General features: G+C 71.8%; 96 protein-coding genes, 3 tRNA genes, 3 rRNA genes and 2 pseudogenes (2 of these 104 running past the window's edge). 41 read left to right on the forward strand and 63 right to left on the reverse strand.

Annotated features, from left to right (window positions below):
• A protein-coding gene (locus ACN265_RS19630; RefSeq protein WP_421408883.1) for a hypothetical protein crosses the window boundary here: on the forward strand, nt 1–1,464 show its 3' portion. 462 nt of this gene lie to the left of the window's left edge; 1,464 of the gene's 1,926 nt are visible here — the last part of the coding sequence; the start codon falls outside the window, past its left edge; it ends in the stop codon at nt 1,462–1,464.
• 71 nt (nt 1,465–1,535) lie between these two features.
• Here ACN265_RS19630 and ACN265_RS19635 read toward each other — a convergent pair whose 3' ends face one another.
• The 4 genes from ACN265_RS19635 to ACN265_RS19650 all read right to left on the reverse strand — a co-directional run bounded on the left by ACN265_RS19635 (nt 1,536) and on the right by ACN265_RS19650 (nt 5,954).
• Nucleotides 1,536–1,982 (reverse strand): hypothetical protein, encoded by a 447-nt coding sequence (locus ACN265_RS19635; RefSeq protein WP_421408885.1) that lies wholly within the window; start codon nt 1,980–1,982, stop codon nt 1,536–1,538.
• A gap of 407 nt (nt 1,983–2,389) precedes the next feature.
• Nucleotides 2,390–2,761 (reverse strand): hypothetical protein, encoded by a 372-nt coding sequence (locus ACN265_RS19640; RefSeq protein ID WP_421408886.1) that lies wholly within the window; start codon nt 2,759–2,761, stop codon nt 2,390–2,392.
• 589 nt (nt 2,762–3,350) lie between these two features.
• Nucleotides 3,351–4,178 (reverse strand): phosphotransferase family protein, encoded by an 828-nt coding sequence (locus tag ACN265_RS19645; RefSeq protein WP_421408888.1) that lies wholly within the window; start codon nt 4,176–4,178, stop codon nt 3,351–3,353.
• A gap of 489 nt (nt 4,179–4,667) precedes the next feature.
• On the reverse strand, nt 4,668–5,954 hold the full coding sequence (locus tag ACN265_RS19650; protein WP_420119160.1) for a cellulose binding domain-containing protein: 1,287 nt from the start codon (nt 5,952–5,954) through the stop codon (nt 4,668–4,670).
• Nucleotides 5,955–6,995: 1,041 nt separating this feature from the next.
• Between ACN265_RS19650 and ACN265_RS19655 the strand changes: the two genes are divergently transcribed.
• The 4 genes from ACN265_RS19655 (at nt 6,996) to ACN265_RS19670 (ending at nt 12,649) form a co-directional block, all read left to right on the forward strand.
• Complete coding sequence (locus tag ACN265_RS19655) at nt 6,996–8,465, forward strand: arabinofuranosidase catalytic domain-containing protein (protein WP_421408890.1); 1,470 nt, start codon at nt 6,996–6,998, stop codon at nt 8,463–8,465.
• A gap of 44 nt (nt 8,466–8,509) precedes the next feature.
• Complete coding sequence (locus ACN265_RS19660) at nt 8,510–10,435, forward strand: alpha-L-fucosidase (protein ID WP_421408891.1); 1,926 nt, start codon at nt 8,510–8,512, stop codon at nt 10,433–10,435.
• A 265-nt stretch (nt 10,436–10,700) separates the two neighbouring features.
• Complete coding sequence (locus ACN265_RS19665; protein ID WP_421408893.1) at nt 10,701–12,200, forward strand: SulP family inorganic anion transporter; 1,500 nt, start codon at nt 10,701–10,703, stop codon at nt 12,198–12,200.
• A complete protein-coding gene (locus ACN265_RS19670; protein ID WP_421408895.1) occupies nt 12,200–12,649 on the forward strand; it encodes a MerR family transcriptional regulator in 450 nt (149 codons plus the stop codon). Before ACN265_RS19665 ends, ACN265_RS19670 begins: the two co-directional genes overlap by 1 nt.
• Nucleotides 12,650–12,818: 169 nt before the next feature.
• Here the strand turns inward: ACN265_RS19670 and ACN265_RS19675 are convergent, their stop codons facing one another.
• Nucleotides 12,819–14,222 (reverse strand): FAD-dependent oxidoreductase, encoded by a 1,404-nt coding sequence (locus ACN265_RS19675; protein ID WP_421408896.1) that lies wholly within the window; start codon nt 14,220–14,222, stop codon nt 12,819–12,821.
• 75 nt (nt 14,223–14,297) lie between these two features.
• Nucleotides 14,298–14,834, reverse strand: a complete 537-nt coding sequence (locus ACN265_RS19680; protein WP_421411537.1) for a GNAT family N-acetyltransferase — start codon at nt 14,832–14,834, stop codon at nt 14,298–14,300.
• 85 nt (nt 14,835–14,919) lie between these two features.
• Here ACN265_RS19680 and ACN265_RS19685 point away from each other — a divergent pair, with 85 nt between their 5' ends.
• The 4 genes from ACN265_RS19685 to ACN265_RS19700 all read left to right on the forward strand — a co-directional run bounded on the left by ACN265_RS19685 (nt 14,920) and on the right by ACN265_RS19700 (nt 17,517).
• A complete protein-coding gene (locus tag ACN265_RS19685) occupies nt 14,920–15,294 on the forward strand; it encodes an ArsR/SmtB family transcription factor (protein ID WP_421408898.1) in 375 nt (124 codons plus the stop codon).
• A gap of 142 nt (nt 15,295–15,436) precedes the next feature.
• On the forward strand, nt 15,437–16,192 hold the full coding sequence (locus ACN265_RS19690) for a helix-turn-helix domain-containing protein (RefSeq protein WP_421408899.1): 756 nt from the start codon (nt 15,437–15,439) through the stop codon (nt 16,190–16,192).
• On the forward strand, nt 16,189–16,932 hold the full coding sequence (locus ACN265_RS19695; RefSeq protein ID WP_421408900.1) for an aquaporin: 744 nt from the start codon (nt 16,189–16,191) through the stop codon (nt 16,930–16,932). The genes ACN265_RS19690 and ACN265_RS19695 overlap by 4 nt, the downstream gene beginning before the upstream one ends.
• A 177-nt stretch (nt 16,933–17,109) precedes the next feature.
• Complete coding sequence (locus ACN265_RS19700; RefSeq protein WP_421408901.1) at nt 17,110–17,517, forward strand: arsenate reductase ArsC; 408 nt, start codon at nt 17,110–17,112, stop codon at nt 17,515–17,517.
• A 57-nt stretch (nt 17,518–17,574) separates the two neighbouring features.
• Here ACN265_RS19700 and ACN265_RS19705 read toward each other — a convergent pair whose 3' ends face one another.
• From ACN265_RS19705 to ACN265_RS19720, 4 genes are all read right to left on the reverse strand, one after another.
• Nucleotides 17,575–18,825, reverse strand: coding sequence for a DUF2201 family putative metallopeptidase (locus ACN265_RS19705; RefSeq protein WP_421408902.1), 1,251 nt, complete (start codon nt 18,823–18,825; stop codon nt 17,575–17,577).
• Nucleotides 18,822–20,051: an AAA family ATPase gene (locus ACN265_RS19710; RefSeq protein WP_421408903.1), complete on the reverse strand. Its 1,230-nt coding sequence runs from the start codon at nt 20,049–20,051 to the stop codon at nt 18,822–18,824. The genes ACN265_RS19705 and ACN265_RS19710 overlap by 4 nt, the downstream gene beginning before the upstream one ends.
• A gap of 62 nt (nt 20,052–20,113) precedes the next feature.
• Nucleotides 20,114–21,520 carry a hypothetical protein gene (locus tag ACN265_RS19715; protein ID WP_421408904.1) on the reverse strand — a complete coding sequence of 469 codons (1,407 nt, stop codon included), beginning with the start codon at nt 21,518–21,520 and terminating at the stop codon, nt 20,114–20,116.
• Between the two features lie 6 nt (nt 21,521–21,526).
• Complete coding sequence (locus ACN265_RS19720; protein ID WP_421408905.1) at nt 21,527–21,988, reverse strand: RCC1-like domain-containing protein; 462 nt, start codon at nt 21,986–21,988, stop codon at nt 21,527–21,529.
• 627 nt (nt 21,989–22,615) lie between these two features.
• Here ACN265_RS19720 and ACN265_RS19725 point away from each other — a divergent pair.
• A complete protein-coding gene (locus tag ACN265_RS19725; protein WP_421408906.1) occupies nt 22,616–25,192 on the forward strand; it encodes a LuxR C-terminal-related transcriptional regulator in 2,577 nt (858 codons plus the stop codon).
• A 67-nt stretch (nt 25,193–25,259) separates the two neighbouring features.
• On the opposite strand, the gene ACN265_RS19730 is transcribed toward ACN265_RS19725, so the two are convergent.
• A complete protein-coding gene (locus ACN265_RS19730; protein WP_421408907.1) occupies nt 25,260–26,735 on the reverse strand; it encodes a thrombospondin type 3 repeat-containing protein in 1,476 nt (491 codons plus the stop codon).
• 195 nt (nt 26,736–26,930) lie between these two features.
• On the opposite strand from ACN265_RS19730, the gene ACN265_RS19735 reads away from it, so the two are divergent.
• From ACN265_RS19735 to ACN265_RS19745, 3 genes are all read left to right on the forward strand, one after another.
• A complete protein-coding gene (locus ACN265_RS19735) occupies nt 26,931–28,343 on the forward strand; it encodes a hypothetical protein (RefSeq protein ID WP_421408908.1) in 1,413 nt (470 codons plus the stop codon).
• A gap of 18 nt (nt 28,344–28,361) precedes the next feature.
• Nucleotides 28,362–28,433: transfer RNA gene (locus ACN265_RS19740), tRNA-Gln, on the forward strand.
• A gap of 9 nt (nt 28,434–28,442) precedes the next feature.
• Nucleotides 28,443–28,514, forward strand: a tRNA-Ala gene (locus ACN265_RS19745).
• A 501-nt stretch (nt 28,515–29,015) separates the two neighbouring features.
• Here the strand turns inward: ACN265_RS19745 and ACN265_RS19750 are convergent.
• A complete protein-coding gene (locus ACN265_RS19750; RefSeq protein ID WP_421408909.1) occupies nt 29,016–29,582 on the reverse strand; it encodes an FG-GAP repeat domain-containing protein in 567 nt (188 codons plus the stop codon).
• A gap of 25 nt (nt 29,583–29,607) precedes the next feature.
• Nucleotides 29,608–30,651: a LacI family DNA-binding transcriptional regulator gene (locus ACN265_RS19755; RefSeq protein ID WP_421408910.1), complete on the reverse strand. Its 1,044-nt coding sequence runs from the start codon at nt 30,649–30,651 to the stop codon at nt 29,608–29,610.
• A gap of 352 nt (nt 30,652–31,003) precedes the next feature.
• Here ACN265_RS19755 and ACN265_RS19760 point away from each other — a divergent pair, with 352 nt between their 5' ends.
• The 8 genes from ACN265_RS19760 to ACN265_RS19795 all read left to right on the forward strand — a co-directional run bounded on the left by ACN265_RS19760 (nt 31,004) and on the right by ACN265_RS19795 (nt 39,805).
• Nucleotides 31,004–32,200 carry an extracellular solute-binding protein gene (locus ACN265_RS19760; protein WP_421408911.1) on the forward strand — a complete coding sequence of 399 codons (1,197 nt, stop codon included), beginning with the start codon at nt 31,004–31,006 and terminating at the stop codon, nt 32,198–32,200.
• A complete protein-coding gene (locus ACN265_RS19765; RefSeq protein WP_421408912.1) occupies nt 32,197–33,318 on the forward strand; it encodes an ABC transporter ATP-binding protein in 1,122 nt (373 codons plus the stop codon). Before ACN265_RS19760 ends, ACN265_RS19765 begins: the two co-directional genes overlap by 4 nt.
• On the forward strand, nt 33,315–34,229 hold the full coding sequence (locus tag ACN265_RS19770; RefSeq protein WP_421408913.1) for an ABC transporter permease: 915 nt from the start codon (nt 33,315–33,317) through the stop codon (nt 34,227–34,229). Before ACN265_RS19765 ends, ACN265_RS19770 begins: the two co-directional genes overlap by 4 nt.
• Entirely contained in the window at nt 34,226–35,116 is an 891-nt protein-coding gene (locus ACN265_RS19775) for an ABC transporter permease (protein ID WP_421408914.1), read from the forward strand. Before ACN265_RS19770 ends, ACN265_RS19775 begins: the two co-directional genes overlap by 4 nt.
• 28 nt (nt 35,117–35,144) lie before the next feature.
• On the forward strand, nt 35,145–36,260 hold the full coding sequence (locus ACN265_RS19780; protein WP_421408915.1) for a Gfo/Idh/MocA family protein: 1,116 nt from the start codon (nt 35,145–35,147) through the stop codon (nt 36,258–36,260).
• On the forward strand, nt 36,257–37,183 hold the full coding sequence (locus tag ACN265_RS19785; RefSeq protein WP_421408916.1) for a PmoA family protein: 927 nt from the start codon (nt 36,257–36,259) through the stop codon (nt 37,181–37,183). Before ACN265_RS19780 ends, ACN265_RS19785 begins: the two co-directional genes overlap by 4 nt.
• Nucleotides 37,177–37,890, forward strand: a complete 714-nt coding sequence (locus ACN265_RS19790) for a cupin domain-containing protein (RefSeq protein ID WP_421408917.1) — start codon at nt 37,177–37,179, stop codon at nt 37,888–37,890. The genes ACN265_RS19785 and ACN265_RS19790 overlap by 7 nt, the downstream gene beginning before the upstream one ends.
• Nucleotides 37,891–38,032: 142 nt before the next feature.
• Nucleotides 38,033–39,805 (forward strand): hypothetical protein, encoded by a 1,773-nt coding sequence (locus ACN265_RS19795; protein ID WP_421408918.1) that lies wholly within the window; start codon nt 38,033–38,035, stop codon nt 39,803–39,805.
• 320 nt (nt 39,806–40,125) lie between these two features.
• Here ACN265_RS19795 and ACN265_RS19800 read toward each other — a convergent pair whose 3' ends face one another.
• Nucleotides 40,126–40,986, reverse strand: coding sequence for a helix-turn-helix transcriptional regulator (locus tag ACN265_RS19800; protein ID WP_421408919.1), 861 nt, complete (start codon nt 40,984–40,986; stop codon nt 40,126–40,128).
• A gap of 49 nt (nt 40,987–41,035) precedes the next feature.
• Here ACN265_RS19800 and ACN265_RS19805 point away from each other — a divergent pair, with 49 nt between their 5' ends.
• Nucleotides 41,036–41,719: an alpha/beta fold hydrolase gene (locus tag ACN265_RS19805; RefSeq protein WP_421408920.1), complete on the forward strand. Its 684-nt coding sequence runs from the start codon at nt 41,036–41,038 to the stop codon at nt 41,717–41,719.
• 458 nt (nt 41,720–42,177) lie between these two features.
• Nucleotides 42,178–42,447 (forward strand): annotated as a pseudogene (locus ACN265_RS19810) (transposase); the annotation flags it as partial.
• 158 nt (nt 42,448–42,605) lie between these two features.
• On the opposite strand, the gene ACN265_RS19815 reads toward ACN265_RS19810, so the two are convergent.
• The 25 genes from ACN265_RS19815 to ACN265_RS19935 all read right to left on the reverse strand — a co-directional run bounded on the left by ACN265_RS19815 (nt 42,606) and on the right by ACN265_RS19935 (nt 70,963).
• Entirely contained in the window at nt 42,606–43,988 is a 1,383-nt protein-coding gene (locus ACN265_RS19815; RefSeq protein WP_421408921.1) for a ricin-type beta-trefoil lectin domain protein, read from the reverse strand.
• Between the two features lie 590 nt (nt 43,989–44,578).
• On the reverse strand, nt 44,579–44,800 hold the full coding sequence (locus ACN265_RS19820; protein ID WP_421408922.1) for a hypothetical protein: 222 nt from the start codon (nt 44,798–44,800) through the stop codon (nt 44,579–44,581).
• A gap of 340 nt (nt 44,801–45,140) precedes the next feature.
• Complete coding sequence (locus ACN265_RS19825) at nt 45,141–45,818, reverse strand: hypothetical protein (protein WP_421408923.1); 678 nt, start codon at nt 45,816–45,818, stop codon at nt 45,141–45,143.
• Between the two features lie 320 nt (nt 45,819–46,138).
• A tRNA-Pro gene (locus ACN265_RS19830) sits at nt 46,139–46,212 on the reverse strand.
• 173 nt (nt 46,213–46,385) lie between these two features.
• Nucleotides 46,386–47,783, reverse strand: a complete 1,398-nt coding sequence (der, locus tag ACN265_RS19835; RefSeq protein ID WP_204928588.1) for a ribosome biogenesis GTPase Der — start codon at nt 47,781–47,783, stop codon at nt 46,386–46,388.
• On the reverse strand, nt 47,780–48,460 hold the full coding sequence (gene cmk / locus ACN265_RS19840; RefSeq protein WP_204928589.1) for a (d)CMP kinase: 681 nt from the start codon (nt 48,458–48,460) through the stop codon (nt 47,780–47,782). The genes der and cmk overlap by 4 nt, the downstream gene beginning before the upstream one ends.
• A gap of 183 nt (nt 48,461–48,643) precedes the next feature.
• Nucleotides 48,644–49,414, reverse strand: a complete 771-nt coding sequence (locus tag ACN265_RS19845) for a pseudouridine synthase (RefSeq protein WP_357927168.1) — start codon at nt 49,412–49,414, stop codon at nt 48,644–48,646.
• Complete coding sequence (scpB, locus tag ACN265_RS19850; RefSeq protein WP_421408924.1) at nt 49,401–50,447, reverse strand: SMC-Scp complex subunit ScpB; 1,047 nt, start codon at nt 50,445–50,447, stop codon at nt 49,401–49,403. Before scpB ends, ACN265_RS19845 begins: the two co-directional genes overlap by 14 nt.
• Complete coding sequence (locus ACN265_RS19855) at nt 50,447–51,541, reverse strand: segregation/condensation protein A (RefSeq protein WP_421408925.1); 1,095 nt, start codon at nt 51,539–51,541, stop codon at nt 50,447–50,449. The genes scpB and ACN265_RS19855 overlap by 1 nt, the downstream gene beginning before the upstream one ends.
• A gap of 65 nt (nt 51,542–51,606) precedes the next feature.
• On the reverse strand, nt 51,607–52,530 hold the full coding sequence (locus ACN265_RS19860) for a ParA family protein (protein WP_067315071.1): 924 nt from the start codon (nt 52,528–52,530) through the stop codon (nt 51,607–51,609).
• A gap of 171 nt (nt 52,531–52,701) precedes the next feature.
• Nucleotides 52,702–53,709, reverse strand: a complete 1,008-nt coding sequence (locus tag ACN265_RS19865) for a site-specific tyrosine recombinase XerD (protein ID WP_421408926.1) — start codon at nt 53,707–53,709, stop codon at nt 52,702–52,704.
• A gap of 68 nt (nt 53,710–53,777) precedes the next feature.
• Nucleotides 53,778–54,893, reverse strand: coding sequence for an alanine dehydrogenase (gene ald, locus ACN265_RS19870; protein ID WP_204928594.1), 1,116 nt, complete (start codon nt 54,891–54,893; stop codon nt 53,778–53,780).
• A 341-nt stretch (nt 54,894–55,234) separates the two neighbouring features.
• On the reverse strand, nt 55,235–55,840 hold the full coding sequence (locus ACN265_RS19875) for an NUDIX hydrolase (protein WP_363655953.1): 606 nt from the start codon (nt 55,838–55,840) through the stop codon (nt 55,235–55,237).
• Nucleotides 55,837–57,618, reverse strand: a complete 1,782-nt coding sequence (locus ACN265_RS19880) for a CTP synthase (RefSeq protein WP_421408927.1) — start codon at nt 57,616–57,618, stop codon at nt 55,837–55,839. Before ACN265_RS19880 ends, ACN265_RS19875 begins: the two co-directional genes overlap by 4 nt.
• Nucleotides 57,619–57,743: 125 nt before the next feature.
• Nucleotides 57,744–60,131: a hypothetical protein gene (locus tag ACN265_RS19885; RefSeq protein ID WP_421408928.1), complete on the reverse strand. Its 2,388-nt coding sequence runs from the start codon at nt 60,129–60,131 to the stop codon at nt 57,744–57,746.
• Entirely contained in the window at nt 60,131–61,306 is a 1,176-nt protein-coding gene (locus tag ACN265_RS19890) for a glycosyltransferase family 4 protein (RefSeq protein ID WP_421408929.1), read from the reverse strand. Before ACN265_RS19890 ends, ACN265_RS19885 begins: the two co-directional genes overlap by 1 nt.
• Nucleotides 61,303–62,973, reverse strand: a complete 1,671-nt coding sequence (murJ, locus tag ACN265_RS19895; protein ID WP_421408930.1) for a murein biosynthesis integral membrane protein MurJ — start codon at nt 62,971–62,973, stop codon at nt 61,303–61,305. Before murJ ends, ACN265_RS19890 begins: the two co-directional genes overlap by 4 nt.
• A 1-nt stretch (nt 62,974) precedes the next feature.
• Nucleotides 62,975–63,841: a hypothetical protein gene (locus ACN265_RS19900; protein WP_421408931.1), complete on the reverse strand. Its 867-nt coding sequence runs from the start codon at nt 63,839–63,841 to the stop codon at nt 62,975–62,977.
• 58 nt (nt 63,842–63,899) lie between these two features.
• Nucleotides 63,900–64,835: a copper transporter gene (locus tag ACN265_RS19905; protein WP_204928601.1), complete on the reverse strand. Its 936-nt coding sequence runs from the start codon at nt 64,833–64,835 to the stop codon at nt 63,900–63,902.
• A gap of 27 nt (nt 64,836–64,862) precedes the next feature.
• On the reverse strand, nt 64,863–66,041 hold the full coding sequence (steA, locus tag ACN265_RS19910) for a putative cytokinetic ring protein SteA (RefSeq protein WP_204928602.1): 1,179 nt from the start codon (nt 66,039–66,041) through the stop codon (nt 64,863–64,865).
• A 119-nt stretch (nt 66,042–66,160) separates the two neighbouring features.
• Nucleotides 66,161–67,918 carry a DNA repair protein RecN gene (recN, locus tag ACN265_RS19915; RefSeq protein WP_420119148.1) on the reverse strand — a complete coding sequence of 586 codons (1,758 nt, stop codon included), beginning with the start codon at nt 67,916–67,918 and terminating at the stop codon, nt 66,161–66,163.
• Between the two features lie 148 nt (nt 67,919–68,066).
• Nucleotides 68,067–68,951 carry an NAD kinase gene (locus ACN265_RS19920; RefSeq protein ID WP_204928604.1) on the reverse strand — a complete coding sequence of 295 codons (885 nt, stop codon included), beginning with the start codon at nt 68,949–68,951 and terminating at the stop codon, nt 68,067–68,069.
• 109 nt (nt 68,952–69,060) lie between these two features.
• On the reverse strand, nt 69,061–69,906 hold the full coding sequence (locus ACN265_RS19925; RefSeq protein ID WP_421408932.1) for a TlyA family RNA methyltransferase: 846 nt from the start codon (nt 69,904–69,906) through the stop codon (nt 69,061–69,063).
• Between the two features lie 18 nt (nt 69,907–69,924).
• On the reverse strand, nt 69,925–70,218 hold the full coding sequence (locus ACN265_RS19930) for a hypothetical protein (protein ID WP_421408933.1): 294 nt from the start codon (nt 70,216–70,218) through the stop codon (nt 69,925–69,927).
• A gap of 22 nt (nt 70,219–70,240) precedes the next feature.
• Complete coding sequence (locus ACN265_RS19935) at nt 70,241–70,963, reverse strand: phasin family protein (RefSeq protein ID WP_421408934.1); 723 nt, start codon at nt 70,961–70,963, stop codon at nt 70,241–70,243.
• Between the two features lie 112 nt (nt 70,964–71,075).
• On the opposite strand from ACN265_RS19935, the gene ACN265_RS19940 reads away from it, so the two are divergent.
• Nucleotides 71,076–71,411, forward strand: coding sequence for an SCP2 sterol-binding domain-containing protein (locus tag ACN265_RS19940; protein ID WP_204928606.1), 336 nt, complete (start codon nt 71,076–71,078; stop codon nt 71,409–71,411).
• Nucleotides 71,412–71,484: 73 nt separating this feature from the next.
• Here ACN265_RS19940 and ACN265_RS19945 read toward each other — a convergent pair whose 3' ends face one another.
• Entirely contained in the window at nt 71,485–72,504 is a 1,020-nt protein-coding gene (locus tag ACN265_RS19945; RefSeq protein ID WP_204928607.1) for an HAD-IIA family hydrolase, read from the reverse strand.
• Nucleotides 72,501–73,535, reverse strand: coding sequence for a tetratricopeptide repeat protein (locus tag ACN265_RS19950; protein WP_421411539.1), 1,035 nt, complete (start codon nt 73,533–73,535; stop codon nt 72,501–72,503). The genes ACN265_RS19945 and ACN265_RS19950 overlap by 4 nt, the downstream gene beginning before the upstream one ends.
• Before the next feature lie 207 nt (nt 73,536–73,742).
• Here ACN265_RS19950 and ACN265_RS19955 point away from each other — a divergent pair, with 207 nt between their 5' ends.
• On the forward strand, nt 73,743–75,371 hold the full coding sequence (locus ACN265_RS19955; RefSeq protein ID WP_421408935.1) for a hypothetical protein: 1,629 nt from the start codon (nt 73,743–73,745) through the stop codon (nt 75,369–75,371).
• Between the two features lie 91 nt (nt 75,372–75,462).
• Here ACN265_RS19955 and rrf read toward each other — a convergent pair.
• From rrf to tyrS, 4 genes are all read right to left on the reverse strand, one after another.
• Nucleotides 75,463–75,579, reverse strand: a 5S ribosomal RNA gene (rrf, locus tag ACN265_RS19960).
• A gap of 97 nt (nt 75,580–75,676) precedes the next feature.
• Nucleotides 75,677–78,788: ribosomal RNA gene (locus ACN265_RS19965) — 23S ribosomal RNA — on the reverse strand.
• 391 nt (nt 78,789–79,179) lie between these two features.
• A 16S ribosomal RNA gene (locus ACN265_RS19970) occupies nt 79,180–80,694 on the reverse strand.
• Together the 16S, 23S and 5S rRNA genes form the textbook arrangement of a ribosomal RNA operon.
• Nucleotides 80,695–81,431: 737 nt before the next feature.
• Nucleotides 81,432–82,718 (reverse strand): tyrosine--tRNA ligase, encoded by a 1,287-nt coding sequence (gene tyrS / locus ACN265_RS19975; RefSeq protein WP_421411541.1) that lies wholly within the window; start codon nt 82,716–82,718, stop codon nt 81,432–81,434.
• A gap of 116 nt (nt 82,719–82,834) precedes the next feature.
• On the opposite strand from tyrS, the gene ACN265_RS19980 reads away from it, so the two are divergent.
• The 4 genes from ACN265_RS19980 to ACN265_RS19995 all read left to right on the forward strand — a co-directional run bounded on the left by ACN265_RS19980 (nt 82,835) and on the right by ACN265_RS19995 (nt 85,213).
• Nucleotides 82,835–83,209, forward strand: a complete 375-nt coding sequence (locus ACN265_RS19980; RefSeq protein WP_204927706.1) for a PaaI family thioesterase — start codon at nt 82,835–82,837, stop codon at nt 83,207–83,209.
• Nucleotides 83,210–83,308: 99 nt separating this feature from the next.
• Nucleotides 83,309–84,535: an NRAMP family divalent metal transporter gene (locus ACN265_RS19985; protein ID WP_204927540.1), complete on the forward strand. Its 1,227-nt coding sequence runs from the start codon at nt 83,309–83,311 to the stop codon at nt 84,533–84,535.
• Nucleotides 84,532–84,909, forward strand: coding sequence for a hypothetical protein (locus tag ACN265_RS19990; protein ID WP_420117612.1), 378 nt, complete (start codon nt 84,532–84,534; stop codon nt 84,907–84,909). The genes ACN265_RS19985 and ACN265_RS19990 overlap by 4 nt, the downstream gene beginning before the upstream one ends.
• On the forward strand, nt 84,896–85,213 hold the full coding sequence (locus ACN265_RS19995) for a PRC-barrel domain containing protein (RefSeq protein ID WP_204927542.1): 318 nt from the start codon (nt 84,896–84,898) through the stop codon (nt 85,211–85,213). The genes ACN265_RS19990 and ACN265_RS19995 overlap by 14 nt, the downstream gene beginning before the upstream one ends.
• Nucleotides 85,214–85,225: 12 nt before the next feature.
• Here the strand turns inward: ACN265_RS19995 and ACN265_RS20000 are convergent, their stop codons facing one another.
• From ACN265_RS20000 to ACN265_RS20010, 3 genes are all read right to left on the reverse strand, one after another.
• Entirely contained in the window at nt 85,226–86,548 is a 1,323-nt protein-coding gene (locus ACN265_RS20000) for a hemolysin family protein (protein ID WP_421408936.1), read from the reverse strand.
• 232 nt (nt 86,549–86,780) lie between these two features.
• Complete coding sequence (locus ACN265_RS20005) at nt 86,781–87,398, reverse strand: hypothetical protein (protein WP_421408937.1); 618 nt, start codon at nt 87,396–87,398, stop codon at nt 86,781–86,783.
• Nucleotides 87,399–87,407: 9 nt separating this feature from the next.
• Nucleotides 87,408–87,911 (reverse strand): GNAT family N-acetyltransferase, encoded by a 504-nt coding sequence (locus tag ACN265_RS20010; protein ID WP_204927545.1) that lies wholly within the window; start codon nt 87,909–87,911, stop codon nt 87,408–87,410.
• Nucleotides 87,912–88,052: 141 nt separating this feature from the next.
• Here ACN265_RS20010 and ppdK point away from each other — a divergent pair, with 141 nt between their 5' ends.
• The 4 genes from ppdK (at nt 88,053) to pflA (ending at nt 94,346) form a co-directional block, all read left to right on the forward strand.
• A complete protein-coding gene (ppdK, locus tag ACN265_RS20015) occupies nt 88,053–90,713 on the forward strand; it encodes a pyruvate, phosphate dikinase (RefSeq protein WP_421408938.1) in 2,661 nt (886 codons plus the stop codon).
• Nucleotides 90,714–90,724: 11 nt separating this feature from the next.
• On the forward strand, nt 90,725–91,177 hold the full coding sequence (locus ACN265_RS20020; RefSeq protein ID WP_204927547.1) for a hypothetical protein: 453 nt from the start codon (nt 90,725–90,727) through the stop codon (nt 91,175–91,177).
• 143 nt (nt 91,178–91,320) lie between these two features.
• Nucleotides 91,321–93,564 carry a formate C-acetyltransferase gene (pflB, locus tag ACN265_RS20025; RefSeq protein ID WP_420117614.1) on the forward strand — a complete coding sequence of 748 codons (2,244 nt, stop codon included), beginning with the start codon at nt 91,321–91,323 and terminating at the stop codon, nt 93,562–93,564.
• Nucleotides 93,561–94,346, forward strand: coding sequence for a pyruvate formate-lyase-activating protein (gene pflA / locus ACN265_RS20030; RefSeq protein ID WP_421408939.1), 786 nt, complete (start codon nt 93,561–93,563; stop codon nt 94,344–94,346). The genes pflB and pflA overlap by 4 nt, the downstream gene beginning before the upstream one ends.
• A 16-nt stretch (nt 94,347–94,362) precedes the next feature.
• Here the strand turns inward: pflA and ACN265_RS20035 are convergent, their stop codons facing one another.
• Nucleotides 94,363–94,584, reverse strand: a complete 222-nt coding sequence (locus ACN265_RS20035; RefSeq protein WP_204961429.1) for a helix-turn-helix transcriptional regulator — start codon at nt 94,582–94,584, stop codon at nt 94,363–94,365.
• Nucleotides 94,585–94,801: 217 nt separating this feature from the next.
• Between ACN265_RS20035 and ACN265_RS20040 the strand changes: the two genes are divergently transcribed.
• On the forward strand, nt 94,802–94,978 hold the full coding sequence (locus ACN265_RS20040) for a hypothetical protein (protein ID WP_421408940.1): 177 nt from the start codon (nt 94,802–94,804) through the stop codon (nt 94,976–94,978).
• Nucleotides 94,975–95,247, forward strand: a pseudogene (locus ACN265_RS20045) (hypothetical protein); the annotation flags it as partial. The gene ACN265_RS20040 and the pseudogene ACN265_RS20045, both read left to right, overlap by 4 nt.
• A gap of 13 nt (nt 95,248–95,260) precedes the next feature.
• Here the strand turns inward: ACN265_RS20045 and ACN265_RS20050 are convergent.
• Nucleotides 95,261–95,731 (reverse strand): cyclic nucleotide-binding domain-containing protein, encoded by a 471-nt coding sequence (locus tag ACN265_RS20050; protein ID WP_067305204.1) that lies wholly within the window; start codon nt 95,729–95,731, stop codon nt 95,261–95,263.
• A 178-nt stretch (nt 95,732–95,909) separates the two neighbouring features.
• Between ACN265_RS20050 and ACN265_RS20055 the strand changes: the two genes are divergently transcribed.
• From ACN265_RS20055 to ACN265_RS20065, 3 genes are all read left to right on the forward strand, one after another.
• The gene (locus ACN265_RS20055) at nt 95,910–98,675 is read left to right on the forward strand and encodes a cation-translocating P-type ATPase (protein WP_421408941.1); all 2,766 of its coding nucleotides are present in this window, start codon (nt 95,910–95,912) and stop codon (nt 98,673–98,675) included.
• Between the two features lie 49 nt (nt 98,676–98,724).
• Complete coding sequence (locus tag ACN265_RS20060) at nt 98,725–99,609, forward strand: universal stress protein (RefSeq protein WP_421408942.1); 885 nt, start codon at nt 98,725–98,727, stop codon at nt 99,607–99,609.
• A gap of 126 nt (nt 99,610–99,735) precedes the next feature.
• The gene (locus ACN265_RS20065) at nt 99,736–100,605 is read left to right on the forward strand and encodes a universal stress protein (RefSeq protein WP_421408943.1); all 870 of its coding nucleotides are present in this window, start codon (nt 99,736–99,738) and stop codon (nt 100,603–100,605) included.
• A gap of 4 nt (nt 100,606–100,609) precedes the next feature.
• Here ACN265_RS20065 and ACN265_RS20070 read toward each other — a convergent pair whose 3' ends face one another.
• From ACN265_RS20070 to ACN265_RS20085, 4 genes are all read right to left on the reverse strand, one after another.
• Nucleotides 100,610–101,233 carry an FMN reductase gene (locus ACN265_RS20070; RefSeq protein WP_363657730.1) on the reverse strand — a complete coding sequence of 208 codons (624 nt, stop codon included), beginning with the start codon at nt 101,231–101,233 and terminating at the stop codon, nt 100,610–100,612.
• Nucleotides 101,230–102,375 carry an LLM class flavin-dependent oxidoreductase gene (locus ACN265_RS20075; protein ID WP_420117620.1) on the reverse strand — a complete coding sequence of 382 codons (1,146 nt, stop codon included), beginning with the start codon at nt 102,373–102,375 and terminating at the stop codon, nt 101,230–101,232. The genes ACN265_RS20070 and ACN265_RS20075 overlap by 4 nt, the downstream gene beginning before the upstream one ends.
• A gap of 113 nt (nt 102,376–102,488) precedes the next feature.
• Nucleotides 102,489–102,863: a hypothetical protein gene (locus ACN265_RS20080; protein WP_421408944.1), complete on the reverse strand. Its 375-nt coding sequence runs from the start codon at nt 102,861–102,863 to the stop codon at nt 102,489–102,491.
• Between the two features lie 80 nt (nt 102,864–102,943).
• Nucleotides 102,944–103,549: a DNA-3-methyladenine glycosylase gene (locus tag ACN265_RS20085; protein WP_421411543.1), complete on the reverse strand. Its 606-nt coding sequence runs from the start codon at nt 103,547–103,549 to the stop codon at nt 102,944–102,946.
• Between the two features lie 97 nt (nt 103,550–103,646).
• Between ACN265_RS20085 and ACN265_RS20090 the strand changes: the two genes are divergently transcribed.
• Both ACN265_RS20090 and ACN265_RS20095 read left to right on the forward strand, forming a co-directional pair.
• Nucleotides 103,647–104,054, forward strand: coding sequence for a DNA-binding protein (locus ACN265_RS20090; protein ID WP_421408945.1), 408 nt, complete (start codon nt 103,647–103,649; stop codon nt 104,052–104,054).
• Between the two features lie 396 nt (nt 104,055–104,450).
• On the forward strand, nt 104,451–104,729 hold the full coding sequence (locus ACN265_RS20095; RefSeq protein WP_421408946.1) for an MmcQ/YjbR family DNA-binding protein: 279 nt from the start codon (nt 104,451–104,453) through the stop codon (nt 104,727–104,729).
• A gap of 177 nt (nt 104,730–104,906) precedes the next feature.
• Here ACN265_RS20095 and argH read toward each other — a convergent pair whose 3' ends face one another.
• From argH to argC, 7 genes are all read right to left on the reverse strand, one after another.
• Nucleotides 104,907–106,370: an argininosuccinate lyase gene (gene argH, locus ACN265_RS20100; protein WP_204927710.1), complete on the reverse strand. Its 1,464-nt coding sequence runs from the start codon at nt 106,368–106,370 to the stop codon at nt 104,907–104,909.
• Nucleotides 106,371–106,462: 92 nt separating this feature from the next.
• Nucleotides 106,463–106,972 (reverse strand): arginine repressor, encoded by a 510-nt coding sequence (locus ACN265_RS20105; RefSeq protein WP_204927557.1) that lies wholly within the window; start codon nt 106,970–106,972, stop codon nt 106,463–106,465.
• Nucleotides 106,969–107,898 carry an ornithine carbamoyltransferase gene (gene argF, locus ACN265_RS20110; RefSeq protein ID WP_204927558.1) on the reverse strand — a complete coding sequence of 310 codons (930 nt, stop codon included), beginning with the start codon at nt 107,896–107,898 and terminating at the stop codon, nt 106,969–106,971. The genes ACN265_RS20105 and argF overlap by 4 nt, the downstream gene beginning before the upstream one ends.
• On the reverse strand, nt 107,895–109,145 hold the full coding sequence (locus ACN265_RS20115) for an acetylornithine transaminase (RefSeq protein WP_421408947.1): 1,251 nt from the start codon (nt 109,143–109,145) through the stop codon (nt 107,895–107,897). The genes argF and ACN265_RS20115 overlap by 4 nt, the downstream gene beginning before the upstream one ends.
• Nucleotides 109,142–110,068 (reverse strand): acetylglutamate kinase, encoded by a 927-nt coding sequence (gene argB / locus ACN265_RS20120; protein WP_357930612.1) that lies wholly within the window; start codon nt 110,066–110,068, stop codon nt 109,142–109,144. Before argB ends, ACN265_RS20115 begins: the two co-directional genes overlap by 4 nt.
• Entirely contained in the window at nt 110,065–111,237 is a 1,173-nt protein-coding gene (argJ, locus tag ACN265_RS20125) for a bifunctional glutamate N-acetyltransferase/amino-acid acetyltransferase ArgJ (protein ID WP_421408948.1), read from the reverse strand. Before argJ ends, argB begins: the two co-directional genes overlap by 4 nt.
• A gap of 55 nt (nt 111,238–111,292) precedes the next feature.
• Complete coding sequence (argC, locus tag ACN265_RS20130; RefSeq protein ID WP_421408949.1) at nt 111,293–112,294, reverse strand: N-acetyl-gamma-glutamyl-phosphate reductase; 1,002 nt, start codon at nt 112,292–112,294, stop codon at nt 111,293–111,295.
• 217 nt (nt 112,295–112,511) lie between these two features.
• On the opposite strand from argC, the gene ACN265_RS20135 reads away from it, so the two are divergent.
• Nucleotides 112,512–114,245: a beta-1,3-glucanase family protein gene (locus ACN265_RS20135; RefSeq protein WP_421408950.1), complete on the forward strand. Its 1,734-nt coding sequence runs from the start codon at nt 112,512–112,514 to the stop codon at nt 114,243–114,245.
• A 49-nt stretch (nt 114,246–114,294) separates the two neighbouring features.
• On the opposite strand, the gene ACN265_RS20140 is transcribed toward ACN265_RS20135, so the two are convergent.
• Nucleotides 114,295–115,119 carry a hypothetical protein gene (locus tag ACN265_RS20140; RefSeq protein ID WP_421408951.1) on the reverse strand — a complete coding sequence of 275 codons (825 nt, stop codon included), beginning with the start codon at nt 115,117–115,119 and terminating at the stop codon, nt 114,295–114,297.
• On the reverse strand, nt 115,116–115,343 hold the 3' portion of the coding sequence (locus ACN265_RS20145) for a hypothetical protein (RefSeq protein ID WP_421408952.1). It continues 2,055 nt past the right edge of the window; the window shows 228 of its 2,283 coding nt (coding positions 2,056–2,283); its start codon lies beyond the right edge, outside the window; its stop codon occupies nt 115,116–115,118. The genes ACN265_RS20140 and ACN265_RS20145 overlap by 4 nt, the downstream gene beginning before the upstream one ends.

The following is a 115,343-nucleotide window of genomic DNA, read 5'->3' on the forward strand; positions in this document are numbered from 1 at the left end:
GTAAAAGCAGTTGCACAGAGCGATAGCGGGAAGGGGAACGCCGAGGGCGAGCACCATGAGACGCTGCGGCGCAGCGAGGGGAACAGTGAGCCTACACCCTCCGACAACCTGAAGCGTGCCATCATCGGCCTGCTGGACGTCAAGGCACTCGCATATATATTGACCGCAATGACGGGGGACCTTGAAGAAATCTTGCCCGGCAGCGCAGGAATCCGCCCGGAAGATCTGAAACTCATGATCGTCCAGCAGCACATTTTATCCATAAGAATGGATAACCCGAATGCTCTTGGAAAAGCATGGCCCGGAGCCGTCGCCACGCCGGAGAAATTGCCAGAAATCATCATCCGAGCAATCGATCCAACCATCGATGAGCAGCGCGAAAAAATCCTCAAGGCTTGCCGTAAACGTCTCGCCGATTGGGACAGAAGAACGGGTCCTGGATTCTATGAAGAACGAAAAAGCTCCGCCTACCGCAATGAGCTGGTGGCGCAGATAGAGCAGAATGGCGGGACGCCGCCGAGTGCACCGACGGGTCTCGGGCGCCGGGAGGTCCGGAAACCTGAACGGTTCAGGGAGACCCAAGAGCAGCCAACAGCGAGGCCAGCGACCAAGCAGCCCAGGCACTGTAATAACCCACCTGTCGAGTCTGCGCCAATGCGGGCGAAGGAGCAGGTTGAGGGCCGCCGCCGTCAACGGCTCACCACCCAGGTACGGATCGACACAAGCGGACGGATCGTTGGATTCGACTCCAGCGGACGAAGCCCTTCCCCCTTTCCTGGCGCGATAGGGATGGGTGCGCATACCACGGCGTGGATCGTGTACATCGACCTCGTGCGCACCACAATCATTTCGAAGACCGCAGGGGAAGCCTTCACAGCACTGCAGAAGATCGCCTCGGCCGCGGATCAGCTGGAAATGCTGTTCAGGAGGCATATAAATTCAGACAAAGAAGACCTGGCCGCGATCGCCTGGAGGCAGTTCGCGGGGCACGGGTCACGGCTGGCGGAAATCAGCCAGAAGCAGCCGCCGGAGTCGAGACACCAAATGGAAGGCATTGTACTACAGGAGGCAATCAACTCCCTGTTAACTTTCTTCAACTATCTTCCCGGGGCGACGTTGCAGTCCGGTAACATCAATGGCGCGAGTGAGGGCAGGAAGCGAAGTATGCTCAAAGTTCACGAAAGCGGCGAAGCCTTACTGCCCAAGAAACTCCTGCAGCGAAGCCTGCTGGGACTACTTGACCTACGTGAAGTGCAAGAACGAAAGCAGCGCCTCGCTCTGATGGACCGCCACCGATGGGCGGTGGCGCAGGCATATCCGAGGTGCTGGCAGGACTCAGGAATGAAAGAGAAGAATGCAAGCGAGCTACTGAGAATGTCGCCGGAACCCAAGGAAGACGAGACTTATCCGCCTCTCAAAAAGAGGCGGACAATGGGCAATGCCCCGCCAAGCAGTCCAGTTTGAGCTGTATAGATGGCGAGCGTACGTTACGCTGGCCGATCGCCTCCCCGCATCACCCTGCTCCGATCTGTCATTCATCCCGCACGGAGCCGGAACCAGGTCCGGAGGTCGGTCCCCGGCACGTCGCCGACGGCGGGTAGCCAGAGCACGAGGTGGCAGCGGACCGGCTCAGCCAGCACCGCGAACAACTGCTGACCGACGACGGCGCGGGTGACCTCGGTCGGCAGCCAGCGCACCACCGCCTCGTCGGCGTCCAGCGACACCGTGCCCTCCAGCGTGATCGGCTGGAACCCGAACGCCCCCACCACATTCCACGCCCTCCGCCCGGCGTCCGCGAGCGGGTACGGCAGCTCGACGCTCAGCGTGAGCGCCCGGTCCCCGACCAGGCCGCCCGGCGGTCGGCGGTCGAGGCGTACCGTGATCCCGGCCCAGGGCTGGCCGGGGCGCGCGCTGAAGAGCCGGCTCACCGGCACCGTGGCACCGTCCTCGATGCGCTGCGAGTGCTCCGCCTTCAGTTCCAACTGGCGCCCATCGACCTGGGTGCTCAGCGCCCGTACCGCAAGAACCCGGATGGCGGCGGTGGCCCGGCGTGCGCGGCCAGCGGCCGGAACAGCCGGCGGAGGTCCGCCACCTGAATCCAGGTTCCGTCGGCGGCGAGGTCGAGCAGCACGACGGGCCCGAAGCTGTGCGCGACACCGCAGCGAGGCCGGTACCGCACACCGACACACATTGAATCGATGCGTGCACATGCCGCGATCAGCATGCTTACCGGGAGCATCGTGCCACGAGCCGGCCCGGGCCTACGGAGCCGGACAGGAGGACGAAGTTCAGCCGATGATGGCGGCGAGAGTCAAGTTCGCAGCTCGCGTCGTAGTCGACGGCTGCGGCGAGCAGTCTGGCGGTTACTGAAGGAACTGGGACTGCAGTTTCACCTGCCAGTTCGTCGGGAGCCGGGTCGCCGACCGCTACCCGCAGACCCAGAACTGCGGGGTCGGGCCGGCTGATCGGCCGGTCCGTCGACGGCACCAGGGCTGGAGAACAACACCGAAGGCGCTGCAGGACGGGAAGACTCCGGTGGCGGCCATTGCGACGCCGCGATCTGGGCCCCGGTGACCGGCAGGGTGGGCGAGATCTGGTCGAGCAAGCGCTGCGCCAGGGTGGCGTCGATCTCGACGTCTGCGCTGATGCGAACATCGGCCTCGGTCGCCAGGTCCACGACGTCGTCGCTGGTGAACGCATCCGCTCCGAGAGTACTCAGCCGTCGCGCGAACTCCTGGACATTGATCATTTGCTGCCTCATCGTCGGATTGTTGATTATCCAGCGTAACCCCCGCCTCGGACGGCGGATCCTGCGCCCGCCATCCGGGCCACTGGGGCCGACAGTCGGCGCCGACAACTGCGACCGCTGCGCGGAAGCCCGCAACTCTTCGGTGAGCTGATCGCGCGCCTGTGGGGCGGTCACGCTCTGTGTCACCCATGCTGTCCCACGACGCCCGGAAGTGCCGCTCCGCGAGGGCTGGCGTTCATCGTTGGTGATGACGCACGGTGATAACTGGCTACCTCGCCTGCTTCGGCTTCCAGTGTCGTACCTGCCAATCGACTTGTCGTGCGCGCCGCGGTGCCGGCCTTCTCGGGCCGCTACCGTGGGCAGAGTCGCATGCACACCGAGTCCGACCTGCGGGTCTTCCTTCGTTGGTGCAGCGACCACGGCCTTGACCCGCTCTCCGCAGCTCGGGTGGATATCGAGCGGTACGTGCGCTGGCTGCAAGACGTTCTCCGGTACCAGCCCTCGACGGTGTCCCGTCGGCTGTCGGTCGTGGTCGGGTTCTATCCACCGCCGCCCGGCTTTCGGCCAACCCGAACGACTTCGCCCTGGTCGCCCTCTTTACCTATTCAGACTGAGCTGTTGCCTTCCGGAGTTCGCTCAGCCACTCGACACCGAGTCGATGGCCGTCGGGGAACTGGTCCTCGCGATCCCAGCGCCACGTGGTGATCATCGCCAGTATGAGGGTCCGGCAATCTCGGAGCAGCCGGCGGTCGACGCCCGGGTAGTGGTCACCGACGTCGTCGGGCGCGTGGGCCAGGTCGAACTCGATCGGCCCCCGGCAACACGTCTCGAAGTCGATGAAGAGCGGACCGGTCCGGGTCGAGAGCAGGTTGCCCGGATGGGGTTCACCGTGCAGAAGCTGCTCGGGTCGGCCGCTCTCGCTGACCGCGCGTCGCATACGGTCCAACGTGCTGGCGAGGAAGACCCGATCCGAGTCGACCAGTTCCGGCGTTCGGGCATGGTCGGCCACGAGCGTCTGCGCCGCGGAAACCCGGTCCGTGAAATGCGGGACGGGCAGGTCGACCTTACGCATCCCGGCATGCAGACGTTCGAGCGCGACGACATACTCCGCCGTCGACAGTGACTGAGTAGTCGCCGGTTCGTAGTAGGTCCAGAAGGTGACCACGTAGTCGCCCCGGACAAAGACCTCAGGCGACTCCAACGCGGCCACCGGACTCCCGACCTCGGCCAACCGCCGAGCAACATCCACCTCAAGCTGAGCGCACTGGTGCGCTGCCGGTGCGACCCGGGCGAGCACGGTGCAGGGCTCCAACCTCAGGGTGAGCGCGTTCGAGTTGTGCAGGACGGCAGCATTGTGGACGGTCAGGCCGAGCGATGAGCCGCTCGACGCGGCTGCCTGCATCGCCCGCTGAACCTCGCATTCCTGCACCACAGCACCGTAAGTCAGTTTCCGTGGTGCAGCAGCGTCATGTGGTGCTCCTGACGCGACGGGTGGATGAAACGGTCGACGTAAATAGGGAAACCTCCGACTAGGGTTCGACCAGGTCAGCGACGATGCGGGACCGTCGCTGCCTGACACGAAGCCGCCACATACCGGCGACGCAGGACGACATCGCATAGGGAACCGTGGTCGGATCTCGGCCGTGAAGGTGGCTCACGTTGGTGACGGTGACCTGGGCTCCGGACCGGGTGACCGTATGCCCGGCGTACGACCGCCGAGGGTCGATCGGATCGCCGAGGTTGGTGACGGTGGCTGCCGGGCCGAAGCCACCCGGCCACGAACTGGTGACCGTGTAGTCGACCCGGCAGCCCGCACCGGCGTACCTGTGCCCGCCAGCACGGCGGCGAGAACGAAACTTCTGATCTTGTGCTGCCTCCTCCGGGGGCGGCAGGCATCGGGAGCTGCGCCTATGGTCTCTCAGGTCGCGGTGCAGGTGAGGGCGGGCGTCGTCGCCGAGCCACCCGCGGTGAAGCCGAACGTCGTGGACGCGCTGGCGGCCAGGTTGCCGTTCCATGCCTCGTTGCCGACGTTCTGGGTACTGCCGGAGGGGGTGTTGCGCCCACCCCAGAGCTGGGTGATGCTCTGCCCGTCGGCGAGCGTCCAACTGACCCGCCAGCCGGTGATGGCGCGGGCGCCGGCGGTCACCGTGACCTCACCCTGGAAGCCGCCCTGCCACTGGCCGACGGTCTGGTAGCTGGCCGTGCAACCGCCCGCCCCGGGACTGGTCGGCGGAGTCGTGGGTGGCGTGGTCGGCGGAGTCGTGGTGGGTGGGGTGGTCGGCGTGGTGCCGGCGAACTGGGTGAAGAACCGCCACACCTCGCCCGGGACCCAGGTACGGGTGCCGCTGTCCCCGCCGGCACCGTCCTGCGGGGCGGCAATGTGCCCACCGTCGAAGGCCGCCCACACCACGGGGTAGCCGGCCCGGCAACCGGAGTAGCTGTAGACCGTGTGGGTCAGGCTGCCGGCCCTCGGCTCCGGCGGGCTCGCCGCCGTGCACCCGTTGTTGCGGACGAAGCGGTCCCGCAGCGCCCGTCCGCTGGCGATGTTGTCACCGATGCCGTGCACGCCGAGGTACGCGATCGGCTGGGTGCCGCCGCTGCATCCGCTGAGCGTGCCGGGCGAGGACTGGACGGCGACGGCCCGGAAGACGTTCGGCCGGGCACAGGCCAGGGCGTAGCTCATCCCACCGCCGTAGCTGAACCCGACGGAGAAGCGCTGCGTCGTGTCGACGCACAGGTCGCCCTCGATCCGGCGGAGCATGTCGTCGACGAAGGTGACGTCCTCACCGCCGGTGTTGGCCCAGCCGTTGCCGATGCCCTGCGGCGCCACGAAGATCGTGCTGTTGTTCGACAGCCGCAGCAGGCCGTAGTAGGCCCAGACGTCGCGCTGCACCGTCTGACCGGTCGCGACGTCGACGGCGGTGCCGCCCCACCAGTGGAATCCGAACACCAGCCGGTACTGGCGGTTGCGGTCGTAGCCGTCGGGCAGCTTCAGGATGAAGCTGCGGTTCTTGCCACCGCTGGAGATGGTGTAGGTGCCGTTGCCCAGGGTGGGGGCCTTGCCGCAGCCTGCTGTCGCGGCCAGCGGGCCGACCTCGGCGGCGGACGCGGTGCCGGGGCTCCCGGTCAGTGCGGCACCGGCCAGCGCCGCGACGAGTACCGCCGCGGTAGCCAGCGCGCCGGCGATGGACGAACGTCGGGTCATGAGATGGCTCCTGGTGTCGGTCTGCTCGGGCGTCGTCGTGCGCGGCGTCGGACGCGGGTGACGCCGGCGCGGCGTGGACGCGTCGGGTGCGGGGTGGGCGGCATGAAGCAAGGATGAGGTCGACTGCGAGCCCGGCTCCTCGACGGAAGAGCTGGACGTGGCGGTCGACGTCGCCAATCGTCAGCAGCCCGGCTGGCGGACACCCTGCGGTGACCGGCCATCGTGAGAGCGTTAACAGGTGCTGCCCGAATACCTTCACCTGTATCTTTGCTGACTCGTCAGCCGCCGATCGCACGCGGTGCCGCCTATATGGACTCTCGTGGATGGAGATGCCGTTCGTCAAGATGTGACACCAGATTTCTCGAAACTTCTAAACCCTCGATCTTCGACCACGACCGCCGCAGAACACGCATCGCCGGAGACGTCGCCATGCAGCTTCACCTGCTGATATGTGACCGAGCCCGCCTGCGGGCCAGCCAGCCGCCTGGTGGATGTTTACGTTAACAGTTTCGGATTAACGCGGGATGCCAGAGCGCTCCGGAGCTGCCCGACGGCGACAAACCGGCCCGCAGAGGCCCTCCTGGCCCACCCCGGAGCGCGTCGGGCACCCCGATGAGCCGGATTCGCCCGTCCGAGCCACCGCCGACACGCCACCCTCATCGCCCGCAACACCTGTCGACTTCACCTGATCGACTCGCGGACCCAACACCGATCCCCCGCTATTTCCCCTGGTGAGGAAGCCGTCGCAGGCCACCTCAGGCAACCGGGGCGGGGATGGAGCACTGTCGACACAACCATTGACACGCTCTGATGTGAACGTTAACTTGCTCCTCAGTGCAGCAGCTGGATCCCACCCTCTGCCGCCGATTCGGCTGGTCAGCGCCCCGGCGTCCGGGCCACCAGCCCCGACGGCACCGGCCAACGGACTCACCGGGCCGCACCGTCACCTCCCGTCTGCCGGAGTTCGGGCCCGACAGGCGGCGTAACGAATGGGCCCACCCGAGCGGGCCCGTGAACTCTCGTCCACATCTGGAGGACTCCATGAAACGTGGCACCGTCTGGCGTCGAGCGTCGGGGCCGGTCGCGGCCCTGGCCACGCTGGTGCTGATCGGCAGCGGCACGGTCGGGACGCCGCAGGCGTCCGCGGCGGCCGCCGGCTGCCAGGTCACCTACACGGTCAGTTCACAGTGGCCCGGCGGCTTCGGCGCGGGCGTCACCATCACCAACCTGGGTGACCCGGTCACCAGTTGGCGGCTCACCTGGAGCTTCGACGCCGGCCAGACCGTCACCCAGCTCTGGAACGGCTCCTACACCCAGTCGGGCGGCCAGGTCACCGTCACCAACGTGTCCTACAACGGCAGCATCCCCACCGGAGGCAGCACCTCGTTCGGCTTCAACGGCGCAGCGACCGGCAGCAACCCGGCACCCACCACGTTCACGCTGAACGGCACGACCTGCACCGGCGGTGTCACCCCGACCACCCCGCCACCCACGACGCCGCCACCCACCACCCCGCCGCCGACCACTCCTCCGCCCACCACGCCGCCGCCTGGCACCCGGCTGCCCTGTGACCTCTACGCCGCCGGCAACACCCCCTGCGTGGCCGCGCACAGCACCACCCGGGCCCTGTACGCCGCGTACACCGGCAACCTCTACCAGGTCCGCCGGGCCTCGGACAACACCACCCGCACCATCACCCCGCTGACCGCCGGCGGAGTCGCCAACGCCGCCGCCCAGGACACCTTCTGCGCCAACACCACCTGCCTGATCACCATCATCTACGACCAGAGCGGCCGCGGTAACCACCTCACCCAGGCACCCCCCGGCGGCTTCCCCGGCCCCGCGCCCGGCGGATACGACAACCTCGCCAACGCCACCGCCGCCCCCACCACGCTCAACGGCCAGAAGGCGTACGGGGTGTTCGTCGCCCCGGGCACCGGCTACCGGAACAACACCACCAACGGCATCGCCAAGGGCGACCAGCCGGAAGGCATGTACGCCATCCTCGACGGCACCCACTACAACGGCGGCTGCTGCTTCGACTACGGCAATGCCGAGACCAACAGCCGGGACAACGGCAACGGCACCATGGAGGCCATCTACTTCGGCAACAACAAGGTCTGGGGCTACGGCGCCGGCAACGGCCCCTGGATCATGGCCGACCTGGAGAACGGCCTCTTCTCCGGGGTCAACCAGAAGTACAACGCCAACGACCCCAGCATCAGCCACCGCTACCTCACCGCGATCATCAAGGGCGAGCCCAACCACTGGGCCATCCGGGGCGGCAACGCCCAGTCCGGCAACCTGTCGACCTTCTACAACGGCGCACGGCCCAACGTCGCGGGCTACAACCCGATGAAGAAGGAAGGCGCGATCATCCTCGGCATCGGCGGCGACAACAGCCACGGCGCCGCCGGCACCTTCTACGAGGGCGTGATGACCGCCGGCTACCCCACCGACGCCACGGAGAACGCCGTCCAGGCCAACATCGTCGCCGCCGGCTACCGGTGACCTGGTCTCCGCCACACCACCACCGTCCCCCAAGGAGACCCCTCATGTCCTCGTCATCCCTGCGGCTGACCCGCCGCGGCCTGCTCGTCGCAGGTGGCGCCACGGGCGTCATCGCCGCGACCGGTCTACTCGGCGCCCGTAACGCCCTGGCCACCGCCGGCCCGCAGAGCTACACGCCTACCTGGGCGTCTGTCGACCAGCACCCACCGGCCGCCGAGTGGTTCCAGGACGGCAAGTTCGGCATCTACTACCACTGGGGGGCGTTCGCCGTCCCCGCGTTCGGCAACGAGTGGTACCCGCGCAACATGTACAACAACGGCTCGTACGAGAACAACCATCACAAGAGCGTGTACGGCGATCCGGCGGCCTGGCCGTACCACAACTTCATCAACGGGGCCCGCGACAAGGCGGGCAACTGGGTGCAGTTCGCGCCGAAGCTCAAGTCCGCCGGTGGCAACTGGGACCCCAACGAGTGGGCCCAGTTGTTCGTCGACGCCGGGGCGAAGTTCGCCGGTCCGGTGGCCGAACACCACGACGGCTACTCGATGTGGAACAGCAGGGTCAACGAATGGAACTCCGTGGCCACCGGCCCGAAGCTGGACCTGCTGCGGCTGCACGCCGACGCCATCCGCGCCAAGGGTCTCAAGCTGTTCGTCTCGCTGCACCACCAGTGGAACTTCGGCGGCTACTACCAGTACGTGCCGCAGCAGTCCAGCACCACCCTGCGCAAGCTCTACGGTCAGCTCGACAACGCCACCGAGCAGCAACTGTGGACCGACAAGCTGCGGGAGGTCATCGACGGCTACCAGCCCGACCTCATCTGGCAGGACCTCTACCTGGGCCGGATCGACGAGGCACGGCGACTGGACTTCCTGGCGTACTACTACAACAAGGCTGTCGCGTGGAACCGGGACGTGGTGGTCACCTACAAGGACGGGTTCAACAACCGCGGTGAGGTCTACGACTTCGAGCGCGGTGGCCCGGCGGGCATCCAGTCCCCCTACTGGCTCACCGACGACAGCGTCTCCAGCAGCAGTTGGTGCTACACCCAGGGCATCGGCTACTACTCGACCACCGCCCTGCTGCACGCGTTGATCGACCGGGTCAGCAAGAACGGCACCATGGTCCTCAACGTCGCGCCGACGGCCGACGGCGTCATCCCGTCCGGGCAACAGACGATCCTGCGGGGTATCGGCGACCACCTCAAGCGGTTCGGCGAATCGATCTACGGCACCCGGGCCTGGTCCGTCTACGGCGAGGGCCCCACCCAGATGGGCGGCGGCTCGTTCGTCACGCCACGCGCGGGCACCAACCGGGACATCCGGTTCACCCGCAACAAGAACAACACCGTCCTGTACGCGACGGTGCTGGGCTGGCCGGGCAGCACCCTGACCATCTCGACGATGACGTCGGGCCGGGTGAACCTGGGCAACCTGACCGGCGTGCAACTGCTCGGCTCCACCGCCGGCACGTACATCAACCTGCCCCGGCCCACCCAGGACGGGTCCGGCCTGCGCATCACCATGCCGTCGGCGAACGCGCCGTACAGTGCACTCGCGTACGTGGTCAAGCTGACCTTCGTCGGCGCGACCCCCACCGCGACGCCGCCTCCCACCCCCACCGCGACGCCGACCCCGACGCCGACCGGCACCACCGCGCCGCCGGCAGGCCAGGCGACGGCGAAGTACACCATTACCAACTCCTGGTCCGGTGGCTTCCAGGCCGACGTCACCGTCACCGCCGGGGCGACGCCGATCAACGGGTGGAAGGTGTCCTGGACCTTCCCCAACGGCCAGGTGATCAACCAGATCTGGAACGGCAGCCACACCCAGAGCGGGGCGAACGTGACGGTCTCCAACGTCGCCTACAACGGCGCGCTCGCCGCGGGCGCCTCCACCACGTTCGGTTTCACCGCGACCTGGAACGGCAGCAACAACCCGCCGGCCAGCATCACCTGCACCACCAGCTAGGCCCGGACGCCGGAGACCCACCCCGGTGGGGCCGGTACCGATCTTTCGGGCCGGCCCCACCGGGGCTCCCCGCGCCCGCCGTCCGCCACCGGTGGGGTCGGGCAGCACGACCGCGATCCGGGTGACGACCACCACGTTCGACCAACTCTCCCCTGACGAGAGAGTAGGTTCGGTGGCCGATCCGGCTGTCGCTGATCGGTGAACGGGCTGCGCCCCGGCGCTGGGGTTGCGCGCGTCCGCGAGACGCCCGAGTGGAAATGGCTGTATGTCTTCTGTGCTGTCCGCGGTCGTCCGGCCGCGTCTGTCCCGTCCGTCCTGGCTGTCGCCGAAGGTGTTCCGCACCGAGGTCCTCGCCGGACTGGTCGTCGCCCTCGCGTTGATCCCGGAGGCGATCTCCTTCTCGATCCTGGCCGGGGTCGACCCCCGGGTGGGGCTGTTCGCGTCATTCACGATGGCGGTCACGATCGCGATCTGCGGTGGCCGGCCGGCGATGATCTCCGCCGCGACCGGCGCGATCGCCCTCGTGGTCGCGCCGCTGGCGAAGGAGCACGGGCTGGACCACCTGATCGCGGCGGTGATCCTCGGCGGCGCGATCCAGATCCTGCTGGCGGTGCTCGGGGTGGCGAAGCTGATGCGGTTCATCCCGCGCAGCGTCATGGTGGGTTTCGTCAACGCCCTGGCGATCCTGATCTTCGCCGCCCAGGTTCCGCACCTGCTCGGCGTACCGTGGCTGGTCTATCCCCTCGTCGCCGTCGCGCTGGCGATCATGGTCGGGTTGCCCCGGCTCACCCGCGCCGTCCCGGCGCCGCTGGTCGCCATCGTGGTGCTGACCCTGACAACCGTCGTCGCCAGCATCGCGGTGCCGACCGTCGGCGACGAGGGTGCCCTGCCGGACAGCCTGCCCACCCTCGGCCTGCCGCAGATCCCCTGGACCATGGACACCCTCACCCTGATCGCCCCCTACGCCCTGGGCATCGCGCTGGTCGGGCTGATGGAGTCGCTGATGACCGCCAAACTGGTCGACGACATCACCGACACGCACTCCAACAAGACCCGCGAGTCCTGGGGCCAGGGTGTGGCCAACATCGTCACCGGCTTCTTCGGTGGCATGGGCGGCTGCGCCATGATCGGCCAGACAATGATCAACGTGAAGGCGTCCGGTGCCCGGACCCGGTTGTCGACCTTCCTGGCCGGCGTGTTCCTGCTCGTTCTCGTCGTCGCGCTCGGCGACGTGGTCGCCGTCATCCCGATGGCCGCCCTCGTCGCGGTGATGATCATCGTGGCGGTGTCGACCTTCGACTGGCACTCCGTCGCGCCGAGGACGCTCAAGCGGATGCCGTACGGCGAGACGACCGTCATGCTGGCCACCGTGGTCACCACCCTGGCCACCCACAACCTGGCCATCGGCGTCGTCGTCGGTGTCCTCACCGCCATGGTGATCTTCGCCCGCCGGGTCGCCCACCTGGTCGAGGTCACCAGCGTCCTCGACCCCGACGGCACCACCCGGGTCTACTTTGTCCACGGGGAGCTGTTCTTCGCCTCCAGCAACGACCTCGTCGGCCGGTTCGACTACGCGAACGACCCCGACACCGTGGTCATCGACATGACCCACGCCCACGTCTGGGACGCCTCCTCCGTCGCCGCCCTCGACGCCATCACCACCAAGTACGCCACCCGGGGCAAGACCGTCGAGATCATCGAACTCAACAAGCCCAGCGCCCGCATCCACGACACACTCGCCGGGCAACTCGGCGTCGGCCACTGATGGCCGCCACCAGCCGGAACACCGGGCCGCAGCACCCCTGCGGCCCGGCCACCGGCCGCCTCATGCAGATCGGCGAGGCAGCAGAGCGGGTCGGGCTGAGCATCCGGACCATCCGCCACTACGAGGAGGCCGGCCTGATCGTGCCCTCCGCCCGCAGCGAGGGCGGCTTCCGCCTCTACACCGAACCCGACCTCGGCCGCCTCGCCGTGGTCAAACGGATGAAACCCCTCGGCTTCAGCCTCGACGAGATGCGCGAGCTGCTCGCCGTCCTCGACGCCCTCGACTCCGCCACCGGCAACGACCGCGCCGACCTGCTCGACCGGCTCGGCATGTTCCACACCGCCGCCACCGCCCGCGTCACCGCGCTGCGCGACCAACTCGCCATGGCCGAAGGCTTCGCCGACACGCTCCACGACAGACTCGACCACCACGGTGGTTCGACCGGTTGAGGCCGGGACACCGTCATGGCCGGTGGTGTCATCGACAGCACACAGGCGCGACGGTGGCGGTGCGGCACCCCTGCGAAGCCCGTTACGGACAGACACGCGAGGGGCGGCGATCCACCCCCACGACGGTGCCCGCCGTGGGGATCGGCGGGCACCGTCGTGGGGGTGGGCTTCAGCTGCCGCAGCAGCCGGCCTGCGGGTCGGCGGGGGCGGCGTCGAGGGTGACGAGGCTCAGCGGCGCGGTCAGCAGCCCGCCGGTGGTGCCGGTGGCCAACCCGCGTCCCACCGGTTCGGGTCCGCAGCAGCTGTCGCCGGTGGCGGAGTCGTCGGGGTTGCTGTTGCACACGCCGGTTTCGGGGAGGTCGAGCTGGACGTCGCGGGCGGCGGTCCAGTCGCCGGCGAGGGCGGCGACGACGGAGCGGACCTGCTCGTAGCCGGTCGCCATCAGGAACGTCGGCGCGCGGCCGTAGGACTTCATGCCGACGGCGTAGTAGCCGGCCTCGGGGTGGGCGAGTTCGTCGACGCCGTGCGGGGGGACGGTGCCGCAGGAGTGCTCGTTGGGGTCGATGAGCGGGGCGAGGGCGCGGGTGGCGCCCATGACCGGGTCGAGGTCCAGGCGCAGTTCGGCGGCGATGGTGTGGTCGGGGCGGAAGCCGGTGGCGGCGACGATGCGGTCCACGGTGACCATCTCCTCGCTGCCGTCGCGGTGGCGCACCACGACGGTCACCCGGCCGTCGGCGGGGGTGAGGGCGTGCACGGAGAAGCCGGTGAGCAACCGGATCCGGCCGGCGTCGACATGCGCCCGCAGCCGGGAGCCCAGCGCCCCGCGGGCGGGAAGGGCGTCGGCGTCGCCGCCGCCGTAGGTGCGCGCCGGTGAGGTGGTGCGGATCGCCCAGGTCACCTCGGTGCCCGGTTGCTCGGCGGCGAGTTCGGCCAGGGAGAGCAGGGTGTTGGCGGCGGAGTGACCGGCGCCGACGACGAGGGTGTGCCGGCCGGCGAACCGGTCGCGGTCGGTGCCGAGCACGTCGGGCAGGGCATGTTCCAGGTATGCGGCGGCGTCGGTCTCACCGCGGGCGGGCAGGCCGGACGCGCCGAGGACGTTCGGGGTGCCCCAGGTGCCGGAGGCGTCGATGACCGCGCGGGCGAGCACCTCCTGGCCGTCGGCGAGACGGATGAGGAAGGGCGTGGTGTCGCGGCCGGCGGTGCGCAGCCGGTCCAGGCCGAGCCGGCTGATCGCCTCGACCCGGGCGTCGTAGCGCAGGTGCGGCTTGAGCTGCGGCAGCTCGGCGAGGGGCTGGAGGTAGTCGGTGGCCAGTTCGGTGCCGGTGGGCAGGGCGTCGAGGTCGGGGGCGACCCAGCCGGCGTCGTCGAGCAGCCGCCGGGCGGCGGGGTCGATGTCGTACCGCCAGGGGGAGAAGATCCGCACGTGGCCCCACTGGCGCACCGCCGCGCCGACGGTGTCACCGGCTTCGAGTACGAGGAACGGCAGGCCGCGCTCGTGCAGGTGGGCGGCGGCGGCCAGGCCGACGGGGCCGGCGCCGATCACCACGACCGGAAGGGTGTCCAGGGTGCTCATCAGGCAACTCCGCTGCATCGATAATGGTCGAATCAGAAAGGTGTGCGGGCCCGGGTGTCCGGGGCCGGAAACGGGTCAGGCGACGGTGGTGCTGCGGCGCTCGATCAGGACCACGTCGCGCCACCGGCCGTGGTGGCGGCCGACGCGTTCGCGGACGCCGACGACCCGGAAGCCGGCCCGCTCGTGCAGGGCCAGGCTGGCGGTGTTCTCGGGAAAGACACCGGACTGGATGGTCCAGATCCCGGCGGCCTCGGTGGAGGCGACGAGCGCGTCGAGCAGCAGCCGGCCGGCGCCGCGCCCCCGGGCTGCGGGGTGCACGTAGACGGAGTGTTCGACGACCCCGGCGTAGACGACCCGGGCGGAGGTCGGCGACGCCGCGATCCAGCCGACGACGACGCCGTCAGCCACGGCCACGAAGCGGTGCGCGGGCAGCCGCGCGGCGTCGAAGTCCGCCCAGGGTGGTGCCGTGGTCTCGAAGCTGGCGTTTCCCGCGTCGAGCCCGGCCTGGTAGATCGCCAGGACCGCATCGGCGTCGGCGGCGGTCATCGGCCGTACGGTGACGCCCGCGCGCCCCGCCGGGCCGGTGGGGTCGCCACTGCCGCCAGCCGTCATGATCATGCGTCCCCACCCGATTCTGTCTCGACGTCCGTCAAATCAGAGAGTTGCACGGTGATTAGAAGGATGTCAACCTAGAGGCATGTCTAAGCAGCCGGCGTCGCTCGTCGCCATCGACCTGAACGCGGCGACCTCGTGCTGTGCGCCGCTTGCGCAGCGGCGGGTGCCCGCGGAGGCGGCCGGGGCTCTCGCGGCGGCGTTCAAGGCGCTCGGCGACCCGGTTCGCCTGCAGTTGATGTCGATGATCGCCTCCGCCGAGGGCGGAGAGGCGTGCGTCTGCGACCTCACGCCGGCGTTCGACCTGACCGGCCCGACGATCTCCCACCACCTGCGGACGCTGCGCGAGGCCGGCCTGGTCGACGCCGAACGGCGCGGCACCTGGGTCTACTACCGGGCCCGGCCCGGCGTCCTGCGCCAGTTGGCGTCCCTGCTCCGCGTCGAGCCCGCCGGCTCGTAGCAACGCGCCCGCCCTGTCGGGCGGGTTCAGGCGGGCAGGCCGGACGCTCCGGTCAGCCGATGCCCGGCATGCGGCACCCGGACGGCCACGTCCCGGGGACCACTCTTTACCCACCTCCGATAGCTCAGCTATGGTTGAGTCAATGAACGTTGAGCTTGATTCTCTGGCGGGGCGGGCGCGAATCCATGCCGCGCTCGGGGACCCGGCGCGGTTGGCGATCGTGGACGCGCTCACCCTGGGCGACGCCGCGCCCGGGGAGATCGCCCACACCCTCGGCCTACCCACCAACCTCGTCGCCCACCACGTCAAGGTCCTCACCGACGCCGGCCTGGTGGTCAAGGGCCGCTCCGAGGGCGACAGGCGGCGCACCTACCTGCGGCTGCGGCCGGAAGCCCTCGCCGTGCTCGCCCCGCCGCCGCTGACCGGCGTCGGCCGGGTGGTGTTCGTCTGCACCCGCAACTCCGCCCGCTCCCAGCTCGCCGCCGCGCTCTGGCACGACCGCACCCACAGCCCGGCCGCGTCCGCCGGCACGCAACCGGCCTCCCGGGTGCATCCGCGCGCCGTGGCCGTCGCCGGCCGGCACGGGCTGCGTCTGGACCCCACCGCCACCGCCCACGTCACCGACGTCGTCCGCGACGACGACCTGCTCATCGCCGTGTGCGACAACGCCCACGAAGACCTCACCGGACCCGTCCGCCCCCGCCTGCACTGGTCGGTGCCCGACCCGGTCCGCGTCGACACCGACGAGGCGTTCGAGGCCGCGTTCGCCGACCTCGCCGCCCGCGTCGACCGGGTCGCCCCCGCCGTCACCCCGACGACCTGCACGCCCCCACCGACCGACAACCACCCTGCCCGAGCATCCGGGACAGCAACACCATGGGAGACAACAGACCGATGACCCCCACCCTGTGGCGGCGCCTGCTGGCCGAGTTCACCGGCACCGCCGCACTGGTCACCGCCGTGGTCGGCTCCGGCATCATGGCCGCCACCCTCTCCCCGGACGACGTCGGCCTGCAGCTGCTGGAGAACTCGATCGCCACCGCGTTCGCGCTCGCCGCGCTGATCCTCATGTTCGGGCCGGTCTCCGGCGCGCACTTCAACCCGGTCGTCTCCGCCGCCGATTGGTTCCTCGGTCGCCGCGCCGGCACCGGCCTCACCGCCCGCGACCTCGGCGGGTACGTGGGGGCGCAGGTGCTCGGCGCGATCGCCGGGTCGGTGCTGGCGAACCTGATGTTCGACCTCGCCGCCGTCGACCTCTCCGGCAGGGACCGCGCCGCCGCCCACCTGTGGCTCGGCGAGGTCGTCGCCACGACCGGCCTGATCCTGCTGATCTTCGCCCTCGCCCGGTCCGGCCGCGCCGCCGTCGCTCCCGCCGCCGTCGGCGCCTACATCGGCGCCGCCTACTGGTTCACCTCGTCGACCTCGTTCGCCAACCCCGCCGTGACGATCGGCCGGGCGTTCACCGACACCTTCGCCGGCATCGCCCCCACCTCCGTGCCCGGCTTCGTCGTGGCCCAGCTCGTCGGCCTCGCCGTCGGTGTCGGCCTGCTCGCCGCCCTCTATCCCGATGCCGGTGCCGCCGCCTACCAGGTCGTCGTCCCCACCGACGCGGACGCCACCGTCAACCACCGCTCGTGACGCGGCGCCCGCACGGCACCGGCGCGGCCGAACTCCCGCCCAGGCTGTTCGACCGCCGCCACGACCCGGGCCCCCGACGCCCGACCGCAACGACACCCCCGACCCTCACCCGTTCGTCCAGCTCAACGACGTGCTGGTCAACCGGACCCGCGACCCGTACCGCCTGGAAGGCACCCCATGAGTGACAAGCCCAGCGTCCTGTTCGTCTGCGTCCACAACGCCGGCCGTTCCCAGATGGCCGCCGGCTGGCTGCGCCACCTCGCCGGCGACACCGTCGAGGTCCGCTCCGCCGGCTCCGCACCCGCCGCGACCGTCAACCCCGCCGCCGTCGAGGCGATGCGGGAGGTCGGCATCGACATCACCGACCAGACCCCCAAACTCCTCGAGTACGCCACCGCCGAGTCCTCGGACGTGATCGTCACCATGGGCTGCGGCGACGCCTGCCCGGTCTTCCCCGGCAAGCGGTACGAGGACTGGAAGCTCGACGACCCGGCCGGCAAGGGCGTCGAGGCCGTCCGGCCGATCCGCGACGACATCCGCGCCCGCGTGGAGCAGCTCCTCGACGAGCTGCGCCCGACCGCCTGACGTCACCCTCGACGCCGCCCGCCGGAGCCCCGTTACCCCTTTGACCTGGCTGGGGGTTCACCAACCGGCAGGAGCAGACCCGATGGTGACCACGCGCGCCCACTCGGGTGGCGAGTCCGGCACGTAGTCAGGATCGTCCTCGCTCCACCCGGTGGCCCGGGGAAACAACCCGACCACGGTGCGGCAGGGCGGCCGCGAGGACGGCCAGGGTGTCTGCCCGTCGGTCAACACGACGACGACGTCGGGGCACGGCCTGTCCCGCAGCGCACGGGCGAAACCCGCGCGCAGATCCGTACCGCCACCGCCGAGCAGCGGGATGTCCTCGATGCGGCACAGTGGGCGTACGACCTCGGCCGCCGCGTCGCACGGCAGCACGGTGACCAGGTCGCGCCGACCGCCGACGGCCCGGGCGATCGCGGCCACCTCGAGCAGCGCGCTGCCCAGTTCGGCGTCGCTGACCGAGCCGGAGGTGTCGATGACGACGCAAACCCGTGGGGGTCTGCGCCGCAGCGCCGGTAGGACGACGCCGGGTACCCCTGCCGAACGCCTCGACTGTCGACCGTAGGTGTAGTCCTCACCGACACCGGGCGCGGTGACCACCGAGCGGACCGCGGCTGCGAGCAGCTCCCGCCACGGCTGCGGTGGATGGAACGCCTGCTCCGCCCACCGTCGCCAACTCCGGGGCAGGTTTCCCGGTCGGGCGGTGATGCCTTGCGCCACCCGGAACCGCACCACGTCGCGTTCCTGTGGGCTGAGTGCGTGCGCGCCGTCGGGTCCGAGGTCCCATTCCCGCTGCCGGCCGTCGGCGCCGCTGCCGCAGTCGAGCCATGCCAACTGCTGGGTACGCGGTCCGAGCCGGAACTGCCGCAGATAGTCCTCCATCAGCTGCCCCTCGGGCAGCAGCAGGTCGCCGGGTCCGACGGCGCCCTCGGGGCGGGCCAGCCCGTCGCCGAAGACATCGTCATTGATCTCGCAGTCCGCGGCGATGTTCATCCGCAGCCGCTCCCCCGGCCCGGTCAGCCCGCGTTCCCGCGCGACCCGGTCGCTGCGCCCGTGGTGGTCACGGAGCAGGTGCGACACCTCGTGCACCCACACTCCGGCGAGTTCCTCCACCGGGGTGCGGTCCACGAACACCGGCGAGACGTAACATCGCCAGTGCCGGTCCACCGCCATCGTCGGCACGCGCCGGGACTCGACGACGTGCAGGGCGAACAGCGCCACCGCCAGGTAGGGCCGAACCCGGACAGCGTGCAGCCGGGCGGTGAGGAGCTTGTCCCGGTCGAGCGTGCCGACCTGTCCGGGTGTCACCGGCCGACCCCCGCGACCCGGGCCGCCACCTGGTCGGCCCGACGGGACAGGGCCACCACCCCGGTGAGCCGCTCGATCGATGCGGGCACCTCCCAGTCCTCGCGGCGCAGCCGGGCGAGGGTGGACGCGGGGACGACCACCAGGTCCGCAGCCCCCGTCTCCAGCGCCTGGGCCAGCAGCGTCCAGGCCGCCTCCCAACGGGACCGCTCAGGGTGCCGGCGGACCGCCTCCACCACACCGTCCAGCACGGCCTGGCGCAGGTCGCCGCGCTCGGGCAGGACGGCGGCCCCCGGGTCGGCCAGCAGCACCTCGGGGTCAGGAAGATCCATCCGGTCCAGGCTGGCCAGCAGCTCCAGTCCCGGGCCGTCGCCCACGGTGCCCCTGACCAGCATCGACAGGACCTCCCGGGAGGTGTCGGCGGCGGTGGCGAAAGCGATCAGGCGAAGGGTCATCTCCCAGCTGCGGGGCGACGGCCACGGGCCGCCACGACCGGCCTCACTGGTCGGGAGCCGGTGCACCAGCGCCGGGCGGGCCGCCAGGAGCACGCACACCGCGCGACGGGCGAAGGCGACGGCGTCCGGCAGCCGCTGCGGGTCGAGCCGGGGCAGCACCGCCCGGGGCCAGGTCCCGCCCAGGCCGCGTACGACGACGTCGTGGTCGTAGGTCCACTGCAGATGGACGAAGCGGTTGGCCAGCGGTGGGCTCAGCTCCCAGCCGTCGGCGGCCGAGGATCGTGGATTGGCGGCGGCCACGATCCGGACCCCGGCCGGTAGGCGCAGGCTGCCGATCTGCCGCTCGAGCACGAGGCGGAGCAGGGCGGCCTGCACGGCGGGTGGGGCGGTCGACAGTTCGTCCAGGAACAGCAGTCCGCGACCGGCGCGTACCAGGCGCACGGCCCAGTCCGGCGGTGCCATCGGGACACCCTGGGTCGCCGGATCGTCGCCGACGACCGGCAGCCCCGCGAAGTCGGAGGGCTCGTGGACGCTGGCGATCACCGTCGTGAGCGGCAGGTCCAGTGCGGTGGCGAGCTGGGTGAGGGCGGCGGTCTTGCCGATTCCCGGCTCTCCCCAGAGCAGCACCGGCAGGTCGGCGGCCACGGCCAGGGTCAGTGCCTCCAACTGGGGGTCGCAGCGGGTCTCGGTGGTGGTGTCGCACAGCAGCGCCACCAGGCCGGCGGCGACGTCGAGCTGCGGGGCGGTGTCGATCGGGGTACGCGGGAAGGGCATCGGAGATCACCTGAGATCGTGTTGGCCGGCCCGGAGCCGGGCGAGGGGGCGAGGTCCCGCGGTCAGCGGGCGGTCGTGTGGCGTGGGTGGGAGCGGCGGTCACGCTTGCGCTGCCGGTCCCGGGAGCAGGGAGCAGGTCCCTGGTCGACCAGCCCGGCGCGGAACAGCCCGTAGGTGATGCGGCGCAGCGCGGCGTCGTGCAGTTCCTCACGCAGCTCCCCGCTGCGCAGGAGCGCCTCGGGTCCGAGCAGGGCCTCGACGGTGGCCAGCGCCCCGGCGGTGTCGCCGTGGTCCAGGCGGGCGCGGATGTCGGGAAGGCACTCCGGCCGGCGGTGCGTTTCGTCGACCGCCCGCAGGCAGGGCAGCGGGGTGCCGGTCAGCGCGGCCAGCAGCTCCTCCCGGTGGAGTTCCGCCGGGTCGTGGTCGAGGGGTGCAAGCTCACCGTCCACCAGGCCGATGCGGTGCCAGGCTCCCCGGCAGGCCACGAGACGTGGCGCTGCTGCCGGGACCGGCGACGCGGACGCGGCGGCCACCGGGTGGTCGGGCGCAAGCGCCGCGGCCACCAGCGGGTGGAGCCGGTCGACCTCGATCAGCCCGCGACGCAGCAACTCCGGGTCGGGTGCCGTCCAGGTCGCCGCGTCGGGCAGCACCGGCAGCCCGGCGACCCGACCGGCCCGTGACGCCCCGGTGATCCGTGCCCCGGGCGCCCGCAGGTCCGTCCCTGCCGGAGCGACGTGCAGTAGCAGACGACGTCGAGGGCCGAGGCGCACCGTCACGGCCCCGCCGGTACGGCCTTCGGCGTGGAGCAGCATCGCCGCTTCGGCCGCCCACCGGTGCACCGCGTAACCGCATTCCCGCAACGCGTCCCAGGGCTGATCAGGTCGCATCACGGTGGTGGTGTCGGAGGGTGACCGCTGGGCACCCGACCGGCTCGGTAGCTCGTCGGCTCTGCGTACGTCCCAGAGGTGACGGTGCAGGTCGAGGCGGAACCGACGGTCGGGACGCGGATGCGGATGCGGATGCGGGCAGTTGCCCGCTTCGCCGGCTCCGGCCCACAGCGCCAGGCTGATCCGTTGGCCCGCGTCCGCCCAGGCCGGCGGGGTCCGGGCCACGAGGTGCACCGGCTCGACGCCGTCGTGTCCCGCCAGCCGGTAGCTGGTCAGCGAGACGGTCAGACCCGGGCGCAGCAGCCCGTCGGGAGCGATCCTCGGCAGGTGCCAGCGCAGCAGGTCCGGCGCGAGGTGCCGGAGATCGGCCCGCAGTCGGGCGGCCAGGTCACGGCCGTGTCGGCGGGCTACGGCGCGCAGGTCGAGGTCGACGTCGACGCGGGCGGCGGCGCACGCCCCGGCCCAGTCGCCGACGAGGCGACGAGCGGTCGCGGCCTTGATCATGGAGGGCGGCACGGCGTACTCGCGCACACGCCGCCAGAGAAAGAGGCGGGAATCCGCATTCGCGGCGAGGGAGCGCATCAGCACTCACCTTGCGCGAACCGGGCCCCCAATCTGAGAGAAGGATTCATCGTGGCGGAGCATAGCGTCCCGCTGTGATCTACGCCAAGGCACAATCCAGCCCGCACGGAATCGACTGCTGCTCGCCGTTCGCGGCGGTCGACCGAGCTCGGACCGGTTCGGGGCGCCCGGAGCGCCCGGACGTGGGGATCGTCGGTCGCCGCCCGGGACAGGTCGGGTGGTGCGTCGGCGCGGAGCATGCCGGAAAGGATCACGTGCAGCTGTCAGTTCCGGGGTGCCAGGACCTGCACCGGCACGGGGTCGGTCCTGCACGGTGCCGTCGCCGAGCTGTCCACGGCCGTTGCAGCCCCACGACAGAACGCCACCGCCACGGTGGCACCTCAGGCGAGGTGCCCCCGATGTCGCAGGCTGGGCGACGGCCGCAGCAGGGTGGGTCAGCTGTGGCAGCCACGGGGTGCGTGGGCGCACAGCGCGACCACGTCACCGGAAGGCGCCGACGCCAGCGCCGCCTGGGCACCAACGACGACGAATGCCAGGGCGGCAGCCGCGACGACCGCGCGAACCAATGTGGACATAATCGCCCCTTCGAGGTCGGGAAATTCAATGCAATCGATAATATCGTTGTCGGTTGATGCCCGACCAACGTCGGATTCCCTGGCGGGCGCAGATCGAGCATGCCGGGCCAATGCCGCCAATTCGGCGCGGCGCTTCCTTTGTCCAGAATTGCGGCAGAACCTGGCAGGAATGCGCAACGGCGGGTGGACCGGGCGGCGGACACGGTGGTCACCCGCTCGGCCCGGTCGGGATTCCGATGGGGGCGCATTGTTGGCGTACCGGTTCGTCGAAGCCACAATGCAGACAGCACACCGCCGCCACCACCACGAGTCCAGCCGCGCCTGCACACGGGCGCGCACGGCATGGCGGTCGACGCCCGGACAGCGGGCGAACCGCCGCGACGCGGGGCCGCAACCCGGTTCCGGGTGGCCCGGGCCGTCGATCGCCGGTGAACCTGTCCAGCTCACGAGTGCCCGGGAGGCCTGATGGCGTCGGCCGGCACGCTGCATCCACCAACAGGGCTGAGGAGATGATCCCGGCATGACGATGATCGGCCGGGCCGGGGAGTTCAGCGACGTCCTCGCTGCGGTACACGATCCGCAGACGGACGTGGTCCTGGTCACCGGCGAGGCCGGCGTGGGCAAGACCCGCCTGCTCGACGCCGTGTCCACGGCCGTTCCCGCCGTCCGCGCCTGGGGCACGCGGGGCCTGTCACACGTCCCGCTGGCGGCCCTGGCGCACCTGGTCGACCCGGCGACGACGTCACTTCCGGAGATGGTCGCCCAGGTGCTCCGGGCGGTCCCCGTCGGCACGGTGCTCGCGGTCGACGACCTGGACGGCTGCGACGAGGTCTCCCTGGCCGTCGCGGTACGGGTCGCCCGCGACGCCGGTCGCACCCTGGTCGGTACCGTCCGGACCGCCGACGCTCGGGTGCCGCCCGCCGTGGCCGAGCTCGCGGCGTCGTCGAACACCGTGCTCCTGCCGATCGCGCCGTTCGACCGGACGTGCACGGAGCAGCTGGTCGACGCGCTGCTCGACGGCCCGGTCGACGCTGGGATCGTCGACGACGTGTGGCGGCGGACCGGCGGGAACGCCCTGTTCGTCACCCAACTGCTCGACGGCGCGCGACGCTGCGGCGCGTTGCACCGGTCGGCGGTCGGCTGGCACGCCGTCGGGCCGCTGCCGGTCCCCACCGGGCTGCGCAGTCTCCTGCCGACGCGACTGGCGGGCCTGCCCGACGACGCCGTCGCCGCCGCCCGCTTCCTGGCCGCCACCGGCCGGGCGCACGACGACGAGATCGCGCAGGCCGGGCACCTCGCCGGAACCGAGCACCTGGTCGCCCACGGGATCGCGGTCTGGGCGGCCGAGACCGCACGGTTCGTGCACCCGTTGTTCGCCGAGGTGCTGTGGGAGGGGCTGTCACCCGCCCGGCGGCGGGCGGTGCTCCGCGAACACCTCGCGGTCGCCCGGACTCTCACGCCGCACGACCAGGTGCGGTGCACCGTGCTGAGCCTGGACGCCGGAGAGGCCGCGCAGCCCGGGCCGTTGCTGGCCGCCGCGCGGGTCGCTGCCGCCGGTGGTGCGACGGACGTCGCGGTACGGCTCGCCCGGGCGTGCCTCGACCGGGTCCCCGAGGTGTGGACCGCCCACCCGGAGGTCGCCGTCGGTGCCGCCCTCGTCCTCGCGGTCAACCTCTGGGAGACCGGGCGTGCCGACGAGGCGGTGGCCGTCCTGCGCGACGCGCTGGGCCGTACCCCACCGGGCAGGGACGCCGCCCTGCTCGCCGTGACCCTGCACAAGGTGGTCCTCTGGGGCTGCCACGACCTGCCCGCCGCCCGGGACGTGCTGCGACAGCAGTCCGCCCGCTATCCCGCCGGTGCACCGGTCGGGGCCCTGTTCGCGGTCGCCGAGGCCGACGCCCTGGCATACGCCGGGTTCCCCGACGAGGCGCTGGCACTCGCGTCCGGCGTCGGGGACGGCGTCACGCTGCCGTTGCCGGTCCGGACCATGCTGGCGACGAGCCGCAGCAACGCCCTGGCCCACCTCGGGCGGACCGGCGAGGCGGTCGCCGTCGTCGAGGAACTGCTCGACCAGGTCACGGACGCCGGGCCGGAGGCGACCGCCGGGACCCGCGACAAACTGCTCGTGTACGCCAGCCACGCCCTGCGCGAGCACGGTCGGCTCGACGACGCCGCGCACACCGCCGAACGTGCGTACCACGGCGCGCTGGCCGACGGGGTGGTCTTCGAGCGCGCCTGGGCCGCGGTGTGCGTCGGTGCGGCCCGGTTGCAGGCGGGGCACCTGGACGATGCGACGCGCTGGGCGCGGCGGAGCCTGGTGACCTCGGTGGCCGCCGGGATGACCGACTGCATCCGGGTCTGCCTGTCCGTGCTGACCGTGGCCCACGGCTCACGCGGTCTGACCCCGGAGCCGACGTGGGTGACCCACCTGCGCTCGCCCCGGGCGGGCCTGGGGTTCCTGCGCCACACCGTGCCGATCGCGCTGGGCTGGGCGGCGTACGCCGAGGGTCGTCACGCCCTGGCCTGCGACCTGCTGCGGCAGGGTCAGGCGAGGGCCGCGCGGGACCGGGCGGTGGCCGCCGAGTCCTGGATCCTGCACGAGCGCCTGCGGATGCACGACGGCGTCGGGGTACGGGCCCGGCTGGCGTCGCTCGCCGTCGGGTCCCCCGTCGGCGTGGCGCGGCTGGCCCTGGCCACCGGGCTGGAACGTGCCTGCCCCGCGACCTTGTCGGAGGCCGCGGCGGCCTTCGAGACGGTCGGTTCACCCCTGTACGCGGCAGAGGCCGCCGCGGCGGCGGCCCGGTGCGCGTCCGGTCGGGCTGCGGCGGCGGCCCGGCGACGGGCCGCCGAGCTCGCGCACGAGGTGGGTGACCCGCCGACCCCGCTGCTGGGCCGGTCACCCGTGCCCGCCGACCCGTTGACCTCCCGTGAGCGCCTCGTCGCCGAGCTGGCCGCGGGTGGGGCGACGAACGCCGAGATCGCCGGGCGCCTGGTCCTGTCGGTACGGACGGTGGAGAACCACCTGTTCCGCGCCTATGCCAAGCTCGGGATCAACTCCCGGGGTGACCTCGCCCGGTACGGGATCCCACGCCGGTAGTCGCGGCGTCCGACGGCGGCGCGGCGGGCGTCGGCGACGACAGCCGCACCGCCGTCGGACGGCGGTCTCAGCAGGTGCCGCCGCCGGAGGCGCAGCCCCCGGGGGCCCCGCCGCCGGTCGCCCCGTCGAGCGGGTTGGGCAGGTCGGGGCGGGTCTCGGGCGCGGCGGTGTTCCAGCCGGTCCCGAGGACCATCGCCCCGACGTGGGTGCTGGTGTCGTCACCCGAGAACAGGGAGATCAGGTCCCTGCGGTGCATGGCCGCGGTAACGTCGTCGTCGGTCAGGACGCCGACCACGGAGGGTGCGTCCTGGACCGGGGTGACCGTCGAGCCCTTCATCGTGAGCAGCTTCTCGATCGCGGCGGCCGTCTCCTGGTGCGAGAGCCAGGCCGTGCCGGGCAGGGTCAGGCCGGTGCCCTCCTCGCCGGTGGTCATCGCATCGGTGCAGTTCTCACCCTTGGCGTCGCACTTCTGGGTCTTGGTGGTCGAGGAGGTCTCCTTGCCGTTCTTGTCGACCGTCCGCTCGGTGTGGGTCTTCGTCGTGCCGGTGACCTTGCCGTCCTTGTCGCGCTCGTACTCGGTGGTGTCCTTCGTGATCGTCGTGCCGCCGTCCTTGCCTCCCGTGTGGACGGTCTCGGTCTCCTTCACGACGTTCCCGTTCTGGTCGCGCTGCGTCCGCTCGGTGTGGTACCTGCCGCTCAGGTCGTAGTACGCCTCGTCGGTCGAGGACCCTGCCGTGTTCAGCTCCGGGTCGTAGTACTCGGTCCGGCTGCTCGACGTGCAGATCATCTCGCACCCCGGCGTACCGGGAGTGGTCCTCGACGAGGACCCGTCGCCGTACTCCGTGGCCCTCGTGCCGTTGTCGCTGCTCGTGTTCTTCTCGCCGCCGTGGCTGGCCGCCCACCAGGCGGTCACCCCGTCGTACGCGCCGTACCAGCTGCCGTTGAACCGGCCGAGGTCGATCCCCATCGTCTTGCCGCCGCTGTCGAGGGTCAGGCCGAAGGTCAGGCCGGTCTTCCACGGCGCTTCGACACCGAGGCCCTTGAGCAGCCCGTCGTCGATCCCGGCGAGCGCGAGGCTGCCCCTGCGGGTGGGGATGCCGAAGACCTCCGACGGCAGGCCCGACCCGATACCGCCGGGCAGGTCCTGCAGGTTGAGCCACTTCTTTTCGAGGCCCTTGACGAACTCCTCCGGGAACACGGCCCACGTGCCGTACCCGAGTTCGTAGGTCGGCAGTTTCCCGTCGATCGTCGCGTCCAGGACGAGGGACAGCGGCGGGGTGCTCGCCGGGTCGAGCGGGTCGTAACCGAGGGCGGTCTCGTCGGCGTCGGCCACACCGTCACCGTCGGAATCCACCACCCCCAGCGCCAGATAGCAGGCGGACAGGTCGCACACCCGCAGGTCGGCGAGCCCGTCGCCGCGTCGGCCGTCGGCGGCGTCGGCCGACGAGGCGAGGGTCGTGGAAAGCAGAAGGGCGCCGCAGGTCAGGGTCGTCAGTGCGCGCCGGAACCAGGTAGGTGCGGAATTGGTAGTGGGAGAGGACATCATGGGGGCGAACCTAGGGACCTGCTGCGGGCATGTCCTGAGTAGTGCGTACTCAAACGTCGGCCGCACAGCGCGGTGATCGTCCCGGCCGCCGTGCGACCCCGTCACCGTCGTCAGACCGAGGAGCAGCCCCGACGGGTGGTGCGGTGGCGAATCGGATTGCCCGGCTCTCGTCGTCCCTGCCAGGATGCCGCCATGTCAATCGCCGAGACCTCTGCCGAGGATGCCCTGGTCGCGCTGCACACGTCGCTCGACGAGCGGCGCCGGCCGGAGGAGGTTGCGCATCTCGTGCTGCGGGTGGTGGGCGGCCAGCTGGGACTTCGGGACCGGATGACGTTGGGGTGGGCGGCTCGTGCGGCAGCACGCTGGAACGGGTGGAGTTCGATGTCGGCGGACTTCGCCCGGCCGATCGGTGGTGCCCGTCAGATCGACGCCGCCGCGCGGCTGTTCGAACTGCCGCCCGGTGGCGTCGACCCGGACGATCCCGTTTCGCTGCTTGATTTCTCGGCCCGCCTGAGCGAATCCCTCGGTGCGGTCGATCCGGCCCGGCTGGACTTCCTGCGCGACCGGTTGAACCGGGAGGGCCGGGCCGCGGCCGGGATCGAGCTGTCGAAGCGGCAGTACAACCGGCGATTCCGGGTGAGCCAGCGCCTGCTGGCGAAAGCCGACAGGTTGGCCGTCGAACAGACCAAGCGGCAGTTGACCATGGTCGCGCGGGCAGGATTCGCCGCGAACATCGAGCGGGATGCTTTTCTGGCAGATCCGTGGGCGGGATGCTTCGTGGCGTATCTGACTGCCAAGCGGAAGTTGCGGCGGGAGTTCACCCTCTCAGGGCGGGACAATCCGTACGACGACATCGCCGACCTGATGTTCAGGCACTGCGCCGCCAACCCTGCGACGGACTGGTGGATGATCGCCCAGGCCCATCCGACGCCGCCCGTGCTCGCCCGGCTGACCGAGGCGCAGCGCGGTGAGCTGCTGGGCCGGTGGTGGGCGACGATGCGTCAGGTCGCGGCGTTGCTCAAGCGGGTGTGGACGGCCAGCGAGTTCGACCGGGCCACCATGATCGTGAGGCGGGGTAACGACTCGTCGACCTGGAACCTCCTGTGCGGCGCGTACAACGCCGCACGGGCGGCCTGGCTCGCAGCGCTCGACGCCGCCGGCAGCCTCGGACTGCTGCAGGCGTCCTGCCCGGGCAAGGCGATGATGCTGATCGCGGCGGACCTGGCGGCCTGGCACCGGTCGACCGGCGGCGGCCTGCACCCCGACGTGGGCGTATGGGCTCGGCTACCACTGCCGTGGGACGTCCTCGACGGCACCACCGCCTGTACCCGCGCGGAGGTGGAGGCGGCATGCGCCGATGCTGGCGTCGACCCCGTCACGTCCGGTTGGACGGGCCCTAGGACACCCGCAGCCACCGGGCGCTTCCGCCCCACGCCCGAACTGGTGCACGGGGTATCGATCGTGGACCCGCTATGGGCGTCGATGCTGCGTGCCGGTGGGGCGTTCTCCGGAAAGATGACCAAGGGCGGCCTGGCGCACACGCCGATCCCGGGTGACGTCGTGGTCAGCGAGCTGCCGGAACGGGATGGACACGTCAAGCCGTGATCGGGCAGCATGATCGCGCCCGTCGTAGCTCAGCGGTAGAGCGCCCGGCTCTGGACCGGGTGGACGCTGGTTCGAGCCCAGCCGACGGGGCCGTGGAGATCCGTTGTAGCTCAGTGGTAGAGCACCCGGCTAGCTGCCGGGAGGACGCCGGTTCGAGCCCGGTCAACGGATCTCCCCGAATCGCCACGGTACGGGTCCGATGGACGTCAACTGTGGGGCCGAGGTGGGCAGGCTCCCCCGTGCGGGCCGGTGGGTCTCCGCCGTACTCGTGATCCGTGCACCATGGAGGACAAGCTCCACCTGTACGTGATCAAGAACGTGTGGTCCCACCGGATCGTCGGCTACCCCCAGCCGGCCTCGACTGCGGCGTTGCGATCCGCACGCGGCAGCAGCCGGTCCACCGCTCACCGCTCCATCCGGTACGCCGCCGCACCTGCCCCGACCATACCTGCACCTTCTGCCGCAGCGGTATCCGCCGACGAACGACGTCCCGCAACGGCCTGACACACCAGCTGGAGTGTCAGGCCATTGCGGGACCGGATGAAGTGGGTCATGGCGGAGCTGAGGGCGATGCCGGGTTGGTCGACCCACGATCAACCCGGCTGGGCTCGCCACGCCCAACGGGCAACTGCAGTTGTTCTGGCTGGTTGTCCTGCCCTGTGGAGCGCTCGGTCAGCAGCGGTTCGCGACGCAGAGGGGAAGACCGTCGTTCGGCCCGGAGCCGTTGATACCCGGTGGCGCGGTCGGCGTCGGATCGTTCGGCATCGGCGATGGGTTGGCTGGTGCCGGCCCACCCGCCGCATCGTTGTTGAACCATGCCCGGACGCCACCCTGGGCATCGAGGACGAGATAGTCGGCGCGACGGTCACCGTTGATCTCCGCCAACTCCACCCTGTCGCGGGTGTAGCCGACGCCCGAGGCGATCACCCCTTGGGAGGTCCACGCCACACCGTTGCCGGTGCCCGTGTTGAGCCACGCCCTCACCTGGCCCTGGTCGCCGACTGCCAGGTAGTCGTCGCGGCCGTCGCCGTTGAGATCGGCGAACCGCACCTGGTCGCGGGGAGCGCTGCTGGAAGCGATCAGACTCTTCCAGTCCCACGGATCGGGGTGGCCGTAGCGGTCGTTGAGCCAGGCGGTGACCCGCCCGGCGTCATTGACCACAAGGTAGTCGTTGCGGCCGTCGCCGTTGACGTCGGCCAGGACCACCTCGGCGCTGGTCGCACCGACGTTTCCGGCCATGTCACCCTGGTAGTTCCACGGCCGGCTACCCTGCCGGCGCGGGGCCGGTGGATTGGCGCGGTAGGAGGCGGTGCAGGTCGGACGGGTGCGGCGGACTCGGCGACTCCTCGCCGCGCAGGAGGGCGAGGAGTCGCCGCATCGCCTCCCGACCCTGCCGTTCCCGGTCGACACTGACCGTCGACAGGGTCGGACGCGTGTAGTGGCCGATCTCGTCGTCGTCCCAGCCGAAGACACTGATCTGGCCGGGGACGTCGATGTCCAGGCTCTGGAGTCCCTGGAGGATCCCGAAGGCGACCCGGTCGTTGGCGGCCAGCACGGCGGTGGCTCCGCAGTGGGCCAGCACCGTGGTGGCCGCCTCCCAGCCGGATCGCACGGTCCAGTCGCCGTCGACGACCGCGCAGGAGGTGAGCCCGAGTTGCGCCACTGTCGTCTCGTAGACCCGGCGGCGGTTGCGCGCGGATGCCCACAGGTCGGAGCCGGCGACGTGGGCGAAGCGGCGGTGTCCGTCGGCGGCGAGCCGGCGGACGATCTCGGCTATCGGTGAGGCGTCCGCGAGTACGCCCTGGGCCCGCATGTTGTCGTCGTACTCGCCGTCGACCAGCACCGGTACGGGGAAGGACGTCAGGTCGAGGTCCGCCATCCGGGTGGCGAGCGGGGTGAAGGACAGCACGGCGTCCACGTTCTCGGGGGACAGCAGGGTGCGCATCCGGTCGGCTCGGGCGGCGGCGTCGCCTTCGAGCCCGACGACGTCGAGCAGGTATCCGGCTTCATGGGCTGCGTCGGTGGCACCGCTGAGCAGGCGGGTCGGCACGAAGTCGGTGGTGTCGGGCAGTACGACGGCGATCCGGCCCGATCGCCGGGTCCGCATCGATCGGGCGGCGAGGTTCGGCCGGTAGTTGAGCCGTTCGATGGCCTGGGTGACCTTTTCCAGGGTCTGGGGCTTGAGTCCGCCCCGGCCCTTGAGGAACCGGGAGACCGTCTGGTGGGAGACGCCGGCGGCGCGGGCGACTTCGTGGATCGTGGCGGCCCTCCCGGCGCGGCCGGCGGGTTCTGTTTGCCCGGTTGGCATTTCTCTCATTCCCCCTGGTGGGCGGTGGTGATCGAAGAGCGTTGACAGAAAAGTGATCGATCACTATCGTGACCCTAACGCATAGATGCCAATCTAATTGACCGGTGGACTCTCGGGGGTTCTGCACCGGATTGCCGGCGACGCCGCCCGCCGTCCGTCGGCAGGTCAGCGCGCCCGGTGTCCGGGCGTGGCCCGCCCGGGTCCACCCGGTTCCCGTCTGCAACCGATCACCATCGGAGCCGGCCCGAACGGGATGGGCCGCCCCTCCGCTGGTTCGTCGCGCGCCCGACCGCCGACAGGGCGACCGCCGCCGATGCCGGCCTCCGTAACGCTACGACCAGGAGAACCGTCGATGAGCAGATCCCGTCCCGCCGCCGTGGTGACAGTCGTCGCCCTCGCGGTCGCGCTCACCGGCTGCGCCGCCCCCGGGCGCGCTCCGGTCGCGGCACCGCCGACCGGGGTGCCGGACCTGCCGACCAGGCCGGTCGTGCTGCGCATCCTGGACGTCTCCGGCGTCCTCGCCCTGACCAAACCGGTCATCGAACGCTTCGCCCAGGAACATCCGCAGCTCGTGTCGTCGGTACGGTACGAGAGCGGCACACCCACCGATGTCGTCGGCAAGCTCTACGCCCAGCAGCAGTCGGGCAACGTCACCGACGACCTGGTCCTCACCGGCACCGAGGGTCTCTCCCTGCTCGCCAAGCAGCAGACCGTGGTGCCCCTGCTGCCGGGCTACGCCGCCGCCCTGCCCGACCCGGCCGGCGTGATGACTCCGGCCGCGCGGCAGTTGCAGGACGCCCTCAACGGCAACGCAATGATCATCTCGGGCCAGCCGGACGGCCCGGTGCTCGCGTACAACACGCGGACCGTCGCACATCCACCGCGCACCCCACAGGAGCTGCTAACCTGGGCGAAAGCACATCCGGGACGGTTCGGGTTCGCGGCCGTGCCCACCGGCAGCGGGCCCGCCAACCAGTTCGTCGACGCGCTGCCCCACATGCTCGGCGACCCGAACCCGGCCGACCCGAAGACCTGGACGAACACCTGGGCCTATCTGGCGGAGCTCAACAGATACACGGCGCCGTACGCCACCAAGACCGTCGACACCTTCGACGCCCTCGCCAAGGGATCGCTCGACATCGTGCTCAGCGAGACCGGCTTCGACGTGCAGATGAAGGCCAAGGGCGTGCTCGGCGACCACTTCGGTCTCCAGGCGTTCGACGACCCGGTCACCATCGAGGTCGCCCAGTGGGCCGCCGTACCGAGGGGGGTGGACCCGGACCGGCTCGCCGTCGACCTGGCCCTGATCACGTATCTGCTGGAACCCCGGCACCAGGCGATGACGATCCCGTTCCGCGCCGCCTTCCCCGTCCACGGTGTCGACCTGTCCATGGCCCCCGCCGACGCCCAGGCCCGCTACCAGCGGCACGGCAGCCCGGACTTCAACCGGCGGCTGCTGGCCACCGCGCAGGTGCGCAACCCGGTGGTGGGCGATCACGTGCAGGTGAAGTACGACATCTGGAACAGGTCGATCGGGTCGACGAAGTGACCGGCCGGGGCTGCGGAGGCGCACTGCGTGTCGACGCCCTGCGTCGCGAGTTCGGCTCCTTCACCGCGCTGGAGGGCCTTGACCTCGACGTACCCGCAGGTGAGTTCGTAGCGTTGCTGGGCCCGTCCGGCTGCGGCAAGTCGACGGCGTTGAACCTGCTGGCCGGGCTGCTCGATCCGACCGCCGGCACGATCAGCCTGGACGGGCGGCGCATCGACCGGCTACCGCCGGAACAGCGTGGTATCGGAATGGTCTTCCAGAACTACGCGCTCTTCCCCCACCTGACCGTCACCGACAACATCGCCTTCGGCCTGCGGATGCGGGGGTGCCCGAAGCCCGAACGGGCCGAGCGGGTGCGGCGGGCCCTCGACCTCGTCCGGTTGCGGGCGCAGGCCGACCGGTATCCCCGCCAGCTCTCCGGAGGCCAGCAGCAACGGGTGGCGATCGCCCGCGCCGTCGTGGTCGAACCCCGCCTGGTGCTGATGGACGAACCCCTGTCCAACCTCGACGCGAGCCTGCGGATGGATCTACGCACCGAGATCCGGGTGCTGCACCAGCAGCTCGGCCTCACCACCATCTATGTGACACACGACCAGACCGAGGCGCTGTCACTGGCCGACCGGCTGGTGGTGCTCCGCGACGGCGCGGTCCAGCAGGTCGGCACACCCGCCGAGGTGTACGAGCGGCCCGCCAACGCGTTCGTGGCCGGGTTCGTCGGCTACCGCAACAGCCTGCCGGGGACGCTGGCAGGCGGGGTGTTCGACGCCGGCGACCTGGTGCTGCGCGTCGGTGGACACGGCACCGACCGGCCCGCCCCGGGCCCCGCCGTCGCGATGATCAGACCCGAGGATCTGCTGCTCGTCCGGGAACCGACCGCCGGATCCGGCAACGAGGTGCCACTCGACGTGCGGGTGTGCGAGTACCAGGGCCGGGGTTTCGCCATCGAGGGCAGCGGACCCGGTGGCCACCTCCTGCACTGCCGGTCGGACCGGCCGTTCCGGCCCGGCGAACGGGCGGTCGCCGTCGTCGCGCCGGACCGGGTCCGGCTGTTCGCCCGACCGCAGACGGAGACACCGACGCCCGACCGGGCCCTGCCGGTCGGCGGACAGCCGTCATGAGCGCGAGCGGGCCCACCGGGGATCACCTGCTGCGGTGGCGGGACCGGGCCCGCCGGCGGGGCGTCACGCCGACGGTGTGGCTGGTCGTGCCCGGCGCGCTGTTCATGGTCGTGTTCTTCGTCTATCCGGTGTGCTACGGCGTCGGGCTGTCCTTCCAGGGCCCCCAGGGCTGGTCCTCGGCCTATCGTGACTTCTTCGCCGACCGGCTGGTCAACAACCACGGCAGCCGCAGATCGATCCTGATCACACTGGAGCTGGCGCTCGCCGCCTCGGTCGTCAACGTCGTGCTGGCCGTGCCGATCGCCTACCGGATGCGCGGCCGGGTCCGGGCCAAACGCGCCCTCATCGCTGTCGTCCTGGTCCCCATGACCCTGGGCACCGTCTTCGTCGCCTCGGCGATGAAGGAGTTCCTCGGCCCGTCCGGCTGGCTCAACCGGGCGTTGCTCGGCGTCGGGGCCATCGAACAGCCGCTCCCCCTGGTCGGAAACGTCACCGGAGTGCTGCTGTCGCTGGTGTTCACCGGGCTGCCCTTCGCGTTCCTGCTGATGGTCGGCTACACCTCAGGCATCGACCCGGGCCTGGACAAGGCCGCCGCGGTCTGCGGCGCGCGACCCGCCCAACGGTTCTGGCTGGTGACCTTCCCGCTGCTGCTGCCCGGGATGACGATCACGTTCTGCCTCTCCTTCGTGCTGGCGTTCGGGGTGTTCCCCTCCGCCACCCTGGTGGGCAACGACGCCGGTCCCACCCGCGTGCTGTCGAAGGTCGCCTACACCGAGTACAGCTACGGGCACTACCCGACCGCGTCCGCCGCCGCCGTGGTGATGGCGGTCGTCCAGTTGGCGGTCCTCGGCCTCGTGCTGTGGGCACGCGGGCTGCTGCACCGCGGGCCCACCACCGGAGGCAAGGGATGACCGACGTCGCCGCCACGTCCACCGGGCAAGCCGCCCCGCCCCCCGTCGGGGACGGACGCCGCCCGCCCGGGTACACCCTCACCGGCGCGGTCACCTGGGGCGGGCTGTGGGTGTTCGTCGGGGGCCTGCTGCTGGCCGTGGCCAGCGTCCTGCTCGCCTCGCTCACCACGCAACTTGCCGACGGCTGGTTGCCGCGCGGCTACACCACCCGCTGGTACACGCAGTCGTGGACCACCTTCGGCCTCGGACGGCTGCTGGTGACCACCGTCGAGGTGGGGGTGGCCGTCGTGGCGGTGACGCTGGCGGTGGCGCTGCCGACCGCCTACGTGCTGGCCCGGCTGACCTTCCCCGGCCGCCGGGTACTCCTGCTCCTGTTCCTCGTGCCGCAGGTGGTGCCCGTCATGACCTACGCCGTGCCGTTGGCGACCCTGGTCTACCGGCTGCGACTCAACGACACGCTGGCCGGGATCGTGCTGGTGAACCTCGTCCCGGCCATCCCCTTCGCGGTGCTGGTGCTCATCCCGTTCGTGGAGCAGGTCGATCCCCGCATCGAGCAGGCGGCCCGGGTCTGCGGTGCCACCAACCGTCGGGTCTTCGTGCACATCCTCGGTCCGCTGCTGGTGCCCGGCCTGCTGGCAGCCGGTGTCCTGACCCTGGTACGGGTCGTCGGCCAGTTCGAACTGACCTTCCTCGTCTCGGGTCCGGACAGTCAGACCCTCGTCGTCGCGTTGTACGGCGCGGCGGTCCAGGCCGGGGAACTCGCCTCCCAGGAGATCAACGCCATGGCGACCGTCTACATGGCGACCACCCTCACGTTGCTGCTCGTCGCCCTGCGGGTGGTCGATCCGACAGCGGTCGCCGCGCGGGACGGACGGTCCCGCCGATGAACCCCACCAGCGCGAAGGAGCACACCGCATGACAGGTCGGGACGGGCGCATCCGGGTGGCCGTCGTCGGGACCGGCGGCATCGCCACCGGCAGCCACCTGCCCACGGTCCAGGCGCACCGGGACCGGGTCGAACTGGTCGCCGCAGTCGACGTGGACCCCTCCCGGGTCGCACAGTTCTGCGCCCGCGCCGACATCACCGCCGGTTACACCGAGGTCGACGAGATGCTCGCCGCGCAACGACCGGACCTGGTGCACGTGTGCACGCCGCCGGCCGAGCACATCGGGCAACTCGAATCGATCCTCGCCGCCGGCAGTTGGGCCTGGGTGGAGAAACCTCCGTGCCGCACACTCGCCGAGTTCGACCGGATCACCGCCGCCGAGCAGGCCAGCGGGGCCTACGCCTCGGTGGTGTTCCAGCACCGGTTCGGCTCCGCCGGAATGCACGCCGCCGACCTGATCGCCGCCGGTGAGCTGGGCCGTCCGCTGTTGGCGCAGTGCACGACCGCCTGGTACCGCCCGCCCGCCTACTTCACCGTCCCCTGGCGCGGTAGCTGGGCGTCCGAGGGCGGCGGCCCGACCATGGGGCACGGCATCCACCAGATGGACCTGCTGTTGACCCTGCTCGGCCCCTGGGAGGAGGTGACCGCGATGGCCGGGCGGTTGGACCGCGACGTCGAGACCGAGGACGTGTCGTTGGCCCTCGTCCGGTTCACCAACGGCGCGCTGGCCAGCGTCACCAACAGCATCCTGTCACCTCGTGAGGAGAGCTACCTACGGATCGACCTGTCCGACGCGACAGTCGAACTGACCCACCTGTACGGCTACCGCGACAGCGACTGGACGTACACCGCCGCCCCGCACGTGCCCGAACAGCGCCGTCAGCGGTGGCGGACGCCGACGCCCGACGTGCCCAGTTCGCACGCCGCCCAGTTTCCGCTGCTGCTGGCGGCGTTGCGGGCCGGCACGCGTCCACCGGCCAGCGGAGCCGGTGTCCGGAGCACCCTCGAACTCGTCACCGCCCTGTACCAGTCGGCCCTGACCGGTCGGGCGGTGCGCCGCACCGAACTCGTCCCGCAGAACCCCTTCTACCACGCCCTGCATGGCGACACGGCCGGCTGGGCGCCGGCAAGGAGCACCGCATGAACCGCAACATCCCGGTCGACGTGGCCCTGCGGGTCCGGCACGACGTCGGTACGGCCGTCACCGTCAGCATCCGCGACCAGGAACTGGTGTCCTACGTGTACGGTGCCGAAACCGACCCGTGGGAGTGCCCGGCGCCCTTCTTCCACCCGGTACGCACCACCGCCGGCAATCTCGTCTCGGCACACCGCCCGCACGACCACCGCTGGCACAAGGGCGTCGCCATGACGATCTCCCATCTGTCGGGGGAGAACTTCTGGGGCGGCTACAGCTATGTGCGTGACGAGGGCTACCAGCGGCTCGACAACGTCGGGTCACTACGCCACCAGGCGTTCCCCCGGTTCGACGTCGGCGTCGACCGACTCGACCTCACCGAGCAGGTGCACTGGCACAACGCCCGGGGCCGGCCCTGGATCGAGGAACACCGGGACATCGCCGTACACGGCGTCGACGAGGTGGCCGGCACCTGGGAACTCACCATCGCCAGCGCGCTGACCAACGTGAGCGGGGACGCGCTGGAGATCGGCAGCCCCACCGTCTTCGGCCGCGAGGCGGCCGGCTACAGCGGCCTGTTCTGGCGTGGGCCACGGGATCTGACCGGCGGGACCATCCTCGCCGCCGGTGGCCTGGAGGGACCCGGTGTGATGGGACAGCGGGCGGCGTGGCTCGCGTACACCGGCCCGCACGATGTCGTGGACGCGGCCTCGACCCTGGTCGTTGTCCCCGACCCGTCCGCCGAGGACAGCCCGCCCGTCTGGTTCGTGCGCAACGAGCCCTTCGCGGCGGTCAATCCGTCGTTGGCGTTCGCGGAGGAGGTGGTCCTGCCGGCCGGGACGACCCTGTGGCGTCGGTACCGCGTCGTCATCGCCGACGGCGTCTGGACTGCCGGTCGCGTCGAGCGGTACCTGGAGGACAACCCGTGGTGAACCTACCCAACGGCATCGGTGTCTCCGGGCTCGAGGTCTATCCCTGGGCGGCATCCGACGGCTGCCACGGCGGCTCACCGCACCTGCACACGGCGTGCACCGAGGCGTACGTGGTGGTCGCAGGGCGCGGCGAACTGCACACCCTGACCCTCGCCGGCCCCGCCACCACACCGCTGCTGCCGGGGACCGTCGTCTGCTTCACGCCGGGCACCGTGCACCGGGCGGTCAATCTCGGCGACCTCAGGGTGTTGGTCATCATGGAGAACTGCGGGCTACCGGAGGCCGGGGACGCCGTACTCACGTTTCCGCCGGAGGTCCTCGCGGACCCGGCCGCATACGCCGAGGCTGCCGATCTCGGACCGGAACCCACCCACTCCCCCGCGGCGGGGCGCCGCGCCCGCCGTCGCCGCGATCTCGCCGTGCAGGGCTACCTCGCGATCCGGCGGGACCTGGCCTGCGGTGACACCTCCTCGCTGCGGGCCCTGTACGACGCCGCAGTGTCCCTGACCAGTGCCCGGACCGCCCAGTGGCATCGCATTCTCGACACCGGCCCGGCCGCCTCCCTCGCAGAGGTACGCCGCCGCCTGCGCTCGCTGGCCGAGGGCTCCGGCACCCACCTCGCCGAGGCCAAGGTCCACTCGCAGGCGGCGCCCGAGCCCGACCGGCGTCCGTTCGGCATGTGTGGCCGGCTCAGCCCCTACCGGTGACGTGAACGCCGGGCCGGTCAGCCACTCCACCACCGGTGCGGGCTTCCCGCCCGAACCGCACACCGCGCACGGTGCGCGCTCCGACCGCCCGTCGACCTCCGACGGGCACCTCCCGTCCCCGGATCTCTCCAGGAGGAGACCGATGTTCTTCCCCCGTACCGGACGACCGGTGGCCGCCGCGGCCGTCGGTGTCCTGGTGGCCGCCGGCATGGTCACGGTCACCACCGACACCGCCTCGGCGGCAGCCACCACCACGATCACCGTCGACTACGGGTCCGACCGGGGAGCGGCCACCCAGATCGCCAGCGGCTTCCTGCACGGCATCTCGGCGTCCTCGCCCGCGCAGTATCTCGTCGACGGTGTCAGGGTCCGGTCGCAGCGCGGCGCCGACCACCACCCGAACCTGCCGAGCCTCCACGACCCCGCCACGTACCGGCGGGTCTCGGCGACCGGCGCGAACCTGCGGGTCGGCCTCTACTACTACTCGGCGAACCCGAACAGTCCGTACCGCAACTACCGCCCGGGTGACAACGGCAACTTCAGCACGTGGACGACCATCGTCAACGGTGTCATGTCCGAGGCGGAGCAGAAGGGCTACCGGGTCAACGCCTGGATTCCCTGGAACGAGCCGGAAGCGCAGTGGGGAAACCTCTACACCACCACCTACTTCCAGGCACACAAGGTGGCCTACGACGCGGTGAAGGCACGCAACTCGTCGTACCGGGTCGAGGCACCGGAGCTCAGCGCCTACAACTTCACCAAGCTCCAGCAGTTCCTCACCTACTGCCGCGACAACCGCTGCCTGCCCGACGTCCTGTCCTGGCACGAGCTGAGCCCGGCCCCCACGGACGTGCCCGGTCACACGGCGCAGATCAGAAGCTGGATGCAGGCCAACGGCATCACCCCGATGCCGATCGCGATCACCGAGTACCAGGGCAGCAGCTACGGCAACGCGGACGCCTGGGCGGCGGGGCCGAACGTCCGCTGGCTGGCGCAGTTCGAGCGCAGCGTCCCCAACGGTCTGGAAGACGCGTTGGCCTCGGACTGGGACTACATCGGCGGCGACGGCAACTTCATCGCCACCCTGGGAAACTCCGCCGACAAGGCGACCGGCACGCTACCCAAGGGTGTCTGGTGGAACTACAACACCTACAAGACGATGACCGGCCGGATGGTCACCGTCACCTCGTCGTCCGCGACCACCGTCGACGCGCTGGGGTCGTTGGACACCGGCCAGCGCCGCGGTGTCCTGCTCATCGGCAACCAGACCACCGGTGACCAGGGGGTCTCGCTTCGGCTGAACAACGCCTCGGCGCTGGCGCTGTCCAACGTCGTGCATGTGCGGGCGGAGCGGGTGGCCAACACGCCGACGCTGTCCACGCCGACGGTCGTGCTCGACGCGGACGTGCCCCTGTCCTCGGGCGGCGTCACCCTCGCGCTCGGCACGCTGCCCACCAACGCCGTGTACAAGGTGCTCGTCACCCCGGCCACGGCGAGCGCGCCGATCACCAGGTACGAGACGGAGTCGCTGTCGACCGCCGCCTCGCCCGGCCTGACCAGTCGGGTCTTCACCGAGGCCGGCGCCAGCGGTGGCGCGGCCTCCGCCCTGGACGGAACCGCAGCGGGTCAGTACCTCCAGTTCACGCTCCCGGTGAGCACCTCCGGGGTGTACCAGCTGCGTGCGATCCTCAAGAGCAACACCAACCGGGCGTTCCAGGCCCTCTACGTCGACGGCGTCATGGTCGGTCCGCCGCAGGACGAGTACGGGAACGCCGCCTACTATGCGGCCGACTACGGCACCCTGTCGTTGTCCGCGGGCAACCACACCCTGCGGGCCGTGGCGGTGGGCAGGAACCCGGCATCCAGCGGTTACAGCATGGTCTACGACCGGTTCGACCTGGTGCGGGTCGGCTGATACGGCAACGGCGGGCGGGGTGCCGTGCCGTCGGTGGTGGCAGGTCCGGGCCTGGTGTCGGCGACGTCTGCGTCGTCGGGACCAGGCCCGTTGCGTGGTGGACCGTGATCCGTCGCGCGGCGGTGGTGGTGGAGCGGACGGGCGCGTTTCCGGCCACATCGACACGTGCACCCCGGGGGCGACCGGAGACGTCCTCACAGCGTCGGGGCGTGCACCGTGCCGTCCTCGGTGCCGCCCTGCCGGGTCGCCGTCGAATCCGCGGTGTCGGCCGGCCCCACTTCGTCCCGGGTGCCGTTCGGGCGGCCCAAACAAAAACCCAGTTACAACGGATCCGACCCGGTCGATGCCGCAACGAGCGCCGCCCGGGTTCCAGCGTCGGCGGGGACCAGGATCCGCAGCCGGAGCCACGGGGCGTGGGCGGGGCGGGTCTGGGTGGACAGGAGGGCCAGGGTGCCGAGGGTCGGATGTGGGATCAGCTTGCGAGTGGGCTCCATGACCTGCACGTCGTGCTCGGCCCACCAGCCGCGGAATACGGGGCTGGTCGTGGTGAGCTCCTCGACCAGGGTCACGAAGGCAGGGTCGCCCGGGTGGCGGGCGAACTCGCTGCGGAAGTCCAGCATGTTCGCGCGGGCGTTGCGGTGCCACGCGGGCGGGGCGGTGGGCCAGGTGACCGGGTCGAAGAGCCACAGCAGGAGATTGCGGCGGCTCGAGACCGGGGCGACCAGGCCGGCCAAGATCAGCTCGGCGGCGCGGTTGTGGGCGACCACGTCGAAGCGGGGGTCCAGGACAAAGGCGATGTGCGGCAGCAGGGCGTCGATCAACGCGGTGGTGTCGGCGTCGACCGGGGCGTCGCCGGAGGGTGGTGGGGGCAGGGCGGCGAGGTGGAAGAGGTGGTCGCGCTCCGAGGCAGTGAGGGCGAGGGCGCGGCTGAGGGCGAGGAGCACCTGGCCAGACGGAGTGACGGCGCGGCCCTGTTCCAGCCACGTGTACCAGGACAAACCTACACCAGAGAGTTGGGCGACCTCCTCGCGGCGCAGGCCCGGGGTGCGGCGGCGGCCGGGGCCCGGATCCAGGCCGACGTCGGCTGGGCGCAGCGCGGCGCGGCGTGCGCGCAGGAAGTCGGCGAGGGCCGCACGGCGCGCCTTCGACGTCGGCGAGGAGGGTGTTGGTGTGGGTCCCACGATGAACCATCCTCTCCCGGCAGCGGCCCCGGCGGCGAATCCTGTGGGGGTGACCGACAACAGTTTTCTGCTGCTGCACGGCGGTGCCGGGCCGCACACGATGGTGCCCTTCGGGGAACTACTGCGGACCACGGTTCGCGATGCGCGGGTGATCGTGCCGACGCACCCGGGGTTCGCGGGGACGCCCCCGCAGGCCGCGCTGGACAGCATCGCCGCGCTCGCCCGCCACTACGACGGGCTGCTCGATCAGGAGCACATCCATGACGTAACGGTGATCGGGAACTCGATCGGCGGATGGGCCGCAGCCGAGATGGCGGCGCTGCGTAGCCCGCGGGTCGGCCGGGTGGTGCTGGTCAACGCGGTCGGGCTCGATGTGCCCGAGCAGCCGCTCAGTGACGTGTCGGAGCTGACCCCGGAACAACTTGCCACGCTGTCCTTTCACGACCCGGCCCGATTCCCGCGCGATCCGGATCACCCAGGGCCCGATCTGGTGGCACTGCGGGCGTATACAGGGATGCGGATGAACGATCCGGCCCTACGCGATCGGCTCGCCCGCATCGACGTGCCCACCCACGTGGTCTGGGGCGCGTCCGACGGCATCGCACCGGCCGCCTACGGCCGCGCGTACGCCGATGCCATCCCAGGCGCCCGGTTCACGCTGCTGCCGAACGCCGGTCATCTGCCACAACTGGAGGCCCCGCAACGACTCCTCACCGCCGTACTGGACCGGTAGTCGTACTGCAGGGTCGTAAGCGATGCCCAGTCTCGCGACGGCGACCCGGCGGCGCTCGGCCACCGGCAGCCCATCGGACCCCGCGGACCACCCCGGCATGGTAGGTCGCCCCTGTGCAGGTCAATGGCCAGGCCGGCCCGTCCCCGACCGTCCGTGAGACGGTGGTGAGAAATCTCGGCAGGTGAGGGCGCTGGGCAGCACGGTCCAGCGCCCTCAGGTCAGCAGTCACCGATCGTCCGCAGAATCAGTCCTCCCCGCTCGGTTCCAGGAGGAGCCGAGCCGACGCTGCCCGTCGCTACTGCGGCGGGCGCACGCCGCCGTGCAGCCGCAACCAGCCGCTGCCTACTGTCGGCGGGGTGCCGGGGAAGCGGGCGGCACCGTCGGCCGGGGCGATGTCGAAGGTGGTGACGCCGGTGCCATCCCGTTCGGACCAGGACCAGGTGCCGCCGACCTGCGGAGGCCGGGCGAGCACGCTGGTCCGCCACCAGGGCACCGGGCAACACCTCAACGCCTGGATCGAACGCGCCCGCCACGCCGGCAATCCCGAGTTCCGCGGCTTCGCCGCCGGCCCGGCCAGCGACCATGACGCCGTCGTCGCCGGCCTCACCCAGCCCTGGAGCTCAGGCCCTGTCGAAGGCCAGGTCAACCGCATCAAGACCATCAAGCGACAGATGTACGGCCGGGCGAAGCTCGACCTCCTCCGCAAGCGCGTCCTGACCACCTGGTGAGCCACCAACAAGATCAATCACAGAATGTGTGCCAGAGCCCCGTCTGAGACGGCGTTGACACGGACTGGCCCGCCGGGCCCGGACCCGTACCGCGCAGACCCGCCGGGTCCGGGCCTCTCTCGGGCCCGGACCGGGTCCGGCCCCGAGAGAGGCGACGGTCAACTACGCAGACTCCATCGCTGGTTGGAGCCGCCGTTGCAGGACCACAGGATCAGTTTGGTGCCGTTGGCCGTCCCGGCGCCGTTGGCGTCGAGGCACAGTCCGGACTGCTGTCCGGTGATCGTGCCGTTGGAGTTGACGTTCCACTGCTGGTTCGGCTGGCCGTTGCAGTCCCAGATGATCACCGTCGTGCCGTTGCTCGTACCCGCGCCGTTCGCGTCCAGGCACTTGCTGCCGTACACCTGCAGTTGCCTGCCCGACGTGTAGGTGAAGCGCTGACCCGTGGCGGTGCCGCAGTCCCAGAGCTGCACCTGGGTGCCGTTGTTCTGGGTCGAGTTCGGCACGTCCACGCAGCGGTTGGACTGCGCGCCGACGATCTGCTGCCCGTTTGCCGGCGGCGGCGTCGTGGGTGGCGTAGTGGTCGGTGGGGTGGTGGGTCCGTCGGGGCTCAGTGAGGTGATGAATCTCCACACCTCCGCCTGGGTCCAGGATTTGGCGCCGGGTGCGTAGGGGTCGGCGGAGCCGTCGACGGCGTTGGGGGCGTGTGGTCCGTCGAAGGCGCCCCAGACGACGGGGTAGCCGGTGCGGCAGCCGGTGTACCAGGTGACGATGTGGGTGAGGCTGCCCTGGGGTGGCTCGGGCGGGTTCTGTCGGGTGCAGCCGTTGTTCTGGACGAACCGGTCGCGCATCGACCGTCCGCCGGAGATGGGGAGGGTGCCGTCACGTAGTCCGTGGATGCCGAAGTAGGCGATGGGATCCGTGCCGCCCTGGCATCCGCTGAGGACCCCGCCGGAGTAGACGATGACGCCGCGGAAGGTGGTGGCGCGGGCGCAGGCGATGGCGTAGGTCATGGCACCGCCGTAGCTGAAGCCGGAGGCGAACAGCTGGGTGGTGTCGACGCACAGGCCGCCTTCGATCTGCCTGACCATGTCGTCGACGAAGGTGAGGTCCTGGCCGTTGGAGTTTCCCCAGCCGTTGTTGATGCCCTGGGGGGCGACGAAGATCGTGTTGCCCTTGCCGTACTTGTCGACACGCAGCCCGTAGTAGGACCATTCGATGCCGCTGGTGCTGCCGTTGTCGACCTGTTCGGCGGTGCCACCGACCCAGTGGAAGGAGAAGACCAACCGGTAGGGGTGGTTGCTGTCGTAGTTGTCGGGGATCCGCAGGATGTAGCTGCGGTTCTGTCCGCCGCTGGTGATCGTACGCTTACCGCTGGTCAGGGTGGGCGCCTTGCCGCACCCGGCGGTCGCGGCCAGCACACCAGCACCGGCGGTGGAGGCTGCGGAGGCGAGTCCGCCGCTGATGGTGAGGCCGGCGGCCAGGGTGAGGGCGAGCGCGGCGGCTGCCACGGACGCCAGGGCTGCTCTGTGTTTCACGACCATTCAACTCCTTCTGTCATGAACATCCCGCCCCCGGCTTTCGGCTACCCGTTTGCCGGCTCGCCTGGCTGGTCGGGTTTGGCTGTCCGTCCCACGCCTCGTCGTGGCGGCAGGGCTCCCGGCCCCGCCGGGCCGGGAGGCGTACCTGATCCGCCGGCACCGACCCGGGACGGTACGGCGAGGACCGGCCTCCCGCGGTCGACCCACCGCCGCTACCGGCGCGCCCGACCCGCGTTCACGGACGGCCGCGATCACGCCGAGGACGGGCGAGCCGGACGTGGCGGCAGGGGCGGGCGCCGATGGGCGACAGACCGCGTACGCGGGGGCATACTCAGACAGGTCTCCGCAGACTCGACGAACCGATTCGACACACCGTACGGTCGGCACCACCGGACCGTCAAGCGATGAGCATCAATGCATTGGTCGAGGTGCCGGACCAGTGACGGCGGAACCCAGCACCACCGGTCAGGCGTTTCCCGGAGTACCACGCGTCGATCGTCTCGCCTGCTCGTGCACCCCGCCGGCGTTGAACCACGAGATCCGGGGGTACGGGAACTGCAGGTGCGCGGCCCACAGGTACGCGGCGAGTCAGATCACGGGACAGGTACCGCCACAGGTTCCTCCCGGCCGTCCCAAGTCAGCCCGATATCCGAGAAGTCGTTGTCACCGGCAGTCAGGATCGCCCAGAAGACGATGCCCTTTCCAGGGATAACGACGCCCTCGCCGAGATCGAGTTCCGTGTGTTGGGGCAGGCCGTTCCGGTCGACCTGGACACCGGTTGCCCTCGCATCGCCGATGTTACGGAGCACGTACACGTCGCGACCTTGCCCACGGTCGATCCGCCACGCCACCCGTGGTGGCGGTGGAGCGAGGGCCTGCTCTGCGGCTGCGGCTTGCCGCTCGGCGGCGTCAGCAGAGCGTCGGGATGCCTCGGCGGATTCCGGCAGGCGATCACCGACGCGGGAACGGCGCTCAGCGCCCACTTGATTCGAACCGACGACCCCTTGACCCCCAGGACGCTTCGCCACACGTCCACGCACGCTATCCCCACGATCAGACCGTGTGATCGACGACATGCCGGCCACCACTGCGCTCACCGTGTGGTCCCCTTCTGGTCCCCCGGCGCTAACAACGCTTGACGAACGCAGCACCGGTTCAGGGAGGAGTAAGCAGGTCCGGATCTTGGTCGTCACTCGATGACAACTTCTCACCCTTTTCCGCATCGGCGCTCCGCTGTGCTGCCATGTATTCGGCCAGATGCGGGTCGGCTTGGACTTCGTGGCCGCGCATGTATCGCGCAACGGCCCGCTTCGCCGCCCGGTGCTGAAGGTACTCCTGTGCGTCGACCCTGCCTCCGCCGTACCGCTGCAGAATCGCAATAACTTCTTCCGGCGCGACGGTGAAACTGTCCAAGGCGAGCAGCGAGTAACTCCGCCGTCCGTCTCGCTTGGAAGCCACCCGCCCCCCGAGCTTCACCCCCGGAGCCAGACGAATCTCCATACTTGGAACATCCCACGACTCCCCCACCTTCGTTACGGTCAGCGACTCCACCGATTCCCAAGGCAACCGGGTCGTGATTCCCCGCAGCCGAAGTGTCAGGCCATTCGCATCGACTTTCATTAGAAACGGCCAGAGCAGCATCAGCCACGCGAGAAGGGAAACGGCGACTACAGCAACGCTAACAACTTCGTAGAAGGGTGCCTTGCTGTGATGAAAGTGATCAGGGTTGGCCCCGGCCCACCGTGCTGCCAACCAGACGAGCGCCCCGAACAGCCCCCAAGCGAGGCAAGTCCTGCGCAGTTTCGTAGTGTTCCGATGCAACTGCACAGTCACCTCTCCTGACAGGACGGACGGCCCCACAGACTCGGCAGCTGATCTGGCAGCGTACCGCAGCTCGTCACGTGGCTTCCCGTCGCAGGTCAGATCGTCGAGGGCAGGACCGTGACCGTCCCGCCCAGCCGTCGGGCATGGGCGTGCCGGTCGCAGAGCGACAGTGGCAAGCGGCTAGCGACGCCCAGGCAACGGCGCGTATCAGCCGTTGGAGCTTGACCAACGGTCAAGCAGCGCTAGGCACGCTCCGACTTGACTGATCTTGGTCCCCAGAACGCCGAGAAGGGCCGACCCGATTTCCGGATCAGCCCTCTGACCTGCTGTCGGGACGGCCGGATTCGAACCGACGACCCCTTGACCCCCAGTCAAGTGCGCTACCAAGCTGCGCCACGTCCCGATGCTCCCCGCATGGTTTCCCCTGCGGCAGCCGGTACAGCTTAGCGCAGGATCTTCGCACCGCGCGCACAGCCCCCCGCCGCGCCGGTGCGCACCGTCACCACCCCTAAAGCATCCTCGGAAAAGGGCTGCCGTTCCTCAGCGGGAGGAGCGGCAGCCCTTGTGCGGTGACGGTCAGCCGTGGGCCTTGCCCCGACCGCCGGGGCCGAGCTTCTTGCGGGGGCGTACCGAGATTTCCACCGGGCTGCCCTCGAAGCCGAACTCCTCGCGGAGCTTGCGCTCGACGAAACGCTGGTAGCCGGCGTCCAGGGGGGCGGTGGTGAACAGCACGAACCGCGGCGGGGAGACACCCGCCTGGGTGGCGAAGAGGATCTTCGGGGCCCGGCCGCCGCGCACCGGGTGCGGGGTGGCCTGCACCAGGGCGGTGAGCCACTGGTTGAGTTGCGCGGTGGGCACCCGGGTTTCCCAGCTCTCCAGCGCCTTGCGCAGCGCGGGGGCGAGCTTGTCGACGGCCCGGCCGGTCTGCGCCGACAGGTTGAGCCGGATCGCCCAGGGGATGCGGCGCAGCTCCCGGTCGATCTCCTTGTCCAGGTAGTACCGGCGGTCGGCGTCGACCAGGTCCCACTTGTTGAAGGCGATCACCAGGGCCCGGCCGGCCTCGACGACCATGGTCAGGATCCGCTGGTCCTGCTCGCTGATCGGCTCGCTGGAGTCGAGCAGCACCACCGCCACCTCGGCCGCCTCGATCGCCCCGGCGGTGCGCAGGCTGGCGTAGTACTCGGTGCCGCTGGCCTTGCCGACCCGCTTGCGCAGGCCGGCGGTGTCGACCAGTTGCCAGGTCTCGCCACCGATCTCGACGAGGCTGTCCACCGGGTCGACGGTGGTGCCGGCGACCGAGTCGACGACCGCCCGTTCCTCACCGGAGAACCGGTTGAGCAGGCTGGACTTGCCGACGTTGGGCCGGCCGACCAGCGCCACCCGGCGGGGGCCGCGCGGCCGGTTCTCGACGATCTTCGGAGCCTCGGGCAGGGCGTCGAGGATGGCGTCGAGCAGTTCCCCGGATCCCCGGCCGTGCAGGGCGGAGATCGGGTACGGCTCGCCGAGCCCCAGCGACCACAGCGAGGTGGCCTCCAGCTCGATGGTGCTGTTGTCGGTCTTGTTGGCCACCAGGATCACCGGCTTGGCGCTGCGCCGGAGCATCCGCACCGCAGCCTCGTCCACATCGGTCGAGCCGACCATCGCGTCGACCACGAAGATCACCACGTCGGCGGTGAGCACCGCCGTCTCGGCCTGCGCGGCGATCGCCGCCGCCCGGTCCTTCGCGTCCGGTTCCCAACCGCCGGTGTCCACCACGGTGAACGAGCGGCCGTTCCACTGCGCGTCGTAGGGCACCCGGTCCCGGGTCACCCCGGGGACGTCCTCGACGACCGCCTGCCGGCGGCCGATGATCCGGTTGACCAGCGTCGACTTACCCACGTTGGGGCGGCCCACCACGGCCACCACCGGCTGCGGACCGGTCGGCTCGTCGACCTCGACGTCCGGTTCGCGCAGCTCCACCCATCCGTCGCTCATGCCACTCCCCGCTCGGTGAGCAGCCCACGCAGCCGGTCGACGACCTCGTCGATGCCCAGCTCGGTGGTGTCCAGTTCGACGGCGTCGGCGGACTGCCGCAGCGGGTCGACCGTGCGGGTGGAGTCGAGCCGGTCCCGGCGGGCCAGGTCCGCGGCGGTCGCCGCGACGTCGACGGCGTCCTCGGCGCTGCGCCGCCGGGCCCGGGCGGCCTCGGAAGCGGTCAGGTAGACCTTCAGGTCGGCGTCGGGGGCCACCACGGCACCGATGTCCCGACCCTCGACGACGATCCGACCGGCGTGGGTGATCAGTTCCCGCTGCCGGGCCACGAGCAGCGCCCGCACCGCCGGGACAGCGGCCACCGCGGAAACCGCGCCGGTCACCTCGGGACCCCGGATCTCCCGGTCGACGTTCACCCCGTCGACGGTCACGCCGTACCCCTGGGGGTCGGTGCCGATGCGCAGCTCGACCTCCTCGGCGACCTTGCCCACCGCGGCGGCGTCGGCCAGGTCGACACCGGAACGCAGCACCGCCCAGGTGATCGCCCGGTACATCGCACCGGTGTCCAGGTAGCGGGCACCGAGGCCGGCGGCGAGCCGCCGCGAGACGGTGGACTTACCCGAACCGGACGGCCCGTCCACAGCGACCACGCAGCGCCCGGCCCGTACGTTTTCCTCCACCGTTGTCCTCCTCAGCCCGTATCTCTCGGGTCGCCGGTCGTCCCGACGCCGTCGAGCGGTCGTCCATCGTCATCCATCATCCCGCGCCTCGCGGGTGTCTCCGCGCCGCCGGTGCGGCGCACGCCACCACCGGCCCGCAGGCCGCGTGGAAGCCTACCGGCACACCTACCCGCTCAGACGGGGTCAGTCACCCACGGCCTTGAACAGGGCGGCGACCTCCGCGTTGGTCAGCCGCCGGATCCGCCCGGTGCGCAGGTCACCGAGCTTGATCGGCCCGATCGAGGTACGCACCAGCCGGGACACCGGGTGCCCGACCTCGGCCAGCAGCCGCCGGACGATGTGCTTGCGTCCCTCGTGCAGGCTCAGCTCCACCTGGGCGGTTTTACCCAGGGTGTCCACCACCTTGAACGAGTCGACCTTCACCGGCCCGTCCTCCAGCTCCACACCGGCCAGCAGCCGCTTGCCGAGGTTACGCGGGATCGGCCCGGCCACCTCGGCCAGGTAGGTCTTGAGCACCTGGTACGACGGGTGCATCAGCTTGTGGGTCAGGGTGCCGTCGTTGGTGAGCAGCAGCAGGCCCTCGCTGTCGGCGTCGAGCCGCCCGACGTGGTAGACCCGCTGCTCGACCCGGTTGCCGATGAACTCGGCCAGCTCGTTGCGGCCCTTCTCGTCGGCCATCGTGGTGACCACCCCGCGCGGCTTGTTCATCGCCACGTACACCAGGCGGTTGTCGGCCTGCAGGCGTTCCCCGTCGACGTGGATCACGGCGGTGGTGGGGTCGACCTTGTCCCCGAGCTGGGCGACCCGCCCGTTCACGGTCACCCGACGTCGGAAGATCAGATCCTCGCAGGCACGTCGGGAACCGACGCCGGCGGCGGCGAGCACCTTCTGGAGGCGCTCGGCGCCCTCGTACACGGGAGCGTCGGACTTGGGGGTACGGCTATCGCGTGGCATCGGCAAGCTCTTCTACGTCGTCGGGGAGGAACGGGGCGAGCGGGGGCAGGTCGGCGACCGAGTCCAGGCCCAGCTTCTCCAGGAACATCGTGGTGGTCCGGTAGAGAAACGCCCCACTGTCCGGTTCGGCGCCGCACTCCTCGACCAACCCCCGGGAGACCAGGGTACGGAGCACCCCGTCACAGTTGACACCCCGGATGGCCGACACCCGACCCCGGGTCACCGGCTGCTTGTAGGCGACCACCGCGAGTGTCTCCAGGGCGGCCTGGGTCAACCGGACCGACTGCCCGTCCAACACGAACCGTTCCACGTACGTCGCGTATTCCGGCCGGGTGTAGAGCCGCCAGCCTCCGGCCGCCCGGCGCAGCTCGAACCCGTGCCCGGTGGCGGTGTAGCCGGCCGCGATATCGTCGAGCACCGGCCCGATCCGTTCCGGGGGCTGCTCCAGCACCTGCGCCAGCACCAGCTCGCTGACCGGTTCGTCGACCACCAGCAGGATGGCCTCCAACGCGCCGCGCAGCTCCGCGTCGTCGAGTTCGGGTGCCGGCGGCGGGGCGACCGGCACCCGCCGTCGTCCCGCCGGCTGCCGCTTCGGTACGCCTGCCGCGCCCCGCTCCCCCGCGGCCTCCGGCCCGGCGTCGCCGCCACCCGCCCCACCGGCCGCGGCGGCTGCGGTCATGTCCTCGCCCGGTACGGGATCGGGTGTCCCGTTGGCGGCAGGCCCGCAACCGGCCGTTTCGGCATCGGCTGGTCCGGCGTCGGCCACCGCCAGGTCGGCCACTACCGGGTCAGCCACCGCCAGGTCGGCCACTGGCGGGTCGGCCACTGGTAGGTCGGCTGCCGCCGGGTCGGCCGGTGCCGTCGGCGCGGGCAGCCCGGGAACCGGGTCCGTGCCGGGCACACCGGGAGCGTCCACGCCCTCGGGTTCCGAGGGGGTGTCAGCCGGCTTGCGCGCGGGGGTGGGCCGCTCCCAGGGGGGAATCCAGGCGGCGGCCTGGTCGGCCAGCGAGTCCCGGCGCTCCTCGTCGCTCATCAGTTCTCCTGCATCGATGCGGGCTCGTCCCCCGGCCCGGCGGCAACCGTCCCACCCGGCTTCGACCCGCCACGCCCCGACCCACCGTGCACCGGGTCGGTGGGCTCCGGGTCGGCGGCGGTGCCGGGGTCGGCAGTCACCAGGGCGGGCGTGGCGGTGGTCGGGCTGTCGGTGGCGGGCTCGGCCGGGTCGGGGTCGGCGGGGCTGCCGGCGTACTCGTCGACGTGCAGGTCGGCGCCGCCGTCGGCGGGGCCGGTCCAGCGCACCGTCAACTCCTCCAGGGCCTCCTCCTGGACGAACGCGACCAGCCCCTCCCGGTACAGCTCCAGCAGGGCCAGGAAGCGGGCCACCACCTCCAGGGTGATCTCGCAGTCGGCGCAGAGCAGGGCGAAGGTGGCGACCCCGGCCCGGCGTAGCCGCTCGGCGATGACCGCCGCGTGTTCCCGGACACTGACCCGGACGAGGTGCACGTGCGCGATGGACACCTCGGGCACCGGTTTCGGGGTCATCGCCCGCACGGCGAGCGTGCGCAGCCGTTCCGGGCCGATGCCGAGCACCAGGTCGGGCAGGGCCTCGGCGTACCGGGCTTCCAGGGTGACCGCCCGCGGGTAGCGTCGCCCGCCGACAGCCTCCAGTTCGGCGATGTGCGCCGCCGCCTCCTTGTACGCCTTGTACTGCAACAGCCGGGCGAAGAGCAGGTCCCGCGCCTCCAGCAGGGCGAGGTCCTCCTCGTCCTCCACCTCGGCCGACGGCAGCAGCCGGGCCGCCTTCAGGTCGAGCAGGGTGGCGGCGACGAGCAGGAACTCGCTGGTCTCGTCGAGGTCCCACTCGTCGCCCATGGCGCGCAGGTAGGAGATGAACTCGTCGGTGACGGTGTGCAACGCCACCTCGGTGACGTCCAGCTTGTGTTTGCTGATCAGCTGCAGCAGCAGGTCGAACGGGCCGGTGAAGTTCGCCAGCCGGACGGTGAAGCCGCCGCTCTGCCCGGCCTGCGGCACCCCCGCCGGGTCGGTCGCCACGTCGGCGGCGACCTCGGCGGCCAGCACAGGCGGCTGCTGCGGGGTCGTCGGCGGGTCCAGCGGCGGCGCGGTCACCGGACGACCGTAGTCCACGCCCCGGACGTCGTCGGCGTCCGGGACGCCCCGGCGTGCACCCCGACCTACCGGTCGGCCTGGGCCGCGATCACCTCACGGGCCAACTGCCGGTAGTTGCGGGCCCCCGAGGAAGCCGGGTCGAGGGTGGTGATCGGCGCACCGGCCACCGTGGACTCGGGGAACTTGACCGTCTTGGTGATGACGGTCTGGTAGACCTTGTCGCCGAACGCCTCGACCACCCGTTGCAGCACCTGCCGGCAGTGGGTGGTGCGGCTGTCGTACATGGTGGCGAGGATGCCCTCGAGTTCCAGGTCGAAGTTGAGCCGCTCGCGCACCTTGTCGATGGTGTCCAGCAGCAGCGCCACCCCGCGCAGGCTGAAGAACTCGCACTCCAGGGGGATGAGCACCCCGTGCGCGACGGTCAGCGCGTTGATCGCCAGCAGACCCAGCGAGGGCTGGCAGTCGATCAGGATGTAGTCGTACTCCTTGCGCACGTTGCGCAGCACCCGGGCCAGGGCCATCTCCCGGGCGACCTCGTTGACCAGCTGTATCTCGGCGGCCGACAGGTCGATGTTGGCGGGCAGGATGTGCAGGCCGGCCACGTCCGTCTTGATCAGGACGTCCTCGGCCATGACGTCGTCCTGCATGAGCAGGTTGTAGACCGACAGGTCGAGGTTGTGCGGGTTGACCCCGAGGCCCACCGACAGGGCGCCCTGCGGGTCGAAGTCGACGAGCAGCACCTTGCGGCCGTACTCGGCCAGGGCCGCGCCCAGGTTGATGGTGGTGGTGGTCTTACCCACGCCACCCTTCTGGTTGGCCATCGCGATGATCCGCGCCGGGCCGTGCCGGTCGGTGGGCATCGGCTCGGGGATCGGCTTGCGCATCGTGTAGGCGGCCGGATCGGCCGGGCCCAGGTCGGCGCCGAGCGACGCCTGCTGCTCACGGAGCTCCGACGTCCAGGCGTCGGCACGGTCACCGTTGCCAGCCATGTCCTCGTTGCCCCCTCCCGACGACCACCCGGCGTCGGAGCTGTCCGACGTCCTTCGCGGCGCCGCTGCGCACCCCGGTTGTCGCCCAGGAGGTCCGCGCCGATGCCGACTCTACGCCACCGGCGACCAGCACGTTCGGCACCGGTCCGGCGTGTCGGGCATAGCGGCCGGTCAGCGGGCCGGCGGGGGGTCCGCGTCGCGGGCGCGGGGGTGGCTGGTCGCGTAGACCTCGCGGAGCCGGTCCACGGTGACCAACGTGTACACCTGGGTGGTGGTGACCGAGGCGTGGCCGAGCAACTCCTGCACCACCCGCACGTCCGCGCCGCCGTCGAGCAGGTGGGTGGCGTAGCAGTGGCGCAGGGTGTGCGGGGAGACGGCGTGCGGCCCGTCCACCGGCAGTCCGGCCCGGCGGGCGGCCCGCCGCAGCACCGTCCACGCCCCCTGCCGGGTCAGCGGCCCGCCCCGGGCGTTGACGAACACCGTCGGGGTGCCCCGCCCGGCGGCCACCAGCGCCGGCCGGGCCCGCACCAGGTAGGCGCGCAGCGCGTCGACGGCGTACCCGCCGACCGGCACCAGCCGGGTCCGGCCGCCCTTGCCGCGCAGCAGGGCGGTGCCCTCGTCGACGTCCAGGTCGTCGACGGCGGCACCGACCGCCTCGGAGATCCGCGCGCCGGTGCCGTACAGGAACTCCAGCAGCGCCCGGTCGCGCAGGGCGAGGGCCGCCCCGTCGCCGGTGGCGGTGACCGGGCCGGCGGTCTCCAACAGCCGGACCACGTCGTCGACCGGCAGCGCCCGGGGCAGCCGGCGGGCCGGGGTGGGTGGGCGCACGTCGCGGCTGGGGTCGTCGCCGGTCAGGCCCTCACGCACGGCGAACCGGTGCAGCCCGCGCACGGCGGACGCGGCCCGCGCGGCCGACGTCACCGCCAGCGGCGGATGGTCGTCGTCGCCGGCGCGCAGCCGGGCCAGGTGCGCCTCGACCTGCCGGGCGTCGACGGCGGCCAGGTCGCGCACCCCGGCGGCGGCCAGGGTGTCCAGGTACCGGTCCAGGTCCCGCCGGTACGAGGTGAGGGTGTTCGTCGACAGTCCCCGCTCGACGGTGAGGTGGTCGAGGTAGCCGCGCACGACCCGCCGTAGGGCCGGCGCGGGCTCCCCGCCCGCCCCGACCCCGTCACCTGCCACCCCCGGCACCTCGTCTGCTGCCGCGCGGGGCACGACGTCGGATGCCGGGGCGTGCGTCGTCGGCCCGGTCAGGCCAGCACCTCGTCCAGCGGGAGGGTGGCCATGCCGTGCGCCTCGGCGACCGGGCCGTAGACGACCTGACCGTCGTGGGTGTTCAGGCCCAGCGCCAGGGCCGGGTCGTGGCGCAACGCGTCGCGCCAGCCCTGGTTGGCAAGCTCCAGCGCGTACGGCAGGGTGACGTTGGTCAGCGCGTAGGTGCTGGTGTGCGGCACCGCGCCGGGCATGTTCGCCACGCAGTAGAAGATCGAGTCGTGCACCTGGTAGGTCGGCTCGGCGTGGGTGGTGGGGCGGGAGTCCTCGAAGCAGCCACCCTGGTCGATGGAGATGTCGACCAGCACACTGCCCGGCTTCATCCGGGACACCAACTCGTTGGAGATCAACGTCGGGGCCTTCGCGCCCGGGACGAGGACCGCGCCGATGACCAGGTCGGCGTCGAGCACCGCCCGTTCGATCTCGTACGCGTTGGAGGCGACCGTCTGCAGGTGGCCCCGGTAGATGGCGTCGGCCTGCCGCAGCCGGGCCACGTTCTTGTCCAGCAGCAGCACCTCGGCCTGCAGGCCCAACGCGATCGCGGCGGCGTTCATCCCGGACACGCCCGCGCCGATGACGACGGTCTTCGCCGCGTACACCCCGGACACGCCACCCATCAGGATGCCCCGCCCGCCGCCCTGCCGCTGCAGGTGGTACGCGCCGACCTGCGGGGCGAGCCGGCCGGCCACCTCGGACATCGGGGCGAGCAGCGGCAGCGACCGGTCGGGCAGTTCGACGGTCTCGTAGGCGATGCCGGTGACCCTCCGGTCGACCAGCGCGTCGGTGCACTCCTTGGACGCGGCCAGGTGCAGGTAGGTGAAGAGCACCTGCCCGGCGCGCATCCGGTGGTACTCCTCGGCGATCGGTTCCTTCACCTTCAGCACCAGCTCGGCGGTGTCCCACACCTCGTCGGCGGTGCCGAGGATGGTGGCCCCGGCGGCGGCGAACTCGTCGTCGGTGAGGCTGGACCCGACACCGGCGCCGGCCTCGACGAAGACCTGGTGACCGTGGCGGACGAACTCGTTGACGCCCGCCGGCGTGATCGCCACGCGGTACTCGTGGTTCTTGACCTCGCGGGGGATTCCGACCTTCACGTGAGACACCTTCCTCCGGGGTGCCGCACCCCGGACTGCGCGGTGCCCCGCCGGCTCCGTTGCCGACGCGGTCCACCGTTGCCGCCGGCGGCAGTCTAGGCGTGCCGCCGACCCCCGACGGGCGGCACAGTGACAACCGGTGCCCGATGCGCCTGACGGTGTGTCAGGCATACCGCGCAGGCCAGCCGTTCGGCGTCACACCCATCGTCGCACCGCGCGGCCCCGACCGCCGCACGGGAAACGCTCCCGCAACGACGTCGTGACACAGCGGGCCGGCCGGGGTGGGCGCACGACGCAGGGGCCGCGCGGCGAACCGCGACGGCCCCTGTCGGCGGACGGATTCAGCGGTGCAGCGGGGTGTCGGCGCGGCGCAGCACCGACCAGCCGGCGTCGCGGGCCCGCGCGGCGGCCAGCAGCCCGGCCACGCACGGACCGTTGGTGATCTCCCCGGCCAACGCCATACCGACCGCCTCGTCCAGGTCGATCCGGACGACCTGCAGGTCGGCCTCCTCGTCGTGCCGCTCGTGCCGCTGCCCGACGGGCACCTCGGCCAGCTCGCGGGCGAGGAACACCCGGACCACCTCGTCGGAGAAACCCGGCGAGGTGTGCACGTCGACCAGCAGGTCCCACCGGGCGGCGGTCAGGTCGGCCTCCTCGGCCAACTCCCGGGCGGCGGCCACCGGCAGGTCCTCCCCGGCGACGTCCATCAACCCGGCGGGCAGCTCCCACAGGTGCCGCCCGACCGGCTGCCGGTACTGCCGCACCAGCACCACCTGACCGGCGTCGTCGAGGGCGACCACGGCGACCGCGCCGACGTGCCGGGCGTAGTCGCGGGTGGCGGTGCCCCCACCGGGCATGGTCACCTCGTCGGTGACCACGGTGAAGATCCGCCCGGCGTAGCGCTGCACCCGCGACAGCAGCTCGTAGCGGTGCTCGACGGCGCTCACGACGCGGACGACGCCGTCGCCGGGGCACCGTTGCGGGCCGCGTTCTTCGCCGCCGCCTGCGTCTTCCTCGTCGTCTCGGGCGTCGCCGCCCCGGGGGCCGGGTCGAGGTCCACCGGCAACTGGTCGGCCTGCGAGTACGCCACGGTGGCCTTGACGAACCCGGCGAACAGCGGATGCGGACGGGTCGGGCGGCTCTTCAGCTCCGGGTGTGCCTGGGTGGCCACGAAGAACGGGTGCAGACTGCGGTCCAACTCGACGAACTCGACCAGCCGGCCGTCCGGGGAGGTACCGGAGATGTGCAGGCCCGCCTTGGTGAGCTGGTCCCGGTAGGCGTTGTTCACCTCGTAGCGGTGCCGGTGCCGCTCGCTGATCTCGGTGGCCCCGTACGCCTCCGCCACGATCGACCCCTCGGCCAGCGTCGCCGGGTACGCCCCCAGCCGCATGGTGCCGCCGAGGTCACCCCGGCCGGCGACGATGTCCTCCTGGTCGGCCATGGTGGCGATGACCGGGTGCTTGGCGTCCTCGTCGAACTCCAGGGAGTTCGCCGCGTCGAGGCCGGCCAGGTGCCGGGCCACCTCGATGGTCATGCACTGCAGGCCGAGGCAGAGCCCGAGCAGCGGCACCCCGTTCTCCCGGGCATACCGGGCGGTGCCGATCTTGCCCTCGATACCGCGGACACCGAACCCGCCGGGGATGACGATGCCGTCCACGCCGGACAGCGCCGACGCCGCGCCGGCCGGGGTGACGCAGTCGTCGCTGGGCACCCAGCGCAGCTGCACCCGGGCCCGGTGGCCGAACCCGGCGGCCCGGATCGCCTCACTGACCGACAGGTACGCATCCGGCAGGTCGACGTACTTGCCGACGACCGCCACGGTGACCGTGTGGTGCGGCTGGTGCACCCGCTCCAGCAGGTCGTCCCAGCGGGTCCAGTCGACGTCACGGAAGGACAGGCCGAGCCGGCGCACCACGTACGCGTCGAGCCCCTCGCGGTGCAGCACCTTGGGGATGTCGTAGATGCTCGGCGCGTCCGGGGCGGCGACGACCGCCTCGGCGTCCACGTCGCAGTAGAGCGACAGCTTCTGCTTCAGCTTCTCCGGGATCTCCCGGTCGCAGCGCAGCACGATCGCGTCGGGCTGGATGCCGATGTTGCGCAGCTGCGCCACCGAGTGCTGGGTCGGCTTGGTCTTCAGCTCCCCCGACGGGGCGAGATAGGGCACCAGCGACACGTGCAGGTAGAAACAGTTGTCCCGGCCCAGGTCGTGGCGCACCTGCCGGATCGCCTCCAGGAACGGCAGCGACTCGATGTCACCGACGGTGCCGCCGACCTCGGTGATCACCACGTCGGGGATCTGGCCGTCGGCGTCCGGGTCGGCCATGCCGACGATCCGCGCCTTGATCTCGTTGGTGATGTGCGGGATGACCTGGACGGTGTCGCCCAGGTACTCGCCGCGCCGCTCCTTGGCGATCACGTCGGAGTAGATCTGGCCGGTGGTGACGTTGGCCTTGCCGGAGAGGTCCCGGTCGAGGAACCGCTCGTAGTGCCCGACGTCGAGGTCGGTCTCCGCGCCGTCCTCGGTGATGAACACCTCGCCGTGCTGGAACGGGTTCATCGTCCCGGGGTCGACGTTGAGGTAGGGGTCGAGCTTCTGCATGACCACCCGCAGTCCGCGTGCGGTGAGCAGATTGCCGAGGCTGGAGGCGGTGAGGCCCTTACCGAGCGAGGAGGCGACGCCCCCGGTGACGAAGATGTGCCGGGTCGTGCGTGCTGAAGGGGCCAAGGCCTGCTCCCGTGTCGTCCGTAGCGGTCGTGCGAACCGCCGTGCCGATCAAGTGATCACGCGATCCACGGGATTCCACGGTAACACCTCCCCCGGGGCCACCTGGCGTCGCACCCGACCTCGGGCTATCCGGTCCCGCCGCCGGTCGGGCCGGTCGCGGCCGACACCCCCGGCGCGGCGGTCCGCGCCACCGGCACCCGCGGTGCGCTGCGGCCCGCCGGCCGGGCCCCGGCGTCCGGGTCGCCGGCACCGCCGTCGACCGGCCCGTGCGTCCCGCCGTCGTCGGACGCCACCGCCGCGGTGCCGGTGCCGTCGCCCGCGTGGGCCGCCCCACCGTCGTCGTCGGGTCGGCCGCCGGTGGGGCTCCCGCCGGGCGGGCCACCGGACGGGCCGTCCGGACGCGGATGCCCGGCGCCCGGCTGGGTACGGTCGGTGGAGTGGTCCAGCACCCGCAGCGAGGCCAGCGCCGCCATCGGCACCACCAGCGCCGCGGCCGCCCCGGCCACATCCAGCGCGGCACCACCGAGCAGCCCGGCGATCACCGCGGCCAGAGCCGTGCCGGCCAACGCCGCCCGGATCGCCGGGTAGATGCCGAACAGCCGCATCAACCCACCCCAGGGTTGCAGCAGCGCGAACCACACCAGCAGCACACCGACCACCGCCAGCACCGTCAACGGACTGTTCACCAGCGTCTGGAAGTTGGCCGTGCTGGACCGGTGCACGGTCAACCCGCCGGTGCCCTCACCCAGGGCGGTCAGGAACCGACCCAACGCCCCCCGCTCCTCCACCGGCCGCCGCAGGTCCACCACCGCGAACCCGATGGTCAACGCCAACCCCGCCATGGTCGCCCAGACCAGCCGGCTGACCGTCAGCCAGCCACCCGTGCTGATCGCGGCGGCCACCGCCACCCCGGCGGTCAACGCGATCGCCCCGATCGAGTCGGCCCCCAGGTAGGGGCTGCCGACCACCACCACGGCCAGCCCGCCGACCGCCACCACCACCATCGGCCGCCACTGCCGGCGGACCCGCTGCGCCAGCCAGCCGGCGCTGAGCAGCGAACCGGCGAGGAACACCCCCAGACCCACGGTGCCGAGACCGGAGAACCGGCCCCCCTCCAGTGCCGAGTAGCCCACCACCCCGTTGAGCTGCAACCGGGCCCCGCTGAGCACGTCCGCGCCGACCACCAGGGTGGCCAGGCCGGCGACCGCGCCGAGCGGGCCGAGGGTGCGGTCGTGGCCCGGGGTGAACCGAACCAGGGCCGTCGCGCCGACGATCAACGCGACCGTCACCACCGCGAAGTACGCCCCCGCGTGGTCGCCCCGCCACCACGGCACCGCGTCGGCGAGCAACGCCGCGGGCACCGCCAACGCGGCCGCGATCAGCAGCAACTCCACGGCCGCCACGATCCGCGGCGACACCGGTGGCGGGCTGTGCGGGCCGGCCAGCCGCCGCGCCCGACGCAGCAACGGCAGCACCGCGACAGCGAGGATGATCTGGGCGGCGGCGAGCAGCCCGAAGAACCAGCCGGCCACGGCCCGCTGGGCGGCGGCCTCCCGGTCGGCGTCGGCCGGCGCGGCGATGGCACTGGCCAGGTCGTCCGGGCGACCGTCGACCTTCACCGCCGGGCGGCCCAGGAACAGCCGCTCGGGCAGCGGCCGGCCCAGCGCCGTCAACGCCGTCGGCGCCAGGTCGACCAGTTGCAGGTAGCCCTCGCGGCCGGTGCTGGCGGAGGTCAGCCAGCCGTTCTCCCACCCCGGGCCGTCGGCGACGACCACGTGCAGCCGGGCCGGCGCCTCCGTGTCGGACACCCCGGCGACCAGCACCAGCGACCGTTGCGGTCGGGCCGCGAGCACCTTCGCCAACGCCTCGTCGGCCCGCCGGGCGTCGGCCCGCCGGTCGGCCGGGTCGGTGCCGCTGACCGTGCCCAGGTCGACGATGCTCAGCACACACGAACCGAGCAGCCCGGCCGGGTCGGCCGGCAGCGCCGGGGCGTACCTGTCGACGCGGCCGAAGGGCCGGGCGGCGGCGACGGCGGCACCGGGGCCGACCGCCACCGAGCAGCGCACCGACTCCGACAGCGAACCGGGCACCGTGCCCCACGGCTGCCGGTCGGCGTTGTAGGCGACCACCCGCTCCTGGTCGGGCAGGTTCGCGCCGATCCCGTCGGGCTGCTCGACGGTCACCGCCGCCGGCGGGCACCCGCCCGGCTGACGGCTGCCGTTCCAGCCGGCGTAGCTGCCCGCGCCGAGGGTGAGCCAGCCGTCCACCGGGCACGTCGGGCGGTGCGCGGAACGGGTCGACAGCGAACCGATGGAACCCTGCTGGGCCATCCGCCACAGCGTCGGGGTGCTCTGCGGGTCGACATCCGACCAGCGCAGCCCCGCCACCCCGGCCAGCACCACGTAGTCGGCGCTGCGCCGGGGTGGGCTGCTGTCGGGGCGGGCGGCCAGGGCGGTGACCCCGAGCGCCACCACGACCAGGGTGAGCAGGACCGGGGTGAATCGGCGCAGCATCAGGCGCGTCCCGTCGAGGGGGTGTCGGTGCCGGGGGCGGACGCCCCGGCGCGGCCGGCCGGGTCGGCGTCCAGCTCGGTGTAGAGGGCACGCAGCGCGGCGACGGTGTCGGCCTCGGTGGGCCAGGTGGCGGCCCGGGTGGCGCCCCGCTTCGCCAGGTCGCCGCGCAGACTCGGGTCCTCCAGCAGCGACCGGACGGCCGCGTCGACCGCGTCGACGTCGCCGGGCGGCACCAGCAGCGCACCGTCGCCGACCAGCTCGGGCAGCCCACCGACGGCGGTCGCCACCAGCGGTACGCCGGCACGCAGCGCCTCCTGGGCGAACAACTGCCGGGCCTCCCAGTCGCTGGTCACCACCGCCAGGTCGGCCCCGGCGAGCAGGTCCGCCACGTCGTTACGGTGCCCGAGCAGCGTCACCGGGGCGCGGGCGGCGGAGATCCGGGCGGCCAACGGCAGGTAGGCGGGGCCACTGCCGGCGATCACCACCACCGGCGGCGGGGTGCGGGTACGCCACCGGGCGGCGGCGTCGACGAGCACGTCGTAGCGTTTCTGCGGGTGCAGCCGGCCGACGGAGAGCACCAGCGGCTGCCCGGCGGCGACACCGAACTCGGCACGTACGGCGGTGCGGCGGCGACGCGGGGCGGGCAGGGCCGGGGCGGCGACCGGGGCGAGCCGGGCGTCGGTGGCGCCCAACGCGGCGGCCCGCTGCACCAGGTCGGTGGAGGCGCCCAGGGCGACCCGGGCGGACCGGGCGACGACCCGCTCGGCGAGCCGGGACAGCCGCCCGCGCAGCCCGCCGGCGAGCACCGCGTTGTGCCAGGTGACCACGAGCGGCGCTGCGGGCCGGGCGAGCGCGGCGACCAGCCCGGCGCGCAGCCCGTGGGCGTGCACCACCCGCACGGGCTCACCGGCCAGCGCCCGACGCAGCGCGGTGACCGCGCGGGCGTCGGCGGGCGTCGGGTTGGCCGAGATCTCCACCGGGGTGAAGCGGGCCCCGGTGGCGGTGAAGTCGAACTGTTCGGCGGTGGCGGCCGGGCCGCAGACCAGCACCGGTTGGCCGGCCTCGACGAGCCCGCGCGCCACCGACCGGACGTGCTGGCCCACCCCGCCGGTGCTGGAGGCGAGCAGCAGCACCACCGTGCCCCGGGCGTCGGGGGCGGACGTCGCGTCGGTCATGGGGAGAGGGTCTCCTTCCCGTCACCGGCGTCGCGCACAACGCCGTCCTGCGGGTCACCCGCCGCTCGCCGGCCGCCCAGCCGACGTCGCACGCCGGTGAGCAGCGGCCCGACGTCCCGCCGGTCCACCAGCCAGGCGACGGCGAGGAACAGCACGCCGACCACGGCCCCGGACAGCATGCCCTGCACGAGTGCCCCGGCTGTCGTCGGGGTGCCGCCGCCGGCGGCCAGCCGGGCGGTGAGCCCACCGGCCGGGGCGGCGACCAGCGCCGCCAGCAGGCCGGCGGTGGCGGCCCGGCCGGCACCGGCCAGCGCCGCCGGCCCGGCGCTGCGGCGTACGGCGACGACCAGCAGCGCCCCGAGCAGCAGCATGCCGACGGAGTTGGCCAGGGTGACGGCCAGCACCCGGTCGGCGCGCGGCAGCAGCGCCGCAAGCGGCAGCGCGACCAGCGGCACCACCAGCCAGCCGGTGGTGATGGCGGCGGTGGCGGCCCGGGTGGCGCCCCGGGCGTAGAGGGCCCGGGACAGCACCGCGAACAGGCCGTAGCCGACCAGGCCGGGGGCGAACCCGGCGATCGCGGCGGCGGTCGGCTCCGCGCCGAGCGGGAAGAACCGGCCGACCGGTTCGGCGGTGCCGATCAGCGCCGCCGCGCCGAGGAAACCGAACAGCAGCACCCCCCGGGTGGTCGAGGCGACGGTGGCGCGGTAGCCCTGCTCGTCGCCGGACGCGGCGGCGGCCGACAGGCCCGGGTACGCGGCGACCGCCAGCGGCACCGCCAGCACCGCCCAGGGCAGCAGGTAGACGGTCTGGGCCAGGTTGTACACCTGCGGGGAGCCGGTCGGGCCACCGGAGACCCGGTTGAGGATGACCACCAGGGCGAGTTGTTGGGCGGTGACGGTGACCGCCCCGGCGACGGCGAGCCCACCGACGCGGGCCCGCGCGTCGGCGGGGAACGCGTAGCCGGGCCGCCAGGTCAGCCCGAGGCGACGCAGCGGGATCAGCAGCGACAGCGACAGCACCACCACCCCGAGGGTGGTGCCGCCGGAGAGGATCAGCTCACCGCCCCGGCTGACCTGCGCGATGCTCGCGTCCCGCCCCTGGGTGACGCCGAAGACCAGGTAGACCACCACGACGGTGAGGCTGGACAGCAGCGGCGCGACGACCGGCCAGGCGAACCGGCGGTGTGCCTGGAGCACCCCGGTGAGCACGATCCCGATGCCGTAGAGCGGCAGTTGCGGGGCGAACACCCGCAGCATCCGCGCCCCGGCGGCCAGTTCCGCCGGGGACCGCCCGTCGGAGATCGCCGCCACGACCGGGTCGGCGAACACCGCCACCAGCGCCGCCAGCGGCACCAGCAGGGTCACCGTCCAGGTCAGCAGCGCCCCGGTGGTCGCGGCCACCGCCCGCCGGTCACCGGCCGCGACCGGCCCGGCCAGCAGCGGTACGACGAGACTGGCCAGCGCCCCACCGGCGACGATCTCGAAGATGATGTTGGGAACGGTGTTGGCGATGACGTACATGCCACCGAGGTCGCTGTCCTCGACGACCCAGGTGAACACGGCGGTCCGGCCGAACCCGGCGAGCCGGGCCAGGACGGTGAGCACGGCGATCAGGGCGGCGGCGCCGGCCACCCGACCGGTGCCGGCGAGGGGGGCCGGTCTGGTCACGTCAGTCGGATCGCCGGCCCAGCGCGTCGAGTTCCCGCAGCACCGGGGTGCGCTGGATGACCGCCGTGAAGCTGACCTTCTCACTGGCCGCGGTGAGACCCGCGAGGACCGCGAGCAGACCGGCCCGGCCGAGCGGGCCGGTGCGGGCGGCCAGGGCCACCCCGAGCAGCGCGCCGAGCGCGTTGGCCCCGCTGTCGCCGATCATCACCCGCTCACCGAGGTCCTCGTCGAGCAGCCCGGCGGCGGCACCGACCGCACCGGCGGCGATACCGGCGTGCGGGCCACCGGCCAGCGGCACACCGAGCAGCACCCCGGACTTCAACGCCCGACCGGGACGCAGGTCCAGCAGGTTGAGCAGGTTGGCGGTGCCGGCGACCACGCCCGCACCGAGCAGCACGTCGACGGTGCGGCCGAGTGCACCGTGGCGCTGCCGGCGGGGGTGCGCGGCGACCTTCGGATCGGCGGCGAGCAGCACGGCCGCGGCGAGCCCGGCCGCACCCACCCCGGCGACCTTGACCATGCCGGCGGTGATCCGGCCGGCCCGCAGGGCGGCGAGGTGACCGGCGAAACCCTTGGCGGCCTTCTGCTCCGGGCGGGCACCCACCACGTCGTCGTAGAGGCCCACCGCGCCGGAGCCGAGACCGGCGACGAGCACCGCCGCGCCGGCCGGGACGCTGGCCGCGCCGAGCGCGCCCGCGCCGGACGCACCGACGGCCAGCGCCGGCCCGGCGGCGAGGCTGACGGTACGGCCCCGGAAGTTGGTGCGTTCCAGCGCCGGCCCCGCCGGGGAGGTACGGGCCTCCCGCAGCGCGTACCGGGCGGCGGCGGCACCGGCGGCGGCGGCGAGCAGCCGCCCGATCCCGCTCATGCGGCACCGCCGGACGGCGCGGACGGGTGGTAACCGGTCACCGGGGTACGTGGTTCGTTCACTGGGGCAGTCTAGGCACCAACGTGGCGTTGTCGCCGACGCCGTACTGACCCGTACGCTTCTCGGTGAGCTGTTGCACCAGGGCCAGGCTGGTGACCAGCTGCCCCTGCACGGTGTTGGCGTTGTCGACGGTGGAGATGGTCTGGGCGAGCACCGGGTCGCCCCGGACCACGGCCACCAGGTTGCCGCCGGCGGAACCGTTACCGCCGACGACGATCGCGCCGGTCCGGTCGAACTGCTCGGCGATCTTCACCACCGACTCGTCCTTCTTCGCCGAGTCCTTGTCGACGTACGGCTGCCCGCTGACCACCACCACGGCCTCGGCCGGGCCGGTGACCTTCTCCTCACTGGTCAGGTAGCCGGCGTTGACGTACGCGGCCAGCACCGCCCGCCGGTCGGCGTCGGTCACCGGCGGGGTGCCCTGCGGCCGGTCGAGCAGGACGCTGGCCAGCAGGGCGCTGGAGGTCTCCACCCCGTTGCCGTTGCCGGGCAACGCGGAGGCCGGCGCGGTGGGCCGGGCGGCGGTGACGGCCAACTCCATCAGGCCGGTGTTGTTGTCCGGGTTGACGAACTTGTCCTGGATGTCGACCCGACCGGTGACGGTGGCCCCGGCGGTCTGGAGCATCTTCAGCACACCCTCGGTGTGCTCCCGCCCGGTCGGCAGGCTGAGCACCATGACCCGCTTGCCGGTCAACTTGCCCGGGAGGATGATCAGCGCCATCTCGGCGGCGAAGTCCTCCTCCATGTCCAGTTCCTTCTGGAGACTGTTGACCGACTGCCGCATCTGCTGGTTGTCCTTGCGCAGCGAGTTGACGGTCTCCTTGAGCGAGTCGGCGACCGGCCCGTTGAGGGCGGCCGTACCGACCACCAGGCCGATCGCCAACGCCAGGAAGACCGCGGTCAGGGACACCACGTGGTACCGGAAGTTGATCACGCTTGCAGCCTCTTGATCGGTCGGGAGCTAGAAGAGCTGGCCGAGCTGGAACACGAAATTGTCCCACCACTCGGAGACCACACCCAAATACGCCTTGCCGACGGTGGAGACCGCCACGGCCGACGCCATCGCGGCGATCGCCGACAGGACCAGCAGCAGCAGCGACGACCCGGAGATGCTCTGCCGGTACAGCCGGCTCACCCCCTTGGCGTCCACCAGCTTCCCACCGACCTTCAACCGGGTGAGGAACGTCGAGGCCATCCCCCCACGCCCCTTGTCCAGGAACTCCACGAGCGTGGCGTGGGTGCCCACCGCGACCAGCAGCGAGGCACCCTTCTCGTCGGCCAGCAGCATCGCCAGGTCCTCGCTGGTCGCGGCGGCCGGGAAGGTGATCGCCGGCACCCCGAGCCCGTTGACCCGGGCCAGACCCGGCGCCCGGCCGTCCGGGTAGGCGTGCACGATCACCTCGGCGCCGCACCGCAACACGTCGTCGGTGACCGAATCCATGTCCCCGATGATCATGTCGGGGGTGTACCCCGCCTCGACCAGCGCGTCCGCCCCGCCGTCCACGCCGATCAACACCGGCTTGAACTCCCGGATGTACGGGCGCAACACGTCCAGGTCGGCCTTGTAGTCGTAACCCCGGACCACGATCAGACAGTGCCGCCCCTGCACCGGGGTCTGGATCTCAGGAACACCCACCCCGTCGAGCAGCAGGTCCCGCTCCTGACGCAGGTAGTCCATCGTGTTGGCGGCGAACGCCTCCAACTGCACCGACAGACCCTCCCGGGCGTCGGACATCGCCTTGGCGACCGACTCGGCATCCTGGAGGTCACCGTGCGCGACCGGCTCATCGCCCAGGAAGACGGTGTTGCCCTCGATCCGGACGGTGTCACCCTCCCGGATCCGCTCGAACACCCCCTCGCCGAGATCGTCCAGCAACACGATTCCGGCACCGATCAGCACCTCCGGACCGAGGTTCGGATACCGGCCCGACACCGACGGCTTGGCGTTGAGCACCGCCGCGACACCGACCGCGACCAGCGAATCGGCCGCCACCCGGTCCAGATCGACATGATCGATCACCGCGATGTCACCGGGGCGGAGCCGGCCGACCAGCCGCTTGGTACGGCGATCCAGACGTGCGGTGCCGAGAACTGAGTCCGGTTCCGCGTTCCGGGCCCGGCGCAACGTGGGTAGACGCATCGTGACCATCCTGGCATGGGAGGCAGGCATTTTCGTCGCGACATGCCTGAGCAGGGCCGCCTACCCAGGGAAGCACACCAGAGCGCAGGCCGGTGTGCCTCCGCTCACAATCGTTGCCCTCAGGGCCGCCTTTCCTTCGCCGCAACGGCCAGCAGCTCCTCGGCATGCGCGATACCCAGATCCGAATCCGGCAAACCCGCGAGCATCCGCGCCAACTCCCGGGCCCGCTCGGTGTCCTCCACCACCCGCACCCCACTGGTCGTCACCGCACCCCCGGTGTCCTTCGCCACCACCAGGTGCCGATCGGCGAACGCCGCCACCTGCGGCAGATGCGTCACCACCAACACCTGGTGACTACGCGCCAACCGGGCCAACCGCCTACCGATCTCCACCGCCGCCTGCCCACCCACACCCGCATCAACCTCGTCGAACACCAGCGTCGGCGGACCACCCGACCCCGCGAACACCACCTCGATCGCGAGCATCACCCGCGACAGCTCACCCCCGGAGGCACCCCGCTGCAACGGCAACGACGGCGCACCCGGATGCGCCAGCAACCGCAACTCCACCTCGTCGGCACCATCCGGACCGACCCCGCACTGCACCCCGTTGACCGTCAACGTCGGCTCCGACCGCCCGGCCGGCCGGGGCAGCACCGCCACCTCGATCCGCGCGTGCGGCATCGCCAACCCCGCCAACTCCACCGTCACCTGCTCGGCGAACCGCACCGCCGCCTCCTGCCGGGACGCCGACAACCGCCCCGCCAACTCGGCCACCTCACCAGCCAGGCGCTGCGCCTCCCGGTCCAGCTCGTCGAGCAGCTCGTCGGAGGTGTCCAGGTCGGACAGCCGGGTCCGGGCCCGCTCCGCCCACGCGATCACCCCGTCGACGTCATCGGCGTACTTACGGGTCAACGCCCGCAACGCGGCCCGCCGCTCATAGATCGTCTGCAACCGGGCCGGGTCGGCATCCAACGCCGCAAGATACGTCGACAGCTCCGCCGACACGTCCGCCACCAGGGTGGCCGCCTCCTCCAACCGGCCCGCCAACTCACCCAACGCCGGATCGGTACCCGCCTGCGCCTCCAGGGTCCGCCGGGCCGTGCCCAGCAGCGCCGTCGCATCCGGCGTGTCGTCGGCCGCCTCCACCCCACCGGCCACACACAGATGCGCCAGCTGCGCCGCCGTCCGCAACCCCTCGGCATGCTCCAGCCGCTGCGCCTCGGCCTTCAACTCGTCGTCCTCACCCGGCTGCGGATCGACCCGGGTGATCTCGTCGAGGCCCAACCGCAGCAGATCGGCCTCCTGGTGCCGGGCACGGGCGTTACTGCGCCGGTCAGCCAGGTCGTCGACCACCTGCCGCCACCGCCCGTACGCCTCCCGCAGCGCGTCCACCAGCTTCTCGTGCCCCGGCCCGGCGAACCGGTCCAACGCCGCCCGCTGCTCGGCCGGCCGCAGCAACCGCAGCTGGTCGGACTGGCCGTGCACCGCCACCACCTGCTCGCCGACCTCACCGAGCATCGACACCGGCATGCTCCGGCCACCCAGATGCGCCCGCGAACGGCCCTCCACCGTCACCGTCCGGCTCATCAGCAGCGAACCGTCGTCGTCCGGCCCACCACCGGCGTCCACGATCCGGGCGTGCACCACGTCGGCCACCCGGCCGCCGAGCCGCAACCGCCCCTCGACCACTGCCCGCCCCGGCGCGGCCCGCACCCGACCCGCGTCGGCCCGCCCGCCGAACAGCAGGCCGAGACCGGTCACCACCATCGTCTTGCCGGCACCGGTCTCACCGGTGATGACGTTCATCCCGCCGGCCAGCGGCAGGGTGGTGTCCTCGATGACGCCCAGTCCGGTGATCCGCAGCTCTTCCAGCACAGCACCCGACAGTAGACGCGTGCTGCGACAGTTGACCAGCCGGCACGGGGCACCACACCGGCAGGAAATCCTCCACCCGCCCGCCACCGGCACCGCACCGCTGGTCGACGGCCCCGCAGGTGACCACGGACACCCGCACCGGCCCCGATCAGCGGCGACTACCGCGCCAACCCTGCACCGGCAGATCGAACTTCGCCACCAGCCGGTCGGTGAACGGCCGGTCCCGCAACCGCACCACCCGCACCGGCAACGCACCCCGGCGCACCGTCACCGTCGCCCCCGGCGGCAGGTCGTAGACCCGCCGGCCGTCACAACACAGCACCGCCAACGTGGTGAACGGATCGACCGTGATGACGAACGTGGACGTCGGCGCGGTCACCAGCGGCCGACTGAACAGCGCGTGCGCGCTGATCGGCACCAACAGCAGCGCCTCCACCTCCGGCCAGACCACCGGCCCCCCACCGGAGAACGCGTACGCCGTCGACCCGGTCGGCGTGGCGCACACCACACCGTCGCAGCCGTACCGGGACAGCGGGCGACCGTCCACGTCGACAAGCAACTCCAGCATCTGGGCCCGCTCGCCCTTCTCGACGCTGATCTCGTTGAGCGCCCACGACTCGATCGTCGGGCCACCCTCGAACTCGGCCGTGACGTCGAGGGTGAGCCGCTCGTCCACCGTGTAGTTGCGCCCCACCACGTCCCGCACCGCCGTGTCGAGATCGTCGATCTCGGCCTCGGCCAGGAAACCCACCTTGCCCAGGTTGATCCCGAGCAGCGGCACCTTCGCCGGCCGGGCCAGCTCCGCCGCCCGCAGGAACGTGCCGTCCCCACCGAGCGCGAAGACGATCTCGGCACCCTCCGCCGCCTGCAGACCGTCCACCGGCACCACCCCGGGCAGGTCGAGATCATCGGCCTCCTCGGCCACCACCCGCACCTCGAAACCGGCCGCGATCAGGTCGGCGGCGACCGCCCGGGCATGCTCGGTGCTGCGCCGCCGCCCGGTGTGCGTCACCAACAGGGCAGTCCGGCTCACCGGTGCCACCGCCCGCGCCGCGCCCGGCCAGCCCCACCATCGTCGAGGTCCACCGGACCCGCCTCCCGTCCGCCCTCGCGGGACACCGTCCCGACGCCACCCACCACGCTCACCCTGCCACCTTCCCCGACTCCGGGTCCGGCCCGGGGCCGTTCGGCCCGGCGTCCACCACGGCGCGCACCCGCCCGGGATCGGCCGGCGGCGCGTCCCGGCGCAACCACACGAAGAACTCCACGTTGCCACTCGGCCCCGGCAGCGGACTGGCCGCCACGTCCGCAAGCCCCAGCCCGAGCCCGGCCGCCGCCGCCGCCACGTCCAGCACCGCCTCGGCCCGCAGCGCCGGATCACGCACCACCCCACCCGCGCCGACCCGCTCCCTGCCCACCTCGAACTGCGGCTTGACCATCAGCGCCAGATCCCCATCGGTACGGGTACAGCCCGCCAGCGCGGGCAGCACCAACCGCAGGGAGATGAACGACAGGTCCGCCACGGTCAGATCCACCGCCCCACCGATCACCTCCGGCGTCAGCGTCCGCACGTTGGTCCGGTCCATCGCCCGCACCCGATCATCGGTCCGCAGCGACCAGGCGAGCTGCCCGTAGCCGACATCCACCGCGACCACCTCGGCCGCGTCGGCGCGCAACAGCACGTCGGTGAACCCACCGGTCGACGCCCCGGCGTCCAGACACCGCCGACCCGCCACCCGCAACCCACCGGGACCGAACGCGGCCAGCGCACCGGCCAGCTTGTGCCCACCCCGGGAGACGTACTCGTCGATCGGGTCCGCCCCGGTCACCAACAGCGGATCGGCCGGGTCGACCATCGCGGCGGCCTTCTGCGCGGTCACCCCGCGCAACTGGACCCGACCGGCCTCGATCAGCGCGCCGGCCTGCTCCCGGGACCGGGCCAGGCCGCGACGGACGAGTTCGGCGTCGAGCCGGGTACGACGTGCCATGGGGGTGGTTCTCTCCGGTCAGGTCTGATCGATGGTGGCGAGGGTTTCCCGCAACGTCTGGTACGCCGCCTCGTACTGCGCGATCTGGTCGGCCGGGGACAGGCCCTCGGCGTTGGCCATCGCCCGCACGGCGGCGTCCACGGCCGGATGCCGGGCGTCGTCGACCTCGTCGTCGCGCCCGACGACCGGCGGCGGACCGGGCCGACCGGCCGGCGGCGGACCTGGTGTTCCGGGCGGCGACGGGCCGGGACGACCGGCGGGCGGGCCAGGCGTCCCGACGGGTGGCGGACCGGGGCGGAACGGGCCGGTCACGACCGGCTCCCCACGCGACGGCTCACCCGGCACCACCGGAGCCGTCGTGGCCAGAAGTCCCCTTCCCGGGCCGGGGAGCACCCCGGTCGGCTCCGGTCGACCGGGCGGCCGGCGCGTCCGCGTCCGCCGCCGGCCCGGCCTTCTTCGCCACCGCCTTCTTGGCGACCGCCTTCTTCGCCACCGCCTTCGGGGCCGTCGTCGCCACCGTCGTCGGGGTCACCGCCTTCTTCGCCACCGCCTTCTTGGCGACGGCCTTCTTCGCCACGACCCCGGTCGACGCCCGGGCGGTCCCGGCTGCCGCGTCGGCCACCGTGGCGGGAGCCGGCCCGGCCGCCGCAGCGGCCCCGGACCCCACCCCCGTGTCACCGGCCGTACCGGCCCCGCCGGTCGGCGGTACGGTCGTGTCCGGTGCCGCGTCACCGACCGGCGACCCGCCCGGTCCGCCCTTCGCCTCACGGAGCTGCCGTTCCAGCTCGTGCACCCGGCGGGTCAGCTCGGCGACCTCGTCGGCCGTCGCCAGCCCCACCGCACCCAGCGCCCGGTCGACCTCGAAGCGGACCAACTTGGTCAGCGCCTCCCGGTTCGCCGCGCCGGTGGCGAGAAGTTCCTCGGCGAGCGCCTGCAACTGGACGGCCGTCGCGCCGCCCGTGCCGGCCAACCGCCGGGCGGCGTCCTGGGCCCTCTTCCGGGGCGCCTCCGTCAGGCCCAGGGCCAGCTCCAGGTAGGCGCGCCACGCGTCCTGCATGACTCAAGTCCTTCCGCGGGGGCAGTGTGCGGCCCTCACGCTACCGGGCGCCCCGGGCCGTCCCTTGCGGTACGGTGCCGGAAAACGGCGTGGCGGGTACGAAGGAGACGATGTGGCAAGCGTGGACGAGTGCCGACAGGCCCTGCGGGATCTTGCCGACCGGTTGGACCGGCACGCCGGCGCGTCCAGCAAGATCGATCTGGACCGGACCCTGGCCTGCCGGATCACCGATCTGGAGACCGCGTTCCACGGCCGGATCGAAGGCGGCCGGCTGGTCGATCTCGCCGACGGCGACGACCCGAAAGCGAAGATCGCCCTGGTCACCTCCAGTGACGACCTGGTCGCCCTGGTGCACGGCCAGCTCGACGTCACCAAGGCCGTCGCCGCCCGCCGGATCTCCATCAAGGCCAGCCCGTTCGACCTGCTGAAACTGCGCAAGCTGCTCTGAGCTGCGGCCCGGCGACGAGCGGGCCGGCACCGATGCCCGGTGCCGGCCCGCTGCGCCGTCAGACGGCGCGCCGTCAGGTGGCCAGGCCGAACCCGGCCAACGCCTGCTCCGCCTCCGGCGAGGCCGGGCGGACGTCCGCGCCGGTGCCCGCCTCCCAGGCGACCGCACACAGCACGGCCACCGCGTCCAGGGGCCGGCCGGCACCGCTCAGCTCCACCGCACCGTCCACCACCACCGCCGACCATCCACCGGCCTGCGGGGCGCCGGGAACCCGGACCACCGCCGTCGGATCGAACAGCCCGGCCAGGTCCGCCGCCACGTGGGTCGGACGCCGCTGCTCGGGGGCACCCAACAGCTCGGGTACGTCGCTGACGCCGGTGAGCACCAGCAGGCTGTCCAGCCCGGCCCGGCGGGCACCCTCGATGTCGGTGTCCAGCCGGTCACCGACCACCAACGTACGACCGGTGCCGGCACGCCGGGCAGCCGTGGTGAACAGCGCCGGCTCGGGCTTGCCGACGACCACGTCGGGCGCCCGGTCCAGGGCGTGCCGCAGGGCAGCCACCAGCGACCCGTTGCCGGGCAGCGGGCCCCGTCCACTCGGCAGCGTCCGGTCCGTGTTGGTGGCCACCCAGGTCGCCCCGGCCCGGATCGCCACCGACGCCTCGGCCAGGTCCACCCAGCCCACCTGCGGGCCGTACCCCTGCACGACGGCGACCGGCGCGGCGTCGGCGCGGTCGACGGGGGTGAGCCCGACGGCGCTGATCTCGGCGCGCAGCGCCTCGGCACCGACGACGAGCACCGCCGCGCCGGCCGGCAGCCGGTCCCGCAGCAGCTCCGCGGAGGCGGCGGCCGAGGTGAGCACCTCCGCCGGCTCAGCCGGTACGCCGATGCCGGTGAGCAGGTCGGCGACCTCGCTGGAGCGCCGCGAGGCGTTGTTCGTGGCGAACGCCACCGACCGGCCCTCGGCCCGCAGCGCGCCCAGGGCCTCGACCGCGCCGGGGATCGGCCGGTCGATCAGGTAGATCACTCCGTCCAGGTCGAAGACGACCAGGGCGTACCCGTCGATCAGCCGGTCCCCGGCGACTGCGGTCATCGCTGGTCCGCCTCCGCCGCGCCGTCGACCGGCCGCACCCCACCCGGGGCCGTCGCCTCGTCGACGCCGGCGGCCGGGGACGCGACGGTGTCGGGCCTGTCGTCCGCAGAGGTACCCGCGACGTCGTCGGCGTCCCGTGCGGCACCGGCAGGCAGGTCGTCACCGGCACGGTCGTCCCGGTCGGCGTCGCCGACATCCTCGGCGACGTCCCGTCCGACCTCGGCGGCGTCCGGCCGAGTCGGCGCGGCACCCTCGTCCTCGTCACCGTCGTTGTGGCTGTCGCGAGCCTCGTCGTCGTCGACGTCATCGACGTCGTCGTCTTCGTCGTCGTCTTCGTCTTCGTCTTCGTCTTCGTCGTCATCTTCGTCGTCGTGGTCGTCGGCGGTCCGCCGGACCCCGGCGTCCGGGTCGGCCGGCAGCGTGCCGGTGGCCTCCCCCTCGACCGGCTCGTCGTCCTCGTCGTCGCCCTCGATCACCACGCCGTCGAGTTCCAGCAGCCGCTCCGGCGCGTCGGTCTCCCCGTCGGTGTCCACGTCGGCGGCCCGCGAGAACCACTCCCGGGCCTCCTCACGGCGGTCCACCGCGAGCAGCGCGTCGGCGTACGCGTACCGCAGCCGCGCGGTCCACGGCTCGGCCACCTCGGTGGTCAGCTCCGGAACCTGGAGCATCGCCACCGCCGCGTCCTTCTGCCCCAGGTCACCCCGGGCACCTGCGGCGACGATCAGCAGTTCGACCGCGACAGCCTTGTCGAGCTTGTCGTTGTCGGCCCCCCGGAACAGGTCGATCGCCCGCTCCGGCCGCCCCAGCGCCCGCTCGCAGTCGGCCAGCACGGCCAGGTGGCTCTGCAGGCCGGTCATCCGGTGGTACGTACGCAGCTCGGCGATCGCCGTCTGCCACTCCCCCGCGTGGTACGCGGCCAGGCCGACCGCCTCACGTACGGCGGAGATCCGGGCGGCCAACCGCCGGGCCGCCATCGCGTGGGCCAACGCCTCCGCCGGGTCCTCGTCGATCAGCTGACCGGTGGCGACCAGGTGCCGGGCGACAGTCTCCGCCACCGGCTTGTTCAACGACAGCAGCTCCGCCCGGACGGCCGTGTCGAGGTCACTCGCGGAGATCTCGTCCGGCAGCACCGGCGCGACCGCCCGGCCGTCGTTCTCGTCCCGACGCTCCCGGTCGGGGCCGAACCCGCCCTCCCGGCGGCGGTCGTCCCCCCGCTGGTCGTCCCGGCGCGGCCGGTCGTGGCCGCCGCGCTCGCCGCCCCGGAAACCACCCTCACGACGGTCACCGCCGCGCGAGTCGTCGCCTCGGAAGCCACCCTCGCGACGGTCCCCGCCCCGGAAGCCGCCCTCGCGGGAGTCACCGTCCCGACGGAAGCCACCGGGCCGGGAGTCGCCGTCACGCGGACCCGACCGGAAACCACCCTCACGACGCTCACCGGAGAAGCCGCCCTCACGACGGTCCCCACCACGGAAGCCACCCTCACGGCGGTCCCCGCCCCGGAAACCACCCTCACGGGAGTCGCCCCCACGGAAACCGCCCTCACGGCGATCTCCGCCGAAGCCACCGGGCCGACGGTCGCCGCCGCGGAAGCCGCCTTCGCGGGAGTCGCCGCCGCGGGAGTCGCCGCCCCGGAAGCCACCTTCGCGCGGGCCCGACCGGAAACCACCACGGTCACCACGCGAATCGTCACGACGGTCCCCGCCCCGGAAACCACCCTCACGGGAATCACCGTCCCGACGGAAACCACCGGGCCGGGAGTCACCGTCACGCGGACCCGACCGGAAACCGCCCTCACGGCGGTCGCCACCACGGAAGCCGCCCTCGCGGGTGTCACCGTCGCGACGGAAGCCACCTGGGCGGGAGTCACCGTCACGCGGACCCGACCGGAAGCCGCCCTCACGGCGGTCGCCACCACGGAAACCGCCCTCGCGGGAGTCACCACCGCGGGAGTCGCCGCCCCGGAAGCCACCTTCGCGCGGGCCCGACCGGAAACCACCACGGTCACCACGCGAATCGTCACGACGGTCCCCGCCCCGGAAACCACCCTCACGCGAATCACCATCGCGACGGAAACCACCGGGCCGCGAGTCGCCGTCACGCGGACCCGACCGGAAACCACCCTCACGACGCTCACCGGAGAAGCCACCCTCACGACGGTCCCCACCACGGAAACCACCCTCACGGCGGTCACCGCCCCGGAAGCCGCCCTCGCGGGTGTCACCGTCGCGACGGAAGCCACCTGGGCGGGAGTCACCGTCACGCGGACCCGACCGGAAGCCGCCCTCACGGCGGTCGCCACCACGGAAACCGCCCTCGCGGGAGTCACCACCGCGGGAGTCGCCGCCCCGGAAGCCACCTTCGCGCGGGCCCGACCGGAAACCACCACGGTCACCACGCGAATCGTCACGACGGTCCCCGCCCCGGAAACCACCCTCACGCGAATCACCGTCGCGACGGAAACCACCGGGCCGGGAGTCACCGTCACGCGGACCCGACCGGAAACCACCCTCACGACGCTCACCGGAGAAGCCACCCTCACGACGGTCCCCACCACGGAAACCACCGTTTCGTGGCGCGTCACCGTCGCGGCGGAAACCACCCTCACGGCGGTCGCCACCACGGAAACCACCGTCGCGGGAATCACCGTCGCGACGGAAACCACCTGGGCGGGAGTCACCGGTACGCGGGGCCGACCGGAAACCGCCTTCGCGCCGATCGCCGCCCCGGGGTCCACCCCGCGAGGCACCGCGGTCGTCGCGGTCGCCACGGTACGGGGGACGGTCGTCTCGGCGGGGGCCGGCGTCCCGCCCCTGGGGACGGTCGGAGCGGTCTTCGTATCGCGGACGGTCTCCGCCCTGCGGTCCTGAACTCACAGGTACATCCTTCCTAATTGCGCCACCCACGGCGCGACGCAGTCGAGGGCCGACCCGGATGGGGCGGCCCTCGACTGGAAAGGTTGTCCGGCGGTGTCCTACTCTCCCACACCCTCCCGAGTGCAGTACCATCGGCGCTGGAGGGCTTAGCTTCCGGGTTCGGAATGTGACCGGGCGTTTCCCCTCCGCCATGACCGCCGTAACACTATGAACATATCAAACAACACACACACCCACACACTGTGTGGGGGGTTGTTTGGTGTTTGTTCAGAGTTGCACAGTGGACGCGTAGCAGCCTTGTTATCAAGTCCTCGGCCTATTAGTACCGGTCAACTCAACCCGTTACCGAGCTTACATTTCCGGCCTATCAACCCAGTCGTCTAGCTGGGGGCCTTACCCCCACAAAGTGGGGTGGGATACCTCATCTTGAAGCAGGCTTCCCGCTTAGATGCTTTCAGCGGTTATCCCTTCCGAACGTAGCTAACCAGCCGTGCCCCTGGCGGGACAACTGGCACACCAGAGGTTCGTCCGTCCCGGTCCTCTCGTACTAGGGACAGCCCTTCTCAAGTATCCTACGCGCACGGCGGATAGGGACCGAACTGTCTCACGACGTTCTAAACCCAGCTCGCGTACCGCTTTAATGGGCGAACAGCCCAACCCTTGGGACCTGCTACAGCCCCAGGATGCGACGAGCCGACATCGAGGTGCCAAACCATCCCGTCGATATGGACTCTTGGGGAAGATCAGCCTGTTATCCCCGGGGTACCTTTTATCCGTTGAGCGACACCGCTTCCACACGCAAGTGCCGGATCACTAGTCCCGACTTTCGTCCCTGCTCGACCTGTCAGTCTCACAGTCAAGCTCCCTTGTGCACTTGCACTCAACACCTGATTGCCAACCAGGCTGAGGGAACCTTTGGGCGCCTCCGTTACCCTTTAGGAGGCAACCGCCCCAGTTAAACTACCCACCAGACACTGTCCCTGAACCGGATAACGGTCCGAAGTTAGATACCCAAATCAACCAGAGTGGTATTTCAAGATTGCCTCCACCCATACTGGCGTACAGGTTTCACCGGCTCCCACCTATCCTACACAAGTCCATTCAGATACCAATGTCAAGCTATAGTAAAGGTCCCGGGGTCTTTCCGTCCTGCCGCGCGTAACGAGCATCTTTACTCGTACTGCAATTTCGCCGGGCCTGTGGTTGAGACAGTGGGGAAGTCGTTACGCCATTCGTGCAGGTCGGAACTTACCCGACAAGGAATTTCGCTACCTTAGGATGGTTATAGTTACCACCGCCGTTTACTGGCGCTTAAGTTCTCCGCTTCGCCCCCGAAAGAGCTAACAGGTCCCCTTAACGTTCCAGCACCGGGCAGGCGTCAGTCCATATACATCGAATTACTTCTTCGCATGGACCTGTGTTTTTAGTAAACAGTCGCTTCCCCCTGCTCTCTGCGGCCATACAACGCTCCACCCGCACGGGGCTTCACGTCTCCGGCCCCCCTTCTCCCTAAGTTACGGGGGCAATTTGCCGAGTTCCTTAACCACAGTTCGCCCGATCGCCTCGGTATTCTCTACCTGACCACCTGTGTCGGTTTGGGGTACGGGCCGCTCAGAACTCGCTAGAGGCTTTTCTCGGCAGCATAGGATCACTGACTTCACCTGAATCGGCTCGGCATCACGTCTCAGCCCCATGACATGCGGATTTGCCTACATGTCGGCCTACACGCTTACCCCGGCACAACCACCGGCCGGGCTCAGCTACCTTCCTGCGTCACCCCATCGCTTGACTACTACCCGCCAGGTTCCCACGCTCCCCAACATCCGTCCGAAGACATCAGCCAGCTCGGGTGGTTAGCACAACGAGGTTCATCACGGGCGCTCCTTCGCGGGTACGGGAATATCAACCCGTTGTCCATCGACTACGCCTCTCGGCCTCGCCTTAGGTCCCGACTCACCCAGGGCGGATTAGCCTGGCCCTGGAACCCTTGGTCATCCGGCGGAAGGGTTTCTCACCCTTCTTTCGCTACTCATGCCTGCATTCTCACTCGTGCCGCGTCCACAACTGGGTCACCCCGCTGCTTCACCCCCGGCACGACGCTCCCCTACCCATCCACACACCTGCACAAGGAATCAAGTCCAAGCGAGATTAAAATGTGAATGCCACAGCTTCGGCGGTGTGCTTGAGCCCCGCTACATTGTCGGCGCGGAACCACTTGACCAGTGAGCTATTACGCACTCTTTAAAGGGTGGCTGCTTCTAAGCCAACCTCCTGGTTGTCTATGCGACCCCACATCCTTTTCCACTTAGCACACGCTTAGGGGCCTTAGCTGGTGATCTGGGCTGTTTCCCTCTCGACTACGAAGCTTATCCCCCGCAGTCTCACTGCCGCGCTCTCACTTACCGGCATTCGGAGTTTGGCTGATTTCGGTAAGCTTGTAGGCCCCCTAGACCATCCAGTGCTCTACCTCCGGCAAGAAACACACGACGCTGCACCTAAATGCATTTCGGGGAGAACCAGCTATCACGGAGTTTGATTGGCCTTTCACCCCTAACCACAGGTCATCCCCCAACTTTTCAACGTTGGTGGGTTCGGCCCTCCACGCGGTCTTACCCGCGCTTCAGCCTGCCCATGGCTAGATCACTCCGCTTCGGGTCTAGAACATGCGACTACGACGCCCTATTCAGACTCGCTTTCGCTACGGCTCCCCCACACGGGTTAACCTCGCCACATGCCACTAACTCGCAGGCTCATTCTTCAAAAGGCACGCCGTCACCCCGCAAGGCTCCGACGGATTGTAGGCGAACGGTTTCAGGTACTATTTCACTCCCCTCCCGGGGTACTTTTCACCATTCCCTCACGGTACTCGTCCGCTATCGGTCACCAGGAAGTATTTAGGCTTACCAGGTGGTCCTGGCAGATTCACGGCAGATTTCAGGAGTCCGCCGCTACTCGGGAACACCCACAGAAGATCAGCAACTTTCACCTACCGGACTCTCACCGACTACGGTTGGCTTTTCCACACCATTCGGCTAGCCACTGATTTTATAACTCCTCGAATGCATGTCAGTACACTCAGCAGGGTCCCACAACCCCGACCACGCAACCCCTGACAGGTATCACACGCAACCGGTTTAGCCTCAATCCGCTTTCGCTCGCCACTACTCACGGAATCACTACATTGTTTTCTCTTCCTACGGGTACTGAGATGTTTCACTTCCCCGCGTTCCCCCCACACACCCTATGTGTTCAGGTGCGGGTGACACCACATGACTGGTGCCAGGTTTCCCCATTCGGACACCCTGGGATCACAGCTTGGTTGACAGCTCCCCCAGGCCTATCGCGGCCTCCCACGTCCTTCATCGGCTCCTGGTGCCAAGGCATCCACCGTTCGCCCTTGACAACTTGACCACAAAGATGCTCGCGTCCACTGTGCAATTCTCAACAAACAACCAACCCACAACCCGAAAGCCCCACACCAGCAACCCCACCCCACCCCACAAGGCAGAACAGAATCCGGTATGCGAGACCAGGCCATGCCTGGCAACCTTCAGCAGGCTCCCGCCCACCACAAGGCACTGAAACAACAACCTGAGGTTGTTCCTTCAGGACCCAACAGGGTGCTTACATCCCTCCACCAGCCGCACCAGAAGGAACCGTTCCCACCACCGAAGTAGCTGTACTAGGTATCCCGGCCGTTGCCAGGGAAAGACTTGCCAGTGTCTCCGCCATCTGAGCACCCCACCACCACATTCGGGCAGTGTGGGCTCCATACCGGCTTTCACCGGATGGTGCTCCTTAGAAAGGAGGTGATCCAGCCGCACCTTCCGGTACGGCTACCTTGTTACGACTTCGTCCCAATCGCCAGCCCCACCTTCGACGGCTCCCTCCACAAGGGTTGGGCCACCGGCTTCGGGTGTTGCCGACTTTCGTGACGTGACGGGCGGTGTGTACAAGGCCCGGGAACGTATTCACCGCAGCGTTGCTGATCTGCGATTACTAGCGACTCCGACTTCACGGGGTCGAGTTGCAGACCCCGATCCGAACTGAGACCGGCTTTTTGGGATTCGCTCCACCTCACGGCATCGCAACCCATTGTACCGGCCATTGTAGCATGCGTGAAGCCCTGGACATAAGGGGCATGATGACTTGACGTCATCCCCACCTTCCTCCGAGTTGACCCCGGCAGTCTTCGATGAGTCCCCGCCATAACGCGCTGGCAACATCGAACGAGGGTTGCGCTCGTTGCGGGACTTAACCCAACATCTCACGACACGAGCTGACGACAGCCATGCACCACCTGTGACCGCCCCCGAAGGACCTCCCATCTCTGGAAGTTTTGCGGCCATGTCAAACCCAGGTAAGGTTCTTCGCGTTGCATCGAATTAATCCGCATGCTCCGCCGCTTGTGCGGGCCCCCGTCAATTCCTTTGAGTTTTAGCCTTGCGGCCGTACTCCCCAGGCGGGGCGCTTAATGCGTTAGCTGCGGCACAGGGAACCGGAGAGGCCCCCCACACCTAGCGCCCAACGTTTACAGCGTGGACTACCAGGGTATCTAATCCTGTTCGCTCCCCACGCTTTCGCTCCTCAGCGTCAGTATCGGCCCAGAGACCCGCCTTCGCCACCGGTGTTCCTCCTGATATCTGCGCATTTCACCGCTACACCAGGAATTCCAGTCTCCCCTACCGAACTCTAGCCTGCCCGTATCGACCGCAGGCTTGGGGTTGAGCCCCAAGTTTTCACGGTCGACGCGACAAGCCGCCTACGAGCTCTTTACGCCCAATAAATCCGGACAACGCTCGCACCCTACGTCTTACCGCGGCTGCTGGCACGTAGTTGGCCGGTGCTTCTTCTGCAGGTACCGTCACTTGCGCTTCGTCCCTGCTGAAAGAGGTTTACAACCCGAAGGCCGTCATCCCTCACGCGGCGTCGCTGCATCAGGCTTCCGCCCATTGTGCAATATTCCCCACTGCTGCCTCCCGTAGGAGTCTGGGCCGTGTCTCAGTCCCAGTGTGGCCGGTCGCCCTCTCAGGCCGGCTACCCGTCGTCGCCTTGGTAGGCCATCACCCCACCAACAAGCTGATAGGCCGCGAGCCCATCCCAGGCCGAAAAACTTTCCACCAAACCCCATGCAGGGCAAGGTCATATCCGGTATTAGCCCCCGTTTCCGAGGGTTATCCCAAAGCCTAGGGCAGGTTACTCACGTGTTACTCACCCGTTCGCCGCTCGAGTACCCCGAAGGGCCTTTCCGCTCGACTTGCATGTGTTAAGCACGCCGCCAGCGTTCGTCCTGAGCCAGGATCAAACTCTCCAACAAAAACCTGTTGAACAGCATCCTGACAACAAAAGTGTTGCCAAAGGAATCCCAGCCAACCAAACCCGAAGATTCGGCCAGCCCGGGGTATAAAACAATTGGCACTGGCTTTACAAGCACCCTGTTGAGTTCTCAAAGAACAACCACACACCACCCGGAAGCCCCGCAACCGCAGAACCCCCGACCTGGGGCATTTCCTTCACCACACCCCGCGCTCCCGCGCTGGGCACTTTTACTACGTTACCCGGTGGTATCCGCCATGTCAAACCGCTCTGCAGCGATCCACACCACTTCCACCACAATTTCCACACACCACAAACACACCCGGCTCACACCGGAAGCCCTCGTGATTTCCGCCAGGCCGGCCGGTGCGGTCTCCCACACGCTCGCCCGGTTCCCTGCCGGCGTCACACACTACCCGGTCGGTTTCGCCTCACCAAATCGACCCCCCGGGCCGATCCGGGCACCGCCCGGTCCGTGCTCCGCGAAAGCAACCCCGCGAAGCCGGTGCCTCACACCGCGCTCCGGCCTTCGAGGCATTCGCCCCGGTTCGTCCGTTCCGCGCTGGCAGAGAGAAAGTTACGCGTCCGCCGAGATGATCGTCAAATCCGGCGGACGCGTCGCACGTCACACTGCCGCACACCGGCCACCCGTCGAGCGGGGCCATCCGTCGGAGGCCGCCCTCGCCGGGCCGCACACGGACGGGGGCGGCCGGGGCCGGCGAGGACGGGCCGGCCGGGTCAGGAACGCAGCTCGACCCCGGCGAAGGAGCGCTTGCCCCGGCGCAGCACCAGGTAGCGACCGTGCAGCAGGTCGGCCGGGTCGACGGTGGCGTCGACATCGGTGACCCGGATGTTGTTCACGTACGCGCCGCCCTCGGTGATCACCCGGCGGGCCTCCTTGAGGCCACCGACCAGTCCCGCGTCGCGCAGCAGCCCGGCCACATCGGGGAGTTCGCCGGTGAGCTGCACCAGCCCGGCCTCGGTCAGCGCGGCACGCAGCGTCTCCGGAGCCAACTCGTCGAGCGAGCCCCGACCGAAGAGCGCCTGACTGGCGGCGACGGCCTGCCGGGTCTCCTCCGGACCGTGGACCAGGGTGGTGAGTTCCTCGGCGAGGGCACGTTGGGCGCCACGGGCCGCCGGCCGTTCCGCCGTCTCCTTCTCCAGCGCCTCCAGCTCCTCCCGGGAACGGAAGCTGAAGTACCGCAGGTAGCGGGTGACGTCCCGGTCGTCGGCGTTGACCCAGAACTGGTAGAAGGCGTACGGGCTGGTCATCTCCGGGTCGAGCCAGACCGCACCGCCCTCGGTCTTGCCGAACTTGGTGCCGTCGGAGCGGGTGACCAGCGGGGTGGTGAAGGCCTGCACCGGGCCGGCCCCCCGGCGACGGACGTAGTCGACGCCGGCGGTGATGTTGCCCCACTGGTCGGAGCCGCCGTACTGGAGCTGGCAGCCGTGCCGGCGGTGCAGCTCGAAGAAGTCGTTGGCCTGGAGGAGCTGGTAGCTGAACTCGGTGAAGCTGATGCCGGTCTCCAGCCGGGCCCGCACCACCTCGCGGGCCAGCATCTTGTTGACCGGGAAGTGCTTGCCGACATCCCGCAGGAACTCGACCACCGACATCTCGCCGGTCCACTCCAGGTTGTTGACCAGTTGCGCCGCGTTCTGCCCGGTGTACGACACGAAGGGCGCGAGCTGGTCGCGGATGCGCTGCACCCAGCCGGCCACCACCTCGGGCGGGTTGAGGGTGCGCTCGGCGCTCTCCTTCGGGTCGCCGATCTGGCCGGTGGCACCGCCCACCAGCAGCAGCGGCCGGTGCCCGGCGAGTTGGAGCCGGCGGGCGGTGGTGACCTGCATCAGGTGGCCGACGTGCAGGCTGGGCGCGGTCGGGTCGAAGCCCACGTAGAAGGTGGCCGCCCCGCCGTCGAGCAGGTCGCGCAGCTCGTCGGGGCCGGTGGAGTCCTGGATCAGGCCGCGCCACCGCAGGTCTTCGGTCAGGGAGTCCCGCCCGTGCGGGAGGTTGCTGTCGGTCACGGTCACCGATTCTCCCCCATCGCCGACCTGGGGCCGTACCGGGTTTGCCGCCTGCGGGCGCGGCTAGGCTGGCCGGGCCGGTGCGACGAGGAGGAACAGCCGTGGAGATCCCGGAGATGACGGACGGCCTGGTCGGTCTGCTGGGGCTGACGTTCGACGAGGCCAGCGGGGACCGGGTGGTCATCCGGTGGAAGGTGCGGCCCGAGCTGCACCAGCCGGCCGGCATCCTGCACGGCGGTGTCTACTGCGCGGTGGTGGAGACCGTCGGCAGTGTGGGCGGCACGCTCTGGTTGGGCGACCGGGGCAGCGTCGTCGGGGTCTCCAACCAGACGGACTTCCTGCGCGCGGTCCGCGAGGGCGAGCTGGTGGCCGTGGGCACGCCGGTGCACCGGGGGCGCAGCCAGCAGCTCTGGCAGGTGGAGATCACCGACGCGGAGGGGCGGTTGGTGTCGCGGGGTCAGGTGCGGTTGCAGAACCTCAGCCGGGACTGACCCGCCGGGCGGGAGCGGCGAGCCTGCCCGTTTCGCCCGGTACGAGGGGCGCTGCGCCGATATCGTCGCCTCGATGACCGCCGCCGATCCCGTCCGCACGTGAGGAAGCTCCTCGCCGCCACCCTCGGGGTGCTCTCGGCCATCGGTGGTTTCGTCGACATCGGCGACCTGGTGGCGGCGAGTCAGGCGGGGGCACGCTTCGGCATGGCCCACGCCTGGGTCCTGCTGCTCGGCGTGGTCGGCATCTGCGCGTACGCGGAAATGGCCGGTCGGATCGCGGCGGTCAGCGGCCGGGCGGTGTTCGACCTGGTCCGGGAGCGGTTGGGTCCCCGCGTGGCGCTACTCAACCTGGCGGCGTCCTACCTGGTCACGGTGTTGACCCTGGCCGCCGAGCTGGGCGGGGTGGCGCTGGCGCTGCAACTGGCCTCCCGGGTGAGTTACCTGCTGTGGGTGCCGGTCGCGGCGTTCGCGGTCTGGCTGGTGCTGTGGCGGATGCGGTTCCAGCTCATGGAGCGGGTGTTCGGGCTGGCCGGGTTGACCCTGCTGGTCTTCGCCGTGGCGTTGTTCTGGCTGCCGACGGACTGGGCGGCGCTCGGCCACGACGCCCTGCACCCGAACCCGGCCGGGCAGGGCTGGGGGGCGTACTGGTTCGTGGCGGTGGCGCTGTTCGCCTCCACGGTCAGCCCGTACGAGGTGTTCTTCTTCTCCTCCGGCGGGGTGGAGGAGAACTGGAGCGCCGCCGACCTGGCCGACGCCCGGTCGAGCGTGCTCATCGGTTTCCCGGTCGGCGGCCTGCTGGCGTTGTCGCTGATCGCCACGGCCGCGGTGGTGTTCCACCCGGCCGGGGTGTCGCTGTCGAGCCTCGACCAGGTCGCCGAGCCGGTGGTGCTGGCGTTCGGCGGGGTGGGGCTGGCGGTGGCCGCGCTGGCGTTCTTCGCGGTGACCTTCGGGGCCGCGTTGGAGACCGGACTGTCGGCGGCGTACGCGGCGGCGCAGTACTTCGGCTGGCAGTGGGGCAAGCGGGTCAGCCCCCGGGAGGCCGCCCGGTTCCACAGCGTGCTGCTGGTCAGCGTGCTGGCCGGCACGCTGCTGCTGGCCACCACCGTCGACCCGGTGCGGCTGACCGAGTACATGCTGGTCGCCAGCGCGGTGGTGCTGCCGTTGACGTACCTGCCGATCCTGGTCGTCGCCAACGACCGGACGTACCTGGGGGACGACGTGAACGGGCCGTGGCTGAACCTGCTCGGTGCGGTGTTCCTGCTGGTGATCGTGGCGGCGTCGGTGGCGGCGGTTCCGCTGGCGGTGGGGACGGGGATGGGGCGGTGAGGGTCCAGCTCGGCCGGCAACTGCTCGACCGGCAGATCGTCGACGCCGACGGGCTGCTGCTGGGCAAGGTCGACGACGTCGAGTTCGCCGTCGACGAGCGGGGCGTGCCGTACGTGGCGTACCTGCTGACCGGGCAGGGCGCGCTGGGGCGGCGGATCGGTGGCCGGGTCGGGCGGCTGCTGGTGGCGCTCGCCGACCGGTTCGCCGAGGAGGGGTCGGCCCCGCTGCGCATCCCGTTCGGCCGGGTGGCCCGGATCGACAGTGCGGTGCGGCTGCGGGCCCGCGCCGACGAGTTGCCCCGCCCGCCGGTGGAGACGTGGCTGCGGCGGCACCTGATCGACCGGATTCCGGGGGCCGACCGTGCGAGCGGGTGAGCTGCTCGGGCGCACCGCGTACGACCTGCACGGCCGGCGGCTGGGGCGGGTGGTGGACGTGGTGGTGCGGGGGGACTTCCCGGACGGCCGGCTGCGGCTGACCGACGTGCTGGTGACCGGTCACTGGTGGAGCCGGGTGTGGGGCCGGTTGATCGGGGCGCAGCGGCACCCGTCCGGCCCCTGGCTCATCCGGGTGACGGCGCAGGCGTTGAGCCGGGACACCCGCCAGTTCCCCGCCGACCAGATCCAGCTGCTGCCCCCGGTGCCGGGTTTCCCGTTCGGCGACCCGACGCCCCCGGACTGATCCCGGGTCGGGTCAGGCGTGGGCCTCGTCGGGTACGGGTTCCGGTTCCTCGGCGGGGGTCGCGGTCGGGGCGTGGTGCAGCCGGATCTGGGTGATGGCACGCTGGTCGACGCCGGTGACGGTGATCTCCCAGTCGTCGATGGTGACCTGCTCCCCGGCGACGGTGGGGATGTGCCCGAGGCAGGACAGCACCATCCCGGCGACGGTGGTGTAGTCACCGGCGGGCCGGTTGGGCACCTCGACGCCGATGTCGGTCAGGTCGTGCACGGGGAAGGTGCCGGGCAGCACCAGCGAGCCGTCGTCCTCGGTGCGCACCGCGCGGACGTCCCGGTCGGTCTCGTCGTAGATCTCCCCGACGATCTCCTCCAGGATGTCCTCCAGGGTGACGATGCCGTCGACCGCGCCCCGCTCGTCGACCACCAGGGCGATGTGCTGCCGCTCGGCCTTGAACTGGCGCAACGCGTCGACCACCGGCAGCGAGTCGGGCAGCAGCATCGGCGGGCGGGCGCAGTCGTCGACCGGCCGGTCGTCCGGCACCCCCACCAGGTCCCGCAGGTGGATCACGCCGACCGCGTCGTCGAGGCCGCCGTGGCGGACCACCGGGGCCCGGGAGTGGCCGGTGGCGGCCAGCAGCAGCCGGGCGGCCTCCGCAGTGGTCCCGCTGTCGAGCGTGAAGACCTGCAACCGGGGTACGAGCACCGCCCGCAGCTGCCGGTCGGCGATCTCCACCGCGCCGGCGATGATGGTGCGTTGTTCCTTGGTGAAGCCGTGGTTGCCGGCGACGATGTCGCGCAGCTCGTCCGGGCCGATCTCGTCGGGCTGGTGCTTCGGGTCGACCCCGGCGAGGCGGACCACCAGGTCGCTTGTCGCCCCGAGCAGCCACACCGCCGGGCGGGTGAAGCTGGACAGGATGTCCAGGGGGCGGGCCACCAGCAGCGCCCAGCGTTCGGCGCGCTGCATGGCGATCCGCTTCGGGGCCAGCTCGCCGAAGACCAGGGTGACGAAGGTCAGCACCAGGGTGACCAGCACGATGGCCACCGTCTCGGCGGCGCTGCCGAGGAACCTGAGCAGCGGGACCAGCGGCTTGGCCAGGGAGACCGCGGCGGCGGCCGAGGCGAGGAAACCGGCCAGGGTGATGCCGATCTGGATGGTGGCGAGGAAGCGGTTCGGGTCCTTGGCGAGCCGGGCGAGCACCCGGCCGGCCCGGCTGGAGCGTTCCAGCCGCTGCACTTGGCTGTCCCGCAGCGACACCAGCGCCATCTCGCTGCCCGCGAAGATCGCGTTGAGCACCACCAGGACTCCGACCAGGGCCAACTGGCTCCAGTAGCTCTGCACGCCCGGCACTCTCCCTCAGGCGGTGGGCGTCGGCGACACCGCCGACGCTGCCGGACGGAGGACCCGCCCGGCGTAGCCCAGTCTGTGCCCAGCCGCGCGGTCCGCGAACCCTCCCCACGGCCATCGTCCCGGGCGCGGCCCGAGCGGCGGCCCGGCCCCGCCCGGCCGTTCACTGACCTCCGCCAGGGAGGCCGGCCCTCAGGGTTGCCCGACGCTCAGGGCTGCCCGGCGGTCAGGCCAGGTCGAGGACGTACGCGTCGCCCTCGGGGCGGAAGCCGAGCCGGTGGTAGTAGGGGGCGACCATGCCCGGTGGGCTGACCACCCGGCGGAACCCCCGGTCGGTGAACAGGCTGCTGCGGCGGTAGACGAACTCGCCGGGGGTGAAGTCGCGGAAACGGCGGGTGACGTAGTCCAGGTCGATCTGGGCGACGCCGTCCGCCTCGGCGTGCGACAGCACCACCCCGACCACCTCGTCGTGGCGTACCACGAGGAAGGCCGACCGGTCGGCGGCGGCCGGGGGTGGGCGGAAGTCGGGGTTGAACCGGGCGATGTCGGCGGCGTGCACCCGCAGCGTGTGGGCCAGGAACTGGTCGCCGACGCCCACCTCGACCACCTGGTAGGCGCGGTCGTCGTGCCGGGTGGCCAGCATCTTCCGCAGGTACCACACGTTGATCACGGCGAGCACCACGTTGAGGCCGACCATCGGCCAGACCTGCACGGCGCCGTTGTAGCCGATCAGGATCAGGCAGCCGACCAGGTTGAGGGCGCGTAGCCGCAGGATGCGCGTCTGCAGCAGCGACCAGACCAGCAGCGCGGAGCCGGCCCAGCCGACGAGTTCGAGCCAGTTCACTCCGCGAGACTAGTGCCCGCCCTGGTCAGCGGGGACGTCGGGCAGCTCCAGCAGCCATTCCTCGACCTCGACGCCCCGGCCGGGGGCGAATCCCGAGTCCTCGCCGACGACGACGAAGCCGCACTTGCGCAGCACCGCCAGGGAGGCCCGGTTGTCCTTCGCGGCGCGGGCACGCAGCGGCCGGTGCGGCAGCTCCCGCAGCAGGGCGGTCAGCGCGGCGGTGGCGTGCCCGCGCCCCCACCGGCGCGGGTCGATCCAGTAGCTGACCTCGGTGTGTTCGCCCACCGGGAACGCCGCCACGTGCCCGACCACCGCGCCGTCGACGACCACCGTGCGGTTGACCACGGTCGGGTCGGCGCGGATGCGGGCCCAGTGCGCGTCGAAGACCCCCCGGTCGGTCGGGTCGGCCGGGCCGAACGCCGCCATCCAGGCCGCCTCCGGGTCCTGCTCGTGGGCGAAGAAGTGCGGCAGGTCGTCGTCGCGCACCGGGCGCAGGGACACATCGGCGGTCACCGCCGGAGGATACGCACCGGCACCGACACGTCGGGACCTGTGGCCCGGTCGGCGTACCGTCCGGCCCTGCCGGTGGACCCCCCGGCGTTGCTACCAACGAAGGGACAGGTCCGACCGGCGAGTGGAGTGGAGGCCGGGGCCATGACCAGGTACGTCTACGACTTCATCGAGGGTGACCGCAGCAGGGCCGACCTGCTCGGCGGCAAGGGCGCCAACCTCGCCGAGATGACCCGGCTCGGGTTGCCGGTGCCGCCCGGCTTCACCATCGGCACCGACGCCTGCCGGGCGTACCTGGCCACCGGGTCGCCGCCGGACGGGCTGTTCGCGGAGGTCGACACCCACCTGCGGCGGGTGGAGCGGCAGGTGGGCCGGCGGCTCGGCGACCCGCACGACCCGCTGCTGCTGGCGGTGCGTTCCGGCGGCCGGTACTCGATGCCCGGGATGATGGAGACGATCCTGGACATCGGGCTCACCGACGCCACCGTGGCGGGGTTGGCCGCCCGCACCGGCGACGCGAGGTTCGCGTGGGACTCGTACCGGCGGTTGATCCAGATGTTCGGCCGGACCGTGCACGGGGTGCCGGCGGAGGAGTTCGACCACGAGTTGGCCGCCCTGCGGGCCACCGCCGGCCCGGACGGGCCGGACGCCGGACAGCTGCGCGACCTGGTGTCGACGTACCAGAAGATCTTCCTGCGGGTGGTGGGGCACGAGTTCCCGCAGTCCCCGCAGGAGCAGTTGCGGCAGGCCGTGCAGTCGGTGTTCGCGTCGTGGAACTCCGCGCGGGCCCGGATCTACCGGCGGCAGGAGCACATCCCCGACGACCTGGGCACCGCCGTCAACGTGATGGCGATGGTCTTCGGCAACCTCGGCCCGGACTCCGGCACCGGGGTGGCGTTCACCCGGGACCCGGCCACCGGCCTGCCCGGCGTGTACGGCGACTATCTGCCCGACGCCCAGGGCGAGGACGTGGTGGCCGGCATCCGCAACACCGTCGCCCTGCCCGAGCTGGCCCGGCTCGACCCGGCGAGCTTCCAGCAGCTCACCGGGGTGCTGGCCACGTTGGAACGGCACTACCGGGACCTGTGCGACGTGGAGTTCACCATCGAACGCGGCACGCTGTGGATGTTGCAGACCCGGGTCGGCAAGCGGACCGCCGCCGCCGCGTTCGTGATCGCCGCCCAGCTCGTCGACGAGGGGCTGATCACCCTGGACGAGGCGTTGTGCCGGGTCAGCGGGGCGCAGTTGGGTCAGTTGATGTTCCCCGCGTTCGACCTGGCCGGCGCGCCGCCGTCGCTCACCGTCGGGGTGGGGGCGTCGCCGGGGGCGGCGGTGGGTCGGGTGGTGTTCGACTCGGCCGCCGCGACCGCCGCCGACGGGCCGGTGATCCTGGTGCGTCGGGAGACCAACCCGGACGACCTGCCTGGCATGATCGCCGCCGCCGGGGTGCTCACCGCGCGGGGCGGGAAGACCTCGCACGCCGCCGTGGTGGCCCGCGGCATGGGCCGCACGTGCGTCTGCGGCGCGGACGCGCTGGTGGTCGACCCCGATCGGGGCGAGTTCACCGTCGGCGACCGGGTGGTCCGGGCCGGTGAGGTGATCTCGATCGACGGGACCACCGGCCGGGTCTACCCGGGTGCGGTGCCGGTGCAGCCCTCCCCCGTCGCCCGGTATCTCGCCGGTGAGCTGGACCCGCAGGCCGATCCGCTGGTGGCGGCCGTGCACCGGCTGCTCGGGCACGCCGACGCGGTACGCCGGCTCGGGGTGCGGGCCAACGCGGACACCGCCGCGGACGCCCGTCGGGCCCGCGCGCTCGGCGCCGCCGGCATCGGGCTGTGCCGCACCGAGCACATGTTCCTCGGCGGGCGGCGGGAGCTGGTGGAACGGCTGATCCTGGCCGAGGGGCCGGACGCGGTGGCCGGGGCGCTGGCGGCGCTGCTGCCGTTGCAGCGGGCCGACTTCACCGAACTCCTCGCCGCGATGGACGGCCTGCCGGTGACGATCCGGCTGATCGACCCGCCGCTGCACGAGTTCCTGCCGCCGCTGGCCGAGCTGACCGCGCGGGTCGCCCGCGCCGAGGCGTCGGGCCGGGACCCGGGACGCGACGGGCGACTGCTGACGGCGGTCCGCCGGATGCACGAGGCCAACCCGATGCTGGGGCTGCGTGGGGTGCGTCTCGGGCTGGTGGTGCCCGGGTTGTTCGCCATGCAGGTGCGGGCGGTGGCCGAGGCGGCGGCGCAGCGGGTCCGCGACGGCGGGGACCCCCGCCCGGAGATCATGGTGCCGCTGGTGGGTGACGTGCGGGAGTTGGCGGTCGTGCGGGCGGAGGCCGAGCGGGTGCTCGCCGAGGTGCCCGACGCGCCGGCCGTGCCGATCGGCACGATGATCGAGGTGCCCCGGGCGGCGCTGACCGCCGGACAGATCGCCACCCAGGCGCACTTCTTCTCCTTCGGCACCAACGACCTGACCCAGCTCACCTGGGCGTTCTCCCGCGACGACGTGGAGGGGTCGTTCTTCGGGGCGTACCTGCAACGGGGGATCTTCGAGGTGTCGCCGTTCGAGAGCCTCGACACCGTCGGGGTGGGCCAGCTCGTGCGGCTGGCCGTGGCACAGGGGCGGGCCACCCGCCCGGAGTTGACCGTCGGGGTCTGCGGCGAGCACGGCGGCGACCCCGACTCGGTGGCGTTCTTCGCCGACGCCGGCCTGGACTACGTCTCGTGCTCGCCGTACCGGGTGCCGGTCGCCCGGCTCGCGGCGGGCCGGGCCGCCGTCGCCGCCGGCACCGGCACGTCCGACAGCCGATAGGAGGCAGCGCCATGACCGCGATCTTCAACCCGACCGGACCCGCCACGTTGGGCCCGCCGCCGGTGCCGCGTACCCCGGTGGAGGCCACCGGGACCACGACGGCCGGGCCGGTGGGGCCGGTGCTGGCGCTGCCCGGTTCGCCGGCCGCCGCGCTGGTGCCGGTGACCCGCGACGGGCGGGCCGTCGGGACGTTCGTGCTCGCCGACGGGCGGGTCCGCTACCAGGCGCTGCCCGACCCGGACCGGGTGCTCGCCGCCGCGGCCGGTGCCGCCGCCGTCGCCCTGCTCACCGCGGGCGTGGCGGTGGTGGCGCGGCGTCGGCCACCGGCGATCCGCACGGTCACCATGGGGCCCGGCGGCTGGGTCAGCCTGCGCGGAGCGCGGGTGCCCGCACTGCGCCCGGCGACGCCCCGGCCGTGGTGGGCGCGGCTGCTGCGCGCCCAGCGGCTCGTCGTGCGGCGCTGACCGGCCGCCGGGGGTCTTTGGTCCCGGGCGGGGGTGGTCCTGCGCCTCTGCCCGGGACGGACCGACCCGACGAGGCTGATGGTGCAGGCGCAACACCCCGGCGGCCCAGGCCGCCGGACCCGACCAGCGCGGAAGGACCGATCATGACCGGCACCGCACATCTCGACCCGTGGCGCGGCTTCACCGGCGACGCCTGGCGCGACACCGTCGACGTGGCCGCCTTCGTCCGGGACAACCACGAGCCCTACACCGGGGACGCGTCGTTCCTCACCGGACCCACCTGCCGCACCCTGGAGGTCTGGGGCACGCTGCGGTCGATGTTCGTCGAGGAACGCCGACGCGGCGTGTACGACGTCGACGCCGCCACCCCGTCCACCATCACCGCGCACGCCCCCGGGTACATCGACCGGGAGCGGGAGCTGATCGTCGGGTTGCAGACCGACGCGCCGCTGCGCCGGGCCATCATGCCCGCCGGTGGGCTGCGGATGGTGGAGACCGCGCTGAAGGCGTACGGCTACCCCGCCGACCCGCAGGTGCACCGGATCTTCACCACGTACCGCAAGACGCACAACGACGCGGTGTTCGACGCGTACCCGGCCGACGTGCTCGCCGCGCGCCGCTCGCACGTCATCACCGGGCTGCCCGACGCGTACGGGCGGGGGCGGATCATCGGCGACTACCGGCGGGTGGCGCTGTACGGGGTGGACCGGCTGGTCGCCGAGCGCAAGGCGCTCAAGGCGGCGCTGGACGACCGGCCGTCGACCGACGAGGTGATCCGGGACCGGGAGGAGCTGGCCGAGCAGATCCGGGCCCTCGGCGAGCTGGCGCAGATGGCGGCGGGCTACGGCTACGACATCTCCGGGCCGGCGACCACCGGCCGGGAGGCGATCCAGTGGCTCTACTTCGCCTACCTCGCCGCCACCAAGGAGCAGAACGGCGCGGCGATGTCGCTGGGACGTACCGCCGGGTTCGTCGACGTCTACCTGCGGCGGGACCTCGCCGAGGGGCGGCTGACCGAGATCGACGCCCAGGAGCTGGTCGACGACTTCGTGATCAAGCTGCGGATCGTCCGGTTCCTGCGCACCCCCGAGTACGACCAGCTCTTCTCGGGTGACCCGACCTGGGTCACCGAGGCGCTCGGCGGGATGGGTGCCGACGGCCGGCCGCTGGTCACCCGGACCAGCTTCCGCTACCTGCAGACCCTCTACAACCTCGGTCCCGCGCCGGAGCCGAACCTGACGGTGCTCTGGTCGCCCCGGCTGCCGGTCGGCTTCAAGCGGTTCTGCGCCCAGGTGTCCCTGGACACCAGCGCCATCCAGTACGAGAACGACGACCTGATCCGGCCGGCGTACGACGACGACACCGCGATCGCCTGCTGCGTGTCGGCGATGCGGGTGGGCCGGGACATGCAGTTCTTCGGCGCCCGCGCCAACCTCGCCAAGGCCCTGCTGTACGCGATCAACGGCGGGCGGGACGAGATCAGCGGGGAGCAGATCGCCCCGGCCACCGCACCCGTCGGCGGGGAGACCCTCGACTACGCCGAGGTGCTGGCCGCCTACGAGCGCACCCTGGACTGGCTGGCCGAGACGTACGTGGACGCGTTGAACGTGATCCACCACCAGCACGACAGGTACGCCTACGAGCGGCTGGAGATGGCCCTGCACGACCACCCGGTGCGCCGGTTCATGGCCACCGGCATCGCCGGGCTGTCGGTGGCGGTGGACAGCCTCGCCGCGATCCGATACGGCAAGGTGAAGGTGCTGCGCGACGACACCGGGCTGGCGATCGACTACGTGGTCGAGGGGGAACCGCCGACGTACGGCAACAACGACGAGCGGGCCGACGCGATCGCGGTGTGGCTGACCGAGACGTTCGCGGCGAAGCTGCGCCGGCAGCGCACCTACCGCGACGCCGAGCTGACCATGTCGGTGCTGACCATCACCTCCAACGTGGTGTACGGCAAGCACACCGGCAACACCCCGGACGGCCGGCGGGCCGGTGAACCGTTCGCCCCGGGTGCGAACCCGATGAACGGCCGGGACAGCCACGGGCTGGTGGCCGCCGCGCTGTCGGTGGCGAAGCTGCCGTACGACGCGGCCCGCGACGGCATCTCGCTGACCTCGACGGTGACCCCGGACGGGTTGGGCCACACCCGCGACGAGCGGATCGACAACCTGGCCGGGGTGCTGGACGGCTACACCGACGCCGGCGGGTTCCACCTCAACGTCAACGTGCTGGACCGGGCCACCCTGGTCGACGCGATGGCGCACCCGGAGCGCTACCCGCAGTTGACCGTCCGGGTCTCCGGGTACGCGGTGAACTTCGTCCGGCTCACCCGGGAACAGCAGGAGGACGTGGTGTCCCGGACCTTCCACGGGTCGCTGTGAACCTCCGGCCGCCCGACGCCGTCGCCACCGCCAGCCGGCGGGGCGACGGCGTGCCGACCGGGGCGGTGCACTCGTGGGACGTGTCGGTGGGGGTCGACGGGCCGGGCACCCGGTTCGTGGCCTTCCTCGCCGGCTGCCCGCTGCGCTGCCGGTACTGCCACAGCCCCGACACCTGGTACCGGCGCAGCGGCCGGCACCGCACGGTGGACGAGCTGATGGCGGAGATCGAGCCGTACCGGCGGTTCATCGCGGTGGCCGGTGGCGGGGTGACGATCAGCGGCGGCGAGCCGCTGATGCAGCCCCGGTTCACCGGCGAGGTGCTGCGCCGCTGTCACGATCTCGGCCTGCACACCGCGCTGGACACCTCGGGTTTCCTCGGCGTCCGCGCCGACGACGCCCTGCTCGACGCCACCGACCTGGTGCTGCTGGACGTCAAGTCGTGGGACCCGGCGACCTACCGCCGGGTCACCCGCACCGGGTCGGTCACCCCGACGTTGCGCTTCGGCCGCCGGCTCGCCGACCGGGGCACCCCGATCTGGGTACGGTTCGTGCTGGTCCCCGGTCTCACCGACGCCGAGGAGAACGTGGCGGGCGTCGCCGACTTCGTCGCCGGGCTGGCCACGGTGCAGCGGGTCGAGGTGCTGCCGTTCCACCGCCTCGGCGCGCACAAGTACGCCGAGCTGGGGCTGACCTTTCCGCTGGCCCGCACGGAACCGCCGACCCCGGAGCTGGTGGCCCGGGTCCGGAGCCAGTTCGCCGAACGCGGCCTGACCGTCACCTGACCCGGCCGGGGGATGGTCAGCCCTGGGTGTCCTCGTCCGCCGGACGGGGCTGCCGGTGGTCCCGGATGTATGCCTCGACGTCGGACCGCAGCCACACCGAGCCGCCCTGCAACGTCTGGAACGGGCGCGGGAACTTGGGGTGGACGACGATCTGGCGCAGTCGGGAGCGGCCCACGCCCAGCATCGCCATCATCTCTGCCGGCCCGACAAGCGGCCCTGGCACCTCCGGCTCACCCATGCGCAACAAGGTAGACATGGGCTTGCCTACCCAATTTGCTGCACGTAATACGGCCTGCTCAATCATGTGCGCCTGATCCGACTGGACAAGATTAGGTCTACCAGAATTGACAGGGGGGTTACCGGCGGTGTGGAATCGGTGACGCGGTGCCTCCGCCCTGGTGGAGCTGGGCTCGGCGGGGCGGGGTGCCGCGACGACCCCACCCCCGGGAGGCGCAATGTGTCGACACCGCGCGGTGCCGTACCTGATCGAATCGGCCTGGCGCTGCCTGGACCAGCACCGCGACCGGCGGTGCGACAAGTGCACCGGCACCGGCTTCTGCCCAGTGGTGGAGGCCGCGCGCACCCGGATCAGGGCGTGGCGTCGGTACCGCAGCGTGTTCGGTCGGCGGTGAACGCGCCCCTGCCGAGGGCGGGCGACCTGCTCCTGCTGACCCGGGCGGCAAGCGTCCAGTTCGTCAGGCCGGTCCGGTTCCGGGTGATCCGGGTGCTCGACCGGCCGACGTACGACGGCTGGGTCTGGCTCGACGGCTACCGCCTCGACGACCGGGGCGACGCGGTGGCCCGCCGGTCGGTCTTCGTCCGCCCGGCGGGCCTGGTCGTCCTCCCCCGCACCGCCCCCACGCCGGCACAGCGGTCCGGGCCGACACCGCCGGGGGTGTCGACGCGGGCGCGGGTCAGCTCGCGGCCGAGGTCGGGTAGCCGTACAGGTCGAGCAGCCGGACCCGGGACGCCTGGAGCCGGTCCACCACCACGCTCATGAACCGGGTGGTGAGCTGCCGGCCCAGGGCGTCGTCGGACTCCATCAGCCGGCGTACCCCCTCGGCGGTGAACTCCACGGTGGGGGTCCGCCGGACGGCGACCGCACCGAACTGCCAGCGGTACGGCGGGAACAGCCACGACCAGCCCAGCACCCCACCGGCCCCGATCGACTCGATGCCGACGTCGCCGCGTGCGGGGACCGGGAAGTCCAGCGCCACCTCACCGCCCCGGACCAGCCAGAACCGTTCCGCCGGCTGACCGGCGCGGAACAGCCGGTGACCGGGGTGCCAGACCACCGGTCGGGCGTACCCGGTCAGCCGGGGCAGCCACTGCGGCGGCAGCCCGGCGAGGAAGGGGTGCTCGGTGAGCATCTCCAGAGGGGTCATCGGGGTGCCCTTCGCCGGTGGTCGTCGCCTCCATGGCACACCCGTCGGCGGCCGAACGGCAGGGCCGTTGGTCCCGTGACCTGCGGCGGATCGCCTCTGCCCGCCCGGCCGGCACGGCGCGACGCTGGACCGGGACGGCGTGCCCGGGACGCGCCGCGACGAGACGGGGAGGCCGCCGGTGGCGACATCCGGTGCAGGGTCGGTGCTGACGGACGGCACCCGAGACGCGGGGCCGGTGACCACCGGCCTGTCCACCGCCGAGGCGGCGGCGCGGCTGCGCGCGGACGGCCCGAACACCGTCGCCGCGCCGGCCCGGCGGTGGCTCGTCGGCCGGGTGCTGCGCCAGCTCACCGATCCGCTCGTCGCCCTGCTGCTGGCCGCCGCAGTGGTCACCACCCTGCTCGGCGACTGGCCCGACACGGCGGTGATCGTGCTGGTGGTGGCGGTGAACACCGTCATCGGGGTGGTGCAGGAGGTTCGCGCCGACCGGGCCATCGCCGCCCTGGACCAGCTCTCCGCCCCCACCGCCCGGGTGGTACGCGACGGCCGGGACGTGGTGCTGCCGGCCGTCGAGCTGGTCCGCGACGACCTGGTCCGGGTGGAGGCCGGTGACGTCGTCCCGGCGGACCTGCGGCTGGTCGAGGCGAACCGGTTCCAGGTCGACGAGTCGGCGCTGACCGGCGAGTCGGTGCCGGTGCAACGCCACGACGGCGAGGAGGCGCGGGCCGGCACGGTGGTGACCACCGGCCGGGCCGGCGGCACGGTGATCCGCACCGGCGCGGCCTCCGCGCTGGGCAGGATCAGCGCGCTGGTCGCCGGCACCCGGCCGGCCCCGACCCCGTTGCAGCGCCGGCTGGCGGTGCTCGGCCGGGTCCTCGCGCTGGTCGTGGTGGCCCTGTCCGGGCTGGTCTTCGCCATCGGCGTCGCCGGGGGCCGGCCGGTGGTGGAGATGGCCGTGACGGCGGTGAGCCTGGTGGTCGCGGCCGTACCGGAATCGCTGCCGGCGGTGGTGACCCTGGCGCTGGCGCTGGGCGCACGCCGGATGGCCGGGGCACGGGCCATCCCGCGCCGGCTGCACGCGGTGGAGACCCTCGGCTCGGTCACGGTGATCGCCTCCGACAAGACCGGCACCCTCACCGAGGGCCGGATGGCGGTCCGGACCGCGGTCACCCCCGACGGCACCCGGTACGACGTCGACGGGGTCGGCTACGCCCCGCACGGGCGGGTGGGCCGCGACGGCGTACCGGTGACCGTGTCGGAGGACCTGCGCCGGCTGGCCCGCGCCGGGCTGCTCTGCAACGACGCGACGCTGTCGCCGCCGCAGGACGACCAGCCCGACTGGGGCGCGGTCGGTGACCCGCTGGAGGCCGCCCTGGTCGCCTTCGCCGGCCGGTGCGGGCTGGAACCGACGGCCACCCGCAGCGCCTGGCCCCGGGTCGCCGAGCACCCGTTCGCGCAGGCCACCCGCCGGATGGCCACCGCACACCGGGCCTGCGACGGGCAGCACCTGATCGTCTGCAAGGGGGCACCGGAGAACGTGCTGACCACCGCCCTGCTGGACGCCACCGCCGAGGAGATCGACACGCTGACCACCGCCGCCCGCGAGTTGGCCGCCGAGGGGCTGCGGGTGCTCGCGGTGGCGTCCGCGCTCGTCGACACGCCGCCCGACCTGGCGGCACCGGTCGGGTTGCGCCCGGTGGGGCTGGTCGCCGTCGGTGACCCGCTGCGGGCCGGGGCCGCCGGGATCGCCGCCGGTCTCGACACCGCCGGGGTACGGCTGCTGCTGGTCACCGGCGACCATCCGGCGACCGCCGCCGCGATCGGCGGCCGGCTCGGCCTGTGGCAGCCCGGCGACCCGGTGGTGCGGGGCGACACCGACGACGCCACGCGGACCGGGCCGCACGCCCGGGTGTTCGCCCGCACCCAGCCGGAACAGAAGCTGGACATCATCGCCGACCTCCAGGCCCGGGGGCACGTGGTGGCGATGACCGGCGACGGGGTCAACGACGCCCCGGCGCTGCGCCGCGCCGACATCGGGGTGGCGATGGGCGGCGGCACCGAGGTCGCCCGGCAGGCCGCCGACCTGGTGCTGGTCGACGACGACCTGGCCACCGTCACCGTCGCGATCGGCGAGGGCAGGCGGATCTACGACAACATCCGCCGGTTCCTGCGCTACGCCCTCTCCGGCGGGGTGGCCGAGATCGTGGTGATGCTGCTGGGTCCGCTGTTCGGACTGCCCGTACCGCTGCTGCCGGCGCAGATCCTCTGGATCAACCTGCTCACCCACGGGCTGCCGGGGGTGGCGCTCGGCGCGGAACCCGCCGAGCCGGGCACCCTGCGCCGGGCACCCCGCTCGCCCCGCGAGTCGGTGCTCGGGGCCGGACTGGGCCGCGACGTGCTGGTCACCGGGGCGCTGATCGCGTCGGTGGTGCTGGCCGCCGGGGTGACCGCCGCCCACGCCGGGTTGCCCTGGCAGTCGGTGGTGTTCGTGGTGCTGGGCCTGGCCCAGCTCGGGGTGGCGCTCGCCGTCCGGGCACCCCGGGCGGGCGGGGCGGGGCGGGCCAACCCGGGGCTGCTCGTCGCCGTGGCCGGGTCGGCGCTGCTCCAGGTCGGCGGCGTGCTGCTGCCGCCGCTGCGGATGCTGCTCGGCACCGAACCCCTCGCCCCCACCGTCCTGCTGGCCTGCCTGGCGGTCAGCGCCCTGCCCGGCCTGGCGCTGCGGCTGGCCCGCCGCCGCCCCGCCACCGGCACCCCGGCCCCGCCCCACCCCCGGCGGCCGGCCGGGGCCGTCACCGACGCCGGCACCGACGCGGTGACCGACGTCCCGACGGCCGCCGTCACCGATCCCACCCGGGTCGCGGTCACCGATCCGGCGGTCGACGGGCCGGGCCGGGAACGTCCGGTGCGGGACCAAGGACCCACCGGCGGGGCCGGACGCCCCTGACCGGGCGGGCCGGGCCCGACCAGGCTGGAGACGGACGAAGGAGGACGTGATGACCAACAGAGCCGGTGCCCCCGTCGTGGTGGGTGTGGACGGTTCCCGATCGGCGTTGGACGCGGTCGGGGTGGCCGCCCGGGAGGCCGTCGCCCGCAACCGCCCGCTGCGGGTGGTGCACGCGTTCATCTGGCCGCTCTTCGGTGCCCCGCTCGGCCCCGCGCCCGGCGGACCGCCCGACGGCGGGCTGCGCAACGAGGCCGAACGGATCGTCACCGAGGCGGTCGCCGAAGCCGGCAAGATCGCTCCGGAGCTGACCGTCACCGGGTACCTGTGCGACGGCGCGCCGACCCCGGTGCTGCTGCGCGAGGCCCGCGACGCGGCGATGGTGGTGCTCGGCACCCGGGGGCTGGGCGGCTTCGCCGGGCTGCTGATCGGTTCCGTGGCGGTCCAGGTCTCGGCCCGCGCCGACTGCCCGGTGCTGGTGGTCCGGGGTGAGCCACGAGCGGACGGCCCGGTGCTGGTCGGGGTGGACGGGTCCGCGCTGTCCACCGAGGCGCTCGGGTTCGCCTTCGCCGCGGCGGCGCAGCGGGACACCGGGCTGTTGGCCGTGCACGCCTGGCTGACCCCGGCACCGATCGGCCCGGGTGACGTGCTGCCGCTGGTCTACGACGTGGAGGCGGTCGCCGCCGAGGAGGAGCGGGTGCTCGCCGAGGCGCTGGCCGGCTGGTCGGAACGCTATCCGGACGTGCCGGTGACCCGGCGGCTGGTGCCCGGCGCGGCGGCCCGGGTGCTGGTCGAGGAGTCGGCGTCGGCCCAGCTCACCGTCGTCGGCGCGCACGGCCGCGGCGCCCTGGGCGGGGTGCTGCTCGGATCGGTCAGCCACGCGGTGCTGCACCACGCACACAGCCCACTGGTGATCGTCCGACGTCGGACGGCCTGACCGCACGGGGCGGCGCGCCCGGTCGGGTCACCTGCCGGCGCGGGCGGGCCGGCACGTCGACAATGGGCTGGACCGGCGACGAGGGCAGAACCGGCGACACGGGCGGAACCGATCCTGGGAGGGCCGATGAACCGACCGGTAGTGGTGGGGGTGGACGGATCGCCGGCCAGCCTGGCCGCCACGGAGCAGGCCGCCCACGCGGCGGTGCTGCGTGGCGCGCCCCTGCACCTGGTGCACGGCTACCTGCACCCGCTCGGGTACGGCGTCCCGCTGAACCCGTACGACCTGGGGGTGCCGGCGCCGTCGGAGGAGGCGCAGCGGATGTTGGAGCGGACCGCCGCCGAACTGACCGACAGGTGGTCGGGGCTGACCGTGCAGGCGCGGCAGGTCGCCGGTGGGGCGGGCGCGACGCTGGTCGAGGAGTCCCGCCGGGCCGATCTGGTGGTGGTGGGCAGCCGGGGCCTGGGCGGGTTCGCCGGGTTGCTGCTCGGCTCCGTCGGCGCGCAGGTCGCCGCGCACGCGCACTGCCCGGTGCTGGTGGTGCGCCCGGATACCCCCGCGGGTCGCCCGGACGGGCCGGTGCTGGTGGGCGTGGACGGCTCGCCGGCCGCCGGGGTGGCCGCCGACCAGGCCGCCGCCGAGGCCGTCCGACGGGGGGTCCCGCTGGTGCTGGTGCACGTCGGCCCCACCCCGCCGGAGCGGGACGAGACCGAGGCGGAGCAGGCCGAGGCCGCGTACCGGGCGCACGCCGTGCGGTTGCTCGCCGAGGCGTCCGCCGCCGTGCGTGCCGACCACCCGGACGTGGTGCTGCGGGAGCATCCGGTCCGGGCGGTCGGCGTGGCGCAGGGACTCGTCGAGGCAAGCGCGACGGCGTCGGTGCTGGCCGTCGGCACCCGGGGGCGGGGTGGTTTCACCGGCCTGCTGTTGGGTTCGGTCAGCCAGGCGGTGCTGCAGCACGCCCACTGCCCGGTGCTGGTGGCCCACCCGTACCGGTGAGGGCTCAGCCCTCCCGACCGCCGAGGAGCTGCGCGAAGTCGGTGGTGAGGGCGAACGGGTCGGCCGGCCCGGTGGCCGGTGGACGCCTGTCGACCTGGTCGGCCAACTCCCGGCCGGCACGCTGGATCCGGGACCGCAGCGCCCCCTCGGCGGTGCCACCGGACCAGTCCTCGGGCGCGGCGAACACCGACGTCGGCAGCACCACCGCCCGCAGGTAGCCGAACATCGGCCGGACGGCGTGTTCCAGGGCCAGCGAGTGCCGGGCGGTGCCGCCGGTCGCGCCGATCAGCACCGGCCGGTCGACCAGCGCCTGGGCGTCCACCACGTCGAAGAAGGACTTGAACAGCCCGTTGTACGACGCGTTGAAGATCGGCGTGACCGCGACGATGCCGTCGGCACCGGTGACCGCGTCCAGGGCGGCCCGCAGCTCGGTCGACGGGAAGCCGGTGAGCAGGTTGTTCACCACGTCGTGGGCGTGGTCGCGCAGCTCCACCACCCGCAGCTCCACCTCGTCGCCGCGCCCGACCAGCTCGTCGCGGGCGGCCGCGGCGAGCTGGTCGGCGAGCAGCCGGGTGGACGACGGCTGGCTCAGCCCCGCCGACACCACGGCCAGGGTGCGGCGGGTCATCGCCGACCCTCCGCCCCGGCCCCGGCCAGGTCACCGGCGTCGGCCGTCCCGGTGGCCGCCTTGTCGGCGGCGTCGCGGGCGGCGACCAGCGAGGCGTGGGTGGGCGCGACCGGCACGTGCGCCGGGCGCAGCGCGTCGAACTCCTTGCGCAGCACGGGTACGACCTCCTCGCCGAGCAGGTCGAGCTGCTCCAGCACCGTCTTCAGGGGCAGCCCCGCGTGGTCGAGCAGGAACAGCTGCCGCTGGTAGTCGCCGACGTACTCGCGGAAACCGAGGGTACGGTCGATGACCTGCTGCGGGCTGCCCACGGTCAACGGGGTCTCCCGGGTGAACTCCTCCAGCGACGGCCCGTGCCCGTAGACCGGCGCGTTGTCGAAGTACGGCCGGAACTCGCGGACCGCGTCCTGCGAGTTGCGCCGCATGAACACCTGGCCGCCGAGCCCGACGATGGCCTGCTCGGGCGAGCCGTGGCCGTAGTGGGCGAAGCGCTGCCGGTAGAGGCCGACCATCCGCTGGGTGTGCTCCTTGGGCCAGAAGATGTGGTTGGCGAAGAAGCCGTCACCGTAGTACGCGGCCTGCTCGGCGATCTCGGGGCTGCGGATCGAGCCGTGCCAGACGAACGGCGGCACGCCGTCGAGCGGGCGCGGGGTCGACGTGAACGACTGCAACGGGGTGCGGAACTTGCCCTGCCAGTCGACGACGTCCTCGCGCCACAGCCGGTGCAGCAGCTCGTAGTTCTCCACGGCCAGCCGGATGCCGTTGCGGATGTCCTGCCCGAACCACGGGTAGACCGGCCCGGTGTTGCCGCGCCCCATCATCAGGTCCACCCGGCCGTCGGCCAGGTGCTGGAGCATGGCGTAGTCCTCGGCGATCTTCACCGGGTCGTTGGTGGTGATCAGCGTGGTCGAGGTGGACAGCAGCAGCCGCTCGGTACGGGCGGCGATGTGCCCCAGCATGGTGGTGGGCGAGGAGGGGACGAACGGGCGGTTGTGGTGCTCACCGGTGGCGAAGACGTCGAGACCGACCTCTTCGGCCTTGAGGGCGATGGCCACCATCGCCTTGATCCGCTCGTGCTCGGTCGGCTCCCGTCCGGTGGTCGGGTCGACCGTGACATCGCCGACGGTGAAGACTCCGAACTGCATGACCAGCTCCTCGCGTCTGAGATACCGGGACCGTTCGTGGTACCCGGACGTCGCGCACAACATAGTTGCAGCGTCAACTATTCCGGCGGCGACCACGCGCGGGGTGGCCCCGGTCACCCCACCGGCGGCCGCTCCCCCTCCGGGGGCGTACCCGGGCCGGGCTGGTCCGATGCGCCCGACGGCGGACCGGCGGGAGCCGCCGGAGCGTCACCGGCGGAACCGGTGGCCGGCGGTACGGCGTCGGACGGGCCGCCCGTCGGCGACGGGCCGGCGGGTGGCGTGGGGTGCGACGACGCGACGGGCGGGCCGTACCCGACCGGACCGGGCGGGGGCCAGGACGGGGCCGGGGGTGGCCCGGGTGGGGTCGGCCGGCGGCGGGCCAACTGCACCGCCACCACGACCACCGCGGCCAGCACCAGCATCACCAGCAGCGGAATGACCACGCAGGCCAGCCGACCGACCAGCACTCCGGCGTCGTGTGAGTCCATCCGGGCCACCTCCAGGGTCATGATTGCGCGCGAATGCCAGCGAGCCGGCGGTCCCGTCGACCGGCCGGTCGACGGCCGGGTCAGGTGCGACGTCGGGGTACGTGCCGGCGGTAGGGGCTGACCGTCGGGTCACCGGTGATCCAGAACCGCCAGGGCACGTCGTGGGCGGCGGCCACCCCGACCCGGGGGCCGGCGGAGACCTCGGCCCGGGTGACGGGCCGGGTAGGCGGGCTCAGCAGCAGGGGGTCGCTCCCGTCGAGCACGCAGGTGCCGTTCGCCGACGCGGTGACGCCGAGCGCGACGGCCAGCCGGGCCGGCCCCCGGGCCAGGTCCCGGTCGGCGACGTCGCCCCGACGGGCGCGGGCGGTCGGCAGCCCGTCGACCACCTCACCGGCGCGCACCAGGACGGCCGCCGCCTCCCCGTCCCGGCCGCAGACGATGTTGAGACACCAGTGCATGCCGAACACGAAGTACGTGTACGCGTGCCCGGCCGGCCCGAACATCACAGTGGTCCGGGGGGTGGGGCCCCGGTGGGCGTGCGACGCCGGGTCCTCGCCGGTGCCCGCGTACGCCTCCACCTCGGTCAGCCTGATCCGGACGCCGCCGGCGGCGAGTTCCCAGCCGAGCAGGGTGCGTGCCGTCACGGCGACCTCGGCGGCGGGGGCGTGCAGCCACGGGTAGTCCACCGGTCCAGGAAACGCCACCCGGCGAAGATCGGCAAACCGACGGAAAGCGTTTGAACGTTTCGTTGACAACGTCCCGTTGATAGATTGGGATGGGGTGATGAGCGACGCCTTCACCGCACCCGACGCGAGCCGCGCCCGGGCCGAACGGACCTACGCCGCGCTGTACCGGCTCAGCGAGCGGCACGCCGACACCGACGCCCGACGCCGTCGGCACACCAACCCGCACCTCGCCGACCCCTGGGAAGCGGTCTGCGTGGTCACCGCGCTCGCCGCCGGCGGGATCGTGCCGGACACCGACGAGGAACCTGTCGACGAAGCCGACCTGACGGCCGCGCTGACCCTGGTGCCACACCTGCGGGCCGAACTCGACGTGCTGGAGGCGGGACTGCTGACGACGGCAAGGGCCCGGGGACTGACCTGGCAGGCGATCGGCCACGGCCTCGGCCTGGGCAGCGCGCAGGCCGCCCGGCAGCGCTACGAACGCCTGGTCAGCCGGACCGCCTGACTGCCGACGCGACGCTGTCAACGCCGGCCGCCACCCCGCTACTTGGAGTAGTCCGCTGGCCGCCGCCACCTCTCCCCCTGCGACGCTTTGCTCTGCTGACCTCGACGCGACAGACACCCCGAGTAACGGCTGCCATGCGGAGCTGCCGCCTCACCTCCCGCGAGAACCACAGGTCAAAAGGGTGGTGCGGAAAGGGCAGCAGAGCAAAGGAGGCGAGGACATGAGGGTGCCCCAGGAGCGGACGTCACTGAGCGTAGCCATGCCGCCCTGATTGCCTAACGTGTTCTCCAGCCGTCCGCCAGCGGCGACGCGGCGGCAACGGTCAGGACGGCCGACCAGCCGGAGCAGGTCGGTTCGGGGAGACTGGGCCGACCACCACCGCACCGGGAGGACACCATGACCCGCGAGGAGATGCTGGCGTACTGCCTCGGCAAGCCGGGGGCCTGGCTGGACCGGCCCTGGGAGGGCGACGAGGTGGTGAAGGTGGGCAGCCGGATCTTCGCGTTCCTCGGCGCACCCGACGGCACCGCCAGGGTCGGGGTGAAGTGCGGCCCGAGCCGCGAGGTCGCCGACGAGTGGCTGCACCGGTTCCCCGCCGACGCCCGACCGATGCCGTACGTCGGCCGCTCCGGCTGGAACGCGCTCGACCTGGGCGGTGCCATCCCCGACGACTAACTGGTCGAGGCGGTCGACGGCTCGTACGAGGCGGTGGTGGCGAAGCTGCCCCGCCGCGAACGCCCCGCCTGACCGGCGGCCACCCGCACGACCGGCTGGGACGCGGACCGGCCGGACCGCGCCCGGTCGTCCGCGCGCCCCGGACCACGGGACGACGGACGACCGGCGCAGGTCAGCTCAGCGGGGGACGACCCGCTCGGCGGCCCACTCCCGCCAGCCGGTGAGCTGGTCGGACGCGGCGGCGAGCTGGTCGGCGACAGGGCCGGGGCCGGTGGAGCCGGGGGTGATCCGGGCGGCCAGCGCCGACCGGACCGACAACACGTCACGCACCGACGGGTCGAGGTGCTCGCTGACCGCCACCAGATCGGCGTCGGACACGTCGTCGAGGGCGCAGTCGCGGGCCGCGCAGAGCGCCACCAGCTTGCCGGTGATCTCGTGCGCGTCGCGGAACGGCACGTTGCGCCGCACCAGCCAGTCGGCGACCTCGGTGGCGAGCGAGAAGCCCACCGGCGCGGCGGCGACCAGGCGGTCCACCCGTACCGTCATCGTGGAGATCATCCCGGCCAGCGCCGGCAACAGCAGCTCCAGGGTGTCGACCGCGTCGAACGCGGGCTCCTTGTCCTCCTGCATGTCCCGGTCGTAGGCCAACGGCAGGCCCTTGAGCATCGTCAGCACGCTCATCAGCCCACCGACCAGCCGGCCCGACTTGCCCCGGGCCAGCTCGGCGATGTCCGCGTTCTTCTTCTGCGGCATGATCGACGACCCGGTGGCGAACGCGTCGTCCAGCTCGACCCAACCGAACTCGTGCGACGTCCAGAGCACCACCTCCTCGCCGAGGCGGGACAGGTGCACCCCGACCAGCGCGGTGACGAAGAGGAACTCGGCGACGAAGTCCCGGTCGGCGACCGCGTCCATCGAGTTGGCGAACGACGTCCGGAAGCCCAGCTCCTTGGAGACCGCCACCGGATCCAGCGGCAGGCCCGAGCCGGCCAGCGCCCCCGCACCGAGCGGGCTGACCGCCGTCCGGTGGTCCCAGTCGCGCAGCCGCTCCAGGTCCCGCAGCAGCGGCTGGACGTGCGCCAGCAGCCAGTGCCCGAAGGTGACCGGCTGGGCGTGCTGGAGGTGGGTCATCCCCGGCGCCGCCGTGTCGACGTGCCGTTCCGCCTGCTCCACCAGGGCATCGGCCAGCTCGACCAGCCGGGCGGCCACCCCCCGGGCGTGGTCCCGCAGGTAGAGCCGCAGGTCGGTGGCGACCTGGTCGTTGCGGGACCGGCCGGCGCGCAGCTTGCCACCGAGACTGCCCAGCCGCTCCAGCAGGCCCCGCTCCAACGCGGTGTGCACGTCCTCGTCGTCGATCGTCGGGCGGAACTGCCCGGACGCGCAGGCCGCCTCCAGGTCGTCCAACGCGGCCAGGATCCTCCCCAGCTCGTCGGGGTCGAGCAGCCCCGCGCCGGCCAGCACCCGGGCGTGCGCCCGGGAACCCGCGATGTCGTACGGGGCGAGACGCCAGTCGAACTGGACGCTCACCGACAGCCGCGCCAGGGCCTCGGCGGGGCCACCGGCGAACCGGCCACCCCACAGGCTCGTCCGGTTCGTCGCGGCGCTGTTCTCGGTCAGGCTCTTGTCGTCCACGCCGCTCATTCTGGCAGTGCTCACCTTTCGCTCCCCGACGGTGGGGTACACGCCCCCGGGTGTCGGCTCGTCCGTCGTCTGTGAACCCGTGACCCGGCCGGTCACGGGGTGTTCGTCTCGCCGCCGTCGTCGCGGCGGGCCCACCCGGCGAGCTTCTCGCCGAGCGCGGCCCCACCGTCGGCCTCCCGGGCCACCACGAGGATGGTGTCGTCACCGGCGATGGTGCCGACCACCTCGGCCAGGCCAGCCCGGTCCACCGCGCTGGCCAGGTAGTGCGCCGCGCCCGGCGGGGTGCGCAGCACCGCGATGTTGCCGCTGGAGTCGACCCCGTTGAGCAGTTCCCGCAGCAGCCGGATCAGCCGGGCGGGAGCCGCCTCGGCGTCACGCAGCGGCCGGTGGCCGTCCTCGGGGATCAGGTAACCGGCCCGCCCGTCGCCGCCCCGGGCCTTCACCGCACCCAACTCCTCCAGATCCCGGGAGAGGGTGGCCTGGGTGACCTGCACCCCGTCGGCGGCCAACAGGTCGGCCAGCTCGGTCTGGGAACGGATCGCCCTGGCCCGGATCAACTCGACGATGCGGGCGTGCCGGGCGGCGCGGGTCGGGGCGGTCATGATGAGGAGGCCTCCAGGAGAAAGGTCAGCAGCGCCTTCTGGGCGTGCAGCCGATTCTCCGCCTGGTCGAAGACCACGCTCTGCGGGCCGTCGAGCACCTCGCTGGTGATCTCCTCGTCCCGGTGCGCGGGCAGGCAGTGCAGCACCTTCACGTCCGGCCGGGCGTGGCCGAGCAGCGCCGTGTTGACCTGGTACGGCAGGAACGGGGTGATCCGGTCCAGCCCGTCGTCCTCCTGCCCCATCGAGGTCCAGGTGTCGGTGGCGACCACGTCGGCGTCCCGGACCGCCTCCACCGGGTCGACAAGCGCCCGCACCGACCCGCCGGTGCCGGCGGCGATCTTCCCGGCCCGGTCCAGCACCCCCGGATCGGGCTGGAACCCGGCCGGCCCGGCGACCCGCACGTGCATCCCGGCGGTCGCCCCGGCCAGCAGGTACGAGTGCGACAGGTTGTTCGCCGCGTCCCCCACGTACGCCAGGGTCCGCCCGGCGGTGCCGCCGCAGTGCTCGCGGACGGTGAGCAGGTCGGCCAGGAGCTGGCACGGGTGGTAGCCGTCGGTCAGCGCGTTGACCACCGGCACCGTGGCGTGCTCCGCCACCTCGGCGATCCGGTCGTCGCCGTGGGTACGCAGCACGATGGCCGCGACGTAGCGGGACAGCACCCGGCCGGCGTCGGCCAGCGTCTCGCCCCGCCCGAAGTGGGTGACCTGGGTGTCCACCACCAGCGGATGGCCGCCGAGCTCGGCGATGCCGGCGTCGAACGAGATCCGGGTGCGCAGGCTCTGCTTGTCGAACAGCACCGCCACCGAACGCGGCCCGGCCAGCGGGGTGAACCCGAACCGGTCGGCCTTCATCCGGGCGGCCAGGTCGAGCACGGCCGACTGTTCGGCCGGAGTGAGGTCGTCGTCGGCCAGCAGGTGCCGGATCATGTGCGGGTCTCCGTCGGGGTCGGGGTGGGAGTGGACGGCGGCACGGCGTGGGTCTGCGCCCCCGGCGTGCCGTCGGATGCCGGGGTGTGCGCGTCGAGGGCGGCGGGGAGGGCGGCCAGGAACGCGTCGACCTGCCCGGCGGTGAGGACCAGCGGCGGGGCGAGCCGGATCACGCCCGGCTGGACCGGGTTGACCAGGAACCCCGCCGACCGCAGCGCCTCGGCCACCGGGCCGGCGACCGGCGCGGCGAGCACGATGCCGAGCAGCAACCCGGCTCCGCGTACCTCGGCCACCAGCGGGTGGCCCAGCGCCTCGACGCCCCGGCGCAGCCGTTCACCGGTGCGCTTGACGTGGTCGAGCAGCCCCTCGCTGGCGATCGTGGAGACCACCGCGAGGGCGGCGGCGCAGCTCACCGGGTTGCCGCCGAAGGTGGTGCCGTGCGACCCGGCGCGCAGCAGCTCGGCGGCCCGGCCGAACGCCAGGCAGGCGCCGATCGGCAATCCGCCGCCGAGTCCCTTGGCCAGGGTGACGACGTCCGGCTCGACCCCCTCGGCCTGGTGGGCGAACCAGTACCCGGTGCGCCCGATCCCGGTCTGCACCTCGTCGAGGACCAGCAGGGCCCCGTGCCGGGCGGTGATCCGCCGCGCCTCGGCCAGGTAGCCGGGCGGTGGCACGACCACCCCGTTCTCGCCCTGCACCGGCTCCAGGATCACCATCGCCGTCGCGTCGGTGACGGCCGCCGCCAGCGCCGCCACGTCGCCGTACGGGACGTGGTCGACGTCGCCGGGCAGCGGACGGAACGGGTCGGCCTTCGCCGGCTGGCCGGTCAACGCCAACGCCCCCATGGTGCGGCCGTGGAAACCGCCGACGGTGGCGACGACGTGCGACCGGCCGGTGAGCCGGGACAGCTTGAACGCGGCCTCGTTGACCTCCGCGCCGGAGTTGGCGAAGAACACCCGGCCGGGCCGGCCGGCCAGCGCCAGCAGCAGTTCCGCCAGCGCCACCGGGGGTTCGGCGACGAACAGGTTGGAGACGTGGCCGAGGGTGGCGACCTGTTTGGACACGGCGGCCACCACGGCGGGGTGGGCGTGCCCGAGGGAATTGACCGCGATGCCGCCGAGCAGGTCGACGTACTCCCGGCCGGCCTCGTCGACGACGACCGCGCCCGAGCCGGAGGCCAGCGCCAGCGGCGGGGTGCCGTAGTTGTCCATCATGGACTGCTGCCAGCGTTCCACCAGCGTGCTCATGAACCGACCGTGCCTTCCTGGTTGGTGGACCCGGTCGGGGTGTCGACGACCATCGTGCCGAACCCCTCCGAGGTGAAGACCTCCAGCAGCGTGGAGTGGGCGACCCGGCCGTCGACGACGTGCGCGGCGGGCACTCCCCCGCGCACCGCCCGCAGGCAGGCCTCCATCTTGGGCACCATCCCCGCCTCCAGGGACGGCAACAGCGTCGCCAGCGCCTCCGTGTCGATCTCGCTGACCAGGCTGGCGGTGTCCGGCCAGTCGGCGTACAAACCGGCGACGTCGGTGAGGACGACCAGCTTGCGGGCTTCCAGGGCGATCGCCAGCGCGGCGGCGGCGGTGTCGGCGTTGAGGTTGTGCAGCACCCCGTCGGCGTCCGGCGCGACGGTCGAGATGACCGGGATCCGGCCCGCCGCGATCAGGTCGGTCACCGCCGAGACGTCCACCGACTCCACGTCACCCACCTGACCCACGTCGACCGCCTCGCCGTCGACCCAGGCAGGCCGGCGCACGGCGGTGAACAGGCCGGCGTCCTCGCCGGACAGGCCCACGGCGAACGGACCGTGCGCGTTGATCAGACCGACCAGTTCCCGGCCGACCTGACCCACCAGCACCATCCGGACGACGTCCATCGCCTCCGGCGTGGTGACCCGCAGGCCACCCTTGAACTCGCTGGCGATGCCGAGCCGACCGAGCATCGCCGAGATCTGCGGCCCGCCGCCGTGCACCACGACCGGCTTGAGCCCGGCATAGCGCAGGAAGACCATGTCGGCGGCGAAGGCCCGTTGCAGGGCCGGGTCGACCATCGCGTTGCCGCCGTACTTGACCACGACGGTGGCTCCGGAGAAGCGGGCCAGCCAGGGCAGCGCCTCGATCAGCGTCTCGGCCTTCACCTGGGCCCGGGTGAGATCCGCGGACAGGCTCATGTCGAGTACGCCGAGTTCTCGTGCACGTACGCGTGCGACAGGTCGTTGGTCCAGATCGTGGCCGCCGCCGCGCCGGCGTGCAGGTCGATCCGGATGGTGACGTCCCGCCCGGTCAGGTCGACCTTGGACCGGTCCTCCGCGGCGGCACCACCCCGGCACACCCAGATCCCGTTCACCGCCACGTTCACCGCGTCCGGGTCGAACGCGGCGGCCGTGGTGCCGACGGCGGCCAGGATCCGCCCCCAGTTCGGGTCGTTGCCGAACAACGCCGTCTTGACCAGGTTGTTCCGGGCCACCGAACGGCCCACCTCGACCGCGTCGTCCTCGTCGGCGGCACCGACCACCTCGATGGCGACCTGCTTGGTCGCCCCCTCCGCGTCGGCCACCAACTGCTGCGCCAGGTCGTGACAGGCCGCGGTGACCGCGGCGGTCAACTCCGCCTCGTCGGGCTCCACCCCGGACGCCCCACTGGACAGCAGCAGCACCGTGTCGTTGGTGGACATGCACCCGTCGGAGTCGACCCGGTCGAAGGTGACCCGGGTGGCCGCCCGCAACGCCGCGTCCAGCAGCTCCGGCCCGGCCACCGCGTCGGTGGTCAGCACGCACAACATCGTGGCCATGCCGGGGGCGAGCATGCCCGCGCCCTTCGCCATCCCGCCCACGCTCCACCCGGTGCCCCGGGTGACGGTGGTCTTCGGCACGGTGTCCGTCGTCATGATCGCCTCGGCGGCGGCCGGGCCGCCGTCGCGGGACAGCGCCCGGATCGCGGTACGCACCCCCGGCAGCAGCTTGTCCATCGGCAGCCGCTCGCCGATCAGGCCGGTCGAGCAGACCGCCACGTCACCGGCACCGAGCCGCAGCCGGGGGCTGGACGCGGTGAGCGCCGCGGCGGTGTGCTCGGCGGTGGCGTGGGTGTCCTGGAAACCGGCCGGGCCGGTGCAGGCGTTCGCGCCGCCGGAGTTCAGCACCACCGCGCGGACCACGCCGCCCCGGACGACCTGCTGCGTCCAGCGCACCGGCGCGGCCCTGACCCGGTTGGTGGTGAAGACGCCGGCCACTCCGGCGTCCGGACCGTCGTTGACGACCAGGGCGACGTCGGTGGCCCCGCCGCTCTTCAACCCGGCCGCGACACCGGCCGCACGGAAGCCCCGAGGGGCGGTGACACTCACGGGACAAACCTTTCGTTCGCGACTGCGGGGCTCCGCTGCGCTGCGCTCCTCGCGCTCACGGTGTGACTCCAAAGAGGGGCAGGCCGGTGGTTTCGGGGAAGCCGAGCATCAGGTTGGCGTTCTGCACCGCCTGGCCGGCGGCGCCCTTGCCGAGGTTGTCGATGGCGCTGACCACGATCACCCGGCCGGAGTCGACGTCGACGGTGGCCTGGAGGTGGCACGAGTTCGCCCCGGCGGTCGCGGCGGTGTGCGGCCACGCCCCCTCGGGCAGCAGGTGCACGAACGGCGCGTCGGCGTACGCGTCGGCCAGCACCGCACGCGGGTCGGCATTGCCGGTGGGCACGGCGGTGACGGTGGCGAGGATGCCGCGCGGCATCGGGGCCAGCACCGGGGTCAGCGACAGCCCGGTCGCGCCGGTGGCCTGCTTGATCTCCGGAACGTGCTGGTGGGCACCCACCTTGTAGGGCGACAGGTCCCCCATCACCTCACTGCCGAGCAGGTGCGCCTTGGCGGCCCGACCGGCCCCGGAGGTGCCGGAGGCGGCCACCACGACCACGTCGGCCGGCGCGACCGCACCGGCGGCGATCAGCGGCGCGAGGGCCAGGGTGATGGCGACGGCGTAACAGCCGGTGTTGGCGACCCGGGTCGCCCCGGCGATCGCCGCCCGCTGGCCGGGCAGCTCCGGCAGGCCGTACGTCCACGCCCCGGCGTGCGGGCCACCGTAGTAGCGGGACCAGGCGTCGGCGTCGCGCAGCCGGTGGTCGGCACCGAGGTCGACCACCCGCACCGACTCGGGCAGTTCGGCGGCGAGCGCCGCCGACTCGCCGTGCGGCAGGGCCAGGAAGACCAGGTCCGCGTCGGCCAGCGTCGCCGGATCGGTCGCCGCGAACGTCAGGTCCAACCCCACGAGCTGCGGGTGTACGGCGGTGACCGGCGCACCGGCCTGGCGGTGCGCGGTGGCGGCGACCAGATCGAACTCGGGGTGACCGGCGATCAGGCGCAGCAGCTCGCCCCCGGCGTAGCCGCTCGCTCCGGCGACCGCAACTCGGATACCCATTCCAACCTCCGCATGACTATGCACAGAAGGCTAGCGACCCACCAACCTTCTGTGCAAGTTAATACAGCCTACTGCATGGACATGAAGAAGTGACCTGGACCACTCAAGCGCATTGACAGCCATGAGGGTATTGGCCATCCTGAGAGAGCGCTCTCTAGCCGCCCATCAGCCACAATCCACCCGCCTGCCGCTTGCGGCCCGGCCGAAGGAGCCGTCCTTGCGTACCCCGAGAAGCTGGGCCACCGCCCTCGCCGCGATCGCGATCGCCGGCGCCACCACCCTCGGCCTCACCACCGCGCCCACCCGCGCCGTCGGCCCGTCCCCGCTCCCGCTGACGGTCACCAACAGCACCGGCCGGGCGGAGGCCGTCCACCTCTACCTCCTCGGCGTCGACCTCGCCTCCGGCCGGCTGGGCTACGTGACCGCCGGGGGCGTCTTCACCCCCTGGCCGGCCGGCGGCCAGCCACCCACCCCCGCCCCCGACGTATCGATCGCCGGACCCGCCAACGGCGGCTCCGTCACGCTACGGGTTCCCCGTGGCCTCTCCGGCCGGGTCTACTTCTCCTTCGGCCAGAAGCTGCGCTTCTCACTGACCCCGGACGGCCTGGTCCAGCCGGCCCCCTGGGCCGCCGGCGACCCCAACCGCGACATCCTGTTCGACTGGTCCGAGTTCACCTACAACGACGCCGGGCTCTGGCTCAACAGCACCCAGGTCGACATGTTCGCCGTCCCGCACGCGGTCAGCGTCACCGGCGCGAGCGGCACCAGCCGGCGGGCCGGCCAACTCGTCAACGGCGGCCGGCAGGCCGTCATCGACGCCGTCCGCGCACAGCCCGGCTGGGCGGACACCGTGCAGACCCGGTCCGACGGCACGGTGCTGCGGGTACTCTCCCCCGGCAAGGCCGTCGACGCCGGCCGGTTCGCCCCCGGATACCTCGACCCGTACATCGACGCGGCCTGGCGCTCCTACACCACCCGAACGCTGACCGTGACCCCGTTCACCGACCGGCCCGACGTGCGCTACCTCGGGCGTACCGCCGGCACCACGATGACGTTCACCGACCCGGCCGGCCGACAGGTCGCCACCTTCACCAGGCCCACCAGCTCCGACGTGTGGGACTGCGACGGGGCCCTCGCCGCCCCCAACGACCAAGTGGTCGGACCGATCGCCCGGACGCTCTGCGCCGCCCTGCACCGCGCCACCCTCGACACCATCACCACGCAACCCGGCGGCGGCCCGGCCGACTTCTACCGGGGCACGCTGACCAACCACTACTCCCGGATCATCCACCAGCACATGGTCGACGGCCGGGCGTACGGCTTCGCCTTCGACGACGTGCTCGCCCAGGAGTCCCTGGTGCACGACGGCGACCCGCGCGCCGCCGGCCTCACCCTCACCCCGTTCACCGGCACGACCACCCCGACGCCCACCGCCGGCCCGACCCGCACCCCCAGCCCGACCCCGTCCACCGGCCAGCCGTGGAACGCGACCCGCCACCTCCAGGCCGACGGCACCCTGGCCGGCACCACCGGACCCGCCGGCACGGTCAGCCTGGCGGCGGCGAACGGCAACCACGACGGCACCCCCACCAACGCCCGGGTATTCATCGCCCGTGGGCTCACCGGCACCTGGACCGGCGCAGCCACCACCTTCGACCTGGCCGTCGACGCCGGCACCGCCGTCGGCGACGGCGTCCAGGCCCGGGTGTCGTACGACCTCACCGGCGACGGCACCGCCGACCGGGTCGAGACGTACGCCTACTTCGCCACCGACCCGGTGCCCGGCGTCGAGCGCTACCGGCAGACCCAGGGGCTGCGCTCGGCCACCGGCACCCTCGGCAACCTGCGCGGCGGGACGGTGACCGTGCAGGTCTGGAACGCCATCGGCGGCACCCCGACCACCCTCGGCGTCGGCGACGCCTCCCGCGTCGTACTGCCCTTCACCGGCTGACCGTGCGGCGTCTTCCGGAGGCCGGGCCGCCTCCGGAAGACGCCCGCGCTCAGCCGGTCCGCTGAACGAGCCCGTGTTCGCGCTCGTACGTCCGCAACGCGACGTCCCATGCCTCGGTGTACTCCGACGGGCCCAGGTTGAGGTCGTGGTGGCCCCGGACCGCCTCCCGGAGCAGGGTCACCAGTTCCGGCACCGTCGCCCGGCGCTCGTCGACGTAACGGCGGAACACCTCGGCGAACTGCTCGCCGGTCAGCCGTGCCGCGTGCATCGTCACCGGATCGGCCTCCAGCGCCTGGAGCACCGCGCACCACCGACGGGTCAGGTCATCGACGTGCCGGGCCCGGATCTTCTGCAACTCGTGCTCGCACTCCAGCCTGATCCGTTCCTCCCAGTACGGCCGCAGCCGGTCGCGTACCCGCTCGTCGGGGCTGACCCGGACGTGGGCGGTGAACTGCGGCAACGACTCGTTCGCCGGCCACCGCTGCCCGGCGAGCCGGTCGTTGAGCACCCGCTCCAGTTCGTGCGAGCGATGCGGCTCGAACTCCCGCGACACGTCGACGATCCGCTCCCGGACGATCCCGCCGGCCCAGTCGAGGTACCGCTCGGCGCGGTACTTCAGCTCCTCGAACGTCATCCGCCGGCCGGTCCAGACATACACGGGGTACACCCGGAAGTCGAAGGCATCCCCCTTCGCCGGCACCAGCAACGGGTGCGGGGCGTCCTGCCGGAACGACACCGTGACCGGCGCCGGTGCCGGCAGTGGTGGCGGCGTCGGCACCGGAGGCACCGGCGTGCCGAACAGACCCTGCCACCAGTGGCGGCGCTGCGGCACCGGCACCTGGGTGCCGGTGGTGGTGCTGGGGTACACGTTCATCCGTGGTCCTCGTCGGTGAGTCGGCGTACGTCGTCGAGCAGGGTGTTGCGGGGCATCAGGGGTTTCCAGACATGGCGCAGCTGGTGGTCCAGTCGGTGCCGCAGCGGCGCCCGACCCGCCACCACCAACCCGAGCAGCTCCAGGCAGTGGGCGGCGACCTCGGGATGGCCGTCGGCCCGGTTCAGCCAGAAGCCGAGCGTGCGCCACGAGCGGTAGGCGGTCGT

Origin of the sequence: Micromonospora sp. WMMD730 (genome assembly GCF_049178955.1) — a bacterium.
Lineage (GTDB): Bacteria > Actinomycetota > Actinomycetes > Mycobacteriales > Micromonosporaceae > Micromonospora > Micromonospora wenchangensis.

What these genes read in the sequence shown, in the direction of transcription:
- ACN265_RS19655 (WP_421408890.1), top strand. Translation starts at nt 6,996, where the DNA reads ATGAAACGTGGCACCGTCTGGCGTCGAGCGTCGGGGCCGGTCGCGGCC.
- ACN265_RS19695 (WP_421408900.1), top strand. Translation starts at nt 16,189, where the DNA reads ATGACCCCCACCCTGTGGCGGCGCCTGCTGGCCGAGTTCACCGGCACC.
- argB (WP_357930612.1), bottom strand. Translation starts at nt 110,068, where the DNA reads ATGAGCCTGTCCGCGGATCTCACCCGGGCCCAGGTGAAGGCCGAGACG.
- ACN265_RS19890 (WP_421408929.1), bottom strand. Translation starts at nt 61,306, where the DNA reads ATGACCGACGCGACGTCCGCCCCCGACGCCCGGGGCACGGTGGTGCTG.
- ACN265_RS19785 (WP_421408916.1), top strand. Translation starts at nt 36,257, where the DNA reads ATGAACCGCAACATCCCGGTCGACGTGGCCCTGCGGGTCCGGCACGAC.
- steA (WP_204928602.1), bottom strand. Translation starts at nt 66,041, where the DNA reads ATGCGTCTACCCACGTTGCGCCGGGCCCGGAACGCGGAACCGGACTCA.
- argC (WP_421408949.1), bottom strand. Translation starts at nt 112,294, where the DNA reads ATGGGTATCCGAGTTGCGGTCGCCGGAGCGAGCGGCTACGCCGGGGGC.
- ACN265_RS19710 (WP_421408903.1), bottom strand. Translation starts at nt 20,051, where the DNA reads ATGCCCTTCCCGCGTACCCCGATCGACACCGCCCCGCAGCTCGACGTC.
- ACN265_RS19685 (WP_421408898.1), top strand. Translation starts at nt 14,920, where the DNA reads ATGTCTAAGCAGCCGGCGTCGCTCGTCGCCATCGACCTGAACGCGGCG.
- ACN265_RS19885 (WP_421408928.1), bottom strand. Translation starts at nt 60,131, where the DNA reads ATGCTGCGCCGATTCACCCCGGTCCTGCTCACCCTGGTCGTGGTGGCG.
- ACN265_RS20080 (WP_421408944.1), bottom strand. Translation starts at nt 102,863, where the DNA reads ATGGACTCACACGACGCCGGAGTGCTGGTCGGTCGGCTGGCCTGCGTG.
- ACN265_RS19945 (WP_204928607.1), bottom strand. Translation starts at nt 72,504, where the DNA reads ATGACCGCAGTCGCCGGGGACCGGCTGATCGACGGGTACGCCCTGGTC.
- ACN265_RS19935 (WP_421408934.1), bottom strand. Translation starts at nt 70,963, where the DNA reads ATGCAGGACGCGTGGCGCGCCTACCTGGAGCTGGCCCTGGGCCTGACG.
- ppdK (WP_421408938.1), top strand. Translation starts at nt 88,053, where the DNA reads ATGACCAGGTACGTCTACGACTTCATCGAGGGTGACCGCAGCAGGGCC.
- ACN265_RS20050 (WP_067305204.1), bottom strand. Translation starts at nt 95,731, where the DNA reads ATGACCCCTCTGGAGATGCTCACCGAGCACCCCTTCCTCGCCGGGCTG.
- ACN265_RS19725 (WP_421408906.1), top strand. Translation starts at nt 22,616, where the DNA reads ATGACGATGATCGGCCGGGCCGGGGAGTTCAGCGACGTCCTCGCTGCG.
- ACN265_RS19665 (WP_421408893.1), top strand. Translation starts at nt 10,701, where the DNA reads ATGTCTTCTGTGCTGTCCGCGGTCGTCCGGCCGCGTCTGTCCCGTCCG.
- ACN265_RS20095 (WP_421408946.1), top strand. Translation starts at nt 104,451, where the DNA reads ATGACCCGCGAGGAGATGCTGGCGTACTGCCTCGGCAAGCCGGGGGCC.
- ACN265_RS20090 (WP_421408945.1), top strand. Translation starts at nt 103,647, where the DNA reads ATGAGCGACGCCTTCACCGCACCCGACGCGAGCCGCGCCCGGGCCGAA.
- ACN265_RS19760 (WP_421408911.1), top strand. Translation starts at nt 31,004, where the DNA reads ATGAGCAGATCCCGTCCCGCCGCCGTGGTGACAGTCGTCGCCCTCGCG.
- ACN265_RS19650 (WP_420119160.1), bottom strand. Translation starts at nt 5,954, where the DNA reads ATGACCCGACGTTCGTCCATCGCCGGCGCGCTGGCTACCGCGGCGGTA.
- ACN265_RS19815 (WP_421408921.1), bottom strand. Translation starts at nt 43,988, where the DNA reads ATGGTCGTGAAACACAGAGCAGCCCTGGCGTCCGTGGCAGCCGCCGCG.
- ACN265_RS19675 (WP_421408896.1), bottom strand. Translation starts at nt 14,222, where the DNA reads ATGAGCACCCTGGACACCCTTCCGGTCGTGGTGATCGGCGCCGGCCCC.
- ACN265_RS20060 (WP_421408942.1), top strand. Translation starts at nt 98,725, where the DNA reads ATGACCAACAGAGCCGGTGCCCCCGTCGTGGTGGGTGTGGACGGTTCC.
- ACN265_RS20020 (WP_204927547.1), top strand. Translation starts at nt 90,725, where the DNA reads ATGACCGCGATCTTCAACCCGACCGGACCCGCCACGTTGGGCCCGCCG.
- ACN265_RS19730 (WP_421408907.1), bottom strand. Translation starts at nt 26,735, where the DNA reads ATGTCCTCTCCCACTACCAATTCCGCACCTACCTGGTTCCGGCGCGCA.
- ACN265_RS19750 (WP_421408909.1), bottom strand. Translation starts at nt 29,582, where the DNA reads ATGGCCGGAAACGTCGGTGCGACCAGCGCCGAGGTGGTCCTGGCCGAC.
- ACN265_RS20070 (WP_363657730.1), bottom strand. Translation starts at nt 101,233, where the DNA reads ATGACCCGCCGCACCCTGGCCGTGGTGTCGGCGGGGCTGAGCCAGCCG.
- ACN265_RS20035 (WP_204961429.1), bottom strand. Translation starts at nt 94,584, where the DNA reads ATGGGTGAGCCGGAGGTGCCAGGGCCGCTTGTCGGGCCGGCAGAGATG.
- ACN265_RS20075 (WP_420117620.1), bottom strand. Translation starts at nt 102,375, where the DNA reads ATGCAGTTCGGAGTCTTCACCGTCGGCGATGTCACGGTCGACCCGACC.
- ACN265_RS19925 (WP_421408932.1), bottom strand. Translation starts at nt 69,906, where the DNA reads ATGGCACGTCGTACCCGGCTCGACGCCGAACTCGTCCGTCGCGGCCTG.
- ACN265_RS19690 (WP_421408899.1), top strand. Translation starts at nt 15,437, where the DNA reads ATGAACGTTGAGCTTGATTCTCTGGCGGGGCGGGCGCGAATCCATGCC.
- ACN265_RS19755 (WP_421408910.1), bottom strand. Translation starts at nt 30,651, where the DNA reads ATGCCAACCGGGCAAACAGAACCCGCCGGCCGCGCCGGGAGGGCCGCC.
- ACN265_RS19770 (WP_421408913.1), top strand. Translation starts at nt 33,315, where the DNA reads ATGAGCGCGAGCGGGCCCACCGGGGATCACCTGCTGCGGTGGCGGGAC.
- scpB (WP_421408924.1), bottom strand. Translation starts at nt 50,447, where the DNA reads ATGAGCGACGAGGAGCGCCGGGACTCGCTGGCCGACCAGGCCGCCGCC.
- ACN265_RS19660 (WP_421408891.1), top strand. Translation starts at nt 8,510, where the DNA reads ATGTCCTCGTCATCCCTGCGGCTGACCCGCCGCGGCCTGCTCGTCGCA.
- ACN265_RS19845 (WP_357927168.1), bottom strand. Translation starts at nt 49,414, where the DNA reads ATGCCACGCGATAGCCGTACCCCCAAGTCCGACGCTCCCGTGTACGAG.
- ACN265_RS19795 (WP_421408918.1), top strand. Translation starts at nt 38,033, where the DNA reads ATGTTCTTCCCCCGTACCGGACGACCGGTGGCCGCCGCGGCCGTCGGT.
- ACN265_RS19860 (WP_067315071.1), bottom strand. Translation starts at nt 52,530, where the DNA reads ATGGCTGGCAACGGTGACCGTGCCGACGCCTGGACGTCGGAGCTCCGT.
- ACN265_RS19700 (WP_421408901.1), top strand. Translation starts at nt 17,110, where the DNA reads ATGAGTGACAAGCCCAGCGTCCTGTTCGTCTGCGTCCACAACGCCGGC.
- ACN265_RS19735 (WP_421408908.1), top strand. Translation starts at nt 26,931, where the DNA reads ATGTCAATCGCCGAGACCTCTGCCGAGGATGCCCTGGTCGCGCTGCAC.
- ACN265_RS19640 (WP_421408886.1), bottom strand. Translation starts at nt 2,761, where the DNA reads ATGAGGCAGCAAATGATCAATGTCCAGGAGTTCGCGCGACGGCTGAGT.
- ACN265_RS20040 (WP_421408940.1), top strand. Translation starts at nt 94,802, where the DNA reads ATGTGTCGACACCGCGCGGTGCCGTACCTGATCGAATCGGCCTGGCGC.
- ACN265_RS20115 (WP_421408947.1), bottom strand. Translation starts at nt 109,145, where the DNA reads ATGAGCACGCTGGTGGAACGCTGGCAGCAGTCCATGATGGACAACTAC.
- argH (WP_204927710.1), bottom strand. Translation starts at nt 106,370, where the DNA reads ATGAGCGGCGTGGACGACAAGAGCCTGACCGAGAACAGCGCCGCGACG.
- ACN265_RS19900 (WP_421408931.1), bottom strand. Translation starts at nt 63,841, where the DNA reads ATGAGCGGGATCGGGCGGCTGCTCGCCGCCGCCGCCGGTGCCGCCGCC.
- ACN265_RS19775 (WP_421408914.1), top strand. Translation starts at nt 34,226, where the DNA reads ATGACCGACGTCGCCGCCACGTCCACCGGGCAAGCCGCCCCGCCCCCC.
- ACN265_RS19980 (WP_204927706.1), top strand. Translation starts at nt 82,835, where the DNA reads ATGACGGACGGCCTGGTCGGTCTGCTGGGGCTGACGTTCGACGAGGCC.
- ACN265_RS20105 (WP_204927557.1), bottom strand. Translation starts at nt 106,972, where the DNA reads ATGACCGCCCCGACCCGCGCCGCCCGGCACGCCCGCATCGTCGAGTTG.
- ACN265_RS19670 (WP_421408895.1), top strand. Translation starts at nt 12,200, where the DNA reads ATGGCCGCCACCAGCCGGAACACCGGGCCGCAGCACCCCTGCGGCCCG.
- der (WP_204928588.1), bottom strand. Translation starts at nt 47,783, where the DNA reads ATGAGCGACGGATGGGTGGAGCTGCGCGAACCGGACGTCGAGGTCGAC.
- pflB (WP_420117614.1), top strand. Translation starts at nt 91,321, where the DNA reads ATGACCGGCACCGCACATCTCGACCCGTGGCGCGGCTTCACCGGCGAC.
- ACN265_RS19715 (WP_421408904.1), bottom strand. Translation starts at nt 21,520, where the DNA reads ATGCGCTCCCTCGCCGCGAATGCGGATTCCCGCCTCTTTCTCTGGCGG.
- ACN265_RS20065 (WP_421408943.1), top strand. Translation starts at nt 99,736, where the DNA reads ATGAACCGACCGGTAGTGGTGGGGGTGGACGGATCGCCGGCCAGCCTG.
- ACN265_RS20140 (WP_421408951.1), bottom strand. Translation starts at nt 115,119, where the DNA reads ATGAACGTGTACCCCAGCACCACCACCGGCACCCAGGTGCCGGTGCCG.
- ACN265_RS19680 (WP_421411537.1), bottom strand. Translation starts at nt 14,834, where the DNA reads ATGACGGCTGGCGGCAGTGGCGACCCCACCGGCCCGGCGGGGCGCGCG.
- ACN265_RS19780 (WP_421408915.1), top strand. Translation starts at nt 35,145, where the DNA reads ATGACAGGTCGGGACGGGCGCATCCGGGTGGCCGTCGTCGGGACCGGC.
- argF (WP_204927558.1), bottom strand. Translation starts at nt 107,898, where the DNA reads ATGATCCGGCACCTGCTGGCCGACGACGACCTCACTCCGGCCGAACAG.